This window comes from Pseudarthrobacter oxydans (assembly GCF_013314975.1).
GTDB lineage: Bacteria > Actinomycetota > Actinomycetes > Actinomycetales > Micrococcaceae > Arthrobacter > Arthrobacter oxydans.
Genome location: NZ_JABTYH010000006.1, coordinates 57,213 through 163,951, shown reverse-complemented (window position 1 = coordinate 163,951; position 106,739 = coordinate 57,213). Strand labels below are relative to the sequence as shown.

Below are 106,739 nucleotides of genomic sequence, written 5' to 3'. Positions count from 1 at the left end.
GAACGGTTTTCCAGGACATCATTTTCACAGGGCTTCCGCACGCGCCGGAGCCCGGCACCGAAATCTGGAGCGACGGCATGGGCAGCTGCCCCGGCGGGGTTGCCAACCAGGCCATCGCCGCGGCACGGCTGGGGCTGAAGACAGGACTGGCCGCCGCGTTCGGCGACGACGGTTACGGGGACTTCAACTGGAAGATCCTGTCCGGCCAGGAGCACGTGGACCTCTCGTTGTCGCAGAAAGTGCCTGGCTGGCACTCACCCGTCACCGTCTCCCTCTGCGTGGAGAAGGACCGGTCCATGGTGACCCACGGTCACGCAGCGCCCATCACATCCTCCGAGCTGATCGGGGACCCGCCGCCCGCGCTCGCAGGCATCGCGGAAGTGGGCAGGGAGATCGAGCCGTGGGCGAAGGCAGCGCACCACGCGGGGGTCAAGCTGTTCGGCGATGTCGGCTGGGACCCCAGCGGGGAATGGGCGCCCGCCCGGCTGGACAACCTGCAGTACTTCCATGCCTTCCTCCCTAACCAGCGCGAGGCCATGGCCTTCACGGGGAAGGACGATCCCTGGACTGCCCTGTATGCGCTGGCGGACCGTGTCCCGGTGGCCGTGGTGACGCTCGGCGCGCAGGGGGCCATGGCCGTGGACTCCGAGACGGGGGAGGAGGAATGGGTTCCGTCGCTTCCGGTGAAGGCCTACGACCCCACGGGCGCAGGTGACTGTTTCGACGCCGCGTTCATCGTTGGCAGCCTGGCCGGCTGGCCGCTGGGGGACAGGCTCCGCTTTGCGAACCTCTGCGCCTCGCTGGCGGTCCAGGAGGTGGGCGGATCCCTGGCGGCCCCCGGATGGGGGGACATTGCCGACTGGTGGAAGCGCGCCAACGCACGGCCGGAGCGGCAGATGAGCCAGTGGCTGCGGCGCTTCGGTTTCCTGGCCGACATCATCCTGGACGTGCCGCTCGCCGCGCAGCGCAGGGCCACAGCCACCATCGCCCACCTCTCGGACGCCTGACGATTATTCGGCCGGAAGCGCCAGCACTAGAATCACTAGGGTGACTTACCCCGCAACAACCGGCGAATTCAGTGCTGCCCCGGGACACGGCTCCCGCTATGAACGGTCCGCCGTGATCGACCTGGACGCTATCCGGCACAACGTGCGCCGCCTCGCCGCTGCCGCATCCCCGGCGAAAGTCATGGCCGTGGTCAAAGCTGATGCCTACGGGCACGGCGCCGTTCCCGTGGCCCGGGCAGCCCTGGAGGCAGGAGCGTCCTGGCTGGGGGTGGCCCACATTTCGGAGGCCCTGGCGCTCCGGGCTGCCGGCATTGACGCGCCGCTGCTGGCCTGGCTGCACACCACGGAAAGCAACTTCGGCGCCGCCGTGGCTGCCGGCGTGGACATTGGCTGCTCCGGCTGGGAACTGGACCGCATCGTCGCCGCAGCTCGGGAACAGGAGCGCCCGGCCCGCATCCACCTGAAAGTGGACACCGGACTGGGACGCAACGGCGCGGCCCTGGACAGCTGGGACCAGCTGGTGGGCGAGGCGATGGACTACCAGGACCAGGGCCTGCTGCGCGTGGTGGGCATCTTCTCCCACCTCGCCGTGGCCGATGAGCCGGAGCGTCCCGAGACCGACCAGCAGCTGGCCACGTTCCGCGACGTCCTGGCCGTGGCGGAGGACGCCGGCGTGGACCCTGAAGTCCGCCACCTGGCCAACACCCCCGCCACGCTGTCCCGGCCCGATACCCACTTCGACCTGGTCCGCGTTGGCCTGGGCATCTACGGGCTGTCCCCGTTCGCCGGCCAGAGTTCCGCCGAGCTGGGGCTCCGCCCGGCCATGACGCTGCGGACCCTGGTGTCGCAGTGCAAGGAGGTACCGGACGGGCAGGGCGTCTCCTACGGCCTCCACTACCGCACCCAGGGGGACAGCACGCTGGGCCTGATCCCGGTGGGGTACGCGGACGGGGTGCCGCGGTCCGCCACCGGCGGGCCCGTGCGGGTTGCCGGCCGGACCTACCCGGTGGTGGGCCGGATCGCCATGGACCAGATGGTCATCGACCTTGGTGCCATCGGCGGGGCGGGTGCGGACCTGCTGGGTGCCGAGGCGGAACTGTTCGGGGACGGAGCCGACGGCGGCCCCACCGCCGATGACTGGGCGCGCGCCGCCGGGACCATCAACTACGAGATTGTCACCAGGATCAGCCCCCGGGTGCCGCGGCGCTTCATCAACGAAGAGGACCGGACCTCCGCATCCAGCCAGGAGAAGCTCTCGTGACCGCCAACGGCCAGGCTCCCCTGCCTAACTGGGAAATGAAACTAACGGCGACGACGGCGGAGCAGACCCATGCGCTGGCCCTCCGCCTCGCGGCGGTCCTGCAGGCCGGGGACCTGCTGGTGCTCAGCGGCGAGCTGGGTGCCGGGAAGACCACGTTCACGCAGGGCCTGGGGGAGGGGCTGGGCGTCCGGGAAGGCATTATTTCCCCCACGTTCGTGCTGGTCCGCATCCACCCCAACCTGCCGCACGGGCCGCGGCCCGGCGGCCCGGACCTGGTGCACGTGGACGCCTACCGGCTGGACTCAGCCGCGGAGATTGACGACATCGACCTGGAAAACACCATGGACTCCTCCGTGACGGTGGTGGAGTGGGGCCGGGACCGGGTGGAGCACCTCAGCGAGAGCAGGCTGGAGATCGACCTGCACCGTGCGGTGGGACTTGAAGACGGGCTGCCCTCCGATGGCCTGGACTTCGACACCGGGGACGCAGACGAGCCCCGCACCATCGTGATGCGCGGCTACGGCCCGCGGTGGCCCGAAGCCCCGGAACTTGGTGCGGCCATGGAAGGTGCTCGCTGATGCTGATCCTGGCCATTGACACTTCCGCCGTTGCCAGCGCCGCCCTGGTGTCCTCTGAAACACCGGGTTCCGTGGTGGCCAGCTTCTCCACCGAGGACACCCGGAGCCACGCCGAGGTGCTTGCCCCCGGAATCGAGGAGATGCTCGCAGGCGCCGGCTTGACCGGAAACGACATCGACGCCCTGGTGGTGGGTGTGGGTCCCGGACCGTTCACCGGATTGCGGTCCGGAATCGCCACCGCGCGGACCCTCGCTTTTGTTTGGGGCAAACCCCTGCACGGGCTGGTCAGCCTGGACGCCATGGCCCTGGAAGTGGCGGAATCCGCCGCGGCCGTCCCCGAGTTCCTGGTGGCGACGGACGCGCGCCGCAAAGAGGTCTACTGGGCGCGCTACAGCCTCGCCGACGGCCGGCTTCCGGTCCTGGAGGACGGCCCGCACGTCAGCTTCGCCGCCGACCTCCCGGACCTGCCCGCCTTCGGTGCCGGTGCCGGTCTTTACGCTGATGCACTGAAGGCCCACCCCGACTTTGCGCAGGAACAGCCGGATGCCCTGTACCTGGGAAAGTTCGCGCTGGCAAGGCTCGAGGCGGGCAGTGGCCTCCTCGACTCCACGCCGCTGTACCTCCGGGAGTCCGACGCCCAGGTCCCCGGACCGCGGAAGAGGGCCCTGTGAACCACACACCCGGCCACCCCGGCGCTGGCGTGACCGTCCGCGATATGACGCTGGACGATGTCCCCGCGGTCAGCGCCCTGGAACAGCGGCTCTTTCCCGTGGATGCCTGGCCCCTCCAGATGTTCCTCGACGAACTCTCCCAGCCGGAAACCCGCCGCTACCTTGTGGCGCAGGGCACCGACGGCATCGTGGGCTATGCCGGCCTGATGTGCATCGAGCCCATCGCGGACGTCCAGACCATCGCCGTCGTCCCCGAATATGAGGGCCGGGGCATCGGCACCACGCTGCTCACCGCCCTCATCGACGAGGCCCGGCGAAGGCGGGCTGCGGACGTCCTGCTGGAGGTCCGGGCGGACAACCCGCGGGCGCAGCAGCTGTATGTCCGGTTCGGTTTTGAGCAGATCCACGTCCGCCCCCGGTATTACCGCGACGGGGTTGACGCCCTCATCATGCGCCTCCAGCTGGCCGGCACGCCCGGGAGTGCAAGCGGCCCGAACCCCCACAACGCGAATCCCGAAGCCGCGAATCCCCAGGAAGGACCCCAGCCATGAACCGCACGCAGCCACTGGTGCTGGGCATCGAGTCGTCCTGCGACGAGACCGGCGTGGGAATCGTGCGCGGAACCACGCTGCTGACCAACACCGTGTCATCCTCCATGGACGAGCACGTCCGGTTCGGCGGCGTGATCCCCGAGATCGCCTCCCGCGCGCACCTGGACGCCTTCGTCCCCACGCTGGAGCAGGCATTGTCCGACGCCGGCGTGGCCCTCGATGACGTGGACGCCATCGCGGTCACCTCGGGACCTGGCCTTGCCGGCGCCCTCATGGTGGGCGTCTGCGCCGCCAAGGCCCTGGCCGTGGCCACCGGCAAGCCGCTGTACGCCATCAACCACCTCGTGGCCCACGTGGGCGTGGGGCTGCTGGACGGGGCAGGCGGCGGCCGGCACAACGGCACGGCCCCGCAGCTCCCGGAGAACCTCGGCGCGCTGCTGGTTTCCGGCGGCCACACCGAAATCCTGAGGATCAACAGCATCACCGAGGACGTGCAGCTCCTGGGTTCCACCATCGACGATGCCGCCGGCGAAGCCTACGACAAGGTGGCCCGCATCCTGGGCCTCGGCTACCCGGGCGGGCCGGCCATCGACAAAGTGGCCCGCACCGGCAACCCGAAGTCCATCCGGTTCCCCCGTGGCCTGAGCCAGCCCAAGTTCATGGGGACAGCCGGTGAACCGGGCAGGCACCGGTACGACTGGTCCTTCAGCGGCCTCAAGACCGCGGTGGCCCGGTGCGTGGAACAGTTTGAGGCGCGCGGGGAGGAGATTCCGGTGGCTGACATTGCGGCCGCGTTCCAGGAAGCCGTGGTGGACGTCATTTCCTCGAAGGCCGTGCTGGCCTGCCGGGAACACGGCATGAAGGACGTGCTCCTGGGCGGGGGAGTCGCAGCCAACTCACGGCTCCGCGAGCTGACCGGGCAGCGGTGCGCCTCGGCAGGGATCAGGCTGCACGTGCCGCCGCTGGACCTGTGCACGGACAACGGCGCCATGGTGGCGGCCCTGGGTGCCCAGCTGGTGATGGCCGGGGTGGAACCCAGCGGCATCCGCTTCGCCCCGGATTCCTCGATGCCGGTCACGTCGGTGTCCCTGCCGGCCTGAAGACAGTAGGCCCAGCGAACCGTCGCGGGGCACTTGGGGCGCGCCGCCGTCGCAATTCACGACGGTGGCGGGCGTGTCCGTGCCGATGTGCCCCGTTTCGGGCGGGCAGGGTCAGGCGGTGGGGCCGTTGCGCATCTGCTTGACCAGGTCCAGCACCACGGCCTGGAGGTCGCCGCCGTGTTCGGCTGCCACGCGGCGCTGGCGCTGGTAGCCGGCCCCGCGGCGGATGATCTTCTCGACGTCGGCAAGCTCGTCCGTGCAGCGAAGCTTCGCGGCCACGGGCTCGAGCCGGTTGAGGGTTTCCAGCAGGTGCTCGGTGACCAGCTGCTCCTTGCCCGCGGCGTCGAGGATGATGATGGCGTCCATGCCGTAGCGGGCAGCGCGCCACTTGTTTTCCTGGACATGCCAGGGCGGCATCGTGGGAATGGTCCCGCCGTTGTCCAGGGTGGTGGAGAACTCGTCCACCAGGCACTGGGTGAGGGCTGCGATGGCGCCCACCTCCTCCAGGGTGGCCAGGCCGTCGCAGATCCGCATCTCGATGGTGCCCAGGTTTGGAACCGGCCGGATGTCCCAGCGGATCTCCGAGAGCGTGTCGATCACCCCGGTGGTGAACATGTCCTGCACATAGGACTCGTATTCCTCCCAGGAGTGGAACTGGAAGGGCAGTCCGGCGGTGGGGAGCTGCTGGAACATCAGGGCCCGCTGGGACGCGTAGCCGGTGTCCTCGCCGCCCCAGAACGGGCTGGACGCGGAGAGCGCCTGGAAGTGCGGGAAGTAGTTGACCAGGCCGTCCAGCACGGGCAGCACCTTGTCCCGGCGGTCCAGCCCCACATGGACGTGCACGCCATAGATGACCATCTGCCGGCCCCACCACTGCGTGCGGTCAATGAGTTTTGCGTAACGCGCCTTGTCCGTGACCGGCTGCAGCTGCGGCGGGCTGAACGGGTGGCTTCCGGCGCAGAACAGTTCCACGCCCATGGGGTCCGTGATTTCGCGCACGGCGGCCAGCGAACGGCTGAGGTCTTCCTTGGCTTCGGCCGCGGTCTCGCAGATGCCCGTGACCAGTTCCACCGTGTTCAGCAGGAGTTCCTGCTTGATGTGCGGGTGCTCGTCGTCTTCGTTCAGCTCGGGGTGGCGGGACGCGACGCCGCGGAGTACCTCATTGGCCACGGATGCCAGTTCGCCCGTCCGGCCGTCCACCAGCGCGAGTTCCCATTCAACACCAAGGGTTGACTGCCTTGATGTAGCGAAATCGATCTTCACGCATGTCCTAACTGTCCTGTTTGCCGCTGGCTCACGCCGTCACTGACAGTCTCCTGCCGGCAGGCGAACGGGTGGTTCAAGTCTAGTGCAGGGGTAGCATCGTATTGATGGCCTTGTTCCGACCCCTGCGTGACAGTCTTCACACATCCCTCCCCTTCATCGCGGCAGCCTCCGCCGCAGTAGCCCTGGCGTCCTGCACGGCAGCGCCGGGCCCTGCCCCGTCGTCGTCGGCCCCGTCTGCCCCCTTTGCCGCCCCCACGCCACGTACGACGACGGCGTCCGCCACACCTTCCCCGTCGCCTGATCCGGGTACCCGGCCACTGGGCTGGGGGCCCGAACAGCGCGACCAGGACGTGGCCGCCGCAGCGGTAGCGGCGATGAGCACCGAGGAGAAGGCCGGGCAGGTCCTCCTTCCCTTCTTCAAGGGCAAGGATGTGGAGTCCCACGCAGCGGCCATCGAGCGGCTGCACCTTGCCGGGTCCATCATCATGGGCGACAACGTTCCCCTTGATCCGCAGGGCAGGATGGACGTACAGGGCATGGCTGCCATCAACCAGCGGTTGGCTGCCGCCGCCGGGGGACGGCCGTGGCCCGGGATCATCGCGGTGGACCAGGAAGGCGGCCAGGTTGCGCGGCTGGGCCTGCCCCTGACCGAATGGCCCACACCCATGAGCTACGGTGCCGCCGGCAGCGTGCCACTGGCCCGGGAAGCGGGGCAGGGCCTGGCCGCGGAACTGGTGCCCCTCGGGTTCAACCTGGATTTCGCGCCCGGCACCGATGTCACCATCGGGCCCGGCGATCCCACCATTGGCGCCAGGTCCATGTCCGCTGACCCCGACGCTGCGGGCTCGCTCGGCGTGGCGTTCTCGCAGGGAATGCTCGCTGCGGGGGTGCTGCCGGCAGTGAAGCACTTTCCGGGGCACGGCTCTGTGACGGTCGACTCCCACCACAACCTCCCGGCACAGCCGTCCACCGTGGCGGAGCTCGGCGGCCGCGACTGGAAGCCGTTCCGGGCCGCCATCGACGCCGGAGCTCCGATGGTGATGACCGGGCACATTGCGGTCCCGGCGCTGGAACCCGGCGTCCCGGCGTCGCTCTCCGCCCCTGCCTATGCGGCGCTGCGGGGACTCGGGTTCAAGGGCGTGGCGGTGACGGATGCCCTGAACATGGGCGCCGTGACCAAGCAGTATCCCGGCGGCACCGCCGCGGTGATGGCCCTCGCCGCGGGCGCGGACCTCCTGCTGATGCCCGCCGACGTAGGCCAGGCACACGCGGCGATCGTCCAGGCTGTGGCCTCCGGCGCCCTGCCCCCGGAGCGGCTGGACGAGGCAGCCCGCCGGGTGGCCACCATGATGGCCTGGCACGGCAGGACAGCCGCGGCGGCCGGCGCCCCGGCAGGCAGCGGCGGAGCCCTGTCAGCCCACGTTTCCGCGTCAGCGGTCACCATGCTCTCCGGACCCTGCACCGGCCCGCTGGTTCCCGGCGCGGTACAGGTGGACGGCGGCTCGCCGGCGGACAGGGCACGCTTCGAGGCGGCCGCGGCCAGGGCCGGCCTGGCCCTGGGCTCCGGACCCCTGGTCAGCCTCATCGGCTACGGCGGCCGGGGTGCGGGAGGAGACATTGCCGTGGCACTGGATGCCCCCTGGCCGCTGCGGGACTCGACGGCGCCGGTGAAGGTGGCCCTTTACGGGCGGAGCGACGGCGCCTTCGATGCCCTCGCCGCTGTCCTGGCAGGGAAAGCGGGCGCACCGGGGAAGCTGCCGGCCGCCGTCGGAAATTTCCCGGCGGGAACCGGCTGCCCCTGACCCAACTAGGTAGCAGCAGATGTCGGTTTGGACCCCGATACCGACATCTGCTGCTACCTGGTTGGGAATCCCGTTTAATGGTCGGGTGCCCATTCTCAATAAAGACATGACCCTCTGCATCTCACTCTCGGCGCGGCCCAGCAACAACGGGACCCGTTTTCACAACCACCTGTACGAGCAGCTGAACCTCAACTGGATCTACAAGGCGTTCGCCCCCACGAACCTGGAACAGGCCATTGCGGGCGTCCGCGGCCTGGGCATCCGCGGCTGCGCCATCTCCATGCCGTACAAGGAGGACGTGATTGCGCTGGTGGACGAGATGGACCCCTCGGCCAAGGCCATCGACTCCGTCAACACCATTGTGAACACGGACGGGCGCTTGAAGGCGTACAACACCGACTACACCGCGATCGAGCAGCTCCTGGCCACCAATAAGGTGCCCACCAGCTATTCGGTCCTGGTCCAGGGAGCGGGCGGCATGGCCAAGGCCACCGTTGCCGCGCTCCGCGACGCCGGCTTCGCGGATGTCACGGTCATCGCCCGGAACGAGGTTGCCGGGCGTGCGCTCGCGGACCAGTACGGCTTCAGGTGGCAGGAAGCGCTCGACGGCGGGACGGCGGACTTGATCATTAACGTGACCCCTATCGGTATGGCAGGAGGGGCGGAAGCAGACGCGCTCTCCTTCCCGCAGGAGGCCATCGACGCCGCCCAGGTGGTTTTCGACGTCGTGGCGCTGCCGGCCGAAACCCCGCTGATCAAGGCCGCGCGGGCCGCGGGAAAGCCGGTCATCACCGGGGCGGAGGTTGCCACCATCCAGGCCCTGGAACAGTTTGTGCTTTACACCGGCGTGCGGCCCACCGCTGGGCAGGTGCGTGCCGCCGAGGAGTTCATGCGGGCCCAGTAGCGGTTATTCGCGGGCAGTGCCCTGCGCTGGCTCCACCACGATGGCCACCCGGTCCTCCCCGATGCGGGTCAGGACCAGGGTGGCTGTTTTGGTTCCGGCTTTCTTGCCGGAGTTCTTTGCGGCTGCGCTCTTTCCCCCGGGGAGCAGCTGCCTGCGGAGTTCCTCGGGCGTGACGGCGGTGCCGCGCTTCTTGATGTCCAGCACGCCGATGCCGTTCTCCTTCACCCAGGCCTTGAGCGCCTTGACGTTGTAGGGCATGACCTCCAGGACCTTGTAGGCGCGCGCAAACGGTGTATCCACCAGTTCCGGTGCGCACACATAGGCGATGTGCTCATCCACCAGGTGTCCGCCCAGCTGCAGCGCGATGTCCGCCACCAGCCCCGCGCGGATCACCGCGCCGTCGGGTTCGTAGAGGTAGCCCTCCACCGGGCCCACCGGAGCGGCAGGACCTGCGCCGAAGTCTTCTCCGCTGGTCAGCTCAGCCGCACCCTGGGCGCCAAGCACCAGTGCGGCCCGGCGGACTCCCGGCCGGCGCACTGCGTTGAACCACAGGGCCACCTCCGTCACATCCCCGGCCACGGAGACCCACTGCGCTTCGCAGTTGGCCGGAACGGAATCGTGCGGCATGCCCGGACCCATCTTGACCCCCACGGCCAGGCCGGAGGCCGCCAGGTTCTCAACGAAGGACAGTGGCGGCGAAAAAGCCTCCGGATCCCAGATCCGCTTGGTGCCCGATGTGGAAGTGACACGGCGCGCCGGATCCAGCCAGACGCCGTCGATCCCGTCCAGCGGCACTGCCGTGGCGTCCGCATGGACCACGGTGGCGTTGGGGAACGGGATCAGGTTGACGGTGGCGCAGGCTGCCGTGGTCTCATCCATCTCCACGGCGGTGACGTTGATGTCCATGGAAGCCAGCGCCAGGGAATCCGCGGCCAGCCCGCAGCCCAGGTCTGCAACGTGGCGGATCCCGGCCTCCGCGAACCGCTGGGCGTGGCGTGCGGCAACGTTGAGCCGGGTTGCCTGTTCCAGGCCGGCCTGGGTGAACAGCATGCTCCGGGCAAACTCGCCAAACTTCGCGGCCGCCCTGGTGCGGAGCCTGGACTGGGTCAGGACGGCGGAGACCAGTTCGGGGGAGTGGCCGGCCTTGCGGAGGGCCGAGTTCAGCTCGAAGGACTTCTCCTCCTGGTAAGGGCCCAGGGACGCCAAAAGCTCCCAGCCTTCCGGGGTGAGCAGTGGTGCAATCTGGTCCTGGGGAGCTTGAGCCATGGGTTCCAGCCTAGTGGAGGAGCAGCATGCCGGCGGGCCGATAGTGTTGAAGCCATGAAAGACAGTGCAGGTTCCCCGCAGTCCCGCCAGCACCACCCCGGGGGCCTGGCGCGGTTCGCCCGCCCGGCACTGATCGCCAGCGCCGTGGTTGCCGTGGTGTGCATCGCGCTGCTGGTCATCATCTTCTTCCTGGATGCCTTCAACGCCACCGTCTATTCGGTAGGTGGCAACAGCATCCAGGATGACACCCAGGAGGCCCAGGACATCCGCGGGCTGTACGCCGGAGCCCGCGCGGGCAGCATCTTCATCCTGGTTGTATCGCTCATGACGGCCGCGGCTGCCGCGGTGCTGCTTTACCGCGGGCGGAACTCGGCCGAAGAGGGCGACGGCGGGGAGGACATCGATTTCGAGGACCTGGGCCGCTGAGGTGCTGTGCCGCCGGTGCTGGTGAGCAGGACCCCTGAGATAACCAGGATGCCGCCAAAGACCTGGGGGACCGTGACGGGCTGGCCCAAGACAACCGTGATGATGGCGGTAAACACGGCGATGAGGTTGAGGTAGTTCCCGGCATTCGCGGCGGTGGTGCGTTTGAGCGCCAGGTTCCACAGCAGGTAGGAACCCAGCGACGGGAAGAGGACGATGTAGGCCAGCGACCAGCCCTCGGAGGCTGTAGCCGGCAGCCCGGCCCCTGTGCCCACCGCAAAGGGAACCAGGACGACAGCCGCCATGGCCACCTGCACCGCGGTGGACGTGATCGCCGGGACGGAGAGCCTGCGGGCTGTGATCGTGTAGAAGCCCCACACGGTGATGGCCGCGACGATCAGCAGCTCGCCGGCATTGATCGAGAAGGTCAGCAGCCGCTGCAGATCGCCTCCGGTGAGCACCAGCAGCACTCCGCAGAGGCCCAGCGCGATCCCTGCCCAGCCCAGCGGGCGCGGCCTGTCCCGGAGGAGGAGCACTGCCAGGACCATGATCAGGGCAGGGTTCGCAGCAGTCACCAGGGAAGCGTTCAGGGCCGAGGTGTGCCCCAGCGCGCTGTACAGCAGCAGGGTGTAGGCGCTCATGCCCAGGCAGCTCAGGAGCAGGAGCACCGGCCAGTGGCGCAGGACGGCGCGCCAGTCCGGTTTTTCCACCAGCTGCGCCAGGACCAGCAGCGGCACAGCGGCCAGGGCCCAGCGCCAGAATGTCAGCTGGAGCGGCTGCATGGTCTGCATGGCAGTCTGGCCCACAACAAAGTTGCCCGCCCAGAAGAGGGTGGCAAGAGTCAGGTAAACAGCGGCTCGCACCCGGCAAATCTACACGTCCCCGTGTTCCGCCCATGACGAAACTCTGGCACTCGCCTTGACCGAGTGCTAACCCTTGCATACAGTCTGTATTAGCACTCTCCCTAGGAGGGTGCTAATACATGAAGAGCTGCCAGCCAGGCTGCTGCCGGCACCCGCGACGACGGTTTGCCAGCCACGGTGGGAAGCTTTCCAGTCCACGAATTTGCTGACGAAGAAGGAGAGGTCCGAGTGTCGGTCTCTATTAAGCCTCTTGAGGATCGTATTGTTGTCCGCCCGCTCGAAGCCGAGCAGACCACGGCTTCCGGCCTGGTGATCCCGGACTCCGCGCAGGAGAAGCCGCAGGAAGGCGAAGTTGTTGCAGTAGGCCCCGGCCGCTTCGAAGACGGCAACCGCGTTCCCGTCGACGTAGCCGTTGGCGACGTCGTCATCTACTCCAAGTACGGCGGAACCGAAGTCAAGACCGGCGGCACCGAGTACCTCGTGCTCTCCGCCCGCGACGTCCTGGCGATCGTCGTAAAGTAACTCTCCGGATCCCCGTGCCGCTGGTCATGCGTTCTGCTGGTCAGCTGTGCGGGGTTCTGTCTTGAAAGGACAAAACCATGGCAAAGCAGCTTGCGTTTAACGACGCTGCCCGCCGGTCTCTTGAAGCCGGCATCGATAAGCTCGCCAACACCGTCAAGGTGACGCTCGGCCCCCGCGGCCGCAACGTCGTCCTGGACAAGAAGTGGGGCGCTCCCACCATCACGAACGACGGCGTCACCATCGCCCGCGAAGTGGAACTGGACGACCCCTACGAGAACCTTGGCGCGCAGCTGGCCAAGGAAGTGGCCACCAAGACCAACGATGTTGCCGGTGACGGCACCACCACGGCAACCGTCCTGGCACAGGCCCTGGTCAAGGAAGGCCTGCGCAACGTAGCGGCAGGAGCCGCACCCGGCCAGATCAAGCGCGGCATCGAGGTTTCCGTTGAAGCCGTCGCCGCCCGCCTGCTCGAGAACGCCCGCCCCGTTGAAGGCACCCAGGTGGCCAACGTTGCAGCGATCTCCGCCCAGAGCGACGAGGTTGGCGAACTCCTGGCCGAGGCCTTCGGCAAGGTTGGCAAGGATGGTGTGATCACCATCGAGGAATCCTCCACCACGCAGACCGAACTGGTCCTGACCGAGGGCATGCAGTTCGACAAGGGCTACCTGTCCCCGTACTTCGTCACCGACGCGGAACGCCAGGAAGCAGTCCTTGAGGACGCCCTTATCCTGATCAACCAGGGCAAGATCTCCAGCATCCAGGACTTCCTGCCGCTGCTGGAGAAGGCGCTGCAGAGCTCCAAGCCGCTCTTCATCATCGCCGAAGACGTTGACGGCGAGGCCCTGTCCACGCTGATCGTCAACCGCATCCGCGGCACCCTGAACGTTGTTGCCGTCAAGGCTCCGGGCTTCGGCGACCGCCGCAAGGCCATGCTGCAGGACATCGCCACCCTCACCGGTGCACAGGTTGTTTCCCCGGAACTGGGCCTGAGCCTGGACACCGTTGGCCTTGAGGTGCTGGGTACCGCCCGCCGCATCACGGTCACCAAGGACAACACCACCATCGTTGACGGCGCCGGTTCGGCCGAAGACGTGGCAGCACGCGTAGCCCAGCTCCGCGCCGAGCTGACCCGCACCGACTCCGACTGGGACCGTGAAAAGCTCCAGGAGCGCCTGGCCAAGCTGGCCGGCGGCATCGGTGTCATCAAGGTTGGCGCCGCCACCGAGGTTGAGCTGAAGGAAAAGAAGCACCGCATCGAGGACGCTGTGTCCTCCACCCGCGCTGCCCTTGAAGAGGGCATCGTTGCCGGCGGCGGTTCCGCCCTGATCCACGCCCTGAGGGCACTGGATGAGGACCCCGCCGTCAAGGCACTCGAAGGCGACGCCGCCGCTGCCGTGGGCATCGTCCGCCGCGCACTGGTGCAGCCGCTGCGCTGGATCGCCCAGAACGCGGGCTTCGACGGCTACGTTGTGACCTCCAAGGTCGCCGACCTGGAAACCAACAGCGGTTTCAACGCCAAGTCGGGCGAGTATGAGGACCTGATCGCTGCCGGTGTCATCGACCCCGTCAAGGTCACCCGTGCGGCCCTCCGCAACGCGGCCTCCATCGCTGCCCTGGTTCTCACCACCGAGACCCTGGTGGTGGAGAAGCCGGCCGAAGAGGACGAGCACGCAGGCCACAGCCACTAGCGTCCGCTCTTCGGCGACGCGCCCAGAGCCGTCGCACAAAAAACCGGTCCAGCTTCGGCTGGGCCGGTTTTTTGTGCCTTGGAGACTACGCTCCCGGCATGTCCTGCGTCCGGACCCCGCCGGCGCGCTCGTAGACCAGGGACACCGAGCCCTTTGGAAAGGTGCGGGCCGGCTCGGCGAGGCGGAACGTGGCGGGAACGGTCCCGGCGTCGAAAAGCCGCTTGCCCTGCCCGAGCGTGACCGGATAGAGCCACAGGTGGAGGCGGTCCAGGACGTCTGCCTGAAGGAGTGACCGGATGAGGACGCCGCTGCCGAACATGTGCACCTGGTTGTACTCGTCGCGGAGCCGGCCCGCGGCGGCGGCGTCCGGGAGGACCGTCGTTCCCTCCCACGTCGGATCAGTCAGGGTGCTGGAGACGACGAACTTGGGCACCCGGTTGAGCGTGCCGCCAATGTCATCGGACTGGTTCGGCCAGTAGGCCGCGAAGATGTCGTAGGTCTTCCGGCCGAGAAGCAGGGCATCGATGTGGCCGATCCCTGCCTCGATGGCTGCCTCGGCTTCGGCATCGGACACCGGTAACTGCCAGCCGCCCAAGGTAAAACCGCCTTCGGTGTCCTCCTCGCGGCCGCCGGGCCCCTGGTAGACGCCGTCGAGGGTCAGGAACAGGTTCGCGACGATGATTCCCACCCGTCCAGTCTGGGACAGCGCTCCCACGCTGTCCAGCACTCCGGCGCTGCCCGGGCAGGCGGGCGTGGCAGACTGATGCCATGCTGCTCGACGAGCTTGTGAAAACTACGGACAAGGTCGCATCCACACGCTCCCGGCTCGCGAAGGTGGAAGCCCTGGCGGACCTGTTGCGCCGGCTGGAGCCCGGGGAGGTCGCCACCGCCGTCGGCCTGCTCACCGCCAAGCCGCGCCAGGGCCGGGTGGGGGTGGGCTGGCGCGGCATGTCCGCGGCCATGGGGGAGCCCGCCGCGGACCCCCGCCTTAGCGTGGCCGACCTCGACGCGGCTTTGGACCGGCTCCTTGCCACCGGCGGCGCCGGGTCTGCGGCGGAGCGCGCCGCGACCCTCCGGACGCTCACGGCTGCAGCCACCGAACGCGAGCAGGCCTTCATCGCCGGCGTCATGCTCGGGGAACTGCGCACCGGTGCGCTTGAGGGGATTCTGACGGATGCCGTCGCCCGGGCCTCGGACCGGACTGTCGACTCCGTACGCCGCGCAGCGATGCTCTCCGGCGACCTCGGCGAAACCGCCCTGCTGGCCCTCACGGGCACGGCAGCCCAGCTCGACGCCGTCGGCCTCGTCGTGGGCCGGCCGGTCCAGCCGATGCTTGCCTCCACCGCGGCCAGCGCCGGCGCCGCGCTTGAGACGACGGGCGAGGCATCCGTGGAATACAAGCTCGACGGCGCCCGCATCCAGGTGCACCGCTCTGGCGACGACGTGGGCATCTACACACGCACCCTGGCCGACGTGACCCACCGGCTGCCCGAGGTGGTCGAGGTGGTGCGCGCGCTGCCGGTGCGCGACGTGATCCTGGACGGCGAGACCCTTGCCCTCGACGAGGACGGCGGCCCCCGGCCGTTCCAGGAGACCATGTCCCGGTTCGGGGCGGACGCGGCACGGACCTCGGTGCTGCATCCCTGGTTCTTCGACGTGCTCCACATCGACGGGCGCGACCTCCTCGACGAACCGCTGTCCACACGCATCGGCGTGCTGGAGCGCATCGCCCCGGAGCACCGGATCCCGGGGGAGATCACTGCGGACCCGGGTGTTGCCGAAAGGGTCTCACACGATGCGCTCGCCGCAGGCCACGAGGGCGTCGTGGTGAAAGCGGTGGGATCGGCCTACGCCGCCGGCAGGCGCGGTTCCAACTGGATCAAGGTCAAGCCGGTGCTTACCTACGATCTCGTGGTCCTTGCCTGCGAGTGGGGGTCGGGCCGCCGCACAGGGCTGCTTTCCAACCTGCATCTCGGCGCCCTCGACCCGTCCGGCGAGTTCGGTAAACCCGGCGGCTATGTCATGGTGGGCAAAACCTTCAAGGGCCTCACCGATGCGCTGCTGCGCTGGCAGACGGAGAGGTTCCAGGAACTTGAGGTCCGGCGTACGGCCGGCACGGTCTGGATGGAGCCCGTCACCGTGGTGGAGATCGCCATCGACGGTGTGCAGCAGTCCACGCGCTATCCCGGCGGAATTGCGCTCCGGTTCGCCCGCGTCAAGCGGTACCGCGAGGACAAGACGGCCGCGGAAGCGGACACTATACAGACGCTGCGCGGGCTGCTTCGCTAGCAGTTGTGCCGGTTCGGCTGCGGGCGTACCGTGACGCTTAAGTACCTCAGCGTCCAGCGCGCGGCCTTATCAGGACGCCTGGACGGGGGTGTCCGAGGAGGCCGGAGTGTCAACTGAAACGGGCATTGACGAAGGGCGGGCCGCGTTCCGGGAACATCGCTGGATTGACGCGTCCAGGAGTTACGCCGACGCGGACAGGCGCGGCGGACTCCCCGCGGCCGACCTTGAGCGGCTGGCAACGGCCGAAATCCTGACCGGCAACACCGCTGCAGGACTGGAAACCCTCACCCGCGCGCACGAGGAATACCTGATGGTGGGCGACATCACGGGCGCGATGCGGTGCGCGGTGTGGCTGGGCATGCACCTGCTGAACCTTGGCGAAACCGCCCGCAGCGCGGGCTGGTTTGCCCGGGGTAGGACGTTGGTGGATGAGCTTGATGAACCGGGTCCGGTGGCGGGTCTGCTGCTGTTTCCCGCCGCGCTGGGCAAACTCTACGGCGGTGACGCCGCAGGTGCGCTGCAGCTGTTCACCGAAGCGGGCTCCGTCGCGCGGAAGTTCCAGGACAGGGACCTGGCGGCGCTGGCCCTTCTGGGAACCGGACAGGCAACGCTGATGCTGGGACGCGCGGAAGAGGGCCTGGGGATGTTCGATGAAGCCATGGTGGCCGTCACCGCGGGGGAGCTGTCCCCGGTCCCTTCGGGAATCATCTATTGTGCGGTGATCGGCAATTGCCATCTGGCCTTTGACCTGGAGAGGGCGCTTCAGTGGACGGTGGCGCTGGACCGCTGGTGCAGGGACCGGCCCGATATGGTGGCGTTCAGCGGCCAGTGCCAGTCCCACCGGGCCGAGCTCTTCCGGCTGCACGGGGCCTGGGCAGAAGCGCTCACGGCAGCTGCCGCGGCCCAGGGACTTGCCGCACGGGGTGATCCCCAGGCACTTTTTGGTGGCTTCTACCAGCAGGGCGAAGTGGAGCGCCTCGCCGGGAAACTGGACGCTGCGGAGGAATGCTACCGGCAGGCTGCCCGGAGCGGGTGGGAACCGCAGCCAGGCCTGGCACTCCTCCTGCTGGCCCGAGGAGAGGCGCGGCAGGCGCAGTCGATGATCCGCAGGGCGGCGGAAGTTGCGGATGCGGCTACCCGCTGCCATTTGCTGCCGGCGCTGGTCGAAATCGAACTGGCCGCGGGTGATCCCGGGGCCGCGAGGCGGGGTGCTGACGAATTGGAAACCATTGCCGGGGAGTACCCCAAACCCATGCTCCAAGCCGTCGCCGGCCAGGCTGACGGGGCGGTCCGGCTGGCCGACGGTGATGCCGCCGGAGCCTCGCAGTCCCTGCGGCAGGCGTGGAGGCTGTGGCAGAAGCTGGGAGTTCCGTACGAGGCAGCCCGCTGCCGGGCGCTGATCGGGAGTGCGTGCCGGGACCTCGGAGATGAGGCTTCGGCGCTGATGGACTTCGAAGCGGCCCACGCGGGATTCCTGGAACTGGGGGCAGCACCCGCCGCCGCCTGGGCGGCCTCCCTGATGCGGGCTGGCGCCGGCGAAGGGGCGGGCACCGCCGGACCGTTGACCCCGAGGGAAAATGAAGTGCTCCGGCTGGTGGCGTCAGGAAGAGGAAACCGCGCCATAGCCGCGGAACTCTACCTCAGTGAAAAGACCGTGGCCCGCCACATCAGCAATATCTTCCTCAAGCTGGGCCTGTCCTCCAGGGCGGCCGCCACCAGCTACGCCTATGAGCACGGCCTGGCCGGATAGGCCGAAATACCCACGACCCGTCCGCAACCGGTTACATAATTTGGCCGACGCGAAGGGGAAGGCTGCACCCGTAGCCTCACACCATGAACCTTCCAGTGCTCGCCGGAACCGTGTCGACAGTGCTCTTCGCCGCCGGTATGTTCCCGATGCTTGTGAAGGCTGCACGCACCAAGGACCTTGCGTCGTACAGCCTGGGCAACCTGGTGCTGAGCAACCTGGCCAATGCGGTGCACTCGATCTACGTTTTCAATCTTCCTGCCGGTCCCATCTGGGTCCTCCACCTGGCCTACGTCCTGGCATCCGCCCTGATGCTGGCAGGGTGGCTGCGCTACAGGGAAACGGGACACGAACCCGCAGCCAGCACCGCACCGGCGAGAACCACAGCAGAAGGTGCGTCAGCCGGCAGCCCGGCGGGCGGGGTCAGCCTGAAGAATCCACTTGCTATAAAAGGAGCGCGGCCATGAACAACAACAATCCGGCCGGCATGCTGGACACCGTCATCATCGGCGGCGGGCAGGCCGGACTAGCCCTGGGCTATTTCATGAAGGGCCAGAAACGGAAGTTCCTGATTCTCGACGCCAGCCAAAGGTCCGGCGATTCCTGGCGGCAGCGGTGGGATTCCCTCCGGGTGTTCACTCCCGCCAAGTACGACGGACTGCCCGGCGCACCGTTCCCGGCCGACCGGCTGTCCTTCCCCACCAAGGATGAGGTAGCGGACTATCTCGAAGGGTATGCCGCGGAATTTGACCTTCCGGTGATCCACGGCATCCGCGTGGAGCGCCTTTGGCGGGAGGGGGACCACTACGCGGCCACCGCCGGGGGCCGCCGGTGGGAAGCGCGCAACGTGGTGGTGGCCACAGGCTCCACACAGACACCCGAGGTGCCCGGCTTTGCAGCTGAACTGGCCCCTTCCATCAAGCAAGTGCATTCCAGCCAGTACCGGAACCCGCAGCAGCTCCGGGAAGGTCCGGTCCTGGTTGTGGGGCTGGGGAACTCGGGGGCGGAGATCGGCCTCGAAGTTTCCAGGACCCGGCCGGCGCTGGTGGCCGGCAAGCCCACGGGCGAGATCCCGGTGAAGCACGGCAAAGCTGCGGCGCGGTACGCGTTCCCGGTGGTGCGCTTCCTTGGGCTGCACGTGTTGACGCTTGGTTCACCGATTGGCCGCAAAGTGGCGCCGGCGATGAAAGCGCACGCCGAACCGCTGATCAGGACGAAGACGAGGGACCTTGCGGCCGCCGGCGTGCACGTCGTGCCGAGGGTCACCGGGGTGGCCGACGGGATGCCTGTGCTGGCGGACGGAACGCGCCTTGAAGTCGCCAATGTGGTCTGGTGCACCGGATTCCGTGAGGACTTCAGCTGGATCGATCCGGCGTTGCTCGACGGCGGCGCAATGCCCCGGCAATGGCGCGGTGTGGCTCTGGATTCGCCAGGGCTGTTCTTCCTGGGGCAGCGATTCCTGTACGCGGAGGTATCGGACACCCTTCCGGGCCTCGGCCGCGACGCACGGTACCTGGCGGCCAGGATTCCGGCCCCCGCCGCTCACGGATCCGGGGTGGCTGCCGCCTGAGCCGCGCCGGCTTCGCCGCCCGTGCCGGGCCGTGATGCCTGTTACCTTTCCCGGAAAATCCGCCATGCCTCGGTAGAATTGATGTTTTGTCCGCCGCAGGAAGGTCTTTTGTGTCGATAGCGAGAACCGCGGCTGCTTCCCGCCCGGTGCCCGAAGCAGCCGCCAAAAGCCGGAAGCCAACCTTCCGGCCGGAGGTCCAGGGGCTCCGTGCGCTCGCCGTGCTGATGGTGGTGGCCTACCACGTCTGGCTGGGCCGGGTGTCCGGGGGAGTGGACATCTTCCTGCTCATCTCCGCGTTCCTTCTGACCCTGTCCTTCGTCCGGAAAGCCGAGGCAGGGCGGCCGTTCGGGCTGCTTGGGCACTGGCTGCACCTGTTCAAGCGGCTGCTGCCCGCCGCCGTCGTGGTCATCCTGGGAGTCCTCGCCGGAACGTGGCTGATCCTGCCCCAGAGCCGCTGGCCGCAGGTGCTGGACCAGGCGTGGGCGTCCCTGCTCTACAGCCAGAACTGGCTGCTCGCGGACACCGCCGTTGACTACTATGCCCAGGACCACGCCGGGGCCAGCCCGCTCCAGCACTTCTGGTCGCTGTCCATCCAGGGACAGGTGTTCATCCTCTGGCCCCTCATCTTCGCCGGCACCGCCGGACTGCTGGTGCTGCTGCACCGGATCCGCGCGCTCACCCGGGTCACCTACCGCGGGCTGCTGGCCCTGGTCTTCGGCACAGTCTTCGCCGTGTCCCTCGCCTACTCCGTGGAGCAGACCGCCGGCAACCAGGCGTACGCCTACTTCGACACCCGGACCCGGCTCTGGGAGTTCGCGCTGGGCTCGCTCCTGGCGCTGGCCCTGCCCTACCTCAAACCGGCCCGGGCGCTCCGGGTGGTCCTGGGCTGGGCAGGCCTGGCGGCCATGGTCTCCTGCGGCCTGCTGCTCACGGTGGACCGCTCGTTCCCCGGCTTCGTGGCGCTCTGGCCCACCCTGGCGGCCGCCGCCATCATCGTCGCGGGACAATCCGGCAGCCGTTTCGGCGTGGACAGGGTCCTCAGCAGCAAGCCTTTGGTGGCGCTGGGAGACAATTCCTATGCCCTGTACCTCTGGCACTGGCCGGTCCTGGTGCTGGCGCTTGCCGCCACCGGCGTGGAGGCACCCAACCTGGCCCAGGGCCTGGGCATCGTGGGTGCCTCCATCGTGCTCGCCGTCCTCACCACGCGCTTCGTTGAAAAGCCGCTGCGCGAGTGGCACTGGCCGCAGCGCCGGGCCTGGCGCACCGCCGTCGTTATTGCTGCCTGTGGCGCGATGTTGGCCGGACCCGTCGCCATTTGGCAGACCACGCTCACCGCAGAGGAAAGCGCGACGGCGGCCCAGCCGCGGGAGCTCACGCCAGGGGCCGCCGCGCTCAACCCGGAGAACGCCGCCGTGCCCGCCCCGGAGGCCAGGTTCATCCCCGGCCCTTCCGCGCTGGACAACGACTGGGCCGGAATCCACGCGCCCTGCACCGGTGCCAACGCCACCAGCAATCCCATCCTCGAAGGGTGCCGGCAGGAGGTTCCTGATGGCGAGGTAACCAAGCGCATCGTGGTCCTGGGCGACTCGCACTCCCAGCAGTACCTGGGGGCGCTGGCGCCGATTGCCGCCGCGCGGGGCTGGGAACTGGTGACGCTGCTGATGCCTGCGTGCCGCTTCGGGGCGGAGTCCGCAGAACGGAATACGGAGTGCAACGCCTACAACCAGGCGAGCGCCGCCTACGTCCTGGAACACCAGCCGGACGCAGTGTTCACGGTGGCGTCGCTGACGCATGAGGAGGCCCCGTTCGAGACCGAAGTGCCGGGTTACCTGGAAGGGGTTCGGCCGTTCGCGGAGGCCGGGATCGAGGTCATCGGCATCCGGGACAACCCGCGCTTTACGTTCAACATGCCGGAATGCATCCAGCGCAACGGCCCGGACGCGCCGGAGTGCAGTGTGTCCCTGGCGGAGTCCCTGGTCGAACCGTCCCCGCTGGAAAGCTACCGGGGCAAACTGGACGGACTGCACCTCATGGATCTCAGCGACTTCATCTGCGCGCGGGGCATCTGTCCCGGGGTGGTGGGGAACGTCTACGTCTACAAGGACGACAACCACCTCACGCGGACCTATGTGGAAAGCATGATCCCCATGTTCGAGCAGCGGCTTCTGGCCGCCACGGGCTGGAACTGAACGCAGTCACGAGCAGCAGCGGGTGGGGAGTGCAGTTGCTCACATTGCACGCGTGGAATAGGGGGATCGGCGCTGAGGTTCTAATATTTACTCAATACTTTCCGGCCTCCGGGGCCCCGCCTGCCGCGGCGGTCCTGGAACATTTCCTGCACAGGCCAGTCCCGTAATGACGGGCTGGTCATCGGCTGCAACCCCTACCCGTCCAGCAACCAAGGTAAGAGGCGCACTCATGACCGAGCCCGAACACAACCCCTTTGGCTTTATTGGCCTGACCTACGACGACGTCCTGCTCCTGCCCGGGCACACCGAGGTCATCCCGTCCGAGGCTGACACGTCGTCGCGGATTTCCAAGCGGATTTCGGTTCACACGCCGCTGCTGTCCGCCGCCATGGACACCGTCACGGAGTCCCGGATGGCCATCGCCATGGCACGCCAGGGCGGCCTGGGAGTCATCCACCGCAACCTGTCCATCCAGGACCAGGCGGACCAGGTGGACCGGGTAAAGCGCAGCGAGTCAGGGATGATCACCAACCCGCTGACCATCGGCCCGCAGGCCACGCTTGCTGAGCTGGATGAGATCTGCTCGCAGTACCGCGTCTCCGGCCTGCCCGTGGTGGACGAGGACATGCGCCTGCTCGGCATCGTCACCAACCGTGACACCCGCTTCGTCCCCGAGTCCGACTTCCCGCTGCGGCTGGTCAGCGACGTGATGACCAAGATGCCCCTGGTCACCGGACACGTGGGGATCAGCCGCGAGGAAGCCTCGCACAAGCTGGCCACCAACAAGATCGAGAAGCTTCCCCTGGTGGATGAGCAGGGCCGGCTCAAGGGCCTGATCACCACCAAGGACTTCACCAAGGCCGAGCAGTACCCGCTGGCCACCAAGGACGACGAAGGCCGCCTCCGCGTGGGCGCCGCCATCGGCTTCTTCGGGGACGGCTGGGAGCGCGCCATGGCACTGGTGGACGCCGGCGTCGATGCCCTCTTCGTGGACACCGCCAACGGCCACTCCCAGGGTGTGCTGGACATGATCCGCCGCCTCAAATCCGATCCCGTGGCGGCACACGTGGACGTCATCGGCGGCCAGGCCGCCACCCGTGAAGGCGCCCAGGCCCTGATCGACGCCGGCGCCGACGGCATCAAGGTGGGCGTGGGACCCGGATCCATCTGCACCACCCGCGTGGTGGCCGGTGTGGGCGTCCCGCAGATCACCGCCATCTACGAATCCGCCAAGGCTGCCATTCCTGCCGGCGTGCCGCTGATCGCCGACGGCGGGCTGCAGTACTCAGGCGACATCGGCAAGGCCCTCGTGGCCGGTGCCGACACCGTGATGCTCGGCTCCCTGCTGGCCGGCTGCGACGAATCGCCGGGCGAACTGATCTTCGTCAACGGCAAGCAGTTCAAGTCCTACCGCGGCATGGGCTCCCTCGGCGCCATGCAGTCCCGCGGCAAGAACACGTCCTACTCGAAGGACCGCTACTTCCAGGCCGACGTCTCCGGCGATGACAAGCTCATCCCCGAGGGCATCGAGGGCCGTGTGGCCTACCGCGGTCCGCTGTCGTCGGTGGCCTACCAGCTGGTGGGCGGCCTGCGCCAGACCATGTTCTACACCGGCGCGCCCACCGTGGCCGAGCTGAAGGCCCGGGGCAAGTTCGTCCGGATCACCCCGGCCGGCCTGAAGGAATCGCACCCGCACGATATCCAGATGACCGTCGAAGCGCCGAACTACGGTTCCCGCTGACAACGCCTCCTGAACGGGTGAACACCCCTGCGAAGGGCCAGCCGCCACGGCGGCTGGCCCTTCGTCCGTATGCCCGGGCGGTAGCCCAGGTGCTGCGGGTCAGTTTCCGGGCTTCGCCGGGCGCCGTGGTCATGAAGGTGCTCGGGTCGCTGATCTCAGCCGTGCTTCCGCTGGTCACCACCTACTTCGCCGCCCTGACCACCACGGCGCTGGCCGCCGCCTATGCCGGTGACGCCGAGGCCGGCCGGCGGGCGATCGCCTACGTCATCATCACCGCCGCCCTGGGGCTTTTCTGGGGCGCGTTCAGCAGCGTTGACCGCTACATCCAGCAGCTGATGAGCTTCAAGGTGGGGGCCATCGTGGGGGACCAGATGTACGAGCGGTTCCTGGCACTGGAATTCTGGCGGTACGACGACAAAGAAACCGTTGACCTCTACGACCGCGCAAAGCGGTTCTCCGACTCCTACGCCCGGGTGCTTGACCGGATCGCCGCCATCTTCACCCAGCTCGTCTCGGTAATTCTCGCCGTCGGCGCCTTGCTGCTGGTGAGCTGGTGGATCGCCGTGATCGTCCTTGTCGCCATCGTCCCCAGCGTCTACCTGCAGTTCAAACTTTCGCGGGAGCAGATCGCCCACTGGAACACCCAGGTGGACTCACGCCGCCAGCGCCGCATGATCGAGACCAACCTCCTTCGGCCGCAGCACATCGCCGAGATGCGGCTTTACGGGATTGTGGGCTACCTGATGGATTTCAGGTCCCGGCTGCGGGACGCGGACGAGCGCCGGCGGCTGGACTTTCAGAAGCGGTACATCCCCAAGCAGCTCGCCGCCGATGCGCTCCAGTACGGCGCTGAAGTGGTGTCCCTGGTCTGGGTGGTGGGGCAGATCATCGCCCGCGCGCAGCCCGTGGGCCAGTTCCTCTACGTGCAGCAGATTGTCAGCAGGGCGCTGTCCACGGCGAACAACCTGGTGTCCTCCCTCAGTTCCATCGACGAGGACCTGGCCAACCTCAAGGACTACGAGCTGTTCATGGCCATGCCCGTGCATTCGGAGCACGCCCCGCCGCTGCTGCAGGCACCGAAGACCGTTGAGCTGAAGGACATCCGCTTCACCTACACGGGCAGCGACATCGAGGTGATCCGCGGGATCAGCCTGACCATCCGCGAGGGCCAGCACATCGCCATCGTGGGGGAGAACGGCGCCGGCAAGTCCACGCTGATCAGGATCCTGGCGGGGCTGTACCGGCCGGACTCGGGACAGGTACTGCTCGACGGCGTCGACCTTGCCGCCGTCGACGTCACCTCCTGGCACCGGCACCTCGCGGTGCTGAGCCAGGAATTCCTCAAGTACGAGTTCGCCACGGCCGCGGAGAACATCTACTTCGGGGACGTCGACGCGCCCCGCGACGACGCCCGCATCCGCAAGGCTGCCGCGGACGCGGAGGCGCTGGACTTTATCAACAAACTCCCCAACGGCCTGGATAACCATGTCAGCAACTGGATGGAGGACCCGCGCGGGCGGAAGGGCAGCGGGCTCTCGGGCGGGCAGTGGCAGCGTCTGGCCATGGCCCGGAACTTCTACCGGGACGCCTCGTTCATGGTGATGGACGAGCCAACCTCGGCTATCGACGCCCTGGCCGAGCACCGGATCTTCACCCGCCTCTTCGCTGACCGCAGCAGCACCATCATCGCCATCAGCCACCGGCTCGCCACCATCGAGAAGGCGGACACCGTGTTCATGCTGGAGGACGGCAGGATCGTGGAGCAGGGGACGCACAAGGAACTCGTCGCGCTTCGCGGGCGCTACTTCAGGATGTTCGAATCCCAGCTCACGGGAGCAAGCCCGGAGGCAGGAGGAGGAGCCTAGGACTCCGCTACCGTCGTACGCACCCGCGCAATGCCCGGCCGCGGCGGGACGCTGCTGAACCCGAACGACACAGCGGGGCGGACCGCCGCCAGGGCTCCGGCATCAACCCCGTTCCAGCTCACGACGGCGGAGGTGATGGTGTGCAGGTCGCTCACCCCGTAATACTCCCTCCGGCCGCTGCCTGCGGTGCCGGAGGTCCGGGAGCCGCTGCTCAGGATCCCGGCGACCGGACTGATGGCCCGCAGCCAGCCGGGGTGGACAGCAAGGCGTCGGGGGACTGCCCGCAGCATCCTGCCCAGGAGGGCCCGCCCGCCGAGCCGGGCGCTGATGGCCAGGGGACCGGCGTCGACCTCCAGCGTTCCGTGGCCCAGCCGCGCCGACAGGTCCACCTCCGTGACGTCGTCGAACGTGTAGGTGGCGGCGATGAACTCCGCCACCTCACGGCTGGGGGCCAGGAGCTGCCGGTGGCCGGAGGGCTGCTGGACCATCACGTCCGCAAAGGGCCCGAAGGGCGACTCCTGCCAGATGCCCACCACGGCGCGAAGGCCGGAAGCCGTGCCTATGCCGGCAATGTGGCCGTCGAATACCCACCGTGAACCCATAGGGCAACTGTAGCCACCCGGGCTCCGGTTGGTGCGTGCGGTCCGTAGCCTGCGTTCCCGGCCCGTCCGCACAGACAAGGACATCACGGCCGCTGGGATAACCTAGAGCAGTGACTTACGAGATCGAGATCGGCCGTGGCAAGCGTGGGCGTCGTGCCTACTCCCTGGATGACATTGCAATCGTCCCTAACCGTCGCACCCGCGACCCCAAGGACGTCTCCGTCTCCTGGCAGATTGACGCCTACAAGTTCGACATGCCCGTCATTGCGGCGCCCATGGACTCTGCCATGTCCCCGCAGACTGCCATTGCCCTGGGCCGGCTCGGCGGCCTCGGCGTGCTGGACCTCGAGGGCCTGTGGACCCGGTACGAGGACCCGCAGCCCATCCTGGACGAGATCGGCGCGCTGGAGGATGAAACCAACAGCCCGGCCGTGACAGGCCGCATGCAGGAGCTGTACAAGGCGCCCATCCAGCCTGAACTGATTACGTCCCGCCTGGCGGAGATCCGCGAGGCAGGCGTGACGGTGGCGGGATCCCTGACGCCGCAGCGCACCCAGGAGCACTACAAGACCGTGGTGGCGGCCGGCGTCGACATCTTCGTCATCCGCGGCACCACCGTGTCCGCCGAGCATGTCTCCAAGGACCACGAGCCCCTGAACCTCAAGCAGTTCATCTACGAGCTGGATGTTCCCGTGATCGTGGGCGGCGCGGCCGGCTACACGCCCGCGCTGCACCTCATGCGCACCGGTGCAGCCGGCGTGCTGGTGGGCTTCGGCGGCGGCGCCACCACCACCACCCGCCGGGCCCTGGGCATCCATTCGCCCATGGCATCCGCCATCTCCGACGTCGCTGCCGCCCGCCGCGACTACATGGACGAGTCCGGCGGCCGGTACGTCCATGTCATTGCCGACGGCGGCATGGGCACCTCGGGCGACATCGTCAAGGCCATTGCCATGGGAGCCGACGCCGTGATGCTGGGCAGCGCCCTGGCGCGGGCCGAAGAGGCACCGGGCAAGGGATGGCACTGGGGCCAGGAAGCCCATCACCTCGAACTTCCCCGCGGCGACCGCGCCAACGTGGGCACCGTGGGGCCGCTGGAGGAAGTGCTGTTCGGACCGGGCCACCACACCAACGGAACCTCCAACCTCATCGGCGCGCTGCGCCGCTCCATGGCGACCACCGGATACTCGGACCTGAAGGAATTCCAGCGGGTCGACGTCGTGGTTTCCCCGTACTCCGGAAACTGACGCTCCCCCTGGGAACCGGAGGGCAGCGGCAGCATCCTGCCACTGCCCTCCTGCCCAAGCGTGCCGCAAGCAAGTAGGGTGGTTTTACTACCGGCACTTGAGGCACTGGAGGCGTTCAATGAAGAAATTTCCTGTTAACGGCGGGGCCCTTGGCCCGGAAGCCAGGGAAGCATCCATCCAACGGCTGCGCGCCACGGCGGACCCCGGCCAGGAACTGGACATCCTCATCGTCGGCGGCGGCATCGTTGGCACCGGGGCAGCCCTGGACGCCGTCACGCGCGGCCTCAGCGTCGGCATCGTTGAAGCGAACGACTGGGCTGCCGGTACGTCCTCCCGGTCCTCGAAGCTCATCCACGGCGGCCTCCGGTACCTGGAGATGCTCGATTTCGGCCTCGTGAAGGAAGCGCTGCAGGAGCGGGGGCTGCTGCTCTCGGAACTGGCGCCGCACCTGGCCCGGCCGGTCCCGTTCCTGTATCCGCTGACCAAGCCCTTCATCGAGCGGCCCTATGTGGGTGCCGGCATCGCGCTGTATGACGCCATGTCCGTCTCCAGCGGGCACAGCAGGGGAGTCCCGTTCCACAAGCACCTCAGCCGCCGGGGCACCCTGCGCGCTGCCCCCAGCCTCAAGAATGACGCGTTCGTGGGCTCCATCCGGTACTACGACGGCCAGGTGGATGACGCGAAGTACTGCGCCAACCTGGTGCGGACCGCCGCCTACTACGGTGCCCACGCCGTCAACCAGATGAAGGTGGTGGACTTCCTCCGCGAAGGTGAGCGGGTGGTGGGGGCCAAGGTGGTCAACCACGAGGACGGGACGCAGTTCAACATCCGCGCCAAGCAGGTGATCAACGCCACCGGGGTGTGGACGGACGAAACCCAGGCCATGGTGACCGATCGCGGCCAGCTGAAGGTCCGTGCCTCCAAGGGCATCCACCTGGTGGTACCGCGCGACCGGTTCCAGTCCACCGTCGGCCTGATCCTGCGCACCGAAAAGTCCGTGCTGTTCGTCATCCCGTGGGGTCGCCACTGGATCATCGGCACCACGGACACCGACTGGAACCTGGACAAGGCCCACCCGGCCGCCTCCAGCAAGGACATCGACTACATCCTGGAACACGTCAACAAGGTCCTCAAGCGTCCGCTGACCCGCGAGGACGTAGAGGGCGTGTACGCCGGCCTCCGTCCGCTGCTCGCCGGGGAAAACGACTCCACCGCCAAGCTGTCCCGTGAACATGTGGTGGCCCATCCCGTTCCCGGCCTGGTGGTGGTGGCTGGCGGGAAGTGGACCACCTACCGGGTCATGGCCAAGGACGCCGTGGACGAGGCCACCCGCACCATGGACGAGCGGGTTCCGCCCAGCTGCACGGAAACCATTCCGCTGCTGGGCGCCAGCGGATTCAGGGCAGCCTGGAACCGCCGGAACCGGACTGCCGAGGAATCCGGCGTGCATGTTGCCCGGATTGAGCACCTGCTGAACCGCTACGGATCCATGACCTCAGAGGTGCTGTCCATCATCGAGGAGAATCCGGCCCTCGCGGAGCCCCTTCCGGGTGCCGACGACTACCTCCAGGCCGAGGCCGTCTATGCAGCTACCCATGAGGGCGCCCGCCACGTCCATGATGTGCTGACCCGAAGGACACGGATTTCCATCGAAGCCTGGGACCGCGGAGTGTCCGCCGTGCCTGTTGTCGCTAAACTAATGGGTGACGTCCTTGGCTGGAGTGACGCCCAGCGTGAAAACGAAGTGCGGCACTACATTGCGCGGGTGGAGGCTGAACGCCTCAGCCAGCAACAGCCGGACGACGAATCCGCAGACGCCGCCCGCCTGGGCGTGGAAGACATCGTGCCCCTGCGCTGAGGGATTCACGCACCAGCAACGCTGACTGAAGGGATACGCCTTGGCGGAACCACTTGACCGGTACGACGCCGAGCTCACCACGCCCGACATGGTGATTTTGGAGTTGGAGGCTAAGGACAAGGCCGACGCTGCCACGCAGCTTGCCAAGCGGCTGCACGCCGCCGGGCGCATCTCGGACCTGGACGGGTTCCTCAAGCATGTGAACGCCCGGGAACACCAGCTGGCCACGGGACTGCCGGGCGGCATCGGCCTGCCGCACGCCCGCAGCGAGTTCGTCTCCCGCACCTCCATCGCGGTCGGAATCACCAAATACGGGCACGCCCTCGATTTCGGTGCAGCCGACGGTCCCGCCACGGTGATCCTGCTGATTGCCACCCCGGCGAGTTCCTTCTCCGACCACCTCGAGGTCCTGGCCACGCTGGCCCGGTCCCTGTCCAAGGAATCGTTCCGGGAGTCGCTGCGCCGGGCCTACGATCCCGACATGATCGCCGAACTCATCAACTCCAGCCTGGTGTTCTTCGATCACTGACCGGACCGCGGGACCCGTCCGGCGAACAGGCAGGATCCCGGGCCTGGCCTCGCGTTTAGTTGTTCTACAGCGCTACGAAGTACGGTTAAGACGTGTGGAAAACAGCCCTTAAGCCCCGATGGATCGCCGGTTTTGTCTTCGCGATCGCTGTTTCCGGGGTCTTCGTGCTGCTGAGCCAATGGCAGTTCGGGCGCTCCACCCAGCCTGAGGTGCCCACGAACCCGGCCACCGAGCAGGTCCGGCCGCTGACCGACACCCTCCAGCCGGGCGAGTTCTTCCACGGAACCGACGCGGACCAGATGGTCTCGGCGGAGGGATCCTACGACCCCGCCAAACAGTTGCTGGTCCCGGGGCGGCTGCATGACGGCAAGACAGGCTACTGGGTGGTGTCCGCGTTCGCCGTCGACGGGGCACCCGCCCTGACCGGCGCCGCAGCCTCACCGCAGACCTGGATCCCGGTGGCCCGCGGCTGGGTGGCGGAGCCCGGCGATGCCCCCGCGCCGCCGTCGGGCACCCTTGAACTGACCGGGCGGCTGCTGCCGTCCGAGGCGCCCGTCCCGGGGACGGCGCCCAAACCAGGCGAGGCGACGGCTGTGTCCGTGGCAGAGCTGATCAACTACTGGGAGGTCAGCAGCTATCCCGGATTTGTGGCCGCCACCGCCGAAGTAGCCAACGGCGTGGACGTCAGCGCCGCCGCGGTCCAGGGCGAACTTCTTCCCTTGGATATCGGTCCGCAGCCGCCCGCCCAGCAGATCAACTGGCTCAACCTCTTCTACTCGCTCGAGTGGGTGGTTTTCGCCGGCTTCGCCCTGTTCATCTGGTGGCGGCTCGTGAAGGACGACTACCACCGCGACCTTGAGGAAAGCCTCGAGGACGGCGATGAAGACAACCAGCATCCAGAACACAACCAGCAAAAGGTACAGCCATGATTGACCCGAAACCGGCCAACCCGGCCTCTGCCCGAGGCATGGATTCAGGCGCAAACGCAGGCGCAAACGCAGGCACTCGCGCGGGCGGCAAGAAGCGCCGTTTTGGCGGAACCGAAGCCCAGATCCGCTCGGCCCTGAAGTTCTACAAGGTGCTGGCGTACCTCACGGGCGGCATGCTGCTGCTGCTGTGCGCCGAACTGGTTGCCCGCTACGGCTTCGGGCAGTACCTCTTCGCAGGGGGAACCAATGCCGTCACGGGCCAGCCCTTCGGGTTCGGCTTCGCAGATGCCGAGCCTCCGGGAGTGCTGGACGGCGTCAACCTGTCCGTGACTGTCCTCATTGTTCACGGCTGGATGTACGTGGTGTATCTGATGTCCAACTTCCGGCTCTGGGCACTGATGCGCTGGCCGTTCCTCAAGCTGATCCTGCTGGCCCTCGGCGGTGTGGTCCCGTTCCTCTCCTTCATCGTCGAAAAGAAGTTCCACGCCGAGGTGGAGGCCGAGCTCGCGGCGAACCCCCAGGCGCCCCAGCGCTACTGACGGACAGCCGGGCGGCAATGCGGGCGCTGACAGTTCGCTCCGTCACAGCCCGGCTTCTCAAGATGCGCCGGTGCAACGGCGCCCAGTAGGCTAGTACGGTGACTACTCCCACTGCATCCCAGACTTCCCAGAAGCCGGTGCTGGTTGTTGACTACGGTGCCCAGTACGCGCAGCTTATTGCTCGCCGCGTCCGGGAAGCGAATGTGTATTCGGAAGTGGTTCCGCATACCTACACAACCGAGCAGCTCCTGGCCAAGAACCCCGCCGCCATCATCCTTTCGGGCGGCCCCTCGAGTGTGTACGCCGACGGCGCCCCCCGCGTCGGTGCCGACCTCTTCGAAGCCGGCGTCCCCGTCTTCGGCATCTGCTACGGCTTCCAGGCAATGGCCAACGCCCTGGGCGGCAAGGTGGACAAGACCGGCCTGCGGGAGTACGGCTCCACGGAAACCACCATCATTGGCGAGGGCCGTTCGGTGCTGGAGGGCATGCCCCAGCACCAGAACACCTGGATGAGCCACGGCGACTCCGTCCACGAGGCGCCGGAGGGCTTCGAGGTCCTTGCGACGACGGCGGGCGCTGAAGTGGCTGCCTTCGCCAACGAGGAAAAAGGCCTGTTCGGGGTGCAGTGGCACCCCGAAGTGAAGCACTCCGCCTACGGCCAGCAGGTCCTGGAGAACTTCCTCTTCAAGGGCGCCAAGCTGGAACCCAACTGGACCACGGGCAACATCCTTGATGAGCAGGTGGAGCGGATCCGTAAGCAGGTCGGCGACGCCCGGGTCATTTGCGGCCTTTCCGGGGGCGTAGACTCGGCCGTTGCTGCCGCGCTTGTGCAGCGCGCCGTCGGGGACCAGCTCACCTGTGTGTTCGTGGATCACGGCCTGCTGCGTGAGGGCGAAGCCGAACAGGTGGAGCGCGACTTCGTGGCAGCCACCGGCGTGAAGCTGTATGTCGCCAACGAACAGGAACGCTTCCTGTCCGCCTTGGCCGGGGTGAGCGATCCCGAAACCAAGCGCAAGATCATCGGCCGCGAATTCATCCGCGCCTTCGAAGAAGCCGAACTGGCCATCATCGCCGAGGCTGCAGCCCACGGCGAGAAGATCAAGTTCCTGGTCCAGGGCACCCTCTACCCGGACGTCGTCGAATCCGGCGGCGGCGAAGGTGCAGCAAACATCAAGAGCCACCACAACGTGGGCGGCCTCCCCGAGGACCTGCAGTTCGAGCTCGTCGAACCGCTGCGTGCACTCTTCAAGGATGAGGTCCGCGCCGTCGGAGCCCAGCTCGGACTGCCGCAGGAGATCGTTGGCCGCCAGCCCTTCCCCGGTCCCGGCCTCGGCATCCGCATCGTCGGCGAGGTCACCAAGGAACGGCTGGACCTGCTGCGCAAGGCCGACGCAATCGCCCGCGCCGAGCTCACCGCAGCCGGCCTGGACAACGAAGTCTGGCAGATGCCCGTCGTCCTGCTGGCGGATGTCCGCAGCGTGGGCGTCATGGGCGACGGCCGGACCTACGGCCACCCGATCGTGCTCCGTCCGGTCTCCTCCGAGGACGCCATGACGGCGGACTGGTCACGGCTCCCGTACGAACTGCTGGCCCGGATCTCCAACCGCATCACCAATGAGGTGGAGGGCGTGAACCGGGTTGTGCTGGACGTCACCAGCAAGCCGCCGGGAACCATCGAGTGGGAATAGCATCCTGAGTGGCCGGCTCCGTCAAGGGAGCCGGCCACTGGTGTTCCCGGGGCAAAAACCTCCGCAAATTCGGCCCATCACGTGTTGCGGTCTCTCAGTCCCGCCGTCTTAGCGGCTACGCTCGAACCTATGCCGGTATGGTCCAGGACGTCACGTGCAAACGCAGAAAAGAAGGCAGAAGTGTCAGTTGGTCAAGGCCACCCGGAGGGCTCCGAGGAGCTCCGCAAATGGCTGTCCGGGCTCAAACCCGTTACCGGGGCAGACACGATGCTGCGCTTCACCAAAACGCCTGAAGGCTCCATCGACCTGACGCACGCCCACCCGTCCGGCCTGGCCCAGCTGATGGCCGGCCGCAAGACGCGCCTCTCCACCCTGATCCGGGACCGGCAGCAGTACGTGGTGGCAGCCCGGGCCTCCCGGAACATCCGCTCGAAGATCTTCGAGCTGGCCAACGACCGCGGCATCGACGCCGGCTACCTCTCTGCAGGCACCGTTGTGTGGACGTCCGCCGTGGGCGGCAAACCGCAGCGCATCTCGGCGCCCGTGATGCTCACCGCCATCTCGCTGACCGTCCGGCCCGGGGAGGACGACTACGAACTCCAGCTGACAGAGCAGGCGCACATCAACCCCGCGCTGGTACGGCACCTGAAAAACATTCACGGCATCGTCTTCGACGTCAACGCCGTCACCCGGCTGGCCTACAGCACCGCCCGCTTCGATCCGCAGCCCGTCCTGGACCGGCTGGGCACCCTGATCAGGCCCATCCATGGCGCCGAGGCGCAGCACAACCTGCTGGTATCGACCTTCGCCGACCTCTCCGGCAACCTGGACGACCCCTGGATCAACGACTCCAACCCGATCATCTCCGCCCTGGCCACTGCGGGCGGCGGCGAGATGGTGGACGTGGAACAGCCGGACCCCTCCCGTTTCCCTGCCCTGGACAGCAGGCACCCCAAGGACGAGCTGCTCCTGCTGGACGCGGACACCGACCAGCAGTACGTCATTGATGCTGCCCGTGCCGGCGACTCGCTGGTTGTCAGCAGCCCGCCGGGTACCGGACAGACGCAGACTGCCATCAACACCATCGGTGCGCTGGTGGATGCCGGAAAGACTGTCCTGGTGGTTGGGGACCGCCGCGCCAGCCTCAATGAAGTATCTGGCCAGCTGGAGGGCCTGGGCCTGGAGTCCATCCTGTTCCAGCTGTCCGGAAATGTCACAGCCCAGCAGCTGAAGGCCCAGCTGGTCCGTGCGATTGTCCGCAACGAAAAGTCGCTGGAACCCCAGCTCGGAAACCTCCACACCACGTTGATCGAGCACCGCCACGCCCTGATGGACCATGTGGCCTCGCTCCACAACGTCCGCCAGCGGTGGGGATGCTCGCCGTACCAGGCCATGCAGTCGCTGGCTGAGCTGACGTCAATCCACCCCGCACCGGCCACCACGGTGCGGCTGAAGCGGAGCGTCCTGGACAACATCCGGGACCGCGAGGAGCTCGCAGGCAGGCTCAAGCGTGCGGCGGAGCTGGGCAGCTTCAGCAAGGCCTCTACCACCAGCCCTTGGCATGGCGCCCGGCTGCTGACGCGGAAAGAGACCGAGGAAGCCCAGGATCTGGTCCGCTCCGTGGAAAAGAGCCTGCCCGCCCTCCGCGACCGCATGGCGGCAGTTGCCGAACATGCCGAAATCCGGCTCGGCGCCTCCTTCGCCGAGTGGGGCGAGCAGCTTGAGCTCCTGGTGGCGGTACGCGGAAGCCTGGACAAGTTCACCCCGGACATCTTCGACCGTCCCGTCACCGACCTGATTTCCGCCACCGCGCCCTCATCCTGGCGCAAGGAACGCGGCATCGACATGACGTCCATGCAGCGCTCAAGGCTGCGCCGGGTAGCGAAGGAGTACGTCCGGCCCGGGGTCCACATCGCCGACCTTCACACGTCGCTGCTCCTGGTCCAGGAGCAGCGGGCGCTGTGGGCAGGGTATGCCACCACCCAGCGGCATCCCGCCGTTCCGTCGGGGCTCGCCGAAATGAATGCCATGTACAGGTCACTGGACGGCGACCTTGCCCGCCTGGGGGAGACCCTCCGGCACACGGCGGCCGGTGGCTCGCTGGCCACGGTCCCGTACGAGGAGCTGATGGAGCGCCTTGAGCGGCTGGTGGCGGACACCGACACCCTGAAGACGCTGCCGGAGCGCACGCTGCTGGTGGAGAACATGCGTGAGCACGGCCTGGGCGAGCTCCTGGCCGACCTCGCGGAGCGGGAAGTGCCGGCCGGCTCGGTTGCCGCCGAGCTTGAGCTCGCGTGGTGGCAGTCGGCGCTCGAGGCAATGATCAGCGGCGACGACTACCTGGCAATGTCCGACGGCGATGCCCTCCGCAGGCTGGAGGCCGAGTACCGCCTCGCTGACAACGCCCACATCGCCAGCGGTGCCGCGCGCCTTCGCTGGGACCTCGCAGAGCGCTGGCGCAGTGCCCTCGCCACCCATCCCCGCCAGGCGGATCTCCTTCGGAGCCTGCTCAAGGATGGCCGGGTATCCCTGCCGTCGCTCACGGCCCAGGCCCCGGAACTGATCGGCACGCTGGTCCCGGTCTGGTCCGTCAGCCCGTACCTGATGACAGGCCTGCTGCCGGCGGAGCAGCACTTCGACGCGGTGGTCATCCTGGACGCGGAAGCGACGTCCCTCCAGGCTGTGCTGCCGTCCGTTGCCCGGGCCAAACAGGTTATCGCGTTCGGTGACGCGCGGATCGCCAGCCCCCGGACTTTCACGGTGGGAGTGGAAAGGCTCGCACCCGGAGAGTCAGCGCACCACCGCGTGGAGAGTGCTTTCAGCGCACTGTCGCAGGTGCTTCCCGTGTGGCGGCTCAACTTTGTCTACCGTGCTGTGGACGAGGACCTTGTGCTGCAGCTCAGCAAGAATTTCTACGACGGCGGCCTGCGGCGGCTGCCGGAAGGCCAGTCCGCCACCGGGCTGGACCGTTCCCTCCTGGTTGAATACCTCCCGGACGGCACCGGGTTGCCGAGCGCCGATCACGAAGGCGTCGAGTCCGTGGTGGCGGAAGTCAACCGCGTTGTCCAGCTGGTCTTCGAGCACGCACGGCTCCGCCCGCGTACGTCCCTGGCCGTGGTCACGGCCAGCCTCCGCCATGCGGCCCGGATCGGGGAGTCCATCCGGCTGCAGTTGCCCAACTACCCCGGCCTGGCCGGGTTCTTCGGCGCCGGCCCCGAGTCCTTCCGGGTGGTTGACCTGGAACGGGCGCAGGGACTGGTGCGCGATCACGTCATCTTCTCGCCCGGTTTTGGCCGCACCCCGCACGGCCGCGCCCTGCACAACTTCGGCCCGCTTTCCGCCGAGGGCGGTCGGGAGAAGTTTGCGCTGGCCATGACGCGGGCACGCCGGTCCATGCACGTCCTTACCTGTTTCCGGCCCGAGGACCTGGACCACACCAGGCTGAGCCATGGCGCCGTGGACCTGTACTCCCTGCTGGACCGTGAAATTGCTGGAAACACTGATCTCGGAACTCCTGCCTCACGGGCTGCGGCCAGCGAGCAGGCGCTGGGGGCGGATCCCCTGGTTGCCGACCTCGGGGACCGCTTGCGCGCCCGCGGCGCGCGGGTGTGGCACCAGTATGACGGCGCCATCGACGTGGTTGCCGCCGCTGATCCCCTCAGCACCATGGGGCAGGAGCACGCGGACCTGCCGTGGCCCGTTGCGATTGAATCGGACGGCACGGAGCAGTACCGCACCATGAGCGTGCGGGAGCGGAGCCGGCTGCGCCCGCAGCTGCTGGAGCGCCTGGGATGGCGCTACATGCCGCTGTGGACCATCGAGGTGTTCACCGATCCCTCCGCCTGCGCCGACAGGATTGCCGGATACCTGGGACTCGAGAAGATGGCCCTTTCGGGCAGGGCCTCCGCCGCCGTTGCCTTCCTTGACGACGACGTGGATCAAGCGCTCAACGGGATCGACGCCGAAAGCCGGGGCGGGCGCGAACGGCTGGCCATGGCCGGCGCCGGCCAGGGCGATTCCGGGCCCGCCCGCGAGGGCAGCCCCGCTGCACCCAGTACCGATCCCGCACCGGCCGAAGACCAGGACAGCAAGGAGGCGGGCACCATGGCCCAGGACCACAAAGAAGACAACGCTCCGGACGCCGGGCAGCCCGCCGAAACTGAATCCGGGCAGGACCAGGACGGAACACCCGGCACCGGGCCCAACAGTTCTGCGCTGCCCGCGGGGCCGGTTGTGCCCAACAAGGCCTCCGAGGACGATCCGCGCGCCTGGGGCGACCGGGAAGACGACGACCATGACGCCTGGCTGAAGGAGCAGAAACCGCCGCACTGGGGCTGAGTTTCAAGGCCCCACCAGAACGAAGAACAGTTTGCCCTGGGTGGATGCGCCCGCCAGCCTGGCGGCCTGTTCCGCGGTGGCTGCCACGACGATCAGGCCGTCTGTCTCGGCAGTTCCCAGCCATTGTCCAGGCTGGCCGCCCTGGCCTGAGGTCCACAGTACGGGCACGCCGGAGGCCAGGATCCGGGGCGGGTCCTGCTGGTCGAACCCGTTGGCTGAGGTAAGGACAACGTTCACCAGCTGCCCAGGGGAGACAAGCTGGATGGACGACGGATCTGCCATGCGAAGGGGGACGGCAGCTGATCCCGGAGGAGTCCCGGCCAGGAGTCCCGGACCGACAAGCTGGGCATCCGTGAGCAGCTGCCCCTTGCGCAGGGGCGCTGCGAGCTGTTTGCCTGCCGCCTCACCGGGTTCCTTAAGGAAGCCGCCGGCCACCATGCCGGGCGGAACCTGCGCAGCGGCGAGGTCCGCCTCCGATAATGCGGCGCCGGCGGGGATATCCCTGGCGGCTGCCAGCGCCGTCACCGTGTAGACCGGAGCAGGGGTGAGCTGGTGTACCGTGATGGCGGCTGCGGCGCAGAGCAGCAGCGCGACAATGAGGCGCCTGTTGCGGCTCAGCCAGCCCGCGAAGCGCGCGGGAGGACGCCTGGCTGCGACGCGGCCGGAGCCGCGGACACTGCCGGGGCGGCGACGCAGCCGCGGTTTCCGGAAGAGTCCGGGATGTGGGGCGCTTATGGTGTCCCGGCTGGACTGACGGTATGCAGGCATGTGCCTACGCTAGGGGCGGCGCCAAGAATTACGGCAGTAACCTTCGCCGGTATGTGGACAACCTTGCCCAGCCGCCAGGCGGGCTACAGTCGAGGACCGTCCGTCAGCTGGCAGCAGCGGCGGGGGCCGAAGCGGCCGGCGCGGCTGCCGGCGCTGCTGCAGGAGCGCCGGGAGCAGCCGAAACCGTGCTGCCCTTGGCGTCCCTGGAGTCCGTGCGGTAGAAGCCCGAACCCTTGAAGACGACGCCCACGCTGTTGAACTTCTTGCGCAGGGCACCCTGGCACTCGGGGCAGGACGTCAGAGAGCTGTCCGAGAACGACTGGACGATGTCAAAGGCATGGCCGCAATCCTTGCAGGCGTACGCATACGTTGGCACTGGTGCTCCTCCTCTTGGGCAAACGAGAGGTCCCGGACTGCCGCAGGGTGATCCAGCTGGATATCCCTTTAGCAGTCACAGGGCCTGAGTGCCAATTCTAGCATTCCCCTGCGCCCGGATTTTGCGGTCAGGCGGCGTTCGCCAGGTCCCTGAAGCCGGAAGGAAGCACGACGCCAGGCGCCGGGCGGTCGAATTCCTCCACCGGAATCGCGCCGGCGGGCAGTAGTTCCCCGTCATAAAGAACCGCGGCAAGGGGAATGTGCTTCCCGGCGGACGCAAGGTGGCCGAGGAATTTGTCATAGTAGCCGCCGCCCTGGCCGATCCTGCTGCCCGCGAGGTCCACGGCCGTGGCAGGGATGAACAGCGCAGCGGCTTCCCCGGCAGCGTCAATCCCGTGCCGGGTCCCGACCGGCTCCAGGATGGGGGCGAACCTGCTGCGTGCCAGCTCAATGCCCGGCGCCCAGACGACCCATTTCAGTTCACGCCCTGGTTCGCAGACGGGAAGCAGAACCCTGTGCCCGTCGGCGTGCAGGGCCGCGATCAGCGGCAGCGTGGGCGGTTCCGCGCCGACGCCCAGGTAGACGCATACCGTGGCATCGCCTGCCGGAATCACTGAAGCCGCCCACGCCGCGCCGTGTTTGGCCAGGGCGGTGCCGGCATCCTCCCGGTCCAGGGAAGTCATCGCAGCCCTTCGGCGGCGGTGGGCAGCACGGATCAGGTCCTTTGCTGCTTTCGTTTCCTCAAGCGCCATGTATTTTCTCCACTACTGCCGCGCTGGCGGCCGTTATCTGGTCCATCCATCCGATACCCGCAGGTGTCGCTGGCTCCGTTGTTACTGAATGCTTGACGCTGACGTTAGATTAGTCCGGTGACTACCAGTAACCCGAGAGTTCGCAAAGCCGTCATTCCTGCCGCCGGACTCGGTACCAGGTTCCTGCCGGCAACCAAGGCGATGCCCAAGGAAATGCTCCCCGTCGTGGACAAGCCTGCCATCCAGTACGTGGTTGAGGAAGCCGTGAACGTTGGCCTCCACGACCTCCTCATGATCACCGGGCGCAACAAACGGGCACTTGAAGACCACTTTGACCGGGTGCCGTCACTTGAATCCACCCTTGAGGGCAAGGGCGACACGGAAAAGCTCGCATCCGTCCAGGCGGCCAGCAAGCTGGGCGACATCCACTATGTCCGGCAGGGAGACCCGCACGGACTGGGCCATGCCGTGCTGCGCGCAAAGCAGCACGTTGGCGAGGAAGCCTTTGCCGTGCTGCTGGGCGATGACCTCATCGATGCCCGGGACGAACTGCTGGGCACCATGATCGACGTGCAGGCGGAAACGGGAGGCTCCGTCATCGCGCTCATCGAAGTGGAACCGTCCGAGATCAGCGCCTACGGCTGCGCTGACGTCCAGCCGATCGAGGGCGAATCCTACGTCCGCGTCAACCGGCTGGTGGAGAAGCCGAGCGTTGACGAGGCGCCCTCCAACCTTGCCCTGATCGGCCGCTACGTCCTCCACCCCGCCGTCTTTGAGGTCCTCGAACGCACCGCCCCCGGACGCGGAGACGAAATCCAGCTGACCGACGCGCTGCAGGAGCTGGCGACCGGCGAAGGCGAGGGGTACGGGGTGTACGGCGTTGTGTTCCGCGGCCGACGCTACGACACCGGGGACAAGCTCAGCTACCTCAAGGCCTGCGTCCAGCTGGCCATCGACAGCGAAGACCTGGGCCCGGGCTTGCGGGAGTGGCTGCCGGGGTTCGCCGCCGGCCTGTCCAAGTAGCGCCATGCGCGCTGGTCCCATTTGGCCCGTAACCCTGGAGTGCGGGGACCTGGTCCTGCGGCCCATCCGGTACCGGGACAAGAAGGAATGGACCGAGGTCAGGTCCCGCAACAGTGAGTGGCTTGCTCCGTGGGAAGCTTCCAACCCGGATCCTGCCGGAGGCCTCCCGGACTACCGGCAGATGGTCCGGTCATTGAAGTCGCAGGCAGCGCAGGCTACTGCCTTGCCGTTTGTCATCACCGAGCGGCTTCCCGCCGCCGCAAGCCCTGCCATTGTTGGCCAGTTGACCGTGTCATCGATCGTGTGGGGATCCGCGATGATGGCGACGCTTGGCTACTGGGTGGACCGGGGCCGTGCGGGCCACGGCATTGCACCCACTGCCGTGGCCATGGTGACGGACCACTGCTTCCGGACACTTGGGCTGCACCGGATGGAAATCAACATCAGGCCGGAGAACGGACCAAGCCTCCGCGTGGTGCAAAAGCTGGGCTTCCGGGACGAGGGATACCGGCCCCGCTACCTGCACATCAACGGGGAGTGGGCTGACCACCGGTCGTTCGCGTTGACCGCGGAAGAGGTCCCCGACGGGCTGCTCCGGCCATGGCTGGCCTCACGGCCGTCATAAATCCATTGATTTGCCGGCTGCGCCACGACACACCGCAGCTAATGCTGCCGCAGCGGACAGGATGCTCATACGGTTTTGAGTGTGGACTTCCCCCTTAGCAGCTCAGTGATCCTTGTGGTTGCCGTCGTGCTCTGGATTGTGTGGGTTGCGCCCTACGTCCTCCGGAACCGCAGGCACCAGTTCCAGCCCGCCGGCGATTTCCTTGCGGAGCCCGCAGCAGATGAAGCACCGGAACCGCCAGCAGCTTTGGTATTGAACGTCGCCGCCCAGCAGGAGAAAGCCATGGACACCAGGAAGAGTGCCGGACCCGCGACCGCCACTGCCGGCTCCCCACCCGGGGGTACGTTCCGGATCCGCTACGGCCGCACCGGCATCGCCCTGGTTGGGCTGCTGTCGCTGGTCACCGCGTTCGTTTCCGGTGTGCTCTTGATCTTCGGGCTGGGCGCTCCTGTCCTTCCCTTGGCATGCCTGGCGCTCACTGCCGGGTCGGTCGTACTCCTGCGCTGGCTGGCCGTCCGTGACCGGAGGGCAAAGGTCAATGCAGCTTTCCGGGCCGCCATGACCGCGCCGTCCCGGCAGCCCCAACCCGCTGCCGGCGTCCGGCCAAGGCCGGAAGCGGCTCCGGCGAAGCAGGACAACCCCCTTTTCGACGCCGAGGCACACGAGCCTAAGATCAGGCCGCTGACTGCCATGGAACTGCGGGAGGCCGCCCTTGCCGTGGCGGTTGCCGCTGGCGATTCAAGCGCTGCAGCTGCCGGCTCCGCAGCCCGGACGGCTGCTCCGTCCACGTGGGAACCGGTGGAGGTTCCCAAACCTGTCTATGTTGAGGCAGCCAAGGCCGAGCGTCCGGCGCCTGAGCCCCTGGAGCTTCCGGAGGCACCGAAAGCGACGGGCAAGCCGTCCCTCAAGCAGGGCGTTGCCGCCGCGCCGCCCGCGGCTCCGGCCGAGGGCCAGGAACAGTCCAAGGCGCAGAGTGCCCTCAGCAACCTCGACGACGTCCTGCAGCGCCGCCGCGCCTGACAGGTCAGTGCCGTCAGGCGATGCCCTGCGCATCCCGCCGGCACGCTGCTGGGGGTTTGCGGCTGCAGTTTGGCATTAAGCCGGGAAAATTTGTAGCCTAGGGTCACCGGTGCCGCTCCTCAAGGGGCGGATCCATCCGGGGCTATAGCTCAGTTGGTAGAGCGCTTCGTTCGCATCGAAGAGGTCAGGAGTTCGAATCTCCTTAGCTCCACAAAATATTGCCCCAGCAGGTGGCATCAGCCAGTTTCCGTAGGCGCAGCCCCGCCGTCGGAGGCACTGACCCCCCTGACACGCGCTCCAGGGAACCCACGTGGTCCACCGCAACCCCAATGACCTACCTAACGTCTCATCGGGGGCATGGTTGGCTGGCTGCCAACACTGGAGAATGCCAGACTTAACCCTCACTCAGGCACGATGCTAAGAAGGTCTGTGATGGCGGTTCACGGCCACCGGTTGCGGGATTGGGCGGCCCGGCACGACATTGTGCTTTACCTGGGCCTGGCGTACATCATTTCCTGGTCCATCTGGCCGCTGGTGCTCCTGAACCCGGAGAGCAGTCCGCTGGTGCCCTTCGGTCCCGGGCTGGCGGCGATCCTGGTTGCCTTCCTCGTGGGGGGCCGCGCTGAGTTGCTGGGCCTTCTGCGCCAGTTGGGACGCTGGCGGGTCAACCCTGCATGGTACGGCGTGGCACTGGGTGTGCCGCTGGTCGTCCCCGGCCTCGCCCTGTGGGCTGCGGTGGCCGCAGGGGCGCCGGTCCCGGGCTGGGAGCCGGCCGACCTGCTGCAGGTCGCCGGTTCGATCGTCGTCACGATCGTTATCGTCGGCATCTTCGAGGAGCTCGGCTGGCGCGGGTTCCTGTTGCCGCGGCTGCAACGGGATTACCGCGCGCTGCCGGCCGCGCTGATCATCGGGCTGGCCTGGTTTCCCTGGCACCTTCCGGAACTGGTGTCGGACCCGGGTCAGCGGCCCCTGACACCCTTTGCGGTCTATATCTTTTCGCAGTCGGTGCTGCTCACCTGGCTGTACAACAGCACGCAGGCGAGCCTGCCGGTTGTGGTCCTGTTCCATGCCGCCTTCAACACCTTCACGAAGTTCTTCCTGGCCGATCTCCAGGGCAGTCCCTACCCCTACCTCGTGGCGTGGTGGGTTGTGGCCGGAGCGGTCGCCGTCCTCGCCGTGGCAGCGGTCGCTTACGCCGGCAGCCGCGACCTGGTGAAGGGTGCGCCCAGGCCGGCGCACTAACTCCCGGACACGCCTTCCATGGCAACTGTTTCATCGGATTCGACCCGCTTCAGCCCGGCAAGGAGCCGGGACGTTTCCGCCAGGGCGGACCGAAGCCCCGCGTCATCCGCAGACGTGGACGCGGCAGCCCAGTCCATCGGGGCGGCACCAACCACGAACAGGGTTGTTCCGCGGGCCGCCGCTGCCGCAAGTGCGGCAGCAAAGAGGTCCCATGCTTCCGCCCGTGGACCGGCATCCGATGGCTCCGGTACTGGAACACCATCGATGACCCACAGCTCCGCCCCCGCTGGGAGGAGGGAATAGTCCTCCCTGGACGTACCCGGTGCGCACAGTTCGTCGAAGCTGATCCACAGCAGTTCCGGCTCGCAGGCCTTGGCGGCAAAGACGCGGGACCCGGCAGTGACCGTCCTGTGCCGCCCCGGTGGCGGCGGGAAGAGGCCGTACACCGCCAGCTGCCGGCTGCTGCCGGGCACCAGGATGCGGCCCTCGGGGAGGGCCGGCGGCTCCGGCTCGGCGGCCATGCCCTACAGCCAGCCCTTCTTCTTGAAGATGCCGTACATGAGGGCCGCCATCGCGATCATGATGCCAATGGACAACGGGTAGCCCAGTTCCCAGTGGAGCTCGGGCATGTGGTCAAAGTTCATTCCGTACACGCCGGCAACGAAGGACGGCGCGAAGAAGATCGCCGCCCAGGAGGAGATCTTCTTCACTTGCTCGTTCTGTTCGGCGCTGGCCTCGTTCTGGCGGTTTGCGGTGAGGGTGCCGTCCAGGGTCAGTGCGTTCTGCAGCAGGTCCCGGAAGGAATCTGCCCGGGAGATCACGCGTTCAACGTGGTCCTCCACGTCACGGAGGCTGTGCCGCAGGTCCGTTTCCACGCCGTACTTCTCGAATCCCTGTTCCAGCTGGTGCATCATGTCCGGCAGAGGATGGATTGCCCGCTGGAACTGGATGACTTCCCGGGCCAGTTCGTAGATCCGGCGGGACACCGTGGTGTCGCCGCTGAAAAGCTGGTCCTCGATTTCGTCGATGTCGTTCTCGAGTCCGGCCACCACAGGTGCGTAGTCGTCCACCACGCGGTCCAGCAGGGCGTAGAGGACGGCTTCGGGGCCGTGGCGCAGGAGGTCGGGCCGGGCCTCCATGCGGCGCCGCACCCGGGCCACGCCGGCCATTTCTGCATGCCGGACCGTGACCACATAGTTTTTGCCGGTGAAGATGTGGAGTTCGCCGAATTCCACGCTTTCGGAGTCGTCGATGTAGCGGGCGGGCCGGAGGACGGTAAACAGGCTGTCGTCGTAGCGTTCCAGTTTGGGGCGCTGGTGCGCGGAGATGGCGTCTTCCACCGCAAGGTCGTGGAGGCCAAACTCGCTTGCCACCGCGGCCATTTCCTCCGGCGTGGGCCGGTACAGGCCAATCCAGGCCATCCCACCGTGGTGCGCAAGCATGTCAAAAGTCTGCTCAAGGGTCTCGGGCTCCACATGGCGCACGCCGTCCACGTAGACGGCATTGTCGATGATGGTCATGGCCGCCGGGCCCCGTGCGAAGGGATTGCGGCCATCAGGACATTCCTCCGATGATCGCGCCGGAGACCGCCATGGCCACCAGGTCGTGGCCGGAATCAATGAGGGTGACGGCTGCCGGGCGTCCTGCAAAGCCGTTGTGGATGACGTGGCCGCCTGCGCGGAAGACCAGGCCCATAACCAGTGCGAACATGCCGCCGGCCAGGGCGTTGTCCAGCCCAAGCCTGGCGATCAGGACGGCCAGCAGGATGGCGGTCAGTGCCGCAGCAGCCATCATCGGCAGCCAGATGCCGGCGCCGCCGCTCATGTTCTTCAGGTCGTCCTCCGTCTTGCCGATCGCGGCCATCCAGCGGTTGCCGAGCACAGCAGGCATGTACCAGACAAAGCCGATGGCCATGCTTGCGACGAAGGCCAGCAGCACGGCAAGCCAGTTGATCTGTGAGACGTATGAGAGCCAATCCATTCTGGAAATCCTAGCCGCCCGGCCATGGCGTCAGGTGTTTGATGCCTTGGCGAGCCCGCTGATCAGGGGCTCAGTGCGGTACGGGATGTGGGTGTGCAGTGCCAGGACCGTTTCGGTCCGGATCACGCCCTTGATTCTCAGGACCTGCCGGAGGGAGGACTGGAGGTTGTGGGTGTCCGTGGCCACCACACGGCACCAGACATCCCCACGGCCCGAGATCTCATGGACCTCAAGGACTTGGGGAATCAACCGGAGCGCAGCGACCACGCCGTCCAGTTCGCGGTGGGACACCTCGATGGTCACAAAGGCCACCACGTCATAGCCCACCGCTTCCAGGTCCACCTCCCGGCCGCCGGGCCGCAGCACTCCCGCGCGGAGGAGGCGCCGGACCCGGGTCTGGGCCGTGTTCCGGGCAATGCCCAGAGATTCGCTCAGTTCGCCGATTTGGATCCGGGGATCACGGATCATCGCCAGGAGAATCTTGAGATCGGTGGGGTCCAACTGGTTCATTTAGTCACTCTCCATCACACACAGGCGGACATTTTGATGATCCTGCGCAATTCTTCCATGAAAATCCGATCAAAGGAGCAGCCGTAGCGCACTCTTGAGGCATCGGATATCCACCCCGCGCCGGACTCCCACAAAGACCCCCCGCCGCGGTATGAACCAGAGGCGGCACACCATGACGGTCTTCAGCGAACTCCGCATGCGCCCCGCCCCGGCCGCTGCGTCCGCCGGGTGGGATGCGTCCACCACAACCCGGCTGGTGATGGCGGGAACCGTGATTTTCACCCTCCTGGTGGGTGCCAACCTGGCCACGCCGTTGTACCCTCTCCTGCAGGCCGAACTTGGGCTTTCCACGCTGGGAGTCACTGCCGCGTTCGCCAGCTACGTCCTGTCCCTGGTCGCCACGCTGATGCTGGCCGGGCACTGGTCTGACCACATCGGCCGGCGGGCTGCGCTCATCCTGGCTGTCCTTGCAGGACTGGCCGGCGGGTGGCTCTTCTCTGAAGCAGAGACGCTCACCGCGCTCTGTGCGGGCAGGGCCCTGCAGGGGACAGCGGTTGCGCTGGCCACGGGTGCCAGCGCCGCAGCCCTGCGCGAACTCCTTCCGTCCCGCCCGGAATGGGCGTCACGCTTCACCTTGCTGGCATCATCCGGGGGAGTGGCGGCGGGGCCGGTCATTGGGGGACTGCTGTCACTCCTCCCGGGCGCCACCACAGCCCCGTACTACATCCATTCCCTGATCCTGGCCGGGCTGCTGGTGCCGCTGTTCCTGCTGCGTGCCCGGCCCGCGATCAGCCTCCCCGCACCTTCCCAGCCGCTGAAGGCCCTCGCGCCGCGCCGCCCTTCCGTGTCCCGCGAGGCGAGGGGCGCCTTCTGGCTTGCCTCGGGCGTCGGATTCCTCAGCTTCGCGGTCTTCGGGTTCTGCCTGTCGCTTGCCCCCGGCTACTTCGCGCAGGTGCTGCACACGGACTCGCGCCCCCTGGTGGGCGTCCTGGCCGGCCTCGCCCTGGCATCCTCCGCACTGAGCCAGCTGCTGACCCTCCGCGGCCGCTACACGGTTCCAGCCGGACTGGCGGTCCTGGGCGTGTCCGTCGCGCTGCTGGGGGCGGCGGGAGCATGGAACAGTCCCGTCCTGCTGGTGGCCGCAGCCCTTGCCGCCGGTGTGGGCCAGGGGATCGCGTTCCGCACCGTCTTCAACGATGTTGCTGCCAGGGTGGAGGCGTCGCGCCACGCACAGATTGTCAGCACCGTCTACGTCATCACCTACCTCGGCAGCGCGGTGCCGGTCCTCGGCCTTGGCTGGGCCGCCGGTGTCTTCGGCCTGCCCGCTGCCGTGGCCGGGTTCGTGGGGCTGTGCGGCGGTGCGGCACTGATCCTGTCGGCCGTGACGCTCCGGCTCGCGCTCATCGGGCGGCGCAAGTAGCCTGCGAGGCAGGCTTCACCCGGCAGGTTTCGGCAGCCCTGCTAATCCGGCAACGGACCGTGGTTGCCCTGGATGTGTTCGAACACCAGCGTTGTCTCGGTGTGCCCCACCACGGGGTCCGTAGCCAGGTTGTCCAGCACCCAGTCCCGCAGGTCCTCGGTGGTTGCGACGGCGATATGCAGCAGGTAGTCCACCGACCCTGAGGTGTGGAAGGTGGACAGCACTGCTGGCAGATGCGGCACCCTGCCTGTGAAACGGTCGATCTGGTCGCGGTCGTGCGCGCGGAGCCGCACGGCAACCAAGGCCTGTACGGACCGGCCGATCGCTGACAGGTTGAGCTTGGCCTCGTACCCCTGGACGATGCCCCGCTCTGACAGGGCGCGGGTGCGCATCAGGGCGGTGGAAGGGGCAATTCCCACCAGTTCCGCGAGCTGCTTGTTGGAGATCCGGGCATCGGCCACCAGGGCCGCCAGGAGCCGCTCGTCGATCGCGTCCAGCGGTTCCAGGTGCGCTCCCGGCCTGGCGTTCCTGGCATTCGTGCTCACTGCTGCTCCTCGTGACGATCCTGGGTTTCATCCTAGCCGCGCCAGGCTGCGGTACCAGGTACTTTGCGTGCCGGTCGCCGAATTTCGCGCTGCCGCATCCCGGCGCGGAAAGCAGAATCTTCACGGGAGCGTCCTGGATGACGGAACCACAGTGCCGCCGGCTTCTACGCCGCGGCGCGTTCCTTCCCGGGGTGGACGACGGCGACAGCCGCCGCAGTGAGGCAGGCAAGGACCATGACTGCCGCGGCCAGGGCATTCCAGCCAACGGACTGGAACACCAGTCCGCCGGCCCAGCCGATGATGCTGGACCCGAGGTAGTAGGCCAGGTTGTACAGCGAGGCGGCCTGGGCCCGGCCGGTGCTGGCAAGGGCGCCGGTCCACCCGGCCCCAATGCTGTGGGCGGCGAAGAAACCGCCGGTGAACACCACCAGGCCCGCCAGGATCAGGGCAAGGGACTGCGTCAGCGTCAGGGCAAGGCCCGCCGTGGACAACGCCAGGCCTGCGAGCAGGACAGCCCGGCGGCCAAAGCGAAGGGTCAGCCCCGCAGACCAGCGCGACGTGACGGTCCCTGACAGGTAGGCGAGGAAGATCAGGCTGATCAGTGTCCCCGGAAGGCCGAAGGGTTCGCCGGACAGCCGGAACCCCAGGTAGTTGTACACCGCCACGAACCCGCCCATCATCAGGAAGGCCTGGCCATAAAGGACGAGCAGCCGGACGTTCCGCAGGTGGCCGCCGAGGGTCCGGAACGCCCCGCGCAGCCCGGCCGCGGGGGCGGTGACAAATCCCTGGGCCTTCGGCACCAGGATGAGGAAGGCGACGGCGGCGAGGGTGGCAAGGATGGACACCGCCAGTGCCGCCGCGCGCCAGCCCCACAGTTCGCCGGCCGGACCGGCCATCAGCCGGCCGGCGAGCCCGCCCAGGGTGGTGCCGGCAACATAGCTTCCGGCCGCCAGTGCCGCGTGCACTTTGGTGACTTCCTCGTTGAGGTAGGCAATGGCGATGGCCGGGATGCCGCCAAGCGCCATCCCCTCAAGGAGCCGCAGGGCAAGCAGCATGCCAAAGCTGGTGGACAGCGGAACCAGCAGGCCAAGGACGGTGGCTATCGAAATGCCCCACGCCATGGCCCGGACCCGGCCGATCCGGTCCGCCAGGAAGGACCAGGGAATCACTGTCACCGCAAGGCCCACGGTGGCCAAGGAGATGGTCAGGGCGGCCTCCGCCGCACTGACCCGCAGGTCTGAGGCCAGGATCGGCAGCACGGCCTGGGTGGAATAAAGCTGGGCGAAGGTGGCCACACCGGCGAAGGACAGGCCGGCGAGGATCCTGGCGTACGCCGTCGAGCCCTTTGCATGTCCGTTCCAGCGCGGGGTGGGAGTGCTGTCCGGCCGGACGATGTGTGCCATGCGGCCAGCGTAGCTTTCGGGCAATGGATGCATCCAATGCATGGCTCGTGTAAAACTCATAGCGTCAACGGATGAGTCCGCGGGCAGGACATGGAGGACGAAGACATGGAGCAAGACCAGAAGCAGCTCGTGCAGCTGCTGCCGCTCCTGCCCGTGCTCGCTGAGCTGGGGCGGACCGAACACGTCACGGAAACCGCGGAACTGCTCGGAGTACCCCAGTCCACGGTGAGCCGCGCCCTTGCCCGGGCGAGCGCCGTCGTCGGGACCGAACTCCTGGTCCGGGACGGCAGGGGAGTCCGCCTGACACCCGCCGCCCGCACCCTGCTGCCGTACATCGAGCAGGCCCTCACGGCGTTCCAGGCGGGGCTGGACCTCGTCCGCGACGAGTCGGACGTGGTGCGGGGGAGGATTTCCCTCTCCTTCCAGCACACGTTCGGCGAGGCCGCCCTGCCGCTCCTGATCAGTGCCTTCCGGACCCGTCATCCCGGCGCTGCCTTCACGCTGAGCCAGGGGGCCCGGAATGCCTGCCTTGACGAGCTGGCCTCGGGTGAGTCGGACCTGGCACTGACGGCTCCCGTGGCGCCGCCCGGCCGGAACCTGTCCTCGGCGCCGCTGTACCGTGAACCGCTGCGCCTGGTGGTACACCACAGCCATCCCCTCGCCGCGCAGCCCTCTGCCCGGCTCGCCGACATCAGGGCAGACCCCTTTGTGGCGCTCGGGCCCGGGTACGGCATGCGTTCGCTCACCGATGCGCTGTTCCGCGAGGCCGGCTACCGGCCGCGCATCGCTTTCGAAAGCCAGGACTCGCACACGGTCCGGGGACTGGTCTCCGCCGGCCTGGGCGTCAGCATCCTGCCGCCGGGAGGTGATGCCCCGGGCCGTACCGTCAGCCCCGAAACCGGGAACCTGGGCTGGGTCGAAGTTCCCCTCGACTCCGCCCTGGCGTTCCGCGAGGTGGGCCTGTCCTGGCGGCGGCGGAAGCCTGGTTCGGAGCCGGTGCCGGTACGGCTGTTCCGGGACCTGGTGGTGACGGAGGGGCCAGGACTGCTGGCGGGACTGGTGCGGCAGCGGTCCCGCTAGCTGCGGCCGGGAACGGGGGGATGGGCCGTCCGCCGCCCCCGCACCATTACCCTTGTGACGTGACCAACACCGAAAATTCCTCCGCGCTTCCCGTCGCCGCCCAGAATCCCGCCTCAACTCCGCTCCGCGGTGTCATCATCGGGCTGGACATTGGTGGCACCAAGACCCACGGGGTCCGCTTCGAGGACGGGGTGCCGGTGGCGGATGAGTCCGCCGGCAGCTCCAACGTGCAGAACGTCACCCGCGACGAGGCGGCCGCCAACCTTGCCGACCTCTTCGCGCGCATCGGCGGAGGGCAGGTGTCCCAGGTCTATGCGGGCTCGGGCGGCATCGACACCGAAGACGACGCCGCAGCCCTGGCGTCCCTGATCCAGCCGCACGTGCCCGGTGCCCGGGTGACCGTGGTGCACGATTCACGGCTGCTGCTGGCCGCCGGGCACGCAAGCACGGGAGTCGCGGTGATTGCGGGCACCGGCTCGGCCGCCTGGGGCAGGAATGCCGACGGCGGCGAGGCCAGGGCAGGCGGCTGGGGCTACCTCCTGGGCGACGAAGGCAGCGGTTACTGGCTTGGCCGCGAAGCGGTGCGGCACAGCCTGGGCCGGATGAACCGGGGCCTGCCCGCCGACGAACTCACCACGGCCCTGCTGCAGTCCTGCGGGGTGGGCGACCCCAACCGCCTCATCGCGCTGTTCCATTCACCGAAGACCGGCCGGCGCTTCTGGGCCCAGCAGGCCCGGTATGTGGTGGAGGCCGCGGCAGGAGGCCACCCGGAAAGCCAGGCGCTGCTGGACCAGGCCGGGAAGGACCTTGCCGGCCTGGCCCTGCAGGTGCTGCAGCAGCTGGGTATCACCGGCCCCGTAATCCTGGGCGGCGGACTGGGCATGAACGTGGCACCGCTGCAGCACTCCTTCCGCCGCCACCTGATGGATGCCGGGGTGACAGACATCCGCGTGCTGGACCAGGAACCAGTCTTCGGTGTGCTTCAGCTGGTGGCAGAGCAGGCCTGATCCGGTCCGGTCCTTTAAAGCCGTTTCCGGGGCGTCAGCCGTACGCCCGGGAGCGGAGGGGCGGGAATGCGTCCCGCCTCGGGCCCCGCGTCCGGACCGTGGCCGGGGACCAGGCCATACCGGGCCGCCGCCGTCTCCGTATCCGGCAGGCCGGCCTGGGTTTCCCAGTCGCTCCTGGCCTGCTCCACTTCCTCGTGGGTGCGGCCCACAAAGTTCCACCACATCAGCAGCTCTTCCTGGAAGGGCTCGCCGCCGATGAGGAGGAAACGCGTGCCGGGGAGTGCCTGCACCTGCAGCTCCGTGCGGCCCGTGCCCAGGTAGCCCAGCGGGCCCGGTGGAATCTCCTGGCTGTCCACCGCCAGGCCGCCGTCGAGCACAAGGATGCCGTGCTCAAACGCGGCATTGAGCGGCAGCACTGCGGTCCCGCCGCACGAGACGTCCGCACCCACGATCGGTGAATACATGGTTGCCGGCGACGCGATGCCGGCAAATTCACCCACCATCACCGTGGCGGTGAAGCCGTGCCCGCTGGCGCGGGGAAGTTCACGGTGCTGCTCGAATGCCGGCTCCCGGTGCCGTTCACCGCCCGGCAGGGCCACCCAGAGCTGCAGCCCGCGCTGCACCGGCAGGGCTTCGCCGGCAGGAGGAAGCACGGCGAACTCGGAATGGGAGACGCCGTGGCCCGCCGTCATGATGTTCAGTTCACCCGGCCGGACCACAACGTCGCTGCCCACGCTGTCCCGGTGGCGGATGTGGCCGGCCAGGGGCCAGGTCACGGTCTGCAGGCCAATGTGGGGGTGGGGGAGTACGGACATCGCAGTCCGGTCCGGGCCGAAGCTGTCCAGGAAGCACCATGCCCCGATGGTGGGCAGGCCGCGCTGCGGCAGCGTCCGCTGGACGTTCATGGCGCGGACTCCGCCGAGCGGTACCTCGCGTTGGGGCCACAGCTGAAGGCAGGGGCCGGAACTGCCCTCAGGGGCTGCCGGCGGACAGACTTCCTGCTGCGGCGCTATTTCCAAGTTGGTCACCCCACCACTTTATGGCTGGTCGGCCCACGGCGGAACAGCGGCCCTGGCCACGGCGGTTGCGGGCCGGAACGGCACTTCCCATCCGCCCCGGTCCCGGCTCCGAATGGTTACAGTAGGGATTCCTTTGCCCGGATTCGGGGCGCTGCAGGTGTTGCCGGGCCGGGTTTGGGCTACCGTAACTATCAGCGTGCTGATGACAATGTCGCGGTGCTTCCAGAAGCCCGTCCCAGAGAACAGGTGAGTCCGCACCATGGACCAGGCGATGATCGAGTTTCAGAGCGTTACCAAGCAGTTCCAGGGCGGGCAACCCGCCGTGGACAACCTCTCCATGTCCATCGGCAAGGGCTCAATCACCGTCTTCGTGGGCCCGTCAGGCTGCGGCAAAACCACCTCGCTCCGCATGATCAACAGGATGGTGGAACCCACCTCCGGGGCCATCACGGTGGACGGCAAGGATGTCACCTCCGTGCCGGCGCCCGAACTGCGCCGTTCGATGGGGTACGTCATGCAGTCTGCCGGGCTGCTGCCCCACCGCTCCGTGCTGGACAACATTGCCACCGTGCCCCGGCTGAATGGCGTGTCCAAGGCCGACGCCCGCCGGCGCGCCGAGGAACTCCTGGACGTGGTGGGCCTGGCCCGGTCACTCGCCAAGCGTTACCCGTCGCAGCTGTCCGGCGGCCAGCAGCAGCGCGTGGGCGTGGCCCGTGCGCTCGCCGCCGATCCACCCATTTTGCTCATGGATGAGCCGTTCAGCGCCGTGGATCCCGTGGTCCGCGACGAGCTCCAGCAGGAGCTGCTGCGGCTCCAGAAGGACCTGGCCAAGACCATCGTGTTCGTCACGCACGACATCGATGAAGCCACCGTGCTGGGCGACAAGGTGGCCGTCTTCGCCGTGGGCGGAAAGCTTGCGCAGTACGCCACGCCGGAGGAAATCCTCCGTGCCCCGGCAAACGACTTCGTGGCCTCCTTCGTGGGACGGGACCGGGGATTCCGGCACCTTGGCTTCACCTCGTCCGACGGCGTCACCCTCCATTCGGTGCCGACCATCGTCCGCGGCCGCAGCGGCTCCGGAACCGATCAGGACGCAACAAGCGGCTGGCAACTGGTGGTGGACGAAGACATGCGGCCGCTGGGCTGGTCCACTCCCGGCACTGCCGCCGGACTCATCCCGGGAGGTTCGCTGTTCCGCCCCGGGGAAAGCCTGCGCCGCGCGCTGGACGCTGCGCTGTCCTCGCCGTCGGGCCTCGGCGTCGCCGTGGATGCGGAGGGCCGGGTGCAGGGTGTCATCCGGGGCGGAGAAGTGCTGGCCCTCATTGAAGAAGCGCGCCAGCTCCGGCAGGCTGCACTCTGATGGAGTGGTTCCTGGCCAACATCGGCATGGTCCTGGAACGGTCCGGCCAGCACCTGGTGCTTGCCCTCGTCCCCATGGTCCTGGGCCTGGCCATCTCCCTTCCCCTGGCGCAGCTGGCCCGGCAGAGCCGGGCGCTCCGCTCGGTGGTGCTGACGGCCTCCTCGCTGCTGTACACCATTCCCTCGCTGGCGCTGTTCATCATCCTTCCCACGATCCTGGGCACCCGGATCCTGGACCCGCTCAACGTGGTGGTGGCCCTGACCATCTACGCTGTTGCGCTCCTGGTCCGTGCCGCCCTGGACGCCTTCGACTCGGTGAGCGAGGACGTGGGACAGGCCGCGGTGGCCATGGGGTACAAGCCGCTGGCGCGGTTCCTCCGGGTGGACCTGCCGCTGTCCCTGCCGGTCATGTTCGCCGGGCTCCGGGTGGTGTCCGTCAGCAACATCTCCCTGGTCAGCGTGGCAGCGCTGCTTGGCATCGGAAACCTGGGCATGCTGTTCACATCAGGGCTGCAGCGGGGCTTCATAACGGAAATTGTGGTGGGGATCATCGCCATCCTTGTCCTCGCCCTGCTGATGGACGCTTTGCTTGTCCTGCTGGAACGGCTCCTCACGCCGTGGGAGCGGGCCGGAAAGATCCGCCCGGGACTGGTGCCGGCGGCTGAGGGGGACCGGGCATGAGCAATGTTTTCTCCGACACCTTCGCCTGGCTGGCCGATCCGCTGCACTGGACCGGCGCGGCAGGCATTCCCGCCCGGCTGGGTGAGCATCTCCAGTACACCGGCCTGGTCATGCTGATTGCAGTTGCCATTGCCGTTCCCGTCGGCCTGTACGTCGGCCACACGGGCAGGGGAAGGGTGGCCGTCGTGGCGCTGGCCGGTGCGCTGCGCGCCCTGCCCACCCTGGGGCTGCTGACCCTCTTTGTACTGCTCGCCGGGATCGGACTGATGCCGCCCATCTGGGCGCTCGTCATCCTCACGGTCCCCCCGCTGCTGGCCGGCACCTATGCCGGAATTTCCAGCGTGGACCGCAACGTGGTGGATGCCGCCCGCGCCATGGGCATGACCGAACTGCAGGTCCTGTTCCGGGCAGAGCTGCCCAACGCCCTGACCGTCATGTTTGGCGGCTTCCGGACCGGCGTGCTGCAGGTCATCGCCACCGTCTCCGTGGTGGCCTACATCAATCTGGGCGGCCTGGGCCGCTACCTTTTCGACGGCCTGGTCCTCAGCGACTTCCCGCAGATGCTCGGTGGGTCCCTGCTCATCGCAGCGCTCGCCATCGCCGTCGACCTCGTCCTGTCCCTTTTCCAGAAGCTGTTCCTGGCAACAGGCGCCTCTGGCCAGTCCCGCCGCAGCCAGCAGGCTGCGGCCGATCTCACAGACCCCGTCCTGACGGAGGCTGTGGTACAAGGAGGTAAATCATGAAAGAAAGCCGTCCACACCACCTCGGCAGGCGGGCCTTCAGCGGCCTCGCCGCCGGGCTCGGCCTGGCCATGGCACTGTCCGCGTGCGGAGGATCCTCCGATCCGCTGAGCAACGCGCCGGCCACCAGCGGGGCAGCGTCCGGGGAAGCAACATCCCTCGTTGTCGGCTCGGCTGACTTCCCGGAAAGCCAGATCGTGGCGGAACTCTACGCAGGAGCCCTGACCGCCGCCGGCATCACCGCCACCACCAAGCCGAACATCGGCTCCCGCGAGGTATACATCAAGGCCGTGCAGGACGGATCGGTGGACGTGGTTCCGGACTACACGGGCAACCTCCTGCTGCACGTGGACAAGGAAGCGTCCGAGGAGTCAGCGGACGACATCGCCGCGGCCCTGCCGGACAAGCTGCCGGACGGACTCGCGGTCCTGGAACCCTCCAAGGCCGAGAACAAGGACGCCATGGTGGTCACCAAGGCCACGGCCGAAAAGTACCAGCTGAAGTCCCTCGAGGACCTGGCCAAGGTGTGCAGCGAGATCGTGGTGGGCGCACCCGCCACCTTCGCCGAGCGCGCCTACGGGCTGCCCGGCCTGAAGGAAAACTACAACTGCGAGCCGAAGAAACTGGAACCGTTCAGTGACGGCGGCGGTCCCGTGACGCTCAAGGCGCTCCTGGAGGACCAGGTGCAGGTGGCCGACATCTACACCACAACCCCGTCCATCGCCGACAACGATCTTGTGGTCCTTGAGGACCCCAAGAACAACTTCATCGCCCAGCAGGTGGTTCCGCTGTACAACGAGGCGAAGATGACCGACACGGCCAAGGAGGCCCTCAACTCGGTGTCCCGCATCCTGACCACCGAGGACCTCATCAACCTGAACCGTGCCGTCAGCGGCAGCCAGAAGCAGGGGGCCAAGGAAGCGGCGGACGCGTGGCTCAAGGAAAAGGGCATCGTCAAGTAGGACTTCCTTCCTGACCGCCTAAGCAGTACGACGGCGGCTGCCGGACTTCCAGAAGTCCGGCAGCCGCCGTCGTCCGTTCCGGGCGGCGGCGCGCGCACCCTGTGGCTGACGTCTCAACGGCCGTCCATCCTTCCTGTGGCATATTTGAGGGATGGCAGAATTCAGGCAGTCCACCAAGCTCAACAACGTCCTCTACGACATCCGTGGACCGATCCTCCAGGCTGCCCAGCAGATGGAAGCGGAGGGGCACCGTATCCTCAAGCTGAACATCGGAAATCCCGCGCCGTTTGGCTTTGAAGCGCCGGACGCCATCCTCGTGGACATGATCCGCCACCTGCCGCACGCCCAGGGCTACAGCGATTCCCGGGGCATCTTCTCCGCACGGACCGCTGTCTCGCAGTACTACCAGACCCGGGACATCCAGAACATCCACGTGGATGACATCTACCTGGGCAATGGCGTGAGCGAACTCATCACCATGTCCCTGATGGCCCTGCTCAACGACGGTGACGAGGTCCTGATCCCCACCCCGGACTACCCGCTGTGGACCGCTTCCGTGGCGCTGGCCGGCGGCAGGCCCGTCCACTACCTCTGCGACGAGGAAACGGGCTGGCAGCCGGACCTGGAAGACATGGAAGCCAAGATCACGCCCCGCACCAAGGGAATCGTGGTCATCAATCCAAACAACCCCACCGGCGCGGTCTACCCGGAAGAGACGCTGAAGAAGATCGTCGCCCTCGCCGAGAAGCACGGCCTGGTGGTCTTTGCCGACGAGATCTACGAAAAGATCCTGTACGAGGACGCCGTCCACATCAACCTGGCCAAACTGACCGGCGACGACGTCCTCTGCCTGACGTTCAGTGGCCTGTCCAAGGCGTACCGGGTATGCGGCTACCGGGCCGGCTGGATGGCCATCTCCGGCCCCAAGAAGGACGCGGCGGACTACCTTGAAGGCATCAGCCTGCTGGCCAACATGCGCCTGTGTGCCAACGTTCCGGCCCAGCATGCCATCCAGACGGCGCTGGGCGGGTACCAGAGCATCAACGACCTGATCCTGCCCGGCGGGCGGCTGCTGGAGCAGCGCAACAAGGCCTACGACATGCTCAACGCCATCCCCGGCGTGAGCACCCAGCAGGCCCGCGGTGCGCTCTACCTTTTCCCCAAACTGGACCCCGAGGTCTACCACATCCGCGACGACGAGAAGTTTGTCCTGGACCTGCTCCGGGAACAAAAAATCCTGGTGTCCCATGGCAGGGCGTTCAACTGGGTCCGTCCGGACCACTTCCGCATGGTCACCCTGCCCAACGTCAAGGACATCGAAGAAGCGGTGGGGCGGATGGGGGACTTCCTCAGCAGGTATCAGGGCAACTAGCCTGTGTTCACGGGCGCTTCGGTCCCGTGGAACTTCGCGAAAGGATTTCCCATGTCCGGCGCCCCAGGCTTTGACCAGCACCCCTCTGAGACCCTGCGGGCAGGAAAGGGTTTTTCCCTGGCCGACGTGGACCCCGATTCCACGCCGGGCTTCAAGGGCACCAAGGAGGACGGCCAGGCCCTGCTGGCGGAACTCGACGACGGGCTGGCGGAACTGCAGGAAAAGCTGTTCGCCGAGTCCCGGTTCGGCGGGCGCAAGCGCATCCTGCTGATCCTCCAGGCCATGGACACCGCGGGCAAGGGCGGCATCGTCAACCATGTAATGGCCGCCATGGATCCCCAAGGTGTGCAGTTCAAGGCCTTCAAGGCTCCCACGGATGAGGAGAAATCCTACGACTTCCTGTGGCGGATCGAAAAGGAAGTACCCGCCGCCGGGATGGTGGGGGTGTTCGACCGTTCGCACTATGAGGATGTCCTGATCCACCGCGTCCACCGCTGGGCCAGCCCGGAGGAGATCAAGCGGCGGTACGTGGCCATCAACGAGTTCGAGGCCAGGCTCAGCGGCTCCGGAACCACGGTGGTCAAGGTGATGCTCCACATCAGTGGAGACGAGCAGAAGGAGCGGCTGCTGGCACGGCTGGACAACCCGGCCAAGCACTGGAAATACAGCCGCGGCGACCTCGACGAGCGGGCTTTCTGGGAGGACTACATGAGTGCCTACCAGGCAGCCATTGATGAAACCAACACCGCGAACGCGCCCTGGCATGTGGTCCCGGCCAACAAGAAGTGGTTTGCCCGGATCGCCGTGCAGCAGCTGCTGCTGGGTGCGCTGAACGGAATGGACCTTCAGTGGCCCAAGGCGGAGTTCGATGTCGCCCTGGAACGCGAGCTGGTAGTGCGGTCCTGACGCTTCCCTTCAGCCTGCGGCTGCGGGCCTAGAGCGGCTGGTCGCGGGCAGCTGCCAGCCGCTTCCGGGCGCCCTCCAGCCATTCCTCGCACCGTGCGGCCAGGGCCTCGCCGCGTTCCCACAGGGCCAGGGATTCTTCAAGGCTGGCGCCGCCGGCCTCAAGCTTTCCCACCACAGCGATGAGCTGTTCACGGGCTTCCTCATAGCTCAGTGCCTGGATGTCGGCCGCTGGTTTCTGCTCAGTCATTCAGATTCTCCGGTTTCGGTAAGGGGCTGTTCGAGTAACCCGGTGGAGGTTGCGCCGAAGCGGCCTTCGGCCACGCGGATGGACAGGGGCGAGCCGGCCGGAGCCTCGGCCGGGCGGCGCACCACGGCGTGGCCGGCGGTGCCGGCTTCCGCCCGCTTTCCGGCGAGTTCGACGACGGCGTACCCCCGGTCCAGCGTCTTCTGCGGTGACAGCGCACGCACCTGGGCTTTCAAGTGCTCCAGCTGGTCGGCCGCGCGGACCACGGAGGAGCTGACGGCGGCGGAGGACCTCCGGAGCAGCCTCTCAATTTCCTCGGAGCGGATGGTCACGAGGCCTTCCGGCGCTGCCAGCACGGGCCGTGAATGGAGGGACGCCAGGCGGTCCGTTTCCCTGTCCACCAGCCGTTCCATGCACCGGCGCAGCTGCACCCGTGCCTGGCGCACCCCTGCCAGTTCCTCGGACACCTCCGGGACAATCCGCTTGGCGGCGTCCGTGGGTGTGGAAGCCCGCAGGTCCGCGACGTCGTCCAGCAGCGGCCGGTCAGCCTCGTGGCCGATGGCGCTGACCACCGGGGTGGCGGCGGCGGCCACGGCACGGATCAGTTCCTCGCTGTTGAAGGGCAGGAGGTCTTCCAGGGCGCCGCCGCCGCGGGCGATGACGATGACGTCCACCTCGGGCAGGGCGTCCAGGTCGCGGAGGGCCCGGACCACCTGGGCCACCGCGGTGTTCCCCTGCACGGCCACCTCCCGGATTTCAAACTCGACTGCCGGCCAGCGCAGGGCCGCGTTGCGCAGGATGTCCTTCTTGGCGTCGGAATCACGGCCGGTGATGAGGCCGATGCGGTGCGGCAGCAGGGGCAGGGGCTTCTTGCGGGAGTCCGCGAAGAGCCCTTCGGCGGAGAGCGCCTGGCGCAGCCTCTCTATCCGGGCCAGGAGATCGCCCAGGCCCACCGGCCTGATGTCCCTGACCAGCATGTTCAGCCGGCCGGTCTTGAGCCAGAACTCCGGCTTCAGCAGGGCAACCACGCGCGAGCCCCGCTCCAGCGGCAGGTTCTGGCGTTCCAGCACCTTGGTCCACACGGAGGCAGGCAGCGAGACCTCGGCGTCGACATCCCTCAGGGTGAGGTAGGCGTTGGTGCCCCGGCGGTTCAGCTCAATAACCTGCCCTTCAACCCACGCAGACGGCGTCCGGTCTATATGGGCTTTGAGCTTCTGTGACAGCACCTGGAGCGGCCATGGGTTGTCCGGGCTGGTTTCGGCAGCAGTGGCAGGCAGGGTGGTGGGCGCCTCGAGCTGCTGGCCGGGGACCGGAAGCGACGCCTGTTCAGACATGCGGGCGCTCGTGGCGGGCTGTAGCTGCGGGCATGGGGTCCTTCGTCCGTTGGGCGGCTGGTTGTGTCCGGCGGTCATTCAACCTTATCCATAAGCTCTACCACCAAGGACTGACAAGGATGCCGCCCGGGCCCCGCCTAGGATGGGGTGACCCCCGCCCAACATGAAGGATCCTCCGTGCGAAGTTTTGTTTCCGCTGCCGCAACCGTGCTGGCAGTGCTGCTGGCCGCCGTCGCAGTCCCCGCCGTCTGGCTGGACCGCAACATCGTGCAGGAGCAGGGCTTCGTTGAGCTGGCAGCTCCGCTCGGAAGGGACCCGGGGTTCCAGCAGCAGCTGGCTGCGGCAGCGGTGGCAACCATCGACACCAGTGCCGTACCCGGTGTCCTTTCGGACCTTATCCAGCCGGTGCTGGAGGACGCCGCGTCGGCACTGACCGCCCTGCCGGAGTATCCCGATGCATGGGAGGAAACGCTGCGCAGGAGCCACCGGCTCAGCTTCGCCAGCCCGGCGGCGGACGACGGCGGATCAGCCCCTGCGTCGTCCCTCACCCTTGACGTCGCTCCCTTGGTGTCGCTGGGCGCCGGGGAGATCGCACGGACCACGGGGTTGCCCCTGGACCCGCCGGACCAGACCCTCATCAATGTGGGCCAGCCTGAACACAGGGAATGGACCGAGAGGCTCACCACGTATGCCCCCGCCGGATATCTTCTGGCCGGAGGCTCGGCGATCGCGCTGCTCCTGGCCCTGGTGGCGGCGAACCGGCGCTGGACAGTGGTTGCCGGCGCGGGAGCAGGCGCGTTGCTGCTGGCGGCTGCGTGGACCCTCGCTTCAGGGATTGCCTCCGCTGCCGCGGTGTCCGCGGACAGCGGAAATGAGGTTGCCAACATGTTCAGGGATGAGCTGGTGGCGGCGTCCGCAGCAGATTTCCGGGCCTGGACCATGGCAGCGGCCGCTGGCGGCGGTGCGCTGTTGCTCCTGGCCCTGGTGGCCGGGTTCGCCACGCGAAGGCGGGGCCGGGCAAGCCGGTAGCATGGAGTAATGACCCCCTCAGCTGTTTCCCTTTCGATGCCCACCATCCCGCGTAGGCGCCGCTCACCTGAGGAAGTAGCTGCCGCAGCCCCCGTCTCCGGAACCAAGAAGGTGCTGCTCGCTGCTCCCCGCGGTTACTGTGCCGGCGTTGACCGTGCCGTCATCGCCGTCGAGAAGGCCCTGGAACACTACGGTCCTCCGGTGTACGTGCGAAAGCAGATCGTCCACAACGTGCACGTGGTCAGCTCCCTGGAGGAGCAGGGTGCCATCTTCGTCGACGAAACGGACGAAGTGCCCGAGGGCGCCCTGGTGATCTTCTCGGCCCACGGCGTCTCGCCTGCTGTGGTGCAGTCCGCCGAGGACCGCGGCCTGCGCACCATTGACGCCACGTGCCCCCTCGTGACCAAGGTCCACAAGGAGGCCGTCCGGTTTGCCAAGGACGATTTCGACATCCTGCTGATCGGCCACGACGGCCATGAGGAAGTCGAGGGAACGGCGGGAGAGGCTCCGGAACACATCCAGATCATCAACGGCCCGCACGAGGTGGACAAGGTTACTGTCCGGGACCCGGAGAAGGTGATCTGGCTTTCCCAGACCACCCTCAGCGTCGACGAAACCATGGAAACGGTCCGCCTGCTCAAGCAGCGGTTCCCCACCCTGCAGGATCCGCCCAGCGACGACATCTGCTACGCCACCACCAACCGCCAGGTGGCCATCAAGAAGATCTCGCCGCAGGCAGACCTGGTGATCGTGGTGGGCTCAGCGAACTCCTCCAACTCTGTCCGGCTGGTGGAAGTGGCACTGGAGTACGGGGCGAAGGCTTCCTACCGCGTGGATTTCGCGAACGAGGTCGATGAAGCCTGGTTTGAAGGCGTCGCCACTGTCGGCGTGACATCCGGAGCATCGGTCCCGGAGGTCCTGGTCCAGGACGTCCTGCGCCTGCTGGCCGAGTACGGCTACGGCGCCGTGGAGGAAGTCGTCACCGCCGAGGAAGATCTGCTCTTCTCGCTGCCCAAGGAACTCCGGGCAACACTCAAGCAGGCCGGCGACGTGAGCCGCGCCCTGGGCGGACGCCGCTCGCGGGACTGACCGGCACACGCAAGTCGGAGCCGCTGCGCATCTGATCTTCGTGGACGTGGGCCCGGCAACTGCCGGGCCCACTTTTTTATGCCTCCTGGCGTTGCCGTCAGGCTGCCTCGTGGTCGCTTTGCAGCTCAGGCGCCGCCAGGGCCCGCGGGGTGACCTCAACAACCGGAGGGGCGGCAAGTCCGGACTCCTCCAGCGAATTCAGCTTCCGGGCCGTGGGAAGGACGCGGGCTTCCAGGGTCCCCACCATGGCGTTGTAGCGGTCCACTGAAGATTTCAGGGACGAGCCCAGTTTGGTGACGTTCTCGCCCAGGGTCCCCATCCGGTCGTACAGCTGCCGTGCCAGTTCGAACAACTCCCGGGCGCTGTCCGTGAGGACGTCCTGCCGCCAGGTGAAGGCAACGGACTTGAGCACCGCCAGCAGGGTGCTGGGGGACGCCAGGACCACGTTCTTCGACAGCGCGTGGTCGAGGAGCCCGGCGTCGGCCATGAGCGCCGCGGCCAGGATGGACTCGGCAGGAATGAAACAAATCACCAGCTCGGGGGAGTTGCCCGGGATGTCCCAGTACTTTTTGCTGCTCAGGGAATCAACGTGTGCCCGCAGTGCCTTGGCATGGGCGGCCAGCAGCGCCTGCTGGTTCCGGCGGTCGCTCCCGGACAGCGGTCCGGCCTGCCGGGCGCCGGAATCAGGGCGGAGGTCCTGCGCGGCACCAAGTTCCTGGGCTTCCAGGTAGGAGGAGAGCGGTACTTTTGCGTCCACCACCAGCTGCTTTTCGCCCGGCAGCTGTACCACCAGGTCCGGCCTTACGCCCGCATCATGCCCGGCACTGTGGACCTGCTCCACGAAATCGACGTGCCGCAGCATTCCCGATGCCTCCACCACCCTGCGGAGCTGGACTTCGCCCCACTGGCCCCGGGCACTGTTCGACCTCAGGGCAGACTCCAGGGCGTGGGTGGAACGGATGAGCTGTTCATCGGAGAGCCGCGCCTCCTGCAGTTGCTGGGCGAGCTGGCCGTACTGCTCCACCCGGTCCCGTTCCAGCAGCGCCACCTGCTGCTGGACAGCCGTCAGTTTCTCCGCCACCGGGGCAAGTGCGCGCAGAACGCTGCCGTCCTGCGTCCGGGCCTCACCCAGCTCGCGGTTCTGTGCCGCCAAAAGCCTTCGCTCGGCGTCGGCCGCGGCAAACTGCGCGCTGACCTCCGAAAGCCGTGACGACACGGCATCGAAGTCCTCTTCCAGGCCGCGGGTGTTTTTCCGCAGCACGAAGAACACGGCGGCAGCACCCGCAAAGGCACCCAGCAGCAGCATGAACAAAGCAAGAATCAAGGCGAAACCATCCATGCCCTCACTGTCGCACGGGGCTGTGACATTTTGCCGAAGCGACATTTTCCCTGGCCTGCGCCGGACCCGGGCCGCCCGCTGCGGGTAGAATAAATCCTCGTGGCTCTTACTATTGGCATCGTCGGACTGCCCAACGTCGGCAAATCAACTCTCTTCAACGCACTCACCCGCAACCAGGTCCTGGCCGCGAACTACCCGTTCGCCACCATCGAACCCAACGTCGGCGTCGTGAACCTGCCCGACCCCCGGCTTCAGAAGCTGGCCGAGATCTTCGGATCGCAGCGCCTCCTGCCCGCCCCGGTGTCCTTCGTGGACATCGCCGGCATCGTCAAGGGCGCCTCGGAAGGGGAAGGCCTGGGCAACAAGTTCCTGGCCAACATCCGCGAAGCCGAAGCCATTGCGCAGGTGGTGCGGGTCTTTGATGACCCCGATGTCATCCACGTCGACGGCAAGGTGGACCCCCGCTCGGACATGGAAACCATCAACACCGAGCTCATCCTGGCAGACCTGCAGACCATCGAGAACGCCATCCCGCGGATCGAAAAGGAAGTCAAGATCAAGAAGCGGGAAGCTGCGGAGCTTGCCGCCATCAAGGCAGCCCAGGCGGTCCTGGAGCGCGGCGACACAGTCTTCTCCTCCATCAAGAGCGACAAGCTCGAAATGGAACACCTCAAGGAGCTCGGCCTCCTGACGGCCAAGCCGTTCATCTACGTCTTCAACGCCGATGAAGGCATCTTGGGCAATCCCGAAAAGCAGGAGGAACTGCGGGCCATGGTTGCCCCGGCGGACGCCGTTTTCCTTGACGCCAAGCTCGAAGCGGACCTCGTGGAACTGGACGAGGAAGAAGCCCGCGAGATGCTGGAAATGAATGGCCAGGACGAATCCGGGCTGGACCAGTTGGCGCGCGTCGGCTTCCACACCCTGGGCCTGCAGACCTACCTGACCGCCGGCCCCAAGGAAACCCGTGCCTGGACCATCCGCCAAGGTGATACTGCACCGCAGGCAGCAGGGGTGATCCACTCCGACTTCCAGCGCGGCTTTATCAAGGCCGAGGTGGTGTCCTTCAACGACCTGGTGGAAGCCGGGTCCATGGCCGAGGCCAAGTCCCGCGGCAAGGTCCGTATTGAGGGCAAGGAATACGTGATGGCCGACGGCGACGTGGTGGAGTTCCGCTTCAACGTCTAAGCCCACAGGATTTTCGGGCACGTGGCCTAGGATCTACCCATGACGACTCTTCAGGGTGCGGTTGTTCTGGTAGTCGGCGCCACCGGCGGACTAGGTTCGCGCATCGCCGCCCAGCTGGAAAGTAGCGGCGCCATCGTCGCCCGGTCGTCAAGGTCTGCCGGGCATGATCTGCGCGCACCCTCCGTGATCCGGGAGGTCCTGGAAGGCACGACTGCGCAGCACGGACGCCTCGACGGGCTGGTGGTGGCGTCCGGGGTCGTCGCTTTCGGCGCCGCATCAGACCTCGAACCCGCCACGGTGGACGAACTCTTCGCGGTGAACACGACCAGTCCCATCCAGCTCATTACGCAGAGCCAGCCCTACCTCGCGGCCTCGGCACGTGAGGGACGGGAGCCCTTCGTTGTCACGCTGAGCGGCGTTGTGGCCGAGTCGCCCGTCGCCGGCCTGGCGGCATACTCGGCGTCGAAGGCAGGGCTTGCTGCCTTCGTTGTCGCTGCGGCGCGCGAGTATCGCCGCGCAGGCATCCGGATCCTGGACGCCCGCCCAGGCCACACGGGCACCACGCTGTCCGATCATCCGATCGCCGGGTCGGCGCCGCGGTTCGGCGCGGGGTTGGATCCGGACCTGGTGGCAGCGCGGATTATCACCGCGATCGTCGACGGCGAGAAGGATCTGCCCAGCACCGCCTTCCAGGCTGATCCAAGTCCTTGAACCCAGCGCCAATGACGTCCGGACCACACCTCCGCCTTGTTCTGCCGCATCAGTTGTTCCGCGAGCAACTCGATGCGGCAGACGGCACCGTGTTTGTGCTGATCGAGCACGACCTGCTCTTTCGCCAGTACTCGTTCCACTCCCACAAGCTGGTCCTGCACCGGGCATCCATGAGCAGGTTTGCGCGCCGCCTCGGCGCGAAGGGCCACGACGTTGTCGTCCTCCGCAGCGAGGCCGGCCGCAGCTCCCACCAGCAGCTCGCAGACCTGGTGCGCCACCGCCGCCCGGCACAGGTGACCTGGTTCGACGTGGTGGACGACTGGCTTGAACAGGACCTGTACTCCGGCCTGGCCGACGGCGGCTACCGGATGCGCGGTGAGGACGTGCTGGAGACGCCGAACTTCCTCACGGACCGCGGGCAGATTGACGACTGGTTTGCCGCCAACGCTGCCCGCATGCACGACTTCTACGTATGGCAGCGCCGCCGCCTCGGCGTCCTGGTCGACGGCAGCGGGCAGCCGGCAGGCGGGAAATGGTCCTTTGACGCGGACAACCGGAAAAAGCTTCCCCGGGGATACACTCCCCGCACGGTGGGCCGGTTTGCGCGCCACCCCATCCATCAGCTGGAGGGGACCTTCGACTTTGAAGCCCTCACCGAACCGCCCGCCGTTGCCGCGGACGAGGCGTCCGACGACGTCGAACGGGCGGTTGCCTGGGTGGCGGAGGAGTTCCCGGATGCCCCGGGCGATCCCGCCCTGTTTGCCTGGCCCACGAGCGCGGACGAGGCACGCAAGCACCTCCACGAGTTCGTCCGCGAACGGCTGGACGACTTCGGCCCCTACGAGGACGCTATTTCCACCACGCATCCGTTCATCGCCCATGGCCTGCTCACGCCGGCGCTGAACATCGGACTGCTGGACCCGAGGGAAGTCCTGGAGGCCGTGCTCGCGGGTGCAGGTCCCAATACTCCTCTCGCCTCCCTGGAGGGTTTCGTCCGGCAGGTGATCGGCTGGCGGGAGTACATGCGCGCCACCTACCGGACCCGCGGCCGGCAGATGCGCACGGCCAACCGGCTGAACCACCGAAACGGCCTGGGGGAAGGGTGGTGGGAGGCAGACACGGGGCTCGCACCCGTGGACATGGTGGTCTCGCGGGTCCTTGCCACGGGGTACGCCCACCACATCGAGCGGCTGATGGTCCTGGGCAACGCCATGTCCCTGCTGAGGATCCATCCCGACGACGTCTACGAGTGGTTCATGGAACTGTTCATCGACGCGTACGACTGGGTGATGGTCCCTAACGTGTACGCCATGAGCCAGTTCGCGGCGGGGGAGGCGATCACCACGAAGCCCTACGTTTCGGGCAGCAACTACCTCCGCAGGATGTCGGACCTGCCGGCTGGGGAATGGATGCATGACTGGGACGGGCTGTACTGGACTTTCATCGATGACCACCGGGAGGTCTTCGAAAGGAATCCCCGCTCCCGGATGGTGGTCTCCCTCCTGGACGCCATGGATCCGGACAAGCGGCGGGAGCACCGCCGTCGTGCCGAAGCGCTGCTCGGCGCAGGACAGGGAGCAACACGGCTGCTGCGGACGGCACCGTCAATCGAGGGCCCGCACGCCTTATCCTGAGTACAGGGCGTGATCCTGGCGATTCCAGGAGCCCCTCCCGCAGAAGGAAAACAAGGAGGCGGCATGCCGTTCAGGCGTCTGGTGCACTACATCACCGCGGCAGTGGCGGGAGCCCTGGTCCTGTCGGGGTGCTCGGGCAACGGCGGCACCACCCCTGTGGTGGTGGGTGAGGCCAAGCGCGGCGGCAGCGTGAGTGTTGCGGAGGTCAACGCGTTCTCCTCCTTCAACCCCTACAGTGCGGACGGCAACACCGATATCAACTCCAAGATCGGCTACATCACCCACTCGGGTTTCTACTATCTGGATGACGCCGCAAAAGTGGTGCGGAACGAAAAATTCGGTCGCTACGAGAAGGTCTCGGACCAGCCGCTGAAAGTCAGGTACACGGTCAATGAGGGCGTCAAATGGTCCGACGGCGAGGCGGTCGACGCCGGGGACCTCCTCCTGAGCTGGGCGGCCGGGTCAGGATATTTTGACGACGCCGATCCCCTGGCGGGGACAGGCAGCACCTACTTTTCGGTAGCCTCCGATACCAGCGGCCTTGCCGGCACAGTGCTGCCGGAAATCGGGGCGGACGGCCGCTCCATCACCCTGGAATACGCCGTGCCCTACGCTGACTGGGAAGTGGCATTCGACGTCGGCCTGCCGGCACACGTGGTGGCAGCGAAAAGCGGCCTGAATGACGAAGAAGACCTGATCGACCTGATCCGGGACTCGCCGCGCGGCAATGAGGAAGAGCCCGCGGTCAACGAACCCCTCAAGCGGGTCAGCGACTTCTGGAACTCGGGGTTCGACTCCAAGAGCCTGCCCGACGATCCGTCCGTGTATCTCTCCAGCGGCCCGTACATCGTCCGCGATATCGTCCCCGAAGTCTCCATGACCCTCGTCCGGAACCGCGACTACGTGTGGGGCCAGGAGCCCTGGCTGGATGAAATAACCGTCCGCTTCACAGGTTCCGTGCCCACGGCAGTCGAAGCGCTCCGCAACGGCCAGGCCGACATCATCTCCCCCCAGCCTTCGGCGGAAACCGGGGAACTCCTGGCCGGACTGGCGGACCAGGGCAACACCGTTGAGTGGTACAACCAGTCAGGCTACGACCACCTGGACCTCACCTTCTCCGGGCCGTTCGCCGACAAGGATGTCCGGCAGGCCTTCCTGAAGGCGGTACCCCGCCAGGCCATTATCGACGCCGTGGTGGGGGACCGGCAGACAGATGCCGCGCCCCTGGATTCGCACGTGTTCCTGCCCGCCCAGCCCAAATACGGCGACACCGTCAAGAACAACGGCTCGTCGGACTATGAAGAGGTGGACATCGACGGGGCAAAGGCGCTCCTGGATGGTGATACCCCCACCATCCGGATCCTCTACAACCGGGACAACCCCAACCGCGCCACGGCATTTTCCCTGATTCGGGACTCTGCCGCGCAGGCCGGATTCCAGGTGGTCGATGCGGGGCAGGGGAGTGCTGACTGGGCCCGGGCGCTCGGCGGTGGAGGCTACGATGCTGCGCTTCTGGGCTGGATTGGCACCGCGGCGGGGGTCAGCCGGGTTCCCCAGATCTTCCGTACCGGCGCCGGCAGCAACTTCAACGGCTTTTCCGACGGCGACGCCGACAGGCTGATGGAACAGCTGGCCGGCACCACAGACCTGGGCAAACAGGATGAGCTCCTGGCCGAGATCGACAAACAGATCTGGGAAAACGCCTATGGCCTCCCGCTCTACCAGACGATTGGCGCCACAGCTTTCAGCGCCCGGGTGGCGGGGGTCAAGACGAGCGCGGGCCCCCTGGGCGTCTGGTGGAACGTGTGGGAGTGGCGCCTGGCGCAGCCGGCGTCGTCCTGATTCCAGGGACGAAAACCTTCCCTTCTGCACGATTCGCCGTAGCGGCTACCGGCGAGTAGCATGTGACTTGCACAACTTCCGTTGACCGACTAGGCGTTCAGTTCAAGCCGGTCACGGTTTGGCAACGGAGTACCAGTATCTGGACTTCGTGCGGTTAGGCTACTCGTATATGTAGGTTGCGTCACAGTCGAAAGCTGCGTCTCGCCTGCGGGGAACCACCAGATTCCCCCTCGTTATCTCCCACAACTCATAGGAGGCGGAATGCGTTTTACGCGCACTTCCAAAGCACTGGGCATGGTGGCAATCGCCGCCCTCGCCCTGACCGGCTGCGGCGCTGGAGGCGGCAGCAATGAAGGGGCAAGCGACGCCGCAGGCGATCCGGCCAAGATCATTACGGCTTACAGCAACGAACCCCAGAACCCGCTGCTGCCGGCAAACACCAACGAGGTCTATGGCGGCCGCGTTGTTGAGCTTCTCTTTGAAGGCTTGACCAGCTACAGCCCCAGTGGTGAGTCGGTCAACGCGCTGGCTGAGTCCATCGAATCCCCGGATGGCCAGAACTACACCATCAAGGTCAAGGGCGGCACCAAGTTCACCAACGGCGAGGAAGTCACCGCCAAGAGCTTTGTTGACGCATGGAACTTCGCCGCGCTGAGCACCAACGCCCAGGCAAACAGCAGCTTCTTCGAATCCATCGAGGGCTACGACGCCGTCAGCGCCACCAAGAAGGAAGGCGAAACGGAAGTCCCCGCCCCCACGGCAGAGACCCTCTCCGGCCTGGTCCTCAAGGATGACTCCACCATCGAGGTCAAGCTGACGCAGCCCGAGGCCGACTGGCCGCTGCGCCTTGGCTACACCGCCTTCATGCCGCTGCCCTCCGAGGCCATCGCTGATCCCAAGGCTTACGGCGAGAACCCTGTTGGCAACGGCCCGTACAAGATGGCCAAGGAAGGCGCCTGGCAGCACGACAGCCAGATTGAACTCGTCAAGAACGAGGACTACGCCGGTACCCGCGAAGCCAAGAACGGCGGCGTGACCTTCAAGTTCTACACGGACCCGGCCCCCGCCTACACCGATATCCAGGCCAACAACCTGGACGTCACGGATGTCCTTCCCACCAACGCCCTGAAGACCTACACCACGGACTTCCCGGACAACCACCTGAACAAGCCGTACGCAGGCAACTCCACCCTGAACATCCCGGGCTACCTGCCCGAGTTCCAGGGTGAAGCGGGCAAGCTGCGCCGCCAGGCCATCTCCATGGCCATCAACCGTGACGAGATCACCAAGGTCATCTTCAGCGGCACCCGCATCCCGGCGAAGGACTTCACCTCCCCGGCCGTGGACGGCTACAACGAGAACGTCGAGGGATCCGAGGTCCTGAAGTTCGATGCCGCCAAGGCAAAGGAAACTTGGGAAAAGGCCAATGCCATCAGCCCGTGGCCGGCAGACAAGACCCTTCAGCTCGGCTACAACACCGATGGCGGCAACAAGGAATGGATCGACGCTGTTGCCAACAACCTGAAGAACAACCTCGGCATCCAGGCTGAAGGCCAGCCCTTCGCCAAGTTTGCTGAACTTCTGGACCTGCGCAAGTCCCAGACACTCCCCGGCTTCGCCCGGGCCGGCTGGCAGGCTGACTACCCGTCGCTCTACAACTTCCTCGGCCCGCTGCTGCGGACCGGTGCCAGCGCCAACTACGAGGGCTACTCGAACCCCGAGTTCGACAAGCTCCTCGACGAAGGCCTGGGTTCCAAGTCCACGGACGATGCCAACGCGAAGTTCACCGAGGCCCAGGAAATCCTGTTCCAGGACCTGCCCAACCTCCCGCTGTGGTACTCCGCACGCCAGGTCGTGTGGAGCCAGAACGTCACCAACGTGGACAGCGGCTGGAACGGTGTCATCCAGTACTACAACATCACCGCGAAGTAGTCCTGAGACCGTCCAACTCAAATAGCTAGTGGGGGTCCGGCGCCAGCCGGGCCCCCATAGCCTTGATACCGGCAGGAAGCTGTCCTACATGAAATTCCCCCCATCTCCACAAGCCCCGGAGGGTCTGCTGTGATCCAGTTCATTCTCCGGCGCCTGCTCCAAGTTATCCCCGTGTTCCTGGGCACCACCCTGCTGGTCTATTTCATGGTGTTTGCCCTCCCCGGTGACCCCATCAGGGCGCTCTTCGGAGACCGTCCGCCGAGCGAAGCCGTCATCGCGGCGCTCCGCCAGCAGTACAACCTGGACCAGCCGTTCTGGGTCCAGTACGGCCTGTTCCTCAAGAATCTCTTTACGTTCAACCTGGGCGTCGATTTCACCGGCCAGCCCATCGCCGCCACCCTCGGCCGCGTCTTCCCCGTCACCGTGATGCTGGCCGTCGAAGCGCTCGTCATCCAGGCAGTGTTTGGCATCGGCTTTGGACTCATCGCCGGCCTCCGCAAGGGAAAGATCTTCGACTCGACGGTCCTGCTCGCCTCGCTCGTCGTCATTGCCATCCCCATCTTTGTCCTCGGCTTCGTCCTGCAGCTGGTCTTCGGTGTGTACCTGGGGTGGGCCAAACCCACCGTGGGTACGGACGTCAGCTGGAGCACGCTGCTGCTTCCGGCGTTCGCGCTGGCGCTGGTCTCCTTCGCCTACGTGCTCCGCCTCACCCGGGCGTCGGTCATTGAAAACTCAACCGCCGATTACGTCCGCACCGCTACTGCGAAGGGACTGTCCCGGCCCCGCGTGGTCATGGCGCACATCCTCCGCAACTCGATGATTCCCGTTGTCACCTACCTGGGCGCCAGCCTTGGCGGCCTGATGGGCGGCGCCATCGTCACCGAAGGCATCTTCAACGTCCCCGGTGTGGGGCAGAAGCTCTACCAGGCGATTCTCCGCAGCGAGGGACCCACCGTCGTCGCGATCGTGAGCGTGCTGGTGCTGGTCTTCGTTATCGCCAACCTGCTGGTTGATCTGCTGTACGCCTGGCTTGATCCGAGGATTCGCTATGAAAAGTAACCAAGACACCACGCACTTCGTTGCCCCCCTTGAGGAGACCCCTCTGCTGGCAACGGATGCGGTGAAGACTGACCAGGCCCCGCTGAGCCTTTGGGCTGACGCCTGGCGGAAGCTCCGCCGTCGTCCGCTGTTCATCGTCTCGGCAGTGATGATCCTGGTCATCCTGGTTGTGGCGTTCTTCCCGGGCCTGTTCACCCAGACTGCACCGAACGACAACTGCCAGCTGGCAAATTCGGACGGCGCGCCCTCGGCCGGGCATCCGTTCGGGTTCACCTTCCAGGGCTGCGACGTGTACGCCCGCGTCATTTACGGCACGCAGGCCTCCGTCATGGTTGGCGTCTTCGCCGTCATCGGCGTGCTCATCATTGGGGTGACCCTGGGCGCGCTGGCCGGCTTCTACGGCGGCTGGATCGACGCCGTGATCGCCCGCCTCGGCGACATCTTCTTTGCACTGCCGCTGGTGCTCGGTGCACTGGTGGTCACCCAGCTGCCGTTCTTCCGTGAAAACAAGAGTGTGTGGACGGTCATCATGATCATCGTGCTGCTTGCGTGGCCGCAGATGGCAAGGCTGACCCGGGGCGCGGTGATCGAAGTCCGCAACGCCGACTTCATCACGGCGGCGCGGTCGCTGGGCGTGTCCAGGATCCAGAGCCTCATCAAGCATGTGCTGCCCAACGCCCTCGCCCCCATCATCGTGCTGGCCACCATGGAGCTCGGTGTGTTCATCGTGCTGGAGGCGACGTTGTCGTTCCTTGGCATCGGCCTTCCAGGAAGCATCATGTCCTGGGGCAATGACATTTCCGCGGCGCAGTCGTCCATCCGCACCAACCCCGCAGTGCTCCTCTACCCGGCTGCCGCCCTGTCCATCACCGTCCTGAGCTTCATCATGCTGGGCGACGCCCTGCGCGATGCTCTTGACCCGAAGAGCCGCCAGCGATGAAGGAGGCACACGTGACTGCATCAGATGTCACCATTACCGAAGCCGGAACACCCGCGAACCGGCCGCTCCTGGAAATCCGGGACCTGGCCATCACGTTCAACACCAGCAACGGCGAGGTGAACGCTGTCCGGAATGCCCACTTCACCATCATGCCGGGGGAGACCGTGGCAATCGTGGGCGAGTCCGGCTCGGGCAAATCAACAACCGCCCTCGCAGCCATCGGGTTGCTGCCGGCCAACGGCCGGGTCTCCGGCGGACAGATTCTGCTGGACGGCGAAGACATCTCGCATGCGCCGGAAAAGCGGATGATCGAGCTGCGCGGCAACACCATCGGCATGGTGCCCCAGGACCCCATGTCCAACCTCAACCCAGTGTGGAAGATCGGCTACCAGGTCAAGGAGACCCTGCGCGCGAACGGCAGGCCCAGCGGACCGGAGGACATCGCGAAGGTGCTGTCCGAGGCAGGCCTGCCGGACGCCCACCGGCGCGCCAGGCAGTACCCGCACGAGTTCTCCGGCGGCATGCGCCAGCGGGCCCTGATTGCCATCGGCCTGTCCTGCCAGCCCCGGCTGCTGATCGCGGATGAGCCTACGTCAGCGCTGGATGTCACGGTGCAGCGGCAGATCCTGGACCACCTTGAAGGCATGACGTCCGAGCTCGGTACGGCTGTCCTGCTGATCACCCACGACCTTGGCCTTGCCGCCGAACGCGCGGACAAGGTTGTGGTCATGTACCGCGGCCAGGTGGTCGAATCCGGGCCGTCGCTCGAGCTGTTGCAGAACCCGCAGCATCCCTACACCAAGCGGCTCGTGGAATCGGCACCGTCCCTCGCCAGCCGCCGGATCCAGGTTGCCAAGGAACAGGGCGTGCAAGCGGCCGACCTCCTGGCTCCGGCCGCCGAGGCGCTCACCGCCGACAACGTCCTTCAGATCCAGGACCTGCGGAAGGTGTACAAGCTTCGGCAGGGCCTGGGAAAATCGTCCGACTTTGCGGCCGTGGACGGCGTCACCTTCGACGTCCTTCGCGGAACCACGACGGCGATCGTGGGGGAGTCGGGCTCCGGCAAGTCCACAGTGGCCAAGATGGTGCTCCAGCTGGAGAAGCCGACGGACGGAAAAATCCTGTTCGACGGCGTGGACACCTCACTGCTGAAGCCTTCGGAACTGTTCAAGTTCCGGCGCCGGGTGCAACCCATCTTCCAGGATCCCTACGGCTCCCTGGACCCGATGTACAACATCTACCGGACCATTGAGGAGCCGCTGCGGGTCCACAAAATCGGGAACAAAGCCAGCCGCGAGAAGAAGGTCCGCGAGCTGCTGGACCAGGTGGCGCTGCCGCAATCCACCATGCAGCGGTACCCGAACGAGCTCTCCGGCGGCCAGCGGCAGCGCGTAGCCATTGCCCGCGCGCTGGCGTTGGACCCTGAAGTCATCATCTGTGACGAGGCGGTGTCCGCCCTGGACGTACTGGTCCAGGCGCAGGTGCTGAACCTCCTGGCCGACCTGCAGTCCAACCTCGGCCTGACTTACCTCTTCATCACCCACGACCTCGCGGTGGTCCGCCAGATCGCCGACCACGTCTGCGTGATGGAGAAGGGGCGCCTGGTGGAGACGGGATCCACGGACGACGTCTTCGACGCGCCGCAGCAGGAGTACACACAGGCGCTGCTCAACGCCATCCCGGGTGCCAAGCTGATGCTTCCGCCGGAAGTTGCGTAAGCGGACTGCCCGCACACTAAGTACGGCTGGAGCCGGGGCCTTCGGGCCCCGGCTCCAGCCGTCTGCGCTTCAGTCCTGGCCCGGGCCGTCGTCCAGGGTGCCGGAGGCCCGCAGCGGCTGCTGGTCCGCCGTCGGCTTCCGGTCCAGGCCCAGGTCCCGGAGGCGGCCCTCGAGGAGGACTCCCAATTTTTGGCGTCCCACAGGGTTCATGTGCACTGTGTCCGCGAGGTCCTTTGCCAGGCCGTACCGGGTCAACCAGTCACCCACGGATACAAAGGGGAGGGCATGGGACGCTGCCACCGACCCCAACAGGGCATCGACTTCGGTCCGCCGGCCGCCGCCGTGGGCTTCCCCGCGGGCAAGAGTTCCGATCATCGCCATGGGCGTGCCGGGGTACCGCTCCCGCAGCTCCGCGATCAGGCGTTCGGCATTGGCGGTTATCTGCCTGTCACTTGCTGCACCGGCGGCGTCATTGCCGCCGCCCTGGATGACAATGAGCGCCGGCGTTCCCGATGGCAGCAGCCAGTCGCCGCGCAGCAGGGCATCAATATAGTTGCCTGTTGCACCGTTCGAGGAGACAAAGCCGGTCCCGCCCCGGCCGCAGAAGTACACGTTGTAGCCCGCGGCAGCCAGGCCCAGCCGCGGCCAGCCGTCAACGGGTTCCGACTGTGAATCACCGATCAGCAGGACCGTCCTGCTGACCTCCGGGACAACGGCCTCGAGCCGCCCGTTGGCCGGGTTCAGGACGCGTGAACCGGCAGTTGCGGCTGCAGGATTCCCGGCTGCCCCTTGGAGTCCCGCCGCAGCCCCCGCCGCAGCCGCTGCCGCAACTGGACGGCCAGGATTCCCCGGGGCCGCGGCGGGCAGGCCGCAGCCGGAGAGGCTTGCGGACAAGGCAACAGCCGCAGCGACGCCGGACACGGCACAACGGGTCCAGGCCCTGGCGGCCGGGGATTTTCGCATCTGGTGTCTTTCGGGCTTGCACGCTCTGTCAGAGCAATCATGTTGCATGCCGTCCTGGATGGCCAGTGATTTTGCCCACAATTTTCCGTGGCGGGGCAGGGCCGGGGCCACGCAGTGCCCGCACGCCGCCGGAGAATTTAGGCCAATAAATGGCACTGGCGCTAGAATGGAGGAAGGCGCCCTGTGCTAAGGGCCTGATCCGTCGTGCGTTCCGGTTGGAAATGTCGCGATACAACAGCTGACTTTCACCACTGAATCGAGCCATTACGCATGTCTGAAACCACCACCAACACCGCGGTAGCCACTGCATCACGCAGTGACCTCCGCAACGTCGCGATTGTGGCCCACGTTGACCACGGCAAGACCACCCTGGTCGACGCCATGCTCAAGCAGACCAACTCCTTTGCCGAGCACAACCACCTTGAAGACCGCGTGATGGACTCCGGTGACCTGGAGCGCGAAAAGGGCATCACCATCCTGGCCAAGAACACCACCGTGGCCTACAACGGACCGTCCTCCAACGGCGAGACCATCACCATCAACGTCATCGACACCCCCGGCCACGCCGACTTCGGCGGCGAGGTGGAGCGCGGCCTGTCCATGGTTGACGGCGTCGTCCTCCTCGTTGACGCTTCCGAGGGCCCGCTGCCCCAGACCCGCTTCGTGCTGCGCAAGGCCCTTGCCGCGCACCTGCCCGTCATCCTGCTGGTCAACAAGACCGACCGTCCCGACGCCCGCATCGAGGAAGTCGTCCACGAGTCCATGGACCTCCTCCTGGGCCTTGCCTCGGACCTGGCGGACGAGGTTCCGGACCTGGACCTGGACAAGATCCTTGAGGTTCCCGTTGTCTACGCGGCCGCCAAGGTTGGCCGCGCTTCCCTCGACCAGCCCGCTGACGGTACCGCTCCGGAGAACGAAGACCTGGAGCCGCTGTTCAAGACCATCATCGAGCACATCCCGGCACCCACCTACAACCCGGAGGGTGTGCTGCAGGCACACGTCACCAACCTGGACGCTTCCCCGTTCCTGGGCCGTCTCGCCCTGCTGCGCATCTACAACGGCACTCTGCGCAAGGGCCAGACCGTTGCCTGGGCACGCGCCAACGGTGAGCTCAAGAACGTGAAGATCACCGAACTCCTGGCCACCAAGGCCCTGGACCGCGTTCCCGCGGAGTCTGCAGGCCCGGGTGAGATCGTCGCCGTCGCCGGCATCGAGGACATCACCATCGGTGAGACCCTCACCGACGCCGAGAACCCGCAGCCGCTGCCGCTGATCACCGTGGACGATCCCGCCATCTCCATGACCATCGGTATCAACACCTCGCCGCTGGCCGGCAAGGTCAAGGGTGCCAAGGTCACGGCACGCCAGGTGAAGGACCGCCTGGACAAGGAACTGATCGGTAACGTCTCCATCAAGGTTCTCCCCACCGAGCGTCCCGACGCCTGGGAAGTGCAGGGCCGTGGCGAGCTGGCACTGGCCATCCTGGTGGAGCAGATGCGCCGTGAAGGCTTCGAACTGACCGTCGGCAAGCCGCAGGTTGTCACCAAGACCATCGACGGCAAGATCCATGAGCCGATGGAGCACATGACCATCGACGTCCCCGAGGAGTACCTCGGTGCAGTGACCCAGCTGATGGCAGCCCGCAAGGGCCGCATGACCAACATGGCCAACCACGGTACCGGCTGGTGCCGGATGGAATTCATCGTCCCCGCCCGTGGCCTGATCGGCTTCCGCACCAAGTTCCTCACGGACACCCGCGGCGCCGGCATCGCAGCGTCCATCTCCGAGGGCTACGAGCCGTGGGCCGGCCCCATCGAGTACCGCACCAACGGCTCGATGATCGCTGACCGCGCCGGTGTTGTCACGCCGTTCGCCATGATCAACCTGCAGGAGCGCGGCTCGTTCTTCGTGAAGCCCACCTCCGAGGTTTACGAAGGCATGATCGTGGGCGAGAACTCCCGCGCCGACGACATGGACGTCAACATCACCAAGGAAAAGAAGCTCACCAACATGCGTGCAGCCTCCTCTGACACCTTCGAGAACCTGACGCCGCCGCGCGACCTGACCCTTGAAGAGTCCCTCGAATTCGCCCGCGAGGACGAGTGCGTGGAAGTGACCCCGGAAGCCATCCGCATCCGCAAGGTTATCCTGGACACCAACGAGCGCGCCAAGGCCAACCGCGCCCGCGCCAAGGTCTAGTCACCGGGGCACAAAACTGAAACAGCCGGTACGGCGGTGGGGATTCCCGCCGCCGTACCGGCTTTTCTTTGTCTTGGGGGTGGCCCCGCCTGCGCAGCCACCCCGCCGCGGTGGCCCGCCCCTACCGTGCGGGCCGGCGCCTCTCGGGCGCCGGCGGGACTTCCTTGGCGGCCACTACCTCTGACAGCTGGATAACGACGTCGGCCTTCCGGGTCCTGATGGTGCACGCACCGCCGTTGCACGCCACCAGGTGGCCCAATGCGTCGGTCAGGCCGCCCTCGATGCGGTAGCGCACCACCACCCGCATTCCGGGTGTTGCGCCCGAGAGGAACCCGGCGGGGGTAGGAACAGGCTGACTCACCAGTTCATACTAGGGTGTCCGGCTAGGTTCGCGGGAACGGGCTGGGAGATAATAGGCTCAGATGTCAAGGGTCCGGCCGCAGCGCCGGATGCAAGTGCCGGCGGGTTGCCGGAACCAACGTGGAGAGGCCAGGGACGTGACGTACGTAATCGCGCAGCCGTGTGTAGATGTCAAGGACAAGGCATGTATTGAGGAGTGCCCGGTCGACTGCATCTATGAGGGTGAGCGTTCGCTGTACATCCATCCGGACGAGTGTGTGGACTGCGGTGCCTGTGAACCGGTGTGCCCTGTTGAAGCCATTTACTACGAGGATGACACCCCGGAGGAATGGGCGGACTATTACAAGGCCAATGTCGAGTTCTTCGACGACCTCGGCTCGCCGGGTGGAGCAGCGAAGGTCGGCAACACGGGCAAGGACCACCCGATGATCGCCGCACTGCCGCCGCAGAACCAAGACCACTGACGCGGGAAGATACCGTGACCCCAGCAGCGAGGACGTTCGGCCTGGACCTGCCTGACTACCCGTGGGAAGCCATGGCGCCGTACGCCGCCAAGGCAGCGGAGCACCCCGGCGGGGCCGTCAATCTTTCCATCGGGACCCCGGTGGATCCTACGCCGGCCCTGATCCAGGACGCGCTCAAGGCCGCGGCGGACGCCCCGGGCTACCCCACCGTGCACGGCACACCGGTCCTGCGTGAAGCCATCGCCGGGTGGTTTGAACGGCGCCGCGGCGTGGCAGGGCTCGATCCCCGCAACGTCATGCCCACCGTGGGCTCCAAGGAACTGGTGGCCTGGCTGCCGCTCCTGTTGGGACTCAAGCCGGGAGACGTCGTCGTCCGCCCCAAGGTCGCCTACCCCACCTACGACATCGGCGCCACCTTTGCCGGCGTGACGTCCGTGGCCACGGACAACCTGGACGAACTGGATGAAGCCACCCGTGCGCGCGTCCGGTTGATCTGGGTTAATTCCCCGGGAAACCCCACCGGCAGCGTACGCGGAATCGACTCCCTGAAGGCCCTGGTGCAGCAGGCAAGGGAACTGGGTGCCGTGGTGGCCTCCGACGAGTGCTACGCAGAACTTGGCTGGGGTGACTGGGATGTCCAGCGCGGCGGACAGGCTGTTCCCAGCATCCTTGATCCGCGTGTAGCCGGCGGATCCCATCAGGGCCTGCTGGCTGTCTATTCCCTGAGCAAGCAGTCCAACGTGGCGGGCTACCGGGCAGCGTTCGTGGCCGGCGACCCTGGCCTCATGCCCAACCTGGTGAACAGCCGCAAGCACGCGGGCATGATCGTGCCCTATCCGGTGCAGGAGGCCATGCGCGTGGCGCTCGGCGACGACGCCCACGTGGAAGCGCAGAAGGACCTGTACCGGGGGCGGCGCGAGCGGCTCGTCCCGGCGCTGCTGGACTTCGGCCTCGAGATCAAGGATTCCGACGCCGGGCTGTACCTGTGGTCCACCGCCGGGGAAAGCACCTGGGACACGGTGGGGCGGCTGGCGGAACGCGGCATCGTGGTGGGCCCCGGGGTTATCTACGGCGAGGCCGGCAACGGATACATCCGCGTGGCGCTGACCGGAACGGACGAGCGCATCGACGCCGCAGTGTCCCGGCTCGTTGCGGCGCCGTAACAATACTGTGACTCGCGCCACAACGGCCCGGTTTTAGGGGCTTCCGGACCGTCTCGGATTAGTGGCACCCGCCAAGGGGCGGTACTTTTTAAGTGACTATCAATGGTGGCTTTCTACAAGAAGGCAGCCCGGGTGTTGGAACCTGTGTTCTCAGGGTCAGTGCGCGGCTCACCTGATGTTGGATCAAGCTTTCGACAGAGGCCCAGAAGCCTCATGAAGGGGACTCCATGACTGAGACCAACAACGCGGCCACCCTGCTTCACGCAGGGGGCGAGCTCAAGCTCCCGCGCATCCAGGTTATTGAAGGGAACGAAGGCTACGACGTTTCCAAGCTGCTGAAGCAGACGGGCGCAGTCACCTTTGACCCCGGCTTCATGAACACGGCAGCAACCACCTCGGCGATCACCTACATCGACGGCGATGCTGGCATCCTGCGCTACCGCGGGTACCCCATCGAACAGCTGGCCCAGCACTCCAGCTTCCTCGAGGTGTCCTACCTTCTGATCTACGGCAACCTGCCCAGCCCCACGGAGCTGGAGGAGTTCGACCAGAAGATCCGCCGGCACACTCTGCTGCATGAAGAGCTCAAGGGCTTCTTCAGCGGTTTCCCGCGGGACGCGCACCCCATGCCCGTGCTGTCCTCGGCAGTGTCCGCGCTGTCCACGTTCTACCAGGACTCGCTGGACCCGTTCAACGCCGAACAGGTGGAAGTTTCCACCATCCGCCTGATGGCCAAGATGCCGGTGATCGCGGCGTACGCGCACAAGAAGTCCATCGGCCAGCCCATGCTGTACCCGGACAACTCCCACAACCTCGTGGAAAACTTCATGCGCCTGAGCTTCGGCCTGCCGGCTGAGCAGTACGAGGTGGACCCGGTCATTGCCAAGGCGCTGGACCTGCTGCTGATCCTGCACGCGGACCACGAGCAGAACTGTTCAACGTCCACCGTGCGCCTGGTGGGCTCGTCCAACGCCAACCTGTTCGCTTCGGTGTCCGCCGGCATCAACGCGCTCTTCGGTCCCGCCCACGGCGGTGCCAACGAGGCAGTCCTCAAGATGCTCCGCCAGATCCAGGCCGACGGCACGAAGCCCGAGGACTACATGGAGAAGGTCAAGAACAAGGAAGACGGCGTCCGCCTCATGGGCTTCGGGCACCGCGTCTACAAGAACTACGATCCGCGCGCGAAGATCGTCAAGGCCACGGCCCACGAAATCCTCAGCAAGCTCGGCGGCAACGACGAACTGCTGGAGATCGCCCTGCGCCTGGAAGAGAAGGCGCTCAACGATGACTACTTCATCCAGCGCAAGCTCTACCCGAACGTGGACTTCTACACCGGCCTGATCTACAAGGCCATGGGCTTCCCGGAGAAGATGTTCACGGTACTGTTCGCCATCGGCCGCCTCCCCGGCTGGATCGCCCAGTGGCGGGAAATGATCAGCGACCCGAACACCAAGATCGGACGCCCGCGCCAGCTGTACATCGGCGAGCCGGAGCGGGACTACCCGGTCCGCTAACTCCCCGGATCAATACCTGCAATGACGACGGCGGCCGCCCACCTTCCAAAGGTGGGCGGCCGCTTTGTTGTTGCAGAGAAGGCTAGTTGCTGTAGCCCTGCGGGTTGTTCTTCTGCCAGCGCCAGTGGTCCTCGCACATCTGGTCCACGGTTTTGGTGGTGGACCAGCTGAGGTCCGCCAGCGCAGAGGTGGCGTCGGCCCAGAAGGCGGGGAGGTCACCCGCGCGGCGGCCGGTGATCTCGTAGGGGATCGGCTGCCCGACTGCCTTTTCGAAGGAGCGGAGCACCTCCAGGACGGAGGAGCCCTTGCCGGAGCCCAGGTTCCAGCGGAAGACGCCGGTGCGGTCCGCAACGTAGTTCAGCGCGGCCACGTGGCCTTCGGCGAGGTCCACAACGTGGATGTAGTCCCGCAGGCAGGTGCCGTCCGGGGTGTCGTAGTCCCCGCCGAAAACCATCAGCTTCTCGCGGCGGCCAACGGCCACCTGGGCGATGAAGGGCACAAGGTTGTTCGGGATGCCCTGGGGGTCCTCGCCGATCCGGCCGGAGGGGTGGGCGCCGACAGGGTTGAAGTAGCGCAGCAGGGCTATGTGCCAGCGGGTGTCCGCGGCGCCCAGGTCAGAGAGGATGTCCTCGATCTGCTCCTTGGTGCGGCCGTAGGGGTTGTTGGCCCCGATTTCCATCTTCTCCACATAGGGGATGGGGTTGTGCTCGCCGTAGACGGTGGCCGAGGAACTGAAGACAATGGACCGGACGTCGTGGCGGTCCATGACCCGGATGAGGTTCAGGGTCCCCACCAGGTTGTTGTGGTAGTACTTGAGCGGCTCCCGGACGGATTCGCCAACGGCCTTCAGCCCGGCAAAGTGGATCACCGCGTCAATGGGGCTGGCGGCGAACACACGCTCGACGGCGGCCTCATCCACCAGGTCGACGTGGTGGAACTCCGCGGTCCTGCCGCTGAGCTCGGCAACCCGCCGGAGGGATTCCTCGCTGGAGTTGACCAGGTTGTCGATGACCACCACATCATGGCCGGCTTCCTGCAGGGATAAAACAGTGTGGGAACCAATGTAGCCGGTGCCCCCGGTGACCAGAATTTTCATGCCTCTAACGCTATCCCACGGACACCTGCTGCCGCCGCCGCGTTCCGGATGCCGGGCAGCGCCGCGCACGTACCGCTGAGGGGCGACAGGAGGCCGCGGGCACGGCACGGCACGGCGACCGTCCCAAGGGAGCACATCCGTGCTAAATAGGAGGAGTGCCAAAAATCGTAGATGCCGAAGCCCGGCGCCAGGACGTTGTTGAAGCAGTTCTCCGCATCATCGCCGGAGACGGGCTGGAACGGGCCTCCCTCAGGGAAACGGCGGACGAAGCAGGGCTGGCTGTGGGTTCTGTCCGCCACTATTTCGCGGGCAGTGAGGAATTGCTGGCATTCGCCTTTGCCTCGGTGGTGGACCGCATCGTGCGCCGCCTGGAAGCATCCCTTCCTGGCGTGCACGCGGCGGATCCCGGCACCCCTGAGCACCGCGCGGCGATATTAACCCTCCTGTGCGGACTCCTGCCCCTTGACGGGCCACGGGCGCTTGAGGTGTGTGCCTGGATGGCGTTCCGTAACGCCGCGAGGGTCCGCCCGTTCCTCGCCGCCGAAGCGGACCGGAGCCACCGGGAGGTAGCCGTCATCGTGGGCAGCGTCATCCGTGCCCTGCGGCCGGAGGACCAGCCGACGGAAAGCCTGGTGGTTGAAGCCGAGCGGCTTCTCGCCACCCTGGACGGTCTGTGCATGCACGCCCTGCTGCAGCCCGGATGGATGACCCGGGAAATGTGCGTGGACGTCCTGGAGCAGCACCTCGACGGGATGTGATGACTGCCACTAACGTGGGCATCAGGAGGAATAGACTGGGAGCCGGGGGAGCTACCGGACTACCCTCTTGGCAAGGGCGCGCGACGGAAGGACGTCGGATGTATCAGACAAGCGGAACCAGGTGGCAAATCACCGCGGACACGTCGGGGCCAATGATGATAGCCCTGTTCGTCCGGGATACTGCGGGGCTCGACGGCGCAGGTCACCCCGCGCTGTCCCACGCAGCGCCCAAGGTACGCCGTGCCGATCATTCACACTTGACCGCGGACGTTGGTGGCCTGAGTGCCCTCAAGACAGAGTGGGAGGCATGGTGGGAGCAGCTGCTCAAGGCCCATCCCCAGACGTCTCCCGAGTTGTCGCCGCCGGACTTTGAAGCTTTTGGAAACTCTCCCGCCCTGCAGCGCGTGCTCCAGGCCCACTTCGGTTCCGCCCTTACCTGGGCACGGGAGCGCAGGAGCGAATACGCGGAAATTGAGGCGGAGCGTGCCGCCAGCGGAGCGGACCAGCTTCTTGAGGACATGGTGGACGACAGGCTGATGGAGGTTGGCCGCGATTCCCGTGACTTCAAGCTGACCATCATTGAGCTTCCCCTGAATGAACAGCGGGCCTGGTACCTGGAACCGGACAAGATCATCATGAGCAACCGCCTGATGGCCGAGCCTGAGCTGTTCCGCAGCTACGTCCAGCCGGTGGTCGAAATCCTCGTGTAGGGACCCGCGGTGCTCTTCCAGCAGCCGTTCAGCTGCCGGCCCCCTCCGCCGCCACCGTGATCCGGACCTGTCCGTCCGTGGCCGCCGAAGCCTGCCACCCGTCCCGCGCCTCCCGGTTCCAGCTCCGGCCGGCGACGTCCACCTGCAGGACCTCGAAGCCCTTGGCGTTGGCAACAGCCCATTGCGCCACGGACCAGGCCTGGCTGCCGGCGGCCTCCACCACCAGCGTTTTACCTTCAACAGCCGTCCCCAGCGGCCCGTAGGCCTGATTGAGTTCCGCGGACAACGCGGCGGTATCCCCGCCCGCGCCGGCAGCCCGCAGGGTGCACCGGACGGCCTCGGGCGTCTGGCCGGTCAGCCCGGAGGCGAAGGTCCGTCCCATTTCCTCGTGCTGGGCATAGGCGGTGGGGTAGGCGGAGCGCTGGACGCGCTGGGCGGCGTCCGTGATCTCCAGTGACTCGTAGCCCGGGATCTTGACCAGGGCGTCGTAGAAGGCGTTCGCGGCGTAGTAGGGATCCATGATCTGTGCCTCGGTTCCCCATCCCTGGGAAGGGCGCTGCTGGAACAGTCCGCGCGAATCCGGGCCGGCCTTGTCGCCGTGGTCGATGTTCCGGAGCTTGGACTCCTGCATGGCGGTGGCCAGGGCAATGCTGGCAGCACGCGGTGGAAGCCCGCGCTGCACCGCCACGGCAGTGATCAGTGAAGCGTTGACGGCCTGGTCCGGGGCGAGTTCCGAGGTTCGCTCGCCAATAACGGCCCTGCAGCGCTCCGACACGAGCGTTTCGGAGCGCTGCAGGAAAAACACGGCCGAATAGACGCCGCCTGCCACCAGTGCCAGGGCCAGCACCAGTACTGCGAGGCGGCGCAGTCCGCGTCTTCGTGCCATGGAATGATCAGTTGGCGTGGAGGGCGTCGTTCAGCTCCACGGTCTGTCCCTGGCGGGGGAGGACCTCCACAGCGCCCGTGGTGGAGTTGCGGCGGAACAGCAGGTTGGGCACACCGGACAGCTCGGCTGCCTTGACGATCTTAGTGGTGTCCTCGCCCACCTCGTCCTTGGGCCCGGGCACCCGCACCCGGGTTCCGGCCGTGACGTACAGGCCGGCTTCCACCACGGAATCGTCGCCGATGCTGATGCCAACACCGGAGTTTGCCCCCAGCAGCACCCGCTCGCCGATGGTGATCTTTTCCTTGCCGCCGCCGGACAGCGTGCCCATGATGGAGGCGCCGCCGCCCACGTCACTGCCGTCGCCGGTCACGACGCCCGCTGAAATGCGGCCCTCCACCATCGACGTACCCAGGGTTCCGGCGTTGAAGTTCACAAACCCTTCGTGCATCACGGTGGTTCCTTCGGCCAGGTGCGCACCCAGCCGCACCCGGTCGGCGTCGGCAATCCTTACACCGGAAGGCACAACATAGTCCACCATGCGCGGGAACTTATCGATGCCGTAGACGGTGACGGCACCGCGGCGCCGCAGCCGCGCACGGGTGAGTTCAAAGCCTTCCACGGCGGCGGGGCCGAAGTTGGTCCACACAACGTTGGGCAGCTTGCCGAAGATGCCGTCAAGGTTGATGGTGTTGGGCCGGACAAGGCGGTGCGAAAGGAGGTGCAGGCGCAGGTACGCATCGGCGGTATCGGCCGGGGCTTCATCGAGGTGGATCTGGACAAAAACCACCTTCTGCTCGGTACCGCGGTCCTGGTCCGCCCCATTCTCGGCGATGCTTCTCAGCGACTCGTCCGCGTTCTCGACGGAACGGAGGCTCTCGGCGGCAACACCAAGCGCCGGAGCGGGAAACCAGACATCCAGGACGCTGGCGTCGGCGGTGGAAACGGTGGCCACGCCGAAGCCGTAGGCGGAGCGGTGGTCTGTGGATGCCTGCGAGGTTTCGGGCACGGCAGAAGAAGCAGTCTCAGTCATGCCCCCAGTCTATCGACGGGCGGGGACAGGGTCCGAACTAGACTGGCTTCGTGACTGCCGAAACCACACCCCAGCCTTCCACCCTGCTACTCGACCTTCGCCAGGATGTTGCCCTCCTGACCGCCGCCATCATGGACATCAACAGCGTGTCCGGAAACGAAAAGGAACTTGCCGACGCCGTTGAAGCGGCCCTCCTGGCAGTTCCCCAGCTCAGCGTGGTCCGGGACGGCGATTCAATCATCGCCCGCACCGAACTGGGCCATCCGGAACGTGTCATCCTGGCCGGGCACCTCGACACGGTGCCGCTGCCCCTGGCAGCGGATGCGAAAGGGACCGTTCCCTCCAGCTGGGAATCGGGTGTTCCGGGGGAGGGGATCCTCTACGGCCGCGGGGCCACCGACATGAAGGGCGGCGTCGCGGTGCAGCTTGCCCTGGCGGCCACCATGTTTGACGACGGTGCCTCGCCGAAACGGGACATCACCTTTGTGTTCTACGACCACGAGGAAGTGGAAGCCGTCAAAAGCGGCCTGGGCCGCCTGGTCCGCAACCACGGCCACCTGCTCCACGGTGACTTCGCCATCCTGCTGGAACCGACGGACGGCACGGTGGAGGGCGGCTGCAACGGCACCAGCAGGTTCGAAGTAACCACGGTGGGGGAGGCAGCCCACTCCGCACGCGCGTGGATGGGCAGCAACGCCATCCACGCCGCAGCTCCGGTCCTGGCCAGGCTGGCCGGCTACCAACCGCAGACCATCACTGTGGACGGACTCGAGTACCGCGAGAGCCTCAATGCCGTGAAGATCAACGGCGGGACCGCCGGCAACGTGATTCCGGACCGGTGCGTGGTGGAAATCAACTACCGTTTTGCGCCGGACAAAAACCCCGACCAGGCCGAGGCCGTAGTGCGGGAGCTGCTGGAGGGCTTCGAGGTGGTCCGCACCGATGCTGCCGCCGGTGCCAGGCCCGGCCTGCACCACCCGGCCGCCGCCTCCTTCGTCGCCGCAGTCGGCGCCGAGCCCAAGCCAAAATACGGCTGGACCGACGTCGCACGCTTCAGTGAACTTGGCATACCGGCGGTGAACTTCGGGCCGGGTGATGCCCTGCTGGCACACAAGGACAACGAACATGTGCACGCAGACGCCATCCGCACCTGCCTGGCGGCCCTGCGGACGTGGCTGGCAACCTGAACCTAAAAAACGATGGCCCGGACCACAAGGTCCGGGCCATCGTCGTTAAGCGAGAACTATCAGGGAACGGCTGCTTCGGCGGCTTCGGGTTCGGCCTTGGCCACGCCGCCGGCCGCCTTCTTGGACCCGCGACGCTCGATCCATACCGCGATCCTCGAAACGAGGATGTTGATCGCGATGTAGATGGCTGCCGCCACGAAGAAGATCGGGAACAGGAACTGGGTTCCCAGGAAGTCAGCCATCACCTGCACGGCGCGCAGTAGCTCGCCGTACGCCACGATGTAGCCGAGCGAGGTGTCCTTGAGGAGCACCACCATCTGCGCCACCAGGGACGGCATCATGCGCCGGATCGCCTGCGGCAGCTCGATCAGCATGCGCGACTTGAAGCTGGTGAGGCCGATCGCAAGCCCGGCCTCGCGCTGGCCCTTGGGCAGCGACTGGATGCCGGCGCGGATGATCTCTGCAAACACTGCCGAGTTGTACAGCACCAGGCCGGTGACAACAGCAATGAAGGGCGAGGTGCCGAAGCCGAGCAGGACGAACAGCATCATGAGGACTACCGGCATGCCGCGGAGGAACTCCAGCACCACGCGGGTGGGGATCCGGATGAAGGCGGCATCGGAGATGCGGAGCAGGCAGAGCAGCAGGCCCAAGGGGAACGCGATGACAGCCGCGAGGGCTGCCGCGCTGAGGGTTGCGCCCAGGCCGTTGCCCAGGAGCGTCCACACATCGGCCCGGGTGAAGATCTGCCAGCGGCGCCCTTCGAAGATGCCCTGCTGCGCGAACGTCATGATGATCCAGGCCAGCAGGCCCAGGATCAGCAGCGAACCCACGATGGATCCGATCAGGGAGATGCGCCGGGCCTTGGGGCCTGGAACGTCGTAGAGGACTGAGCTCATCGGGCAATCGCCACCTTTCGTTCCACCGTACTGGCCAGGATGCCCAGCGGAACGGTGAGGAGCAGATAGAAGAACGCAACGCCGAGCAGCACGGGGATGACGGCGTCACCGTTGGCGTTTGCCAGCTGGCGGCCGTAACCGAACAGTTCGAGGACAAAGAACGCGCCGGCAACCGAGGAGTTCTTGACCAGGGCGATCAGGATATTGATGAGCGGCGGGACCACCGTCCGCAGGGCCTGGGGCAGGATGATGAGGTTCAGGACCTGCCCGAAGTTCATGCCGATGCTGCGGGCAGCTTCAGCCTGGCCCACCGGGACGCTGTTGACACCTGAGCGGACAGCTTCGGCGATGAACGCTGCGGTGTAGGTACTCAAGGCAATGATGGCGGCGACTTCGAACTGCTCGAATTTGACGCCGAGCCGGGGAAGGACAATAGCCGCGAAGAAGAAGGCGATGGTCAGGGGAGTGTTCCGGAGGACCTCCACGTAGACCGTGCTGAAGCCGCGGAGCGCTGCCACCGGGGAGACCCTGGCTGCCGCGAGCAGTGTGCCGAGTACCAGCGCGATGACGCCGGAAACGGCGGAGAGGAAAAGTGTGCGGAGAAAACCGTTCCAGTACAGGGGAAGGTTTTCAAGAATGACGTCCATAGGATCCTTCGGATGTGGGCGTGGACGGGAGCGGAGAGGCCGGTTGCCGGGGCCACGGAGCAGCCCCGGCAACCACTGAGGTTACTTAGTAACGGTCAATCTCGGGCAGCTCCGGGGCAGTCTTGATGACTGAGCCCGCAGTGGCTTCCCAGGCCTTCTTGTAGGACCCGTCTTCTTCGAAGGATTCCAGCTGGTCGTTGATCCAGTTGCGGAACTCGGTGTCGTCCTTCTTCAGGCCGATGCCGTAGGGCTCCTTGGTGAACGTCTCGTCGGAGGCGAGCTTGAAGGCGTCCGGTTCCTTGTCCACGAAGCCGGCCAGGATCACGTTGTCCGTGGTGACGGCTTCCACCTGCTTGTTGCGCAGCGGCTCAAGGCAGGCCGAGTAGGTTGCGGCCGGAACGAGTTCCGCGCCGTACTGGTCCACGATGGTGGCTGCGGGGGTGGAACCCGTCACGGAGCAGACCTTCTTGCCCTTGACGTCCTCGGGGGTCTTGATGGTGTCGTTGTCCTTGTTGACCATCAGCGCCTGGCCGGCCTCGTAGTACGGGCCCGCGAAGCTGACAACCTGCTTGCGCTTGTCATTGATGGTGTAGGTGGCGATGACCAGGTCAACCTTGCCCTGTTCGATGAACGGCTCGCGGTTGGCAGACACGGTCTCGGACCACTCGATCTTGTCAGCGGGGATGCCCAGCTTCGCGGCGATCAGCTTGCCGATTTCGACATCGAATCCAACCGGCTTGCCGTCGAGGCCTACCTGTCCGAAGAGCGGCTGGTCGTACTTGGTGCCGATCTTGATGGTGCCGGCCGAGGCGAGCTTTTCCATGGTGGTGCCGGCAGCGAACGTGGGCTCTGCAGCAACCGAGGGATCGCCCCCGGCGTCGGTGCCGCCACCGCCGCAGGCGCTCAGGGACAGGGCGAGGGCGGCTGTAGCCGCCACGAAGAATGACTTCCGCCGGGTCATAAATGCCTTCATGACATTCCTTTCATTGAGGCCGTGGGTCACGGCCTGGGTGCGAACTTGGAGTATTGGTTCGGGTGGATCAGTGGGTGAGGAGCTTGGAGAGGAAGTCCTTGGCGCGGTCGCTCTTCGGGTTGGTGAAGAACTCCTCCGGGGTGGCGTCCTCGACGATCTGGCCGTCCGCCATGAAGACGACGCGGTCCGCGGCCTTGCGGGCGAAGCCCATCTCGTGGGTGACCACGATCATGGTCATGCCCTCCTTGGCCAGCTGGATCATGACGTCCAGGACCTCGTTGATCATTTCCGGGTCGAGCGCCGAGGTGGGCTCGTCGAAAAGCATGACCTTGGGCTTCATGGCCAGCGCGCGGGCGATCGCGACGCGCTGCTGCTGGCCGCCGGACAGCTGTGCCGGGAGCTTCGGGGCCTGATGCCCCACGCCAACGCGTTCAAGGAGCGCCATTGCGTCCTTGTCCGCTGTTGCCTTGGGGACGCCCTTGACCTTGATGGGCCCAAGGGTCACGTTTTCGAGGATGGTTTTGTGGGCGAAGAGGTTGAACGACTGGAAGACCATTCCGACGTCGGCACGCAGCTGCGCCAGCTCCTTGCCTTCCTCGGGGAGGACCTTGCCATCGATGCTGATGGTCCCGCCTTCGATGGTTTCCAGGCGGTTGATGGCGCGGCAAAGGGTGGACTTACCGGAGCCCGAAGGCCCGATGACCACAACAACCTCGCCCTTGCGGACCTGGAGGTTGATGTCCTTCAGAACGTGCAGCTGGCCGTAATGCTTGTTTACGGCGTTCAGGGAGACGAGGGCATCGCCGGGCACATGAGTAGTCATAGGAAGAATCTAGCGAACAACACCGGCTTATGACGCTAATCACCCCATGTTCCTGCGGATCGTGATTCAAGAGATACCTCCCGCGGGCAGGTTAGCCTAGGGGAATGAGCATCAGTGCAGATCCGGCAAGAAATTCCCAGCCACGCCGCAAGGGGCCCCTTGAGCTGCGCCGCAAACAGGCGGCCGTGGAGATGTCGGACCAGCATCTGCTCGACACCAAGGGCCCCGGGCAGTTCGTCCACACGGATCCCTGGCGGGTCCTGCGCATCCAGAGCGAGTTCGTGGAAGGGTTCGGTGCCCTGGCGGATATCGGGAAAGCCGTGAGCGTCTTCGGTTCAGCACGCACCAAGCCCGGCAGCCCCTACTACGAGATGGGCGTGGAAGTGGGGCGGAAACTGGCGGAGGCCGGCGTCGCCGTCATCACCGGCGGCGGTCCCGGCTCCATGGAGGCTGCCAACCGCGGCACCGTGGAAGGCAACGGTGTATCCGTGGGCCTGGGGATCGAGCTGCCGTTCGAACAGGGCCTGAACCAGTGGGTGGACCTGGGCATCAACTTCCGGTACTTCTTCGCCCGCAAGACCATGTTCGTCAAGTACGCCCAGGGGTTCATCGTCCTGCCCGGCGGGCTGGGAACACTCGACGAGCTGTTCGAGGCCATGGTGCTGGTCCAGACGCGCAAGGTCACATCGTTCCCGATCGTCCTCCTCGGCGTCGATTTCTGGGGCCCGATGATCGAGTGGATCAGGGGCACGCTGGTTGCCGAAGGCATGGTGTCCGAGAAGGACCTGGACCTGATCCAGGTGGTTGACGATCCCGCCGAAGCCGTGGACCGAGTGCTCCACGGGGCCGTTACGCCCTCCTTCAAGGGAGAGCAGCGGCCGGAGTAGCCGGTCCCGCCCCGGGTGTCCGGACTGGCAGCAGCCGCCCGGTCTGGCACGATGGAACGGTGAGTTTCTTTCTGGTTTTCCTGGCCATCGGGTTGGTCGGGGCGGTGTTCTGGGTCGGCCTCGGGCGGCGTGCGAGCAGGACAGGCAACGCTCCGTTGCCTGTCCTGCTCGACGGCGGCTTCGAGCAGCCGCCTGCCAACCTTCCCCCTGTCCTGCTGCCGGCCCAGGCCGCACCGGAGGATGTGGACCGTGTGCGGTTCTCCCTTGGCCTCCGCGGCTACAGGATGGACCAGGTGGACCAGGTCCTGGATGACTTGCGGGACCAGCTCGCCTCCAAACAGGACGAGATTGACGGCTTGCGGGCTGAGCTGCTGGCCCTGCAGGAAGCCCGCGCCACGGAACCCGGCGGGACCGCGCCGCCTGCAAAGAACACGCCGTGAGTACAGAGGCGCGGCGCCGCGCAGGCCTGCTCCCGTCGCTCCAAGGGCTGGCGGGGCAGGCGGGAACAGCACTCCGGGGCTGGCCGTGGTGGCTTCAGGTCACCGCCATTTACCTGGCCGCCCGTCTCGTCAGCGCCGGAATCTTCATGGCCGCTGCGCTCCACCAGGGTCCCAATCCCTGGTTTCCGGCGAAGCCTGACTACTGGAATTTCATCAACATCTGGGACGCGCGCTGGTACGCCCAGGTGATTGCCGGGGGCTACCCCTCCGTGCTGCCGACTGACGCCGCGGGCAACGTGCAGGAAAACACGTGGGCCTTCTATCCGTTGTTTCCCGCGCTGGCCGGAGGGCTCAGCGGACTCACCGGCATGGCTCCCGCGGCGGCCCTGACGCTCATCGCCATGCTTGCGGGCTGGGGAGCGGCGCTGGTTGTCTACATCCTGTTCCGGCACAAGGCCTCCCACGCCCCGGCGCTGTGGGGAGTAACGTTCTTCGCCACCTTCCCCGTGGCTGCAGTCCTTCAGGTGCCGTACGCCGAACCGCTGTCCCTGCTGCTCCTCGCGGCAGCGTTGCTGCTGGTGGTCCGCAGGCAGTACCTCTGGGCAATACCCGTGGTGGTGCTCCTGTGCCTGTCCCGGCCGGTAGGTGTTCCCTTTGCGGCCATGCTGGGGCTGCTCCTCCTGCACCGCCTGTGGGCGCGGTTCCGCAACGCGGCCTCCGGTGCCGGGACGCGGGAAGGAACCCATTCCAACCGTGACCTCGCGGCCCTTGCCGTCCTCACCGGCGTCGGAGGCGCGATGGCGCTCGCCTGGCCCGCGGCGGCGTGGGCGGCAACCGGGGACATCCAGGCTTACACAAAAACCGAAACAGTATGGCGCGGCCATGACCTGGTGCCGTTCAAGCCCTGGTTCGACACCGGCATCAACCTTTTCGGGCCGGTGCTGGGAGTGCTGGCGCCCTTCATTTTCGTGGCCCTCTTCGCCGCCATGCTCTTCCTTCCCCCCGTCTGGCAGATCGGCGTCGAACTCCGCCTGTGGTGTGCCTGCTACATGGCGTACCTGGTGGCGTTCCTGCACCCGCAGACCAGTACGTTCCGCATGCTGCTGCCGCTGTTTCCGCTGGCGCTGGCAGCTGCACTGGCCTCCAGGTCGCGTGCTTACCGGGGGACGGTTGTCCTCATGTTCCTGCTGCTGCAGATTGTCTGGATTGTGTGGCTGTGGGCCTGGGCGCAATTGCCCGGCGGCGGGGATTATCCGCCCTAGTCTTTGGGGCCTTCGTGCAGGTCAGGGCTGAAATACCACCACGCGGTAAATGTCCATCGATTAGCTACGTGCGGGTAATTCCGCGATAATAGTAAGTAAGCAAGGACAAAAAGCATTCAGAATACGCGCAGCCCGGGCGGTGTCCAACCACTCCGCCGTGGCAGCTTGATCTACATGCGGACACAGCCCGCCCGGGCTGATCAGTCCTGGGACTAAATGGAGGGGAATTCCTCATGGCGGCTATGAAACCACGCACCGGCGACGGCCCAATGGAAGTCACCAAGGAGGGCCGCAGCCTGATCATGCGCGTCCCGCTCGAAGGCGGCGGGCGACTGGTGGTCGAGCTGAACGCTGCTGAGGCAGCCAACCTCAAGGAATGCCTGGTCGGCGTTACCGAATAATCGTGAAAAGGCAGGGCCCGCAGCAGCAGCTGCGGGCCCTGCCTTTTTCGGCGGCCTACTTCTTGACTGCCACCAGCAGGCCGTCGCCGGTGGGAAGCATGGCCGAAGCCAGCCTGTCGTCGTCGCGTATGGCTTTGCCCACCTGGCGCAGGACTACGGTGGTGGCCTCGCGGCTGGCGGGGTTGGCCACCTTGTCCTTGTCGAGTGCGTCGTTCACGATCAGCAGCCCTGCGGGCTTCAGCAGACGGATGGCCTGTTCCACATATCCGGGCAGCCCGGGCTTGTCGGCGTCAATGAACACCAGGTCGTAGGCGCGGTCCGTCAGCCGCGGGAGGACGTCGCCTGCCCTTCCGGAAATGGTCCGGGTGCGGTTGGCGGGGCTGCCGGCCTCGGAGAATGCCTCGCGCGCGGCGCGGAGGTGTTCGACGTCGACGTCGATGGTGGTGAGGACGGACTGGGGGCCGAGGCCGCGGAGCAGGCACACACCTGAAACTCCCGCTCCGGTCCCGATCTCGACGGCGGTCTGGGCTTTGGATGCGGCAGCCAGCACGGTGAGGACTGCTCCCACTCCCGGGCCAATGGGCGTCACACCGAGCTCGAAGGAGCGCTCCCTGGCCCGAAGCATGACCTCATCCTCAGCAGGAAGATCTTCTGCATAGGACCAGCTGGTGGACTTGTCGGCGCTCATGGGTTTCGCTTTCTGGGCGGCAGGGAATGTCCTTTACAGCCTACTGTGTCCCGTGGCAACGGCAGGGGAGGCAGGCGGTTGCGCCTATGGCTGAACTTTTCCACAATCAGGAAATTCCCAGACAAGTTTGAAATGATTAATATCCGCTCATCCAAAAGGTGACCGGCGCCGAATCAGAGATGTCAACAGTATCCGGGCGTTAGTATTCCACGAGGGGAGTGGACGATGTCATCTTCAGTTGTGGCACCTGTCCCTGCAACAAACCATCCTGAGGCTGAGTGGGTACGTCCCACCTGGGAAGAAGTGGTCACCAACCACTCGGCGAAGGTCTACCGGCTTGCCTACCGCCTGACGGGCAACAAGTACGACGCCGAGGACCTCACCCAGGAGGTGTTTGTCCGCGTCTTCCGCTCGCTGGAGAACTTCAAGCCGGGCACGCTGGACGGCTGGCTGCACCGGATTACCACGAACCTCTTCCTGGACCAGGCGCGGCGCAAAACCCGGATCAGGTTCGATGCCCTCGCCGAGGATGCCGAGTCGAGGCTTCCCGGCCGCGAACCGGGTCCGGAACAGAGCTTTGAGCTCAACAACCTGGACGTGGACGTGCAGGCTGCGCTGGAGGAACTTCCGCCGGACTTCCGCGCCGCCGTCGTCCTCTGCGACCTCGAAGGCCTGTCCTACGACGAAGTGGCGGAAGCGCTGGGCGTCAAGCTGGGTACTGTCCGCTCACGGATCCACCGCGGACGGACCATGCTGCGGGAGAAGCTGGCGCACCGGGACCCTCGTCCCCAGCAGGCGCGCCGCAAACTGTCCATGCCGCGTATCGCCGGCATCCTCTGAACGGCGCATGAGGTCCCGGACCCCATTCGGACGCAGGCACCAGCGCACCCGCAGCCACCTCCAGTCCTGCCACGAATGCTCTGCAGCGTTGCGGCGGGAACGCCAGTACCTGGAGCGGCTCCGCGATGCCCCCATCCCGCCCGCCAGCGATGACCTGACGGCCCGCCTGCTGTCACGGACGCAGGAACTCGCCGCCGCGCCTCCGGCTCCCACCCAGCGGCCCGCGCCACCGCGCACGGCCGTCCGGGTGCTGGCACTGGCTGCCGGCGGCAGCACGGCTGCGGTGGCGGTCCTGGCTGCGGGTGCCTTCGCGGCTGCAGGGGACCCGCTGCCCGGGGACGCCACGGGAAACCCGGCCGCTTTTTCGCAGGTCTCGTCCCGGACGCCGGCGGACGGCAGGCAGCTCAACGCTGAACAGCTCACGCGGCTGCGCTCCGAAGGCTGGGCCTGTCCGGAACTGGAAGCAATGGGCTTCCACCTTGAATCGGCAAAAGCCACGGTGTTCAACGGGCAGCCGGCGGTTGAGCTGAGGCTGACCGACGGGGCACACTACGCCACAGTCACTGAACAGCGGCTCTCCGCACAGGAGGGTGACGGCCAGAATCCTGGCGGACAGCCGGGCGCTGTGGACCGGGAAGCCGCAGCAGCCGGCAACAACCTGAGTGTGTGGCAGTCTTCACCATGGTCGGCCACGTACCGGACGCAGGGCCACAGCTTTACCTACGAGTCCAACTTGCCGGCGGAGCGGGCCGACGATGCCGTCCCCATCCTGCAGCGCCTTGGCAGCAGGGCCGAAGAAGGTGTTGCCGCCGGTACCCCTCCGTCCGCGGAAGCGGGAGGGGAACCGCTCACGACGCGGCTGCAGCGCGGGGCCAACCGCATCGTGGCCTTTTTCGTCCCGTAGCGCAGGCAGTTCTCCCGGGCCCCGGGTTGAAATCGTCACTGGCAGCCCGGAGAGGGTAATCTTCCTAAAGTGTTTGGAATCAACGGCCCGGAGTTCTTTCTTCTGCTGATCATTGGCGTTCTGGTGATCGGCCCCCAGCGGCTGCCCGAATACACCCAGAAGCTGGCGAACCTGGTCAGGGAAGTCCGGCGCATGGCGTCCGGTGCCCGCGAGCAGATCAAGGAAGAAGTGGGCATCGACATCGATGATGTCGACTGGAAGAAATACGATCCCCGGCAGTACGACCCCCGGCGCATCATCAAAGAGGCGCTCCTCGACGACGACGCCAAACCCGTCAGCGCCGGCGCGCCGGCCGCCGTGGCCGCAGTTTCCGGGGCCGCCGCCGTGGGAGCCGACGCCGCGCCCAGGCGGCCGGAACGGGTGCTCCAGTCGCTGCCGCCGGGCGAGGCCGCACCCTTCGACACCGAAGCCACGTAGCGCCTGCCCGCAGCAGTTTCCGGACAGGTGCTCCAGGCTGCACCCGGCCAGGCTGGCGGCTCAGCGAGGCTGAAGCCCCAGTTTCATCCCGGCCAGTCCACGGGGTTTTGCCGCCAGTTGTCCGGCGATACCTGACAGTGCGGCCGCCGCCGGCGTGCCGGCCTGGCCGAGGACGATCGGCACGCCGGTGTCCCCGCCTTCACGCAGCTGGATGTCCAGCGGAATCTGGCCCAGCAGCGGCACTTCTGCCCCCACCGTTGCCGTCAGCCGCCCGGCGAGGACCTGCCCGCCGCCGCTGCCGAACAATTCCATCCTGCCGCCGTCGGGCATTTCCAGGTAGGACATGTTCTCGATGACCCCCGCCACCTTCTGGCCCGTTTGCGTGGCGATGGCCCCGGCGCGCTCGGCGACGTCGGCGGCGGCAGCCTGCGGCGTGGTGACCACCAGGATTTCCGCCTTGGGCAGCAGCTGGGCCACGGAGATCGCGATGTCACCGGTGCCGGGCGGCAGGTCGAGGAACAGGGCGTCGAGGTCGCCAAAATAGACGTCGGTGAGGAACTGTTCCAGCGCGCGGTGCAGCATGGGTCCGCGCCAGGCCACAGGCTGGTTGCCGCTGACGAACATCCCGATGGAGATCACCTTCACCCCGTAGGCGACCGGGGGAAGGATCATGTCGTCCACCCGGGTGGGCTGCTGCGTGATGCCCATCAGGCCCGGGACGGAGAAGCCATAGACATCCGCGTCCACGATGCCGACGCGCAGGCCCTGGACTGCAAGGGCACAGGCCAAATTGACGGTCACCGAGGACTTCCCGACCCCGCCCTTGCCGCTGGCGACGGCGTAGACCCGGGTCAGGGAACCTGGCTCGTTGAAGGGGATGCCGCGCTGGCCCCCCTTGCCGCGGAGCAGTTCCTTGAGGGCATCGCGCTGTTCCTGGGTCATCACCTTGAGTTCAACGTCGACGGCGGCCACTCCCGGAACTGCCAGCAGCGCGTTCGTGGCATCCGTGGTGATGGTGTCCCGCAGGGGGCAGCCGGCGATGGTGAGCAGGACTGCCAGGCTGGCCCTGCCGGCGTCGTCCACGGCGACAGACTCCACCATGCCCAGTTCGGTGATGGGGCGGCGGAGTTCGGGGTCGATGACCGTGGCCAGGGCAGCGTTGACTGCCTCAGCCAACGCCGTGTTGGCAATGGGTTCGCTCATTAACGGTCCTGGGTGGAATGGCCGGGCTTGACCCGGGGGATCTGCTGGGTGCGGGGGTTCCGTTGCCGGTCGCGCTGTTCCTTGAGTTTTTCCTTGACCTTGTCGCGGGGGGATTCGTGCTGCCCCTGCCCGGAGGGATCGTGGGTCCGGAGCTCCTCCTGGGCCTCCAGCATGTCCTCAAGCAGCGAACGGAGCTCGGCACGGACGTAGTCACGCGTGGCAACCTCGCGCAGCGCAATCCGCAGGGATGCGAGTTCCCGGGTGAGGTACTCGGTGTCGGACAGGTTGCGCTCGGCGCGCTGGCGGTCCTGCTGGAGCGAGACGCGGTCGCGGTCGTCCTGCCGGTTCTGGGCGAGCAGCAGAAGGGGTGCGGCGTAGGAGGCCTGGAGGGACAGCATCAGCGTCAGCAGGGTGAAACCAAGCGCGCGGGAATCGAACTGCCACTCAAGCGGCGCCCAGGTGTTCCACGCCAGCCAGATGACCACGAAGACCGTCATGTAGACCAGGAACTGCGGGGTGCCCATGAAGCGGGCAAAGCCCTCCGTGGCGTGGCCGAAGGCATCGGGATCCGGGGAGAACTTGGGCAGGATCCGCTGGCGGCCGCTCAGGGGTGTGTCCAGGCTGCCTTTGTCGGCCGTCTTCCTGGCGGGCGTCCGCTGGTTCGGATTTTTTGGTGCGCTGCTCTCAGCCAATACGGCCACCCAGCCTTCTTATCGGGGCTTCGCCGTCATGGGCGCGCCAGTCATCCGGCAACAGATGATCCAAAACATCATCAACAGTCACCGCCCCCACAAGCCGGCCGGCGTCGTTGACCACGGGGAGGGAGTTCAAATTGTAGGTCGCCAGCGTGCGTGCCACTTCGCTGATGTGTGCCTGGTCCGACAGCGGTTCGAGGTTCTTGTCCACCAGGTTGCCGAGCGGTTCGAACGGCGGGAACCGGAGCAGCTGCTGGATGTGGACCACACCCAGGAAGCGGCCGGTCGGCGTCTCCAGCGGCGGCCTGGCGATGAAGATGGAGGAGGCAAGCGCCGGGGAGAGTTCCTCCCGGCGCACGTGGGCCAGCGCCTCGGCAACCGTGGCCTCGGGAGGAAGGATCACCGGCACGGGGGTCATGAGCCCGCCGGCGGTGTCCTCGTCGTACTCCAGCAGCCGCCGGACGTCCTCGGCGCCCTCCGGCTCCATCAGCTGGAGCAGCTCCTCCGCCTGGGCAGAGGGGAGCTCGCCAAGGAGGTCGGCGGCGTCGTCGGGATCCATTTCCTCCAGCACGTCGGCTGCGCGCTGCACGTCAAGGGCGGAGAGGATCTCCACTTGGTCATCTTCCGGGAGCTCCTGGAGGACGTCGGCCAGCCGTTCGTCCTGCAGCTCGCTGGCCACCTCGAAACGGCGTTTGTCGCTCATTTCCTGCAGTGCTTCGGCGAAGTCTGCCGGCTTGAGGTCCTCATGGTTGGCCACGAACTGGGTGGCCGCCTGCGGCTCCGTGCGCGGGCCCTGGAGGGCGTCGGCCCAGTCGATGATCAGGGTTTCGTTGCGGCGGAGCCGGCTGAGCGGGGAAAGGGAATGGCCCCGCCGGACAAAGAGCTTGCTGACGAACCAGTCCCGCGAGCGGTGCTGGTCCATGGCGATGTCCTCGATGGTGGCGTCGCCGCTGCCGTCCCGCAGGGTGACGCGGCGGTCGAACATCTCGGCCACCACCAGCGTCTCGGCGCCGCGCTGCTCGAAGCGGCGGAGGTTCACCAGCCCGGTGCAGATGATCTGGGTCTGGTCGATGGAGGTAATGCGCGTCATGGGCACGAAGACGCGCTTCTTGCCGGGAACTTCGACGACGATGCCCACCACGTGCGGTGCGCCCTGCGTTCCCCGGGACAGCACAACAACATCGCGCAGCCGGCCCAGCCGGTCGCCCAGCGGGTCGAAGACGTCGAGGCCCAAAAGGCGCGCCACGAAGACGCGGGTAGGAGTTGTGCTCACTCCTACAGGCTACCGAGTCTGCTCTCTTTTAGCTGAATTTACAGGCAGCACACATGCTCATGGGCAAGAATGGGGGTATGGCAAACATATTTGGTGCTCCCAAGGCCGGCGGGCCCGGCGGAATGGATGAAGCCCGGGCCGTTCCAACCGGCGATACCGTGGGTTCCTACACGTCCTACCTGGATGCCCAGAAGGCCGTGGATTACCTTGCGGACCAGCAGTTCCCCGTCCACATGGTGTCCATCGTGGGCAACGAGCTGAAGATGGTGGAGCGGGTGACCGGCCGCCTGAGCTACCCCAGGGTGGCGCTTTCCGGAGCACTGAGCGGCATGTGGTTCGGCCTGTTCGTGGGTGTCATGCTGTCCTTCTTCGCACCGTCACCGGGGTACTTCTCCATTCTTACCTCGGTGCTGATGGGTGCAGCGTTCTTTATGCTCTTCGGCATCGTCACCTATGCCATGCAGCGCGGCAAGCGCGACTTCACCTCCACCAACCAGGTGGTGGCCACCAGCTACGACGTCGTGGTGTCGCCGGAGGCTGCCCACGAGGCACGGCGGCTGCTCCAGCAGCTGCCGATGACCCGCTCGGATGCGGCCGCCGGCGGTGGCCCCTACACCCAGCGCGACTACCACAGCCAGCCTTACCAGCAGAACCAGCCCGGCCAGGGTCCGGTCCGTCCCTCAGGCTGGAGCGATCCTTACGGGCAGCAGTCGTCCGGGTCGTCGGCCCAGGCACATCCTGTCCAGGAGGACCAGGGCCAGCCTGCTGCCGCGCCGCAGGAGCAGCCCGCCCCGGCCCGGACCGTACGGTACCCGGACCTGCCGGATGGCCGGCCGCAGTATGGCGTGCGGCTGCCGCAGGCCCCCGCCGCCGGCACCGGGCACCCCGAGGGCGGCCAGCAGCAGCCCACGCAGGGGGAGCGGGTTGATGGCCAGCAGGACGCGCCCGGGCACGCTCCTGAGCAGCACCCGGGCGAGCCGCGGCAATAGCCCGCAGCGGCCTGGCAGGCAAACAAAAGCGGGGCTGCCGGAACACTTGTTCCGGCAGCCCCGCTTTTTTGTTTATTCAGCAGGTTGGCAGGGGGCGGCGTCAATAACAGCCCCCCACAACCGCGGGCTGCTGGCTAGGCTTCCTGGGCCCCGTCCGCTTCACGGTAAATGCCCGCCATCCAGTCCTGCACGTCCTCGGCCTTGCGCGGCAGGGCGGCGCTCAGGTTGACCGGGCCGTCGGCGGTCATCAGGACGTCATCCTCAATCCTGACGCCGATTCCCCGGTACTCCTCCGGGATCGCAAGGTCCTCGGCCTTGAAGTACAGGCCGGGTTCGATGGTGAAGACCATCCCTTCGGTGAGGATGCCGTCCAGGTAGAGTTCCCGTTTGGCCTGGGCGCAGTCATGGACGTCCAGCCCCAGGTGGTGGCTGGTGCCGTGCGGCATCCACCGGCGGTGCTGCTGGCCCTCGGGACTGATGGCCTCCTCCACCGTCACCGGCAGGAGCCCCCACTCCGCAAGCCGCTCGGCAAGCACTGTGGTGGCCGCGGTGTGGATATCGCGGAACTTCGCCCCGGGCTGTGCTGCGGCAAACCCGGCGTCGGCCGCGTCGAGCACGGCTTCGTAGACTTTGCGCTGGATGTCGGTGAACACGCCGCTGGCGGGGAGGGTGCGGGTGATGTCCGCCGTGTACAGGGAATCGGCTTCCACGCCGGCGTCCAGCAGGAGGAGTTCTCCGGCGTGGATCTTCCCCGTATTGCGGGTCCAGTGCAGCACTGTGGCGTTGTTGCCGGAGGCCGCGATGGTGTCGTATCCCAGTTCGTTGCCCACCTCGCGCGCCCGGGCGAAGAAGGCTCCTTCCACCACGCGCTCGCCGCGGGCGTGCGTGAGGGCGCGAGGCAGGACTTTTACGACTTCCTCGAACCCTTCAACGGTGGCAGCCACCGCGAGCTTCATTTGCCCGATCTCCCAGTCGTCCTTGAGGAGGCGCAGTTCGGAGAGGGCTTCGCTCAGCTTTTCGTCCAGGGCATCGAGGACGGCGAGGTCCAGGTTGTCCGGGTCCTTCGCCGTGTTGTAGCGGGCGGTGTCCACCAGCGCGTCGATGTTCTCGTCCACCTTGCGGACCAGGCGGATGGAGATGCCGCCGATTTCGGGGGCGCCCACGTCCTTGGTGATGGCTGTCTCCAGCTGGTCGATATGTGCCGTTGCCAGGCCAAGGCGTGACTCGAACTCCGCGAGGGTGGGACGGGCGCCGATCCAGAACTCGCCGGCCCGGGAGTCTGCGTAGAACTGTTCCGTGTCCCGCCCGGCCAGCGGCCGGAAGTAGAGCGTTGCCCGGTGGTGGCCGCCGTCGTCGCCCTTTCCTTCCCCGACGGGTTCAAGGATCAGGACGGCGTCAGGCTCGTGGTCGAGGCCGAGCCCGGTGAGGTGCGCGAATCCGGAGTGGGGGCGGAAGCGGTAGTCGCAGTCGTTGGAGCGGACTTTCAGCGGGCCGGCGGGGATCACCAGGCGTTCGCCCTTGAACTGTCCGGAGATTGCCTTGCGCCGGGCCGAGGCGTAGCCGGCTACGGCGTCACGTGCCGGGAGCTCCTGGCTGGCGGGCGCCCAGTTGCCGGCCATGAAGGCCTTGAACGCGTCGGAACTGGGCCGCTGCGAGCGGTTGTTGACGCGCTCCTCCAACGGCTGGGAAGCAGAGGTGGGGGTGTTTTCGGCATCTTTCACCGCACCATCGTCTCACCAGCTCCGCGGCTGCGCGAACAGGCGGAGCCGGTGCCGGCGGGACGGGAACGCGGGAGTTGCGGCCGGCCATACACAGGGTGAACGCCGGGTCAACTAGTCTGGATAGGTGAGGATCGACCTGCATGCCCACTCCAATGTCTCGGACGGCACCGAGAATCCCGCAGACGTCATGGCTTCCGCGGCCCGCGCCGGCCTGGACGTCGTAGCGCTGACGGACCACGATTCCACGGCCGGCTGGGACGAGGCTTCTGCTGCAGCCGTTGAACACGGGGTGGCCTTGGTCCCCGGGATGGAGGTTTCCTGCCGGACAGAGGAGGGCATCAGCGTCCACCTCCTGAGCTATCTGCACGACCCGAAGCATCCGGGACTGCTGGAGGAAATCACCAAAGCCAAGGACGCGCGGCATACCCGTGCCGAGCGGATGGTCACCCTGCTTGCTGAGGACTACCCCCTCACCTGGGACGACGTCATCCACCATGTCGCCCCCGGCGCGACCCTCGGCCGCCCCCACATCGCGGACGCCCTCGTGGCGGCCGGGGTGGTGGAGGACCGCTCCGAGGCCTTTGCCTCCATCCTCACCTCACGCTCGCGCTACTTCATCCAGCACTACGCACCCGCGCCGGCCATCGCCGTCGAACTGGTCCGTGCCGCCGGCGGGGTCCCCGTCTTTGCCCACCCCGTGGCGTCCTCCCGCGGCAGGATCGTAGGCGAGCGGGTGTACCAGGAGATGATCGACGCCGGCCTGGCGGGCCTGGAAGTCAACCACCGTGACAATCCGGAGGAGGGTCGCCGGTTCCTGCGGCGGCTCGCCGGCAGGCACGACCTCCTGATTACCGGGTCATCGGACTACCACGGCACCGGCAAGCCGAACCTGCTGGGGGAGAACCTCACCGAGCCGGACGTCCTGGCGCGGATCGAGGAAATGGGGACAGGGACCGCTGTCGTCCGTCCCTGATCACGGCAACCAGGTAGCAGCACATGTCGTTTTGGAGTCCCAAACCGACATGTGCTGCTACCTAGTTGGGCGGGAACGCGGTGAACTCCGCGTGGGCACCCAGGCGCCGGGCCATGATGTCGATGGCCGGCTGGTTCTGGTCCACACACACAAACCTGCGGTCCATCTTCGCGGCCACCGCACCCAGGGTTCCGGAACCGGCGAAGAAGTCCAGGCACCAGTCACCGGGCCGGCTGGACGCCGCCACCACGCGGCGGATGAGGCCCTCCGGCTTTTGGGTGGGATACCCGGTCTTTTCCTTGCCGGTGGGCGAGACGATGGTGTGCCACCAGACGTCGGTGGGCAGTTTGCCCAGTTCGCGTTTGGCTGGCGTGACAAGGCCCGGTGCCATGTAGGGTTCGCGGTCCACCTCGGCGCTGTCGAAGTGGTACTTCGAGGGATTCTTCACGTACACCAGGATGTTGTCGTGCTTGGTGGGCCAGCGGTTCTTGGCCCGGGCGCCGTAGTCATAGGCCCAGATGATCTCGTTCAGGAAGCATTCACGGCCGAAGATCGCATCCAGCATCACCTTGGCGTAGTGCACCTCGCGGTAGTCGAGGTGCAGGTACAGGGTGCCGTCCTCCGCCAGCAGCCGCCACGCCTCCACGAGCCGCGGCTCCAGGAAGGACCAGTAGTCACTGAAGGCGTCGTCGTAGCGGTGGAGCGCGCCTTTGATGGTGTCGTAGGAGCGCCCCTTGAAGCCGACACGGTCGCCGGTGCCGTCCGCGTTGACCACCATGGTGGTCTGCTGGCGCCGCTGGGCCCGGCCCGTGTTGAACGGGGGGTCCACGTAGATAAGTGTGAAGGCGCCGTCCGGCAGCGAGGGGAGGAAGTCCGCGTTGTCCGCGTGGACCACCAGGCTGCTGCCGTCCGGCGCCCAGACAGTGTCAGTCATGAAGGGGGTTAGGCCTCGGTGCTGCCGGACTGTGCGGCGTTTCCGCCGCCCACCACTTCACCGTTGCGGCGCCGGGTGCGGGTGCGGGGGCGCCGGGTGCGTGAGGGCTGCTCGGCCTCGGTCGCTGCCGGAGCGTCACCGGCGCCAGCGGGGGCTGCGGCGGCATCGGGAGTACGACGGCGGCGCTCGCCGGAGCGGGCAGCGGAGTCGCCGCTGCGGCCGCCTTCGCGCTTGGCGCCGCGGTCACGGCTGTCCCGGCCACGGCCGTCGCGGTCGCGGGAACTGCCGGCGTCGCGGCCACCGCGGGCGTTCTTCTTGCCCGTTTCGCCCAGGTCCTCCAGCACCTCGGCGTCAACACCGGCCAGGGTGCGCTTGTCGCGCGGCAGCCGGCCCTTGGTGCCCTCGGGAATGTCCAGGTCCTCGTAAAGGTGCGGGGAGGAGGAATAGGTTTCGATGGGTTCCGGAACGCTCAGGCCCAGTGCCTTGTTGATCAGTCCCCAGCGCGGCATGTCGTCCCAGTCCACGAAGGTCACGGCGGTGCCTTTGTTGCCGGCGCGGCCGGTGCGGCCCACCCGGTGCAGGTAGATCTTTTCGTCTTCCACGCACTGGTAGTTGATGACATGGGTGACGTCGTCCACGTCGATGCCGCGGGCGGCCACATCGGTTGCCACCAGGACATCCACCTTGTTGTTGCGGAAGGCCCGGAGCGCCTGCTCGCGTGCGCCCTGCCCGAGGTCGCCGTGGATCGCGGCGGCCGCGAACCCGCGGTCCACCAGTTCCTCGGCAACCTTGGCTGCGGTGCGCTTGGTCTTGGTGAAGATGATGGTCCGGCCGCGGCCCCTGGCCTGGAGGATGCGGGCCACCACCTCGATCTTGTCCATGCTGTGCGCGCGGTAGATCAGCTGGCGGATGTCCCGCTTGGTGAGGCCTTCGTCATCCGGATCAGCAGCACGGATGTGGGTGGGCTGGGTCATGTAGCGGCGGGCCATGGCAATGACGGGGCCGGGCATGGTGGCGGAGAACAGCAGGGTCTGGCGGACCGCCGGCGTGGCCGCGATCAGGGTCTCGACGTCCGGCAGGAAGCCGAGGTCAAGCATTTCGTCGGCCTCGTCCAGGATGACGACCTTGACGTTCTTCAGGCTCAGGTGCTTCTGCTTGTAGAGGTCGATGAGGCGTCCGGGGGTTCCCACCACAACCTCCACGCCGTTCTTCAGGGCTTCCACCTGGGGCTCGTAGGCCCGGCCGCCATAGATGGTGGCGATGCGTGCGTTCCTCTTGCGGGAGGCCGTCTGCAGGTCGTTGGCCACCTGCACCGCGAGTTCACGGGTGGGGACGATGACCAGGGCCTGCGGTGCGCCGGGTACTGCGAGTTTCTCGTAGCCGGCGTCGTCACGGCCCACCACGCGCTGCAGGGCGGGGATGCCGAAGCCCAGGGTCTTGCCGGTGCCGGTCTTGGCCTGGCCGATGATGTCGTGGCCGGAGAGGGCCACCGGCAGGGTCATCGCCTGGATGGGGAAGGGGTGGGTGATCCCGGCGTCCGCCAGGGATTCCACAATGTCGGCGCGGACGTTGAAGTCCGCGAAGGACTTCTCCTCAATCTCGTGCGGCTTCTCGTCGGAGATGATGGTTTCTTCCGGCTCAAGCGTTTCGGTGCCGGAGTCGTCCGTCAGAAGCTGGTGGGTATGCAATTCACTCACGTGGAGTTTCCTTATTCATTTGGGCAATGGCGCTGCCTGCTCAACGGGCCGGCCGGCAGGCCGTTCCGGAGCACGCTCAGGCGCGCAAGCAATTCCAGTGGAAGCCGATCGCGGGCTATCTAAAATGCTGGCACTGGTGACCAGCGGGTGTATCTCAAGATCGCGTAGGGGCGGGCTTGTTGGTTTCAAATCAAGGAAATCAACGACCGGGCATCCATTTCTACCTCTTCAGTCTAGCCGCACGGGCACGGAAACCCGGCTTTGGCCCGGTGTGCCTGCACGCCGGCAGGAAAAACGGCCCCGCTCAGGACAGGGGCGGGACCAGCTCGAAATGTACTTCCCGGGTGGCAATGTCGGAGGACACGAGGCGCACCCGGACCTTGGTTCCGGCCTCCAGCTCACCGGCGCAGCGGGCCGTGACGGCAGGCTCGGCAATCTGGATGATGCCTGAGCCGCCGTTGCCGTTGCCGTTGCGGCCGTTGCCGTTCTTTCCGTTGCCGCCGTTGCCGTTGTCCTTCTGGGGCTTGGATCCGGAGATCACGATCGCGTCGAACTCCTGCCCGATGTGGTTGACCAGGAGCGCCGCCTCCACGGTGTCCAGGGCCATGCGCTCCATCCGGGACGCCAGCTGGTCCGAGCCGGCCATGATCTCGGGAAGCGACGGCAGCGCCTCACGGACCCAGCCGGGCACGTCGCCGCCGTTGCACAGGGCTTCGCAGGTCACCAGGACAAAGCGGTCCACCAGGCGGCGCAGCGGCGCGGTGGTGTGGGCGTAGGCAGCGCCGATGGCGGACTGCACGGCGTCCTCGGGAACCGCGCCGTCGAACGCCGTATACGCCGCACCGCGGAAGAGCATGCCGGCTGAGTGCATAATGGCCAGCTGGCGGGGATCCGTGGGGTCCAGGCTGCGCAGGTACTCGCCGTAGCTGACCTCACCGTCCCAGGGCTTCCCGAGGGCCTCTGTCTGGAGCCGGAAGTGGTGCAGGGACCGCTCATCCGGTGAGGGCATGGTGCGGAGGATGCCCACTTTGCCGGCCAGCATGAGCTGCGCAGCGGCCATTCCCGTCATGAGCGAGATCTGGGCGTTCCAGTCCTCCACGGGCAGCTGCGGGGCCGCGGCAATCCGGTAGCCGCCGTCGGGAAGCTGGACAATTTCCTGGTCCGGCATGTTCAGGCTGGCACCCTCACGGGCGCGCTCCAGCTCCACGCGCTTGAGCCCCACCTCCTTGAGGAGGACCAGGACTTCTGAAGGGCTGCCGCCGTCCAGTTCCGCCTGGGCGCCCTTGTAGCTGAGCTTGGCGCGGCTGCGCATCCGGGCCCGTCCCACCGTCACCGCGGTGACTTCGGCGCGGACATCGAGGCGGAAGTCCCAGACGAACGCGGAACAGTCCTGTCCCGGCAGGAGGCTTCCGGCGCCCTCGCTGATGACTTCAGGGTGCAGCGGAATGCGGCCGTCCGGGGTGTAAAAAGTCTGGCCGCGGCGCCTGGTCTCGGCATCCAGCGGGCCGCCGGGAGCCACGAAGGCGGGAACGTCGGCAATGGCGTAGAGCACGCGGTAGCTGCTGCCGTCCCGTTCAATAAAGAGCGCCTGGTCAAGGTCCGTGGACGACGCCGGGTCGATGGTGATGAAGTCTATGCCCGTCAGGTCATGGGACGGCAGCTTCAGTGCCGACACGGCGGCCTCGGCGTCCTTCACGGCTTCGGCCGGGTACTCACCAGGCAGCTCGAGCTCCGTCCGCAGGGCGCTGAGTGCAGCCTCGAGGGCGTTGGTGTGCTCGTGGACACTGGGGGCCAGCCGATGATGT

The 106,739-nt window shown here is 66.7% G+C and carries 99 protein-coding genes and 1 tRNA gene (1 of these 100 only partly in view); 65 read left to right on the top strand and 35 right to left on the bottom strand.

Annotation, left to right across the window (positions count from 1 at the left end):
- From HTS88_RS06470 to tsaD, 6 genes are all read left to right on the top strand, one after another.
- Positions 1–1,007, top strand: a 1,007-nt coding sequence (locus tag HTS88_RS06470) for a carbohydrate kinase family protein (RefSeq protein ID WP_174176571.1), incomplete at its 5' end; no start/stop codon positions are given.
- 40 nt (positions 1,008–1,047) lie between these two features.
- A complete protein-coding gene (gene alr, locus HTS88_RS06465; RefSeq protein WP_174176569.1) occupies positions 1,048–2,268 on the top strand; it encodes an alanine racemase in 1,221 nt (406 codons plus the stop codon).
- A gap of 35 nt (positions 2,269–2,303) precedes the next feature.
- Positions 2,304–2,846: a tRNA (adenosine(37)-N6)-threonylcarbamoyltransferase complex ATPase subunit type 1 TsaE gene (gene tsaE, locus HTS88_RS06460; RefSeq protein ID WP_174176599.1), complete on the top strand. Its 543-nt coding sequence runs from the start codon at positions 2,304–2,306 to the stop codon at positions 2,844–2,846.
- On the top strand, positions 2,846–3,517 hold the full coding sequence (gene tsaB / locus HTS88_RS06455; RefSeq protein ID WP_174176567.1) for a tRNA (adenosine(37)-N6)-threonylcarbamoyltransferase complex dimerization subunit type 1 TsaB: 672 nt from the start codon (positions 2,846–2,848) through the stop codon (positions 3,515–3,517). The genes tsaE and tsaB overlap by 1 nt, the downstream gene beginning before the upstream one ends.
- Positions 3,518–3,561: 44 nt before the next feature.
- Positions 3,562–4,068, top strand: a complete 507-nt coding sequence (gene rimI / locus HTS88_RS06450) for a ribosomal protein S18-alanine N-acetyltransferase (RefSeq protein WP_246256048.1) — start codon at positions 3,562–3,564, stop codon at positions 4,066–4,068.
- Positions 4,065–5,168 carry a tRNA (adenosine(37)-N6)-threonylcarbamoyltransferase complex transferase subunit TsaD gene (tsaD, locus tag HTS88_RS06445; RefSeq protein ID WP_174176565.1) on the top strand — a complete coding sequence of 368 codons (1,104 nt, stop codon included), beginning with the start codon at positions 4,065–4,067 and terminating at the stop codon, positions 5,166–5,168. Before rimI ends, tsaD begins: the two co-directional genes overlap by 4 nt.
- Positions 5,169–5,279: 111 nt before the next feature.
- On the opposite strand, the gene HTS88_RS06440 is transcribed toward tsaD, so the two are convergent.
- Entirely contained in the window at positions 5,280–6,431 is a 1,152-nt protein-coding gene (locus HTS88_RS06440; protein WP_104185129.1) for a glutamate--cysteine ligase, read from the bottom strand.
- 377 nt (positions 6,432–6,808) lie between these two features.
- On the opposite strand from HTS88_RS06440, the gene HTS88_RS06435 reads away from it, so the two are divergent.
- Both HTS88_RS06435 and HTS88_RS06430 read left to right on the top strand, forming a co-directional pair.
- Positions 6,809–8,236: a glycoside hydrolase family 3 N-terminal domain-containing protein gene (locus HTS88_RS06435; RefSeq protein WP_174176597.1), complete on the top strand. Its 1,428-nt coding sequence runs from the start codon at positions 6,809–6,811 to the stop codon at positions 8,234–8,236.
- A gap of 85 nt (positions 8,237–8,321) precedes the next feature.
- Positions 8,322–9,140 (top strand): shikimate 5-dehydrogenase, encoded by an 819-nt coding sequence (locus HTS88_RS06430; RefSeq protein WP_343044888.1) that lies wholly within the window; start codon positions 8,322–8,324, stop codon positions 9,138–9,140.
- Between the two features lie 3 nt (positions 9,141–9,143).
- On the opposite strand, the gene HTS88_RS06425 is transcribed toward HTS88_RS06430, so the two are convergent.
- Positions 9,144–10,406 carry a THUMP-like domain-containing protein gene (locus HTS88_RS06425; RefSeq protein ID WP_174176563.1) on the bottom strand — a complete coding sequence of 421 codons (1,263 nt, stop codon included), beginning with the start codon at positions 10,404–10,406 and terminating at the stop codon, positions 9,144–9,146.
- Positions 10,407–10,460: 54 nt separating this feature from the next.
- Here HTS88_RS06425 and HTS88_RS06420 point away from each other — a divergent pair, with 54 nt between their 5' ends.
- Entirely contained in the window at positions 10,461–10,832 is a 372-nt protein-coding gene (locus tag HTS88_RS06420; RefSeq protein ID WP_174176561.1) for a hypothetical protein, read from the top strand.
- Here the strand turns inward: HTS88_RS06420 and HTS88_RS06415 are convergent.
- The gene (locus HTS88_RS06415) at positions 10,760–11,692 is read right to left on the bottom strand and encodes an EamA family transporter (RefSeq protein WP_174176559.1); all 933 of its coding nucleotides are present in this window, start codon (positions 11,690–11,692) and stop codon (positions 10,760–10,762) included. The two genes, HTS88_RS06420 and HTS88_RS06415, sit on opposite strands and share 73 nt — an antisense overlap.
- 228 nt (positions 11,693–11,920) lie before the next feature.
- Between HTS88_RS06415 and groES the strand changes: the two genes are divergently transcribed.
- Positions 11,921–12,214 carry a co-chaperone GroES gene (gene groES, locus HTS88_RS06410; RefSeq protein ID WP_003805290.1) on the top strand — a complete coding sequence of 98 codons (294 nt, stop codon included), beginning with the start codon at positions 11,921–11,923 and terminating at the stop codon, positions 12,212–12,214.
- A 77-nt stretch (positions 12,215–12,291) separates the two neighbouring features.
- Complete coding sequence (gene groL / locus HTS88_RS06405; protein WP_174176557.1) at positions 12,292–13,902, top strand: chaperonin GroEL; 1,611 nt, start codon at positions 12,292–12,294, stop codon at positions 13,900–13,902.
- An 85-nt stretch (positions 13,903–13,987) separates the two neighbouring features.
- Here the strand turns inward: groL and HTS88_RS06400 are convergent, their stop codons facing one another.
- Entirely contained in the window at positions 13,988–14,590 is a 603-nt protein-coding gene (locus HTS88_RS06400; protein WP_174176555.1) for a dihydrofolate reductase family protein, read from the bottom strand.
- Positions 14,591–14,670: 80 nt separating this feature from the next.
- Here HTS88_RS06400 and HTS88_RS06395 point away from each other — a divergent pair, with 80 nt between their 5' ends.
- The 7 genes from HTS88_RS06395 (at position 14,671) to HTS88_RS06365 (ending at position 25,303) form a co-directional block, all read left to right on the top strand.
- Positions 14,671–16,191: an ATP-dependent DNA ligase gene (locus tag HTS88_RS06395; RefSeq protein WP_174176553.1), complete on the top strand. Its 1,521-nt coding sequence runs from the start codon at positions 14,671–14,673 to the stop codon at positions 16,189–16,191.
- 106 nt (positions 16,192–16,297) lie between these two features.
- Positions 16,298–17,941: a response regulator transcription factor gene (locus HTS88_RS06390; RefSeq protein WP_174176551.1), complete on the top strand. Its 1,644-nt coding sequence runs from the start codon at positions 16,298–16,300 to the stop codon at positions 17,939–17,941.
- 83 nt (positions 17,942–18,024) lie between these two features.
- Positions 18,025–18,405: a hypothetical protein gene (locus tag HTS88_RS06385; protein WP_246256036.1), complete on the top strand. Its 381-nt coding sequence runs from the start codon at positions 18,025–18,027 to the stop codon at positions 18,403–18,405.
- Positions 18,402–19,508: a flavin-containing monooxygenase gene (locus tag HTS88_RS06380; RefSeq protein WP_174176549.1), complete on the top strand. Its 1,107-nt coding sequence runs from the start codon at positions 18,402–18,404 to the stop codon at positions 19,506–19,508. The genes HTS88_RS06385 and HTS88_RS06380 overlap by 4 nt, the downstream gene beginning before the upstream one ends.
- Before the next feature lie 110 nt (positions 19,509–19,618).
- Entirely contained in the window at positions 19,619–21,697 is a 2,079-nt protein-coding gene (locus tag HTS88_RS06375) for an acyltransferase family protein (RefSeq protein WP_425515553.1), read from the top strand.
- 229 nt (positions 21,698–21,926) lie between these two features.
- Entirely contained in the window at positions 21,927–23,438 is a 1,512-nt protein-coding gene (gene guaB, locus HTS88_RS06370; RefSeq protein WP_066277678.1) for an IMP dehydrogenase, read from the top strand.
- Between the two features lie 17 nt (positions 23,439–23,455).
- Positions 23,456–25,303 carry an ABC transporter ATP-binding protein gene (locus tag HTS88_RS06365; protein WP_251421006.1) on the top strand — a complete coding sequence of 616 codons (1,848 nt, stop codon included), beginning with the start codon at positions 23,456–23,458 and terminating at the stop codon, positions 25,301–25,303.
- Here HTS88_RS06365 and HTS88_RS06360 read toward each other — a convergent pair.
- Positions 25,300–25,905: a hypothetical protein gene (locus tag HTS88_RS06360; RefSeq protein ID WP_174176548.1), complete on the bottom strand. Its 606-nt coding sequence runs from the start codon at positions 25,903–25,905 to the stop codon at positions 25,300–25,302. The two genes, HTS88_RS06365 and HTS88_RS06360, sit on opposite strands and share 4 nt — an antisense overlap.
- A 110-nt stretch (positions 25,906–26,015) precedes the next feature.
- On the opposite strand from HTS88_RS06360, the gene HTS88_RS06355 reads away from it, so the two are divergent.
- The 7 genes from HTS88_RS06355 (at position 26,016) to HTS88_RS06325 (ending at position 37,033) form a co-directional block, all read left to right on the top strand.
- A complete protein-coding gene (locus HTS88_RS06355) occupies positions 26,016–27,152 on the top strand; it encodes a GuaB3 family IMP dehydrogenase-related protein (protein ID WP_066277663.1) in 1,137 nt (378 codons plus the stop codon).
- Positions 27,153–27,270: 118 nt separating this feature from the next.
- A complete protein-coding gene (locus tag HTS88_RS06350; RefSeq protein ID WP_174176547.1) occupies positions 27,271–29,010 on the top strand; it encodes a glycerol-3-phosphate dehydrogenase/oxidase in 1,740 nt (579 codons plus the stop codon).
- 40 nt (positions 29,011–29,050) lie between these two features.
- Positions 29,051–29,539, top strand: coding sequence for a PTS sugar transporter subunit IIA (locus tag HTS88_RS06345; protein WP_066277659.1), 489 nt, complete (start codon positions 29,051–29,053; stop codon positions 29,537–29,539).
- 92 nt (positions 29,540–29,631) lie between these two features.
- The gene (locus HTS88_RS06340) at positions 29,632–30,468 is read left to right on the top strand and encodes an SURF1 family protein (RefSeq protein WP_174176546.1); all 837 of its coding nucleotides are present in this window, start codon (positions 29,632–29,634) and stop codon (positions 30,466–30,468) included.
- Positions 30,469–30,506: 38 nt separating this feature from the next.
- The gene (locus tag HTS88_RS06335; protein ID WP_174176589.1) at positions 30,507–31,007 is read left to right on the top strand and encodes a DUF3817 domain-containing protein; all 501 of its coding nucleotides are present in this window, start codon (positions 30,507–30,509) and stop codon (positions 31,005–31,007) included.
- Between the two features lie 98 nt (positions 31,008–31,105).
- Positions 31,106–32,695 (top strand): glutamine-hydrolyzing GMP synthase, encoded by a 1,590-nt coding sequence (guaA, locus tag HTS88_RS06330; protein WP_174176545.1) that lies wholly within the window; start codon positions 31,106–31,108, stop codon positions 32,693–32,695.
- Between the two features lie 129 nt (positions 32,696–32,824).
- The gene (locus HTS88_RS06325) at positions 32,825–37,033 is read left to right on the top strand and encodes a DUF4011 domain-containing protein (protein ID WP_174176544.1); all 4,209 of its coding nucleotides are present in this window, start codon (positions 32,825–32,827) and stop codon (positions 37,031–37,033) included.
- A 3-nt stretch (positions 37,034–37,036) separates the two neighbouring features.
- On the opposite strand, the gene cpaB is transcribed toward HTS88_RS06325, so the two are convergent.
- The 3 genes from cpaB to HTS88_RS06310 form a co-directional block, all read right to left on the bottom strand.
- A complete protein-coding gene (gene cpaB, locus HTS88_RS06320; RefSeq protein ID WP_174176543.1) occupies positions 37,037–37,801 on the bottom strand; it encodes a Flp pilus assembly protein CpaB in 765 nt (254 codons plus the stop codon).
- 103 nt (positions 37,802–37,904) lie between these two features.
- Positions 37,905–38,177: an FmdB family zinc ribbon protein gene (locus tag HTS88_RS06315; protein WP_174176542.1), complete on the bottom strand. Its 273-nt coding sequence runs from the start codon at positions 38,175–38,177 to the stop codon at positions 37,905–37,907.
- Between the two features lie 127 nt (positions 38,178–38,304).
- Positions 38,305–38,928: a 5-formyltetrahydrofolate cyclo-ligase gene (locus tag HTS88_RS06310; protein WP_174176541.1), complete on the bottom strand. Its 624-nt coding sequence runs from the start codon at positions 38,926–38,928 to the stop codon at positions 38,305–38,307.
- Between the two features lie 117 nt (positions 38,929–39,045).
- On the opposite strand from HTS88_RS06310, the gene galU reads away from it, so the two are divergent.
- The 5 genes from galU to HTS88_RS06285 all read left to right on the top strand — a co-directional run bounded on the left by galU (position 39,046) and on the right by HTS88_RS06285 (position 42,838).
- Entirely contained in the window at positions 39,046–39,951 is a 906-nt protein-coding gene (galU, locus tag HTS88_RS06305; protein WP_174176539.1) for a UTP--glucose-1-phosphate uridylyltransferase GalU, read from the top strand.
- A gap of 4 nt (positions 39,952–39,955) precedes the next feature.
- Positions 39,956–40,576, top strand: a complete 621-nt coding sequence (locus tag HTS88_RS06300; protein ID WP_174176537.1) for a GNAT family N-acetyltransferase — start codon at positions 39,956–39,958, stop codon at positions 40,574–40,576.
- 81 nt (positions 40,577–40,657) lie between these two features.
- The gene (locus tag HTS88_RS06295) at positions 40,658–41,596 is read left to right on the top strand and encodes a hypothetical protein (protein ID WP_397425174.1); all 939 of its coding nucleotides are present in this window, start codon (positions 40,658–40,660) and stop codon (positions 41,594–41,596) included.
- 138 nt (positions 41,597–41,734) lie between these two features.
- A tRNA-Ala gene (locus HTS88_RS06290) sits at positions 41,735–41,807 on the top strand.
- Between the two features lie 221 nt (positions 41,808–42,028).
- The gene (locus HTS88_RS06285; RefSeq protein WP_174176535.1) at positions 42,029–42,838 is read left to right on the top strand and encodes a CPBP family intramembrane glutamic endopeptidase; all 810 of its coding nucleotides are present in this window, start codon (positions 42,029–42,031) and stop codon (positions 42,836–42,838) included.
- On the opposite strand, the gene HTS88_RS06280 is transcribed toward HTS88_RS06285, so the two are convergent.
- From HTS88_RS06280 to HTS88_RS06265, 4 genes are read right to left on the bottom strand one after another with little or no spacing between them, the layout of a single operon-like run.
- Entirely contained in the window at positions 42,835–43,359 is a 525-nt protein-coding gene (locus HTS88_RS06280) for a hypothetical protein (protein WP_174176533.1), read from the bottom strand. The two genes, HTS88_RS06285 and HTS88_RS06280, sit on opposite strands and share 4 nt — an antisense overlap.
- Positions 43,360–43,362: 3 nt before the next feature.
- The gene (gene corA / locus HTS88_RS06275) at positions 43,363–44,358 is read right to left on the bottom strand and encodes a magnesium/cobalt transporter CorA (RefSeq protein ID WP_174176531.1); all 996 of its coding nucleotides are present in this window, start codon (positions 44,356–44,358) and stop codon (positions 43,363–43,365) included.
- Positions 44,359–44,392: 34 nt separating this feature from the next.
- Positions 44,393–44,818, bottom strand: a complete 426-nt coding sequence (locus HTS88_RS06270; protein WP_174176529.1) for a DUF1761 domain-containing protein — start codon at positions 44,816–44,818, stop codon at positions 44,393–44,395.
- Between the two features lie 30 nt (positions 44,819–44,848).
- Positions 44,849–45,328, bottom strand: coding sequence for an Lrp/AsnC family transcriptional regulator (locus tag HTS88_RS06265; protein WP_174176527.1), 480 nt, complete (start codon positions 45,326–45,328; stop codon positions 44,849–44,851).
- Positions 45,329–45,500: 172 nt separating this feature from the next.
- On the opposite strand from HTS88_RS06265, the gene HTS88_RS06260 reads away from it, so the two are divergent.
- On the top strand, positions 45,501–46,748 hold the full coding sequence (locus HTS88_RS06260) for an MFS transporter (RefSeq protein WP_174176525.1): 1,248 nt from the start codon (positions 45,501–45,503) through the stop codon (positions 46,746–46,748).
- Positions 46,749–46,789: 41 nt separating this feature from the next.
- On the opposite strand, the gene HTS88_RS06255 is transcribed toward HTS88_RS06260, so the two are convergent.
- Positions 46,790–47,293 carry an Lrp/AsnC family transcriptional regulator gene (locus HTS88_RS06255; RefSeq protein ID WP_066277621.1) on the bottom strand — a complete coding sequence of 168 codons (504 nt, stop codon included), beginning with the start codon at positions 47,291–47,293 and terminating at the stop codon, positions 46,790–46,792.
- Between the two features lie 164 nt (positions 47,294–47,457).
- Complete coding sequence (locus tag HTS88_RS06250) at positions 47,458–48,696, bottom strand: MFS transporter (protein WP_174176523.1); 1,239 nt, start codon at positions 48,694–48,696, stop codon at positions 47,458–47,460.
- 105 nt (positions 48,697–48,801) lie between these two features.
- Here HTS88_RS06250 and HTS88_RS06245 point away from each other — a divergent pair, with 105 nt between their 5' ends.
- Positions 48,802–49,776, top strand: coding sequence for a LysR family transcriptional regulator (locus tag HTS88_RS06245; protein ID WP_174176521.1), 975 nt, complete (start codon positions 48,802–48,804; stop codon positions 49,774–49,776).
- 59 nt (positions 49,777–49,835) lie between these two features.
- The gene (locus HTS88_RS06240; RefSeq protein WP_310111330.1) at positions 49,836–50,783 is read left to right on the top strand and encodes an N-acetylglucosamine kinase; all 948 of its coding nucleotides are present in this window, start codon (positions 49,836–49,838) and stop codon (positions 50,781–50,783) included.
- Between the two features lie 14 nt (positions 50,784–50,797).
- Here HTS88_RS06240 and HTS88_RS06235 read toward each other — a convergent pair whose 3' ends face one another.
- Positions 50,798–51,811: a pirin family protein gene (locus HTS88_RS06235; protein ID WP_174176519.1), complete on the bottom strand. Its 1,014-nt coding sequence runs from the start codon at positions 51,809–51,811 to the stop codon at positions 50,798–50,800.
- A 250-nt stretch (positions 51,812–52,061) separates the two neighbouring features.
- Between HTS88_RS06235 and HTS88_RS06230 the strand changes: the two genes are divergently transcribed.
- From HTS88_RS06230 to HTS88_RS06205, 6 genes are all read left to right on the top strand, one after another.
- On the top strand, positions 52,062–53,162 hold the full coding sequence (locus HTS88_RS06230) for an ABC transporter ATP-binding protein (RefSeq protein WP_281359000.1): 1,101 nt from the start codon (positions 52,062–52,064) through the stop codon (positions 53,160–53,162).
- Positions 53,162–53,842: an ABC transporter permease gene (locus tag HTS88_RS06225; RefSeq protein WP_174176515.1), complete on the top strand. Its 681-nt coding sequence runs from the start codon at positions 53,162–53,164 to the stop codon at positions 53,840–53,842. Before HTS88_RS06230 ends, HTS88_RS06225 begins: the two co-directional genes overlap by 1 nt.
- Positions 53,839–54,585 (top strand): ABC transporter permease, encoded by a 747-nt coding sequence (locus HTS88_RS06220; RefSeq protein WP_174176513.1) that lies wholly within the window; start codon positions 53,839–53,841, stop codon positions 54,583–54,585. Before HTS88_RS06225 ends, HTS88_RS06220 begins: the two co-directional genes overlap by 4 nt.
- Positions 54,582–55,544: an ABC transporter substrate-binding protein gene (locus tag HTS88_RS06215; RefSeq protein ID WP_174176510.1), complete on the top strand. Its 963-nt coding sequence runs from the start codon at positions 54,582–54,584 to the stop codon at positions 55,542–55,544. Before HTS88_RS06220 ends, HTS88_RS06215 begins: the two co-directional genes overlap by 4 nt.
- A gap of 151 nt (positions 55,545–55,695) precedes the next feature.
- Positions 55,696–56,916, top strand: a complete 1,221-nt coding sequence (locus HTS88_RS06210; protein ID WP_174176508.1) for a pyridoxal phosphate-dependent aminotransferase — start codon at positions 55,696–55,698, stop codon at positions 56,914–56,916.
- A gap of 51 nt (positions 56,917–56,967) precedes the next feature.
- On the top strand, positions 56,968–57,822 hold the full coding sequence (locus tag HTS88_RS06205; protein WP_174176506.1) for a polyphosphate kinase 2 family protein: 855 nt from the start codon (positions 56,968–56,970) through the stop codon (positions 57,820–57,822).
- 28 nt (positions 57,823–57,850) lie between these two features.
- On the opposite strand, the gene HTS88_RS06200 is transcribed toward HTS88_RS06205, so the two are convergent.
- Together HTS88_RS06200 and xseA are read right to left on the bottom strand one after the other, a co-directional pair.
- Positions 57,851–58,069, bottom strand: a complete 219-nt coding sequence (locus HTS88_RS06200) for an exodeoxyribonuclease VII small subunit (protein WP_066277590.1) — start codon at positions 58,067–58,069, stop codon at positions 57,851–57,853.
- Positions 58,066–59,400, bottom strand: a complete 1,335-nt coding sequence (xseA, locus tag HTS88_RS06195; protein WP_174176504.1) for an exodeoxyribonuclease VII large subunit — start codon at positions 59,398–59,400, stop codon at positions 58,066–58,068. The genes HTS88_RS06200 and xseA overlap by 4 nt, the downstream gene beginning before the upstream one ends.
- A gap of 177 nt (positions 59,401–59,577) precedes the next feature.
- On the opposite strand from xseA, the gene HTS88_RS06190 reads away from it, so the two are divergent.
- Positions 59,578–60,429 carry a hypothetical protein gene (locus HTS88_RS06190; protein WP_174176503.1) on the top strand — a complete coding sequence of 284 codons (852 nt, stop codon included), beginning with the start codon at positions 59,578–59,580 and terminating at the stop codon, positions 60,427–60,429.
- Between the two features lie 9 nt (positions 60,430–60,438).
- The gene (locus HTS88_RS06185) at positions 60,439–61,518 is read left to right on the top strand and encodes a 4-hydroxy-3-methylbut-2-enyl diphosphate reductase (protein ID WP_174176502.1); all 1,080 of its coding nucleotides are present in this window, start codon (positions 60,439–60,441) and stop codon (positions 61,516–61,518) included.
- 97 nt (positions 61,519–61,615) lie between these two features.
- Here HTS88_RS06185 and HTS88_RS06180 read toward each other — a convergent pair whose 3' ends face one another.
- Positions 61,616–62,857, bottom strand: a complete 1,242-nt coding sequence (locus HTS88_RS06180) for a DNA recombination protein RmuC (RefSeq protein WP_174176501.1) — start codon at positions 62,855–62,857, stop codon at positions 61,616–61,618.
- 99 nt (positions 62,858–62,956) lie between these two features.
- Here HTS88_RS06180 and ychF point away from each other — a divergent pair, with 99 nt between their 5' ends.
- The 8 genes from ychF to HTS88_RS06140 all read left to right on the top strand — a co-directional run bounded on the left by ychF (position 62,957) and on the right by HTS88_RS06140 (position 73,878).
- Positions 62,957–64,042, top strand: a complete 1,086-nt coding sequence (gene ychF, locus HTS88_RS06175; protein WP_174176500.1) for a redox-regulated ATPase YchF — start codon at positions 62,957–62,959, stop codon at positions 64,040–64,042.
- A 39-nt stretch (positions 64,043–64,081) separates the two neighbouring features.
- Positions 64,082–64,753 carry an SDR family NAD(P)-dependent oxidoreductase gene (locus tag HTS88_RS06170; RefSeq protein WP_174176499.1) on the top strand — a complete coding sequence of 224 codons (672 nt, stop codon included), beginning with the start codon at positions 64,082–64,084 and terminating at the stop codon, positions 64,751–64,753.
- 11 nt (positions 64,754–64,764) lie between these two features.
- Positions 64,765–66,387, top strand: coding sequence for a cryptochrome/photolyase family protein (locus HTS88_RS06165; RefSeq protein WP_174176498.1), 1,623 nt, complete (start codon positions 64,765–64,767; stop codon positions 66,385–66,387).
- Between the two features lie 63 nt (positions 66,388–66,450).
- Positions 66,451–68,229 (top strand): ABC transporter family substrate-binding protein, encoded by a 1,779-nt coding sequence (locus HTS88_RS06160; RefSeq protein WP_174176497.1) that lies wholly within the window; start codon positions 66,451–66,453, stop codon positions 68,227–68,229.
- Between the two features lie 261 nt (positions 68,230–68,490).
- The gene (locus HTS88_RS06155; protein WP_174176496.1) at positions 68,491–70,161 is read left to right on the top strand and encodes a peptide ABC transporter substrate-binding protein; all 1,671 of its coding nucleotides are present in this window, start codon (positions 68,491–68,493) and stop codon (positions 70,159–70,161) included.
- A gap of 129 nt (positions 70,162–70,290) precedes the next feature.
- A complete protein-coding gene (locus HTS88_RS06150) occupies positions 70,291–71,220 on the top strand; it encodes an ABC transporter permease (RefSeq protein ID WP_066277571.1) in 930 nt (309 codons plus the stop codon).
- Positions 71,210–72,160 (top strand): ABC transporter permease, encoded by a 951-nt coding sequence (locus tag HTS88_RS06145; protein ID WP_174176495.1) that lies wholly within the window; start codon positions 71,210–71,212, stop codon positions 72,158–72,160. Before HTS88_RS06150 ends, HTS88_RS06145 begins: the two co-directional genes overlap by 11 nt.
- Before the next feature lie 11 nt (positions 72,161–72,171).
- The gene (locus HTS88_RS06140) at positions 72,172–73,878 is read left to right on the top strand and encodes a dipeptide ABC transporter ATP-binding protein (RefSeq protein ID WP_174176494.1); all 1,707 of its coding nucleotides are present in this window, start codon (positions 72,172–72,174) and stop codon (positions 73,876–73,878) included.
- Between the two features lie 69 nt (positions 73,879–73,947).
- On the opposite strand, the gene HTS88_RS06135 is transcribed toward HTS88_RS06140, so the two are convergent.
- Positions 73,948–74,841, bottom strand: a complete 894-nt coding sequence (locus HTS88_RS06135; protein ID WP_174176493.1) for an SGNH/GDSL hydrolase family protein — start codon at positions 74,839–74,841, stop codon at positions 73,948–73,950.
- Between the two features lie 270 nt (positions 74,842–75,111).
- Here HTS88_RS06135 and typA point away from each other — a divergent pair, with 270 nt between their 5' ends.
- On the top strand, positions 75,112–77,040 hold the full coding sequence (typA, locus tag HTS88_RS06130) for a translational GTPase TypA (RefSeq protein WP_174176492.1): 1,929 nt from the start codon (positions 75,112–75,114) through the stop codon (positions 77,038–77,040).
- Positions 77,041–77,161: 121 nt separating this feature from the next.
- On the opposite strand, the gene HTS88_RS06125 is transcribed toward typA, so the two are convergent.
- Entirely contained in the window at positions 77,162–77,401 is a 240-nt protein-coding gene (locus tag HTS88_RS06125) for a putative acetyltransferase (protein WP_251421058.1), read from the bottom strand.
- A 136-nt stretch (positions 77,402–77,537) separates the two neighbouring features.
- Here HTS88_RS06125 and fdxA point away from each other — a divergent pair, with 136 nt between their 5' ends.
- From fdxA to HTS88_RS06110, 3 genes are all read left to right on the top strand, one after another.
- Positions 77,538–77,864: a ferredoxin gene (fdxA, locus tag HTS88_RS06120; protein ID WP_026265673.1), complete on the top strand. Its 327-nt coding sequence runs from the start codon at positions 77,538–77,540 to the stop codon at positions 77,862–77,864.
- Between the two features lie 14 nt (positions 77,865–77,878).
- Positions 77,879–79,027 carry a succinyldiaminopimelate transaminase gene (dapC, locus tag HTS88_RS06115; RefSeq protein ID WP_174176491.1) on the top strand — a complete coding sequence of 383 codons (1,149 nt, stop codon included), beginning with the start codon at positions 77,879–77,881 and terminating at the stop codon, positions 79,025–79,027.
- Between the two features lie 227 nt (positions 79,028–79,254).
- Entirely contained in the window at positions 79,255–80,541 is a 1,287-nt protein-coding gene (locus tag HTS88_RS06110) for a citrate synthase (RefSeq protein WP_174176489.1), read from the top strand.
- Positions 80,542–80,623: 82 nt separating this feature from the next.
- On the opposite strand, the gene galE is transcribed toward HTS88_RS06110, so the two are convergent.
- Positions 80,624–81,637: a UDP-glucose 4-epimerase GalE gene (gene galE / locus HTS88_RS06105; protein WP_174176487.1), complete on the bottom strand. Its 1,014-nt coding sequence runs from the start codon at positions 81,635–81,637 to the stop codon at positions 80,624–80,626.
- Positions 81,638–81,792: 155 nt separating this feature from the next.
- On the opposite strand from galE, the gene HTS88_RS06100 reads away from it, so the two are divergent.
- On the top strand, positions 81,793–82,395 hold the full coding sequence (locus tag HTS88_RS06100) for a TetR family transcriptional regulator C-terminal domain-containing protein (protein WP_174176485.1): 603 nt from the start codon (positions 81,793–81,795) through the stop codon (positions 82,393–82,395).
- 98 nt (positions 82,396–82,493) lie between these two features.
- The gene (locus tag HTS88_RS06095; RefSeq protein WP_174176483.1) at positions 82,494–83,105 is read left to right on the top strand and encodes a hypothetical protein; all 612 of its coding nucleotides are present in this window, start codon (positions 82,494–82,496) and stop codon (positions 83,103–83,105) included.
- A gap of 28 nt (positions 83,106–83,133) precedes the next feature.
- On the opposite strand, the gene HTS88_RS06090 is transcribed toward HTS88_RS06095, so the two are convergent.
- Both HTS88_RS06090 and dapD read right to left on the bottom strand, forming a co-directional pair.
- Positions 83,134–83,991: a transglycosylase SLT domain-containing protein gene (locus HTS88_RS06090; RefSeq protein WP_174176481.1), complete on the bottom strand. Its 858-nt coding sequence runs from the start codon at positions 83,989–83,991 to the stop codon at positions 83,134–83,136.
- A 7-nt stretch (positions 83,992–83,998) separates the two neighbouring features.
- Positions 83,999–85,021 carry a 2,3,4,5-tetrahydropyridine-2,6-dicarboxylate N-succinyltransferase gene (dapD, locus tag HTS88_RS06085; RefSeq protein WP_174176479.1) on the bottom strand — a complete coding sequence of 341 codons (1,023 nt, stop codon included), beginning with the start codon at positions 85,019–85,021 and terminating at the stop codon, positions 83,999–84,001.
- Between the two features lie 50 nt (positions 85,022–85,071).
- Here dapD and dapE point away from each other — a divergent pair, with 50 nt between their 5' ends.
- Positions 85,072–86,208: a succinyl-diaminopimelate desuccinylase gene (gene dapE / locus HTS88_RS06080; protein ID WP_174176477.1), complete on the top strand. Its 1,137-nt coding sequence runs from the start codon at positions 85,072–85,074 to the stop codon at positions 86,206–86,208.
- A gap of 59 nt (positions 86,209–86,267) precedes the next feature.
- On the opposite strand, the gene HTS88_RS06075 is transcribed toward dapE, so the two are convergent.
- The 4 genes from HTS88_RS06075 to HTS88_RS06060 all read right to left on the bottom strand — a co-directional run bounded on the left by HTS88_RS06075 (position 86,268) and on the right by HTS88_RS06060 (position 89,550).
- Positions 86,268–87,107, bottom strand: coding sequence for an amino acid ABC transporter permease (locus tag HTS88_RS06075; protein WP_174176475.1), 840 nt, complete (start codon positions 87,105–87,107; stop codon positions 86,268–86,270).
- Positions 87,104–87,754 (bottom strand): amino acid ABC transporter permease, encoded by a 651-nt coding sequence (locus tag HTS88_RS06070; protein ID WP_066277535.1) that lies wholly within the window; start codon positions 87,752–87,754, stop codon positions 87,104–87,106. Before HTS88_RS06070 ends, HTS88_RS06075 begins: the two co-directional genes overlap by 4 nt.
- Positions 87,755–87,839: 85 nt before the next feature.
- Positions 87,840–88,727 (bottom strand): glutamate ABC transporter substrate-binding protein, encoded by an 888-nt coding sequence (locus tag HTS88_RS06065; RefSeq protein ID WP_174176474.1) that lies wholly within the window; start codon positions 88,725–88,727, stop codon positions 87,840–87,842.
- Positions 88,728–88,794: 67 nt separating this feature from the next.
- Positions 88,795–89,550 carry an amino acid ABC transporter ATP-binding protein gene (locus HTS88_RS06060; RefSeq protein WP_174176472.1) on the bottom strand — a complete coding sequence of 252 codons (756 nt, stop codon included), beginning with the start codon at positions 89,548–89,550 and terminating at the stop codon, positions 88,795–88,797.
- 104 nt (positions 89,551–89,654) lie between these two features.
- Between HTS88_RS06060 and HTS88_RS06055 the strand changes: the two genes are divergently transcribed.
- The 4 genes from HTS88_RS06055 to HTS88_RS06040 all read left to right on the top strand — a co-directional run bounded on the left by HTS88_RS06055 (position 89,655) and on the right by HTS88_RS06040 (position 92,540).
- The gene (locus HTS88_RS06055; RefSeq protein ID WP_104185063.1) at positions 89,655–90,437 is read left to right on the top strand and encodes an LOG family protein; all 783 of its coding nucleotides are present in this window, start codon (positions 89,655–89,657) and stop codon (positions 90,435–90,437) included.
- A 59-nt stretch (positions 90,438–90,496) separates the two neighbouring features.
- Positions 90,497–90,877, top strand: a complete 381-nt coding sequence (locus HTS88_RS06050; RefSeq protein ID WP_174176470.1) for a DivIVA domain-containing protein — start codon at positions 90,497–90,499, stop codon at positions 90,875–90,877.
- On the top strand, positions 90,874–92,139 hold the full coding sequence (locus tag HTS88_RS06045) for a hypothetical protein (RefSeq protein ID WP_425515552.1): 1,266 nt from the start codon (positions 90,874–90,876) through the stop codon (positions 92,137–92,139). Before HTS88_RS06050 ends, HTS88_RS06045 begins: the two co-directional genes overlap by 4 nt.
- A gap of 233 nt (positions 92,140–92,372) precedes the next feature.
- The gene (locus tag HTS88_RS06040; protein ID WP_009357720.1) at positions 92,373–92,540 is read left to right on the top strand and encodes a DUF3117 domain-containing protein; all 168 of its coding nucleotides are present in this window, start codon (positions 92,373–92,375) and stop codon (positions 92,538–92,540) included.
- Positions 92,541–92,595: 55 nt separating this feature from the next.
- On the opposite strand, the gene HTS88_RS06035 is transcribed toward HTS88_RS06040, so the two are convergent.
- Positions 92,596–93,228, bottom strand: coding sequence for an O-methyltransferase (locus tag HTS88_RS06035; protein WP_104185061.1), 633 nt, complete (start codon positions 93,226–93,228; stop codon positions 92,596–92,598).
- A 225-nt stretch (positions 93,229–93,453) separates the two neighbouring features.
- Here HTS88_RS06035 and sigE point away from each other — a divergent pair, with 225 nt between their 5' ends.
- The 3 genes from sigE (at position 93,454) to HTS88_RS06020 (ending at position 95,449) form a co-directional block, all read left to right on the top strand.
- The gene (sigE, locus tag HTS88_RS06030) at positions 93,454–94,068 is read left to right on the top strand and encodes an RNA polymerase sigma factor SigE (RefSeq protein WP_066277510.1); all 615 of its coding nucleotides are present in this window, start codon (positions 93,454–93,456) and stop codon (positions 94,066–94,068) included.
- 7 nt (positions 94,069–94,075) lie between these two features.
- Positions 94,076–94,972: an anti-sigma factor gene (locus HTS88_RS06025; protein WP_246256034.1), complete on the top strand. Its 897-nt coding sequence runs from the start codon at positions 94,076–94,078 to the stop codon at positions 94,970–94,972.
- A 69-nt stretch (positions 94,973–95,041) separates the two neighbouring features.
- Positions 95,042–95,449: a twin-arginine translocase TatA/TatE family subunit gene (locus HTS88_RS06020; RefSeq protein ID WP_174176468.1), complete on the top strand. Its 408-nt coding sequence runs from the start codon at positions 95,042–95,044 to the stop codon at positions 95,447–95,449.
- 60 nt (positions 95,450–95,509) lie between these two features.
- On the opposite strand, the gene HTS88_RS06015 is transcribed toward HTS88_RS06020, so the two are convergent.
- From HTS88_RS06015 to HTS88_RS06005, 3 genes are read right to left on the bottom strand one after another with little or no spacing between them, the layout of a single operon-like run.
- Positions 95,510–96,652 (bottom strand): Mrp/NBP35 family ATP-binding protein, encoded by a 1,143-nt coding sequence (locus HTS88_RS06015; protein WP_174176466.1) that lies wholly within the window; start codon positions 96,650–96,652, stop codon positions 95,510–95,512.
- Positions 96,652–97,353, bottom strand: coding sequence for a DUF1003 domain-containing protein (locus HTS88_RS06010; protein WP_174176464.1), 702 nt, complete (start codon positions 97,351–97,353; stop codon positions 96,652–96,654). The genes HTS88_RS06015 and HTS88_RS06010 overlap by 1 nt, the downstream gene beginning before the upstream one ends.
- Positions 97,337–98,620 carry a magnesium transporter MgtE N-terminal domain-containing protein gene (locus HTS88_RS06005; protein ID WP_066277496.1) on the bottom strand — a complete coding sequence of 428 codons (1,284 nt, stop codon included), beginning with the start codon at positions 98,618–98,620 and terminating at the stop codon, positions 97,337–97,339. The genes HTS88_RS06010 and HTS88_RS06005 overlap by 17 nt, the downstream gene beginning before the upstream one ends.
- Before the next feature lie 77 nt (positions 98,621–98,697).
- On the opposite strand from HTS88_RS06005, the gene HTS88_RS06000 reads away from it, so the two are divergent.
- On the top strand, positions 98,698–99,609 hold the full coding sequence (locus HTS88_RS06000) for a YflT domain-containing protein (RefSeq protein ID WP_174176462.1): 912 nt from the start codon (positions 98,698–98,700) through the stop codon (positions 99,607–99,609).
- Positions 99,610–99,743: 134 nt separating this feature from the next.
- On the opposite strand, the gene HTS88_RS05995 is transcribed toward HTS88_RS06000, so the two are convergent.
- Entirely contained in the window at positions 99,744–101,330 is a 1,587-nt protein-coding gene (locus HTS88_RS05995; RefSeq protein WP_174176460.1) for an aminopeptidase P family protein, read from the bottom strand.
- Between the two features lie 124 nt (positions 101,331–101,454).
- On the opposite strand from HTS88_RS05995, the gene HTS88_RS05990 reads away from it, so the two are divergent.
- The gene (locus HTS88_RS05990) at positions 101,455–102,303 is read left to right on the top strand and encodes a PHP domain-containing protein (protein WP_174176458.1); all 849 of its coding nucleotides are present in this window, start codon (positions 101,455–101,457) and stop codon (positions 102,301–102,303) included.
- 61 nt (positions 102,304–102,364) lie between these two features.
- Here HTS88_RS05990 and HTS88_RS05985 read toward each other — a convergent pair whose 3' ends face one another.
- The 3 genes from HTS88_RS05985 to HTS88_RS05975 all read right to left on the bottom strand — a co-directional run.
- On the bottom strand, positions 102,365–103,237 hold the full coding sequence (locus HTS88_RS05985) for a DNA-methyltransferase (RefSeq protein WP_174176456.1): 873 nt from the start codon (positions 103,235–103,237) through the stop codon (positions 102,365–102,367).
- Positions 103,238–103,245: 8 nt separating this feature from the next.
- Positions 103,246–104,934: a DEAD/DEAH box helicase gene (locus HTS88_RS05980; protein WP_174176454.1), complete on the bottom strand. Its 1,689-nt coding sequence runs from the start codon at positions 104,932–104,934 to the stop codon at positions 103,246–103,248.
- Positions 104,935–105,238: 304 nt separating this feature from the next.
- Positions 105,239–106,739, bottom strand: partial view of an RNB domain-containing ribonuclease gene (locus tag HTS88_RS05975; protein WP_174176452.1) — the 3' portion only. It continues 5 nt past the right edge of the window; only the last 1,501 of its 1,506 coding nucleotides appear in the window; the start codon falls outside the window, past its right edge; the stop codon is at positions 105,239–105,241.

What these genes read in the sequence shown, in the direction of transcription:
- tsaE (WP_174176599.1), top strand. Translation starts at nt 2,304, where the DNA reads ATGAAACTAACGGCGACGACGGCGGAGCAGACCCATGCGCTGGCCCTC.
- tsaB (WP_174176567.1), top strand. Translation starts at nt 2,846, where the DNA reads ATGCTGATCCTGGCCATTGACACTTCCGCCGTTGCCAGCGCCGCCCTG.
- rimI (WP_246256048.1), top strand. Translation starts at nt 3,562, where the DNA reads ATGACGCTGGACGATGTCCCCGCGGTCAGCGCCCTGGAACAGCGGCTC.
- tsaD (WP_174176565.1), top strand. Translation starts at nt 4,065, where the DNA reads ATGAACCGCACGCAGCCACTGGTGCTGGGCATCGAGTCGTCCTGCGAC.
- HTS88_RS06435 (WP_174176597.1), top strand. Translation starts at nt 6,809, where the DNA reads ATGAGCACCGAGGAGAAGGCCGGGCAGGTCCTCCTTCCCTTCTTCAAG.
- HTS88_RS06425 (WP_174176563.1), bottom strand. Translation starts at nt 10,406, where the DNA reads ATGGCTCAAGCTCCCCAGGACCAGATTGCACCACTGCTCACCCCGGAA.
- HTS88_RS06420 (WP_174176561.1), top strand. Translation starts at nt 10,461, where the DNA reads ATGAAAGACAGTGCAGGTTCCCCGCAGTCCCGCCAGCACCACCCCGGG.
- groL (WP_174176557.1), top strand. Translation starts at nt 12,292, where the DNA reads ATGGCAAAGCAGCTTGCGTTTAACGACGCTGCCCGCCGGTCTCTTGAA.
- HTS88_RS06395 (WP_174176553.1), top strand. Translation starts at nt 14,671, where the DNA reads ATGCTGCTCGACGAGCTTGTGAAAACTACGGACAAGGTCGCATCCACA.
- HTS88_RS06385 (WP_246256036.1), top strand. Translation starts at nt 18,025, where the DNA reads ATGAACCTTCCAGTGCTCGCCGGAACCGTGTCGACAGTGCTCTTCGCC.
- HTS88_RS06380 (WP_174176549.1), top strand. Translation starts at nt 18,402, where the DNA reads ATGAACAACAACAATCCGGCCGGCATGCTGGACACCGTCATCATCGGC.
- guaB (WP_066277678.1), top strand. Translation starts at nt 21,927, where the DNA reads ATGACCGAGCCCGAACACAACCCCTTTGGCTTTATTGGCCTGACCTAC.
- HTS88_RS06360 (WP_174176548.1), bottom strand. Translation starts at nt 25,905, where the DNA reads ATGGGTTCACGGTGGGTATTCGACGGCCACATTGCCGGCATAGGCACG.
- HTS88_RS06350 (WP_174176547.1), top strand. Translation starts at nt 27,271, where the DNA reads ATGAAGAAATTTCCTGTTAACGGCGGGGCCCTTGGCCCGGAAGCCAGG.
- HTS88_RS06335 (WP_174176589.1), top strand. Translation starts at nt 30,507, where the DNA reads ATGGATTCAGGCGCAAACGCAGGCGCAAACGCAGGCACTCGCGCGGGC.
- HTS88_RS06325 (WP_174176544.1), top strand. Translation starts at nt 32,825, where the DNA reads ATGCCGGTATGGTCCAGGACGTCACGTGCAAACGCAGAAAAGAAGGCA.
- cpaB (WP_174176543.1), bottom strand. Translation starts at nt 37,801, where the DNA reads ATGCCTGCATACCGTCAGTCCAGCCGGGACACCATAAGCGCCCCACAT.
- HTS88_RS06310 (WP_174176541.1), bottom strand. Translation starts at nt 38,928, where the DNA reads ATGGCGCTTGAGGAAACGAAAGCAGCAAAGGACCTGATCCGTGCTGCC.
- HTS88_RS06300 (WP_174176537.1), top strand. Translation starts at nt 39,956, where the DNA reads ATGCGCGCTGGTCCCATTTGGCCCGTAACCCTGGAGTGCGGGGACCTG.
- HTS88_RS06285 (WP_174176535.1), top strand. Translation starts at nt 42,029, where the DNA reads ATGGCGGTTCACGGCCACCGGTTGCGGGATTGGGCGGCCCGGCACGAC.
- HTS88_RS06280 (WP_174176533.1), bottom strand. Translation starts at nt 43,359, where the DNA reads ATGGCCGCCGAGCCGGAGCCGCCGGCCCTCCCCGAGGGCCGCATCCTG.
- corA (WP_174176531.1), bottom strand. Translation starts at nt 44,358, where the DNA reads ATGACCATCATCGACAATGCCGTCTACGTGGACGGCGTGCGCCATGTG.
- HTS88_RS06270 (WP_174176529.1), bottom strand. Translation starts at nt 44,818, where the DNA reads ATGGATTGGCTCTCATACGTCTCACAGATCAACTGGCTTGCCGTGCTG.
- HTS88_RS06265 (WP_174176527.1), bottom strand. Translation starts at nt 45,328, where the DNA reads ATGAACCAGTTGGACCCCACCGATCTCAAGATTCTCCTGGCGATGATC.
- HTS88_RS06260 (WP_174176525.1), top strand. Translation starts at nt 45,501, where the DNA reads ATGACGGTCTTCAGCGAACTCCGCATGCGCCCCGCCCCGGCCGCTGCG.
- HTS88_RS06250 (WP_174176523.1), bottom strand. Translation starts at nt 48,696, where the DNA reads ATGGCACACATCGTCCGGCCGGACAGCACTCCCACCCCGCGCTGGAAC.
- HTS88_RS06245 (WP_174176521.1), top strand. Translation starts at nt 48,802, where the DNA reads ATGGAGCAAGACCAGAAGCAGCTCGTGCAGCTGCTGCCGCTCCTGCCC.
- HTS88_RS06230 (WP_281359000.1), top strand. Translation starts at nt 52,062, where the DNA reads ATGGACCAGGCGATGATCGAGTTTCAGAGCGTTACCAAGCAGTTCCAG.
- HTS88_RS06225 (WP_174176515.1), top strand. Translation starts at nt 53,162, where the DNA reads ATGGAGTGGTTCCTGGCCAACATCGGCATGGTCCTGGAACGGTCCGGC.
- HTS88_RS06220 (WP_174176513.1), top strand. Translation starts at nt 53,839, where the DNA reads ATGAGCAATGTTTTCTCCGACACCTTCGCCTGGCTGGCCGATCCGCTG.
- HTS88_RS06215 (WP_174176510.1), top strand. Translation starts at nt 54,582, where the DNA reads ATGAAAGAAAGCCGTCCACACCACCTCGGCAGGCGGGCCTTCAGCGGC.
- HTS88_RS06210 (WP_174176508.1), top strand. Translation starts at nt 55,696, where the DNA reads ATGGCAGAATTCAGGCAGTCCACCAAGCTCAACAACGTCCTCTACGAC.
- HTS88_RS06205 (WP_174176506.1), top strand. Translation starts at nt 56,968, where the DNA reads ATGTCCGGCGCCCCAGGCTTTGACCAGCACCCCTCTGAGACCCTGCGG.
- HTS88_RS06200 (WP_066277590.1), bottom strand. Translation starts at nt 58,069, where the DNA reads ATGACTGAGCAGAAACCAGCGGCCGACATCCAGGCACTGAGCTATGAG.
- xseA (WP_174176504.1), bottom strand. Translation starts at nt 59,400, where the DNA reads ATGTCTGAACAGGCGTCGCTTCCGGTCCCCGGCCAGCAGCTCGAGGCG.
- HTS88_RS06185 (WP_174176502.1), top strand. Translation starts at nt 60,439, where the DNA reads ATGACCCCCTCAGCTGTTTCCCTTTCGATGCCCACCATCCCGCGTAGG.
- HTS88_RS06180 (WP_174176501.1), bottom strand. Translation starts at nt 62,857, where the DNA reads ATGGATGGTTTCGCCTTGATTCTTGCTTTGTTCATGCTGCTGCTGGGT.
- HTS88_RS06170 (WP_174176499.1), top strand. Translation starts at nt 64,082, where the DNA reads ATGACGACTCTTCAGGGTGCGGTTGTTCTGGTAGTCGGCGCCACCGGC.
- HTS88_RS06165 (WP_174176498.1), top strand. Translation starts at nt 64,765, where the DNA reads ATGACGTCCGGACCACACCTCCGCCTTGTTCTGCCGCATCAGTTGTTC.
- HTS88_RS06160 (WP_174176497.1), top strand. Translation starts at nt 66,451, where the DNA reads ATGCCGTTCAGGCGTCTGGTGCACTACATCACCGCGGCAGTGGCGGGA.
- HTS88_RS06155 (WP_174176496.1), top strand. Translation starts at nt 68,491, where the DNA reads ATGCGTTTTACGCGCACTTCCAAAGCACTGGGCATGGTGGCAATCGCC.
- HTS88_RS06145 (WP_174176495.1), top strand. Translation starts at nt 71,210, where the DNA reads ATGAAAAGTAACCAAGACACCACGCACTTCGTTGCCCCCCTTGAGGAG.
- HTS88_RS06135 (WP_174176493.1), bottom strand. Translation starts at nt 74,841, where the DNA reads ATGCGAAAATCCCCGGCCGCCAGGGCCTGGACCCGTTGTGCCGTGTCC.
- typA (WP_174176492.1), top strand. Translation starts at nt 75,112, where the DNA reads ATGTCTGAAACCACCACCAACACCGCGGTAGCCACTGCATCACGCAGT.
- HTS88_RS06110 (WP_174176489.1), top strand. Translation starts at nt 79,255, where the DNA reads ATGACTGAGACCAACAACGCGGCCACCCTGCTTCACGCAGGGGGCGAG.
- galE (WP_174176487.1), bottom strand. Translation starts at nt 81,637, where the DNA reads ATGAAAATTCTGGTCACCGGGGGCACCGGCTACATTGGTTCCCACACT.
- HTS88_RS06095 (WP_174176483.1), top strand. Translation starts at nt 82,494, where the DNA reads ATGTATCAGACAAGCGGAACCAGGTGGCAAATCACCGCGGACACGTCG.
- HTS88_RS06090 (WP_174176481.1), bottom strand. Translation starts at nt 83,991, where the DNA reads ATGGCACGAAGACGCGGACTGCGCCGCCTCGCAGTACTGGTGCTGGCC.
- dapD (WP_174176479.1), bottom strand. Translation starts at nt 85,021, where the DNA reads ATGACTGAGACTGCTTCTTCTGCCGTGCCCGAAACCTCGCAGGCATCC.
- HTS88_RS06075 (WP_174176475.1), bottom strand. Translation starts at nt 87,107, where the DNA reads ATGAGCTCAGTCCTCTACGACGTTCCAGGCCCCAAGGCCCGGCGCATC.
- HTS88_RS06070 (WP_066277535.1), bottom strand. Translation starts at nt 87,754, where the DNA reads ATGGACGTCATTCTTGAAAACCTTCCCCTGTACTGGAACGGTTTTCTC.
- HTS88_RS06065 (WP_174176474.1), bottom strand. Translation starts at nt 88,727, where the DNA reads ATGAAGGCATTTATGACCCGGCGGAAGTCATTCTTCGTGGCGGCTACA.
- HTS88_RS06060 (WP_174176472.1), bottom strand. Translation starts at nt 89,550, where the DNA reads ATGACTACTCATGTGCCCGGCGATGCCCTCGTCTCCCTGAACGCCGTA.
- HTS88_RS06055 (WP_104185063.1), top strand. Translation starts at nt 89,655, where the DNA reads ATGAGCATCAGTGCAGATCCGGCAAGAAATTCCCAGCCACGCCGCAAG.
- HTS88_RS06040 (WP_009357720.1), top strand. Translation starts at nt 92,373, where the DNA reads ATGGCGGCTATGAAACCACGCACCGGCGACGGCCCAATGGAAGTCACC.
- HTS88_RS06035 (WP_104185061.1), bottom strand. Translation starts at nt 93,228, where the DNA reads ATGAGCGCCGACAAGTCCACCAGCTGGTCCTATGCAGAAGATCTTCCT.
- sigE (WP_066277510.1), top strand. Translation starts at nt 93,454, where the DNA reads ATGTCATCTTCAGTTGTGGCACCTGTCCCTGCAACAAACCATCCTGAG.
- HTS88_RS06025 (WP_246256034.1), top strand. Translation starts at nt 94,076, where the DNA reads ATGAGGTCCCGGACCCCATTCGGACGCAGGCACCAGCGCACCCGCAGC.
- HTS88_RS06015 (WP_174176466.1), bottom strand. Translation starts at nt 96,652, where the DNA reads ATGAGCGAACCCATTGCCAACACGGCGTTGGCTGAGGCAGTCAACGCT.
- HTS88_RS06000 (WP_174176462.1), top strand. Translation starts at nt 98,698, where the DNA reads ATGGCAAACATATTTGGTGCTCCCAAGGCCGGCGGGCCCGGCGGAATG.
- HTS88_RS05985 (WP_174176456.1), bottom strand. Translation starts at nt 103,237, where the DNA reads ATGACTGACACTGTCTGGGCGCCGGACGGCAGCAGCCTGGTGGTCCAC.